Source organism: Acinetobacter sp. A47, from assembly GCF_000805455.1.
Classification (GTDB): Bacteria; Pseudomonadota; Gammaproteobacteria; order Pseudomonadales; family Moraxellaceae; genus Acinetobacter.
In genome coordinates this window covers 1-115343 of the sequence record NZ_JSUS01000012.1, presented here as the reverse complement: position 1 = coordinate 115343, position 115343 = coordinate 1, and the positions used below count along the sequence as shown (strand labels likewise).

Annotated in this window: 115 protein-coding genes, 5 tRNA genes, 1 rRNA gene and 2 pseudogenes (1 of these 123 running past the window's edge); 31 read left to right on the top strand and 92 right to left on the bottom strand. The window is 42.9% G+C overall.

Annotation, left to right across the window (positions count from 1 at the left end; genetic code table 11):
* The 6 genes from nuoG to OC23_RS04385 all read right to left on the bottom strand — a co-directional run.
* Nucleotides 1-927, bottom strand: the start of a protein-coding gene (gene nuoG, locus OC23_RS04410) for an NADH-quinone oxidoreductase subunit NuoG (RefSeq protein WP_038343082.1). 1758 nt of this gene lie to the left of the window's left edge; only the first 927 of its 2685 coding nucleotides appear in the window; its start codon is at nt 925-927; its stop codon lies beyond the left edge, outside the window.
* 11 nt (nt 928-938) lie between these two features.
* Nucleotides 939-2264 (bottom strand): NADH-quinone oxidoreductase subunit NuoF, encoded by a 1326-nt coding sequence (gene nuoF / locus OC23_RS04405; protein WP_038343081.1) that lies wholly within the window; start codon nt 2262-2264, stop codon nt 939-941.
* Nucleotides 2261-2770 carry an NADH-quinone oxidoreductase subunit NuoE gene (nuoE, locus tag OC23_RS04400; RefSeq protein ID WP_004638051.1) on the bottom strand — a complete coding sequence of 170 codons (510 nt, stop codon included), beginning with the start codon at nt 2768-2770 and terminating at the stop codon, nt 2261-2263. Before nuoE ends, nuoF begins: the two co-directional genes overlap by 4 nt.
* Before the next feature lie 12 nt (nt 2771-2782).
* Nucleotides 2783-4570, bottom strand: a complete 1788-nt coding sequence (gene nuoC / locus OC23_RS04395) for an NADH-quinone oxidoreductase subunit C/D (RefSeq protein ID WP_038343078.1) — start codon at nt 4568-4570, stop codon at nt 2783-2785.
* A gap of 86 nt (nt 4571-4656) precedes the next feature.
* Nucleotides 4657-5334: a NuoB/complex I 20 kDa subunit family protein gene (locus tag OC23_RS04390; protein WP_038343076.1), complete on the bottom strand. Its 678-nt coding sequence runs from the start codon at nt 5332-5334 to the stop codon at nt 4657-4659.
* Between the two features lie 6 nt (nt 5335-5340).
* Nucleotides 5341-5892: an NADH-quinone oxidoreductase subunit A gene (locus OC23_RS04385; protein WP_038343075.1), complete on the bottom strand. Its 552-nt coding sequence runs from the start codon at nt 5890-5892 to the stop codon at nt 5341-5343.
* Nucleotides 5893-6473: 581 nt separating this feature from the next.
* Between OC23_RS04385 and OC23_RS04380 the strand changes: the two genes are divergently transcribed.
* Nucleotides 6474-6830 (top strand): hypothetical protein, encoded by a 357-nt coding sequence (locus OC23_RS04380; protein ID WP_038343074.1) that lies wholly within the window; start codon nt 6474-6476, stop codon nt 6828-6830.
* A gap of 114 nt (nt 6831-6944) precedes the next feature.
* Here OC23_RS04380 and bfmS read toward each other — a convergent pair whose 3' ends face one another.
* Nucleotides 6945-8585: a sensor histidine kinase BfmS gene (gene bfmS, locus OC23_RS04375; RefSeq protein WP_038343073.1), complete on the bottom strand. Its 1641-nt coding sequence runs from the start codon at nt 8583-8585 to the stop codon at nt 6945-6947.
* 110 nt (nt 8586-8695) lie between these two features.
* Nucleotides 8696-9412, bottom strand: coding sequence for a response regulator transcription factor BfmR (bfmR, locus tag OC23_RS04370; RefSeq protein ID WP_038343070.1), 717 nt, complete (start codon nt 9410-9412; stop codon nt 8696-8698).
* A 567-nt stretch (nt 9413-9979) separates the two neighbouring features.
* Between bfmR and OC23_RS04365 the strand changes: the two genes are divergently transcribed.
* The 4 genes and pseudogenes from OC23_RS04365 to OC23_RS19610 all read left to right on the top strand — a co-directional run.
* Nucleotides 9980-12820 (top strand): ribonucleoside-diphosphate reductase subunit alpha, encoded by a 2841-nt coding sequence (locus OC23_RS04365; protein ID WP_038343068.1) that lies wholly within the window; start codon nt 9980-9982, stop codon nt 12818-12820.
* A gap of 93 nt (nt 12821-12913) precedes the next feature.
* Nucleotides 12914-13045, top strand: a complete 132-nt coding sequence (locus OC23_RS18685; protein ID WP_004655460.1) for a hypothetical protein — start codon at nt 12914-12916, stop codon at nt 13043-13045.
* A gap of 143 nt (nt 13046-13188) precedes the next feature.
* Entirely contained in the window at nt 13189-14472 is a 1284-nt protein-coding gene (locus OC23_RS04360) for a ribonucleotide-diphosphate reductase subunit beta (RefSeq protein WP_038343067.1), read from the top strand.
* A 269-nt stretch (nt 14473-14741) separates the two neighbouring features.
* Nucleotides 14742-15979 (top strand): annotated as a pseudogene (locus OC23_RS19610) (ImmA/IrrE family metallo-endopeptidase); the annotation flags it as partial.
* 180 nt (nt 15980-16159) lie between these two features.
* Here OC23_RS19610 and OC23_RS04350 read toward each other — a convergent pair.
* From OC23_RS04350 to OC23_RS04340, 3 genes are all read right to left on the bottom strand, one after another.
* On the bottom strand, nt 16160-16717 hold the full coding sequence (locus OC23_RS04350; RefSeq protein ID WP_038343065.1) for a TetR/AcrR family transcriptional regulator: 558 nt from the start codon (nt 16715-16717) through the stop codon (nt 16160-16162).
* Between the two features lie 637 nt (nt 16718-17354).
* Nucleotides 17355-17846: a flavin reductase gene (locus OC23_RS04345; protein WP_038343063.1), complete on the bottom strand. Its 492-nt coding sequence runs from the start codon at nt 17844-17846 to the stop codon at nt 17355-17357.
* Nucleotides 17847-18204: 358 nt separating this feature from the next.
* Complete coding sequence (locus OC23_RS04340; RefSeq protein WP_038343061.1) at nt 18205-18642, bottom strand: GNAT family N-acetyltransferase; 438 nt, start codon at nt 18640-18642, stop codon at nt 18205-18207.
* A 398-nt stretch (nt 18643-19040) separates the two neighbouring features.
* On the opposite strand from OC23_RS04340, the gene mqo reads away from it, so the two are divergent.
* The 3 genes from mqo to OC23_RS04325 all read left to right on the top strand — a co-directional run bounded on the left by mqo (nt 19041) and on the right by OC23_RS04325 (nt 22491).
* Nucleotides 19041-20681, top strand: a complete 1641-nt coding sequence (gene mqo, locus OC23_RS04335; RefSeq protein WP_038343059.1) for a malate dehydrogenase (quinone) — start codon at nt 19041-19043, stop codon at nt 20679-20681.
* A 70-nt stretch (nt 20682-20751) separates the two neighbouring features.
* Complete coding sequence (locus OC23_RS04330) at nt 20752-21993, top strand: MFS transporter (RefSeq protein WP_038343057.1); 1242 nt, start codon at nt 20752-20754, stop codon at nt 21991-21993.
* A 42-nt stretch (nt 21994-22035) separates the two neighbouring features.
* A complete protein-coding gene (locus OC23_RS04325) occupies nt 22036-22491 on the top strand; it encodes a hypothetical protein (RefSeq protein WP_038343056.1) in 456 nt (151 codons plus the stop codon).
* A 52-nt stretch (nt 22492-22543) separates the two neighbouring features.
* Here OC23_RS04325 and OC23_RS04320 read toward each other — a convergent pair whose 3' ends face one another.
* Both OC23_RS04320 and OC23_RS04315 read right to left on the bottom strand, forming a co-directional pair.
* The gene (locus tag OC23_RS04320; RefSeq protein WP_038343055.1) at nt 22544-24604 is read right to left on the bottom strand and encodes a choline transporter; all 2061 of its coding nucleotides are present in this window, start codon (nt 24602-24604) and stop codon (nt 22544-22546) included.
* A 116-nt stretch (nt 24605-24720) separates the two neighbouring features.
* The gene (locus OC23_RS04315; RefSeq protein ID WP_038343053.1) at nt 24721-26331 is read right to left on the bottom strand and encodes a BCCT family transporter; all 1611 of its coding nucleotides are present in this window, start codon (nt 26329-26331) and stop codon (nt 24721-24723) included.
* Between the two features lie 264 nt (nt 26332-26595).
* Between OC23_RS04315 and betI the strand changes: the two genes are divergently transcribed.
* From betI to OC23_RS04295, 4 genes are all read left to right on the top strand, one after another.
* Nucleotides 26596-27222, top strand: coding sequence for a transcriptional regulator BetI (gene betI / locus OC23_RS04310; protein WP_038343052.1), 627 nt, complete (start codon nt 26596-26598; stop codon nt 27220-27222).
* Nucleotides 27215-28687 (top strand): betaine-aldehyde dehydrogenase, encoded by a 1473-nt coding sequence (gene betB, locus OC23_RS04305; protein ID WP_038343051.1) that lies wholly within the window; start codon nt 27215-27217, stop codon nt 28685-28687. Before betI ends, betB begins: the two co-directional genes overlap by 8 nt.
* 89 nt (nt 28688-28776) lie before the next feature.
* Nucleotides 28777-30471: a choline dehydrogenase gene (gene betA, locus OC23_RS04300; RefSeq protein ID WP_038343050.1), complete on the top strand. Its 1695-nt coding sequence runs from the start codon at nt 28777-28779 to the stop codon at nt 30469-30471.
* 72 nt (nt 30472-30543) lie between these two features.
* Complete coding sequence (locus OC23_RS04295) at nt 30544-31326, top strand: TorF family putative porin (RefSeq protein WP_038343049.1); 783 nt, start codon at nt 30544-30546, stop codon at nt 31324-31326.
* Nucleotides 31327-31397: 71 nt separating this feature from the next.
* Here the strand turns inward: OC23_RS04295 and OC23_RS04290 are convergent, their stop codons facing one another.
* The gene (locus OC23_RS04290; RefSeq protein WP_038343048.1) at nt 31398-32573 is read right to left on the bottom strand and encodes a zinc-binding dehydrogenase; all 1176 of its coding nucleotides are present in this window, start codon (nt 32571-32573) and stop codon (nt 31398-31400) included.
* A gap of 346 nt (nt 32574-32919) precedes the next feature.
* On the opposite strand from OC23_RS04290, the gene OC23_RS04285 reads away from it, so the two are divergent.
* The 3 genes from OC23_RS04285 (at nt 32920) to OC23_RS04275 (ending at nt 36434) form a co-directional block, all read left to right on the top strand.
* A complete protein-coding gene (locus OC23_RS04285; RefSeq protein WP_038343046.1) occupies nt 32920-33798 on the top strand; it encodes a phosphoribosyltransferase family protein in 879 nt (292 codons plus the stop codon).
* 25 nt (nt 33799-33823) lie between these two features.
* Nucleotides 33824-35311: a nicotinate phosphoribosyltransferase gene (locus tag OC23_RS04280; RefSeq protein ID WP_038343045.1), complete on the top strand. Its 1488-nt coding sequence runs from the start codon at nt 33824-33826 to the stop codon at nt 35309-35311.
* Between the two features lie 355 nt (nt 35312-35666).
* Entirely contained in the window at nt 35667-36434 is a 768-nt protein-coding gene (locus OC23_RS04275) for an NUDIX hydrolase (protein ID WP_038343044.1), read from the top strand.
* A gap of 23 nt (nt 36435-36457) precedes the next feature.
* Here OC23_RS04275 and OC23_RS04270 read toward each other — a convergent pair whose 3' ends face one another.
* The 3 genes and pseudogenes from OC23_RS04270 to OC23_RS04260 form a co-directional block, all read right to left on the bottom strand.
* Entirely contained in the window at nt 36458-38062 is a 1605-nt protein-coding gene (locus OC23_RS04270; RefSeq protein WP_038343241.1) for a GMC family oxidoreductase, read from the bottom strand.
* 177 nt (nt 38063-38239) lie between these two features.
* Nucleotides 38240-38575 (bottom strand): annotated as a pseudogene (locus OC23_RS04265) (nuclease-related domain-containing protein); the annotation flags it as partial.
* 129 nt (nt 38576-38704) lie between these two features.
* The gene (locus OC23_RS04260) at nt 38705-39172 is read right to left on the bottom strand and encodes a DMT family transporter (protein ID WP_038343240.1); all 468 of its coding nucleotides are present in this window, start codon (nt 39170-39172) and stop codon (nt 38705-38707) included.
* Nucleotides 39173-39378: 206 nt separating this feature from the next.
* On the opposite strand from OC23_RS04260, the gene OC23_RS04255 reads away from it, so the two are divergent.
* Both OC23_RS04255 and OC23_RS04250 read left to right on the top strand, forming a co-directional pair.
* A complete protein-coding gene (locus OC23_RS04255; protein ID WP_038343042.1) occupies nt 39379-39903 on the top strand; it encodes a PAAR domain-containing protein in 525 nt (174 codons plus the stop codon).
* Entirely contained in the window at nt 39903-40532 is a 630-nt protein-coding gene (locus OC23_RS04250) for a type VI secretion system amidase effector protein Tae4 (protein WP_038343041.1), read from the top strand. Before OC23_RS04255 ends, OC23_RS04250 begins: the two co-directional genes overlap by 1 nt.
* Before the next feature lie 649 nt (nt 40533-41181).
* Here OC23_RS04250 and OC23_RS04240 read toward each other — a convergent pair.
* From OC23_RS04240 to OC23_RS04185, 12 genes are all read right to left on the bottom strand, one after another.
* Nucleotides 41182-41258, bottom strand: a tRNA-Pro gene (locus tag OC23_RS04240).
* Nucleotides 41259-41520: 262 nt separating this feature from the next.
* Nucleotides 41521-42687: a site-specific integrase gene (locus OC23_RS04235; RefSeq protein WP_038343037.1), complete on the bottom strand. Its 1167-nt coding sequence runs from the start codon at nt 42685-42687 to the stop codon at nt 41521-41523.
* Between the two features lie 78 nt (nt 42688-42765).
* On the bottom strand, nt 42766-43521 hold the full coding sequence (locus OC23_RS04230) for a 3'-5' exonuclease (RefSeq protein ID WP_038343035.1): 756 nt from the start codon (nt 43519-43521) through the stop codon (nt 42766-42768).
* Nucleotides 43522-43524: 3 nt separating this feature from the next.
* Nucleotides 43525-43737, bottom strand: a complete 213-nt coding sequence (locus OC23_RS04225; protein WP_052209139.1) for a hypothetical protein — start codon at nt 43735-43737, stop codon at nt 43525-43527.
* Nucleotides 43734-43979, bottom strand: a complete 246-nt coding sequence (locus tag OC23_RS04220; RefSeq protein ID WP_038343034.1) for a hypothetical protein — start codon at nt 43977-43979, stop codon at nt 43734-43736. The genes OC23_RS04225 and OC23_RS04220 overlap by 4 nt, the downstream gene beginning before the upstream one ends.
* A 2-nt stretch (nt 43980-43981) precedes the next feature.
* Nucleotides 43982-44413 (bottom strand): DUF2528 family protein, encoded by a 432-nt coding sequence (locus OC23_RS04215; protein ID WP_038343032.1) that lies wholly within the window; start codon nt 44411-44413, stop codon nt 43982-43984.
* Nucleotides 44414-44479: 66 nt separating this feature from the next.
* Entirely contained in the window at nt 44480-44695 is a 216-nt protein-coding gene (locus OC23_RS04210) for a hypothetical protein (RefSeq protein WP_052209138.1), read from the bottom strand.
* A gap of 61 nt (nt 44696-44756) precedes the next feature.
* Nucleotides 44757-45155, bottom strand: a complete 399-nt coding sequence (locus OC23_RS04205; protein ID WP_038343031.1) for a hypothetical protein — start codon at nt 45153-45155, stop codon at nt 44757-44759.
* A gap of 9 nt (nt 45156-45164) precedes the next feature.
* Entirely contained in the window at nt 45165-47885 is a 2721-nt protein-coding gene (locus tag OC23_RS04200; protein ID WP_038343029.1) for a toprim domain-containing protein, read from the bottom strand.
* Nucleotides 47886-47889: 4 nt separating this feature from the next.
* Nucleotides 47890-48084 carry a hypothetical protein gene (locus OC23_RS04195; protein ID WP_081407292.1) on the bottom strand — a complete coding sequence of 65 codons (195 nt, stop codon included), beginning with the start codon at nt 48082-48084 and terminating at the stop codon, nt 47890-47892.
* Between the two features lie 2 nt (nt 48085-48086).
* Nucleotides 48087-48314, bottom strand: a complete 228-nt coding sequence (locus OC23_RS04190) for a hypothetical protein (RefSeq protein WP_038343027.1) — start codon at nt 48312-48314, stop codon at nt 48087-48089.
* Nucleotides 48315-48318: 4 nt separating this feature from the next.
* Nucleotides 48319-48513 carry a hypothetical protein gene (locus OC23_RS04185; protein ID WP_038343026.1) on the bottom strand — a complete coding sequence of 65 codons (195 nt, stop codon included), beginning with the start codon at nt 48511-48513 and terminating at the stop codon, nt 48319-48321.
* A gap of 83 nt (nt 48514-48596) precedes the next feature.
* On the opposite strand from OC23_RS04185, the gene OC23_RS04180 reads away from it, so the two are divergent.
* Complete coding sequence (locus OC23_RS04180) at nt 48597-48944, top strand: hypothetical protein (protein WP_038343025.1); 348 nt, start codon at nt 48597-48599, stop codon at nt 48942-48944.
* Nucleotides 48945-49235: 291 nt separating this feature from the next.
* Here OC23_RS04180 and OC23_RS04170 read toward each other — a convergent pair whose 3' ends face one another.
* Together OC23_RS04170 and OC23_RS19260 are read right to left on the bottom strand one after the other, a co-directional pair.
* Nucleotides 49236-49787, bottom strand: a complete 552-nt coding sequence (locus OC23_RS04170) for a hypothetical protein (RefSeq protein ID WP_038343023.1) — start codon at nt 49785-49787, stop codon at nt 49236-49238.
* A 100-nt stretch (nt 49788-49887) separates the two neighbouring features.
* The gene (locus OC23_RS19260) at nt 49888-50058 is read right to left on the bottom strand and encodes a hypothetical protein (protein WP_171194748.1); all 171 of its coding nucleotides are present in this window, start codon (nt 50056-50058) and stop codon (nt 49888-49890) included.
* 328 nt (nt 50059-50386) lie between these two features.
* Here OC23_RS19260 and OC23_RS04165 point away from each other — a divergent pair, with 328 nt between their 5' ends.
* Both OC23_RS04165 and OC23_RS04160 read left to right on the top strand, forming a co-directional pair.
* Nucleotides 50387-51850: a hypothetical protein gene (locus OC23_RS04165; RefSeq protein WP_038343022.1), complete on the top strand. Its 1464-nt coding sequence runs from the start codon at nt 50387-50389 to the stop codon at nt 51848-51850.
* 83 nt (nt 51851-51933) lie between these two features.
* On the top strand, nt 51934-52644 hold the full coding sequence (locus OC23_RS04160; RefSeq protein ID WP_038343021.1) for a hypothetical protein: 711 nt from the start codon (nt 51934-51936) through the stop codon (nt 52642-52644).
* A gap of 12 nt (nt 52645-52656) precedes the next feature.
* Here OC23_RS04160 and OC23_RS04155 read toward each other — a convergent pair whose 3' ends face one another.
* Together OC23_RS04155 and OC23_RS04150 are read right to left on the bottom strand one after the other, a co-directional pair.
* A complete protein-coding gene (locus OC23_RS04155; protein WP_038343020.1) occupies nt 52657-52881 on the bottom strand; it encodes a hypothetical protein in 225 nt (74 codons plus the stop codon).
* Nucleotides 52874-53179, bottom strand: a complete 306-nt coding sequence (locus OC23_RS04150; RefSeq protein ID WP_038343019.1) for an ogr/Delta-like zinc finger family protein — start codon at nt 53177-53179, stop codon at nt 52874-52876. The genes OC23_RS04155 and OC23_RS04150 overlap by 8 nt, the downstream gene beginning before the upstream one ends.
* A gap of 117 nt (nt 53180-53296) precedes the next feature.
* Between OC23_RS04150 and OC23_RS19630 the strand changes: the two genes are divergently transcribed.
* Nucleotides 53297-53503 carry a Com family DNA-binding transcriptional regulator gene (locus tag OC23_RS19630; RefSeq protein WP_081407291.1) on the top strand — a complete coding sequence of 69 codons (207 nt, stop codon included), beginning with the start codon at nt 53297-53299 and terminating at the stop codon, nt 53501-53503.
* Nucleotides 53463-54275, top strand: coding sequence for a DNA adenine methylase (locus OC23_RS04145; RefSeq protein WP_038343018.1), 813 nt, complete (start codon nt 53463-53465; stop codon nt 54273-54275). The genes OC23_RS19630 and OC23_RS04145 overlap by 41 nt, the downstream gene beginning before the upstream one ends.
* 222 nt (nt 54276-54497) lie before the next feature.
* Here OC23_RS04145 and OC23_RS04135 read toward each other — a convergent pair whose 3' ends face one another.
* From OC23_RS04135 to OC23_RS04030, 23 genes are all read right to left on the bottom strand, one after another.
* Nucleotides 54498-55757 (bottom strand): contractile injection system protein, VgrG/Pvc8 family, encoded by a 1260-nt coding sequence (locus tag OC23_RS04135; RefSeq protein WP_038343016.1) that lies wholly within the window; start codon nt 55755-55757, stop codon nt 54498-54500.
* Nucleotides 55754-56179 carry a phage tail protein gene (locus tag OC23_RS04130; RefSeq protein WP_038343014.1) on the bottom strand — a complete coding sequence of 142 codons (426 nt, stop codon included), beginning with the start codon at nt 56177-56179 and terminating at the stop codon, nt 55754-55756. Before OC23_RS04130 ends, OC23_RS04135 begins: the two co-directional genes overlap by 4 nt.
* A gap of 5 nt (nt 56180-56184) precedes the next feature.
* Nucleotides 56185-59553: a phage tail tape measure protein gene (locus OC23_RS04125; RefSeq protein ID WP_038343013.1), complete on the bottom strand. Its 3369-nt coding sequence runs from the start codon at nt 59551-59553 to the stop codon at nt 56185-56187.
* A complete protein-coding gene (locus tag OC23_RS18675) occupies nt 59550-59660 on the bottom strand; it encodes a GpE family phage tail protein (RefSeq protein ID WP_264673648.1) in 111 nt (36 codons plus the stop codon). Before OC23_RS18675 ends, OC23_RS04125 begins: the two co-directional genes overlap by 4 nt.
* A gap of 17 nt (nt 59661-59677) precedes the next feature.
* Complete coding sequence (locus OC23_RS04120) at nt 59678-60019, bottom strand: phage tail assembly protein (RefSeq protein WP_038343012.1); 342 nt, start codon at nt 60017-60019, stop codon at nt 59678-59680.
* Nucleotides 60020-60083: 64 nt separating this feature from the next.
* On the bottom strand, nt 60084-60599 hold the full coding sequence (locus tag OC23_RS04115; RefSeq protein WP_038343011.1) for a phage major tail tube protein: 516 nt from the start codon (nt 60597-60599) through the stop codon (nt 60084-60086).
* A gap of 13 nt (nt 60600-60612) precedes the next feature.
* Nucleotides 60613-61785, bottom strand: coding sequence for a phage tail sheath protein (locus tag OC23_RS04110; protein ID WP_038343010.1), 1173 nt, complete (start codon nt 61783-61785; stop codon nt 60613-60615).
* A 103-nt stretch (nt 61786-61888) separates the two neighbouring features.
* Nucleotides 61889-62311, bottom strand: coding sequence for a hypothetical protein (locus OC23_RS04105; RefSeq protein ID WP_227505531.1), 423 nt, complete (start codon nt 62309-62311; stop codon nt 61889-61891).
* A complete protein-coding gene (locus tag OC23_RS19390; protein ID WP_052209137.1) occupies nt 62308-66282 on the bottom strand; it encodes a phage tail protein in 3975 nt (1324 codons plus the stop codon). The genes OC23_RS04105 and OC23_RS19390 overlap by 4 nt, the downstream gene beginning before the upstream one ends.
* Nucleotides 66283-66285: 3 nt before the next feature.
* Nucleotides 66286-66816, bottom strand: a complete 531-nt coding sequence (locus OC23_RS04095; RefSeq protein WP_038343008.1) for a phage tail protein I — start codon at nt 66814-66816, stop codon at nt 66286-66288.
* Nucleotides 66813-67718 carry a baseplate J/gp47 family protein gene (locus tag OC23_RS04090; protein WP_038343007.1) on the bottom strand — a complete coding sequence of 302 codons (906 nt, stop codon included), beginning with the start codon at nt 67716-67718 and terminating at the stop codon, nt 66813-66815. The genes OC23_RS04095 and OC23_RS04090 overlap by 4 nt, the downstream gene beginning before the upstream one ends.
* Nucleotides 67715-68062, bottom strand: a complete 348-nt coding sequence (locus tag OC23_RS04085) for a GPW/gp25 family protein (RefSeq protein WP_038343005.1) — start codon at nt 68060-68062, stop codon at nt 67715-67717. Before OC23_RS04085 ends, OC23_RS04090 begins: the two co-directional genes overlap by 4 nt.
* On the bottom strand, nt 68059-68583 hold the full coding sequence (locus OC23_RS04080; protein WP_038343004.1) for a phage baseplate assembly protein V: 525 nt from the start codon (nt 68581-68583) through the stop codon (nt 68059-68061). Before OC23_RS04080 ends, OC23_RS04085 begins: the two co-directional genes overlap by 4 nt.
* Nucleotides 68584-68657: 74 nt before the next feature.
* Nucleotides 68658-69107: a phage virion morphogenesis protein gene (locus OC23_RS04075; RefSeq protein ID WP_038343002.1), complete on the bottom strand. Its 450-nt coding sequence runs from the start codon at nt 69105-69107 to the stop codon at nt 68658-68660.
* A gap of 2 nt (nt 69108-69109) precedes the next feature.
* Nucleotides 69110-69619 (bottom strand): phage tail protein, encoded by a 510-nt coding sequence (locus tag OC23_RS04070; protein WP_038343001.1) that lies wholly within the window; start codon nt 69617-69619, stop codon nt 69110-69112.
* Nucleotides 69616-70446, bottom strand: coding sequence for an N-acetylmuramidase domain-containing protein (locus OC23_RS04065; protein WP_038343000.1), 831 nt, complete (start codon nt 70444-70446; stop codon nt 69616-69618). Before OC23_RS04065 ends, OC23_RS04070 begins: the two co-directional genes overlap by 4 nt.
* Nucleotides 70443-70685 (bottom strand): phage holin family protein, encoded by a 243-nt coding sequence (locus OC23_RS04060; protein ID WP_227505538.1) that lies wholly within the window; start codon nt 70683-70685, stop codon nt 70443-70445. The genes OC23_RS04065 and OC23_RS04060 overlap by 4 nt, the downstream gene beginning before the upstream one ends.
* Before the next feature lie 52 nt (nt 70686-70737).
* Complete coding sequence (locus tag OC23_RS04055; RefSeq protein WP_052209136.1) at nt 70738-71130, bottom strand: putative holin; 393 nt, start codon at nt 71128-71130, stop codon at nt 70738-70740.
* Between the two features lie 4 nt (nt 71131-71134).
* Entirely contained in the window at nt 71135-71344 is a 210-nt protein-coding gene (locus tag OC23_RS04050) for a tail protein X (RefSeq protein ID WP_038342998.1), read from the bottom strand.
* Nucleotides 71341-71790 carry a head completion/stabilization protein gene (locus OC23_RS04045; protein WP_038342996.1) on the bottom strand — a complete coding sequence of 150 codons (450 nt, stop codon included), beginning with the start codon at nt 71788-71790 and terminating at the stop codon, nt 71341-71343. The genes OC23_RS04050 and OC23_RS04045 overlap by 4 nt, the downstream gene beginning before the upstream one ends.
* Nucleotides 71791-71910: 120 nt before the next feature.
* Nucleotides 71911-72675 carry a phage terminase small subunit gene (gene gpM / locus OC23_RS04040; protein ID WP_038342994.1) on the bottom strand — a complete coding sequence of 255 codons (765 nt, stop codon included), beginning with the start codon at nt 72673-72675 and terminating at the stop codon, nt 71911-71913.
* A 3-nt stretch (nt 72676-72678) separates the two neighbouring features.
* On the bottom strand, nt 72679-73686 hold the full coding sequence (locus OC23_RS04035) for a phage major capsid protein, P2 family (protein ID WP_038342992.1): 1008 nt from the start codon (nt 73684-73686) through the stop codon (nt 72679-72681).
* 28 nt (nt 73687-73714) lie between these two features.
* Nucleotides 73715-74545, bottom strand: a complete 831-nt coding sequence (locus tag OC23_RS04030; protein WP_038342991.1) for a GPO family capsid scaffolding protein — start codon at nt 74543-74545, stop codon at nt 73715-73717.
* 186 nt (nt 74546-74731) lie between these two features.
* Here OC23_RS04030 and OC23_RS04025 point away from each other — a divergent pair, with 186 nt between their 5' ends.
* Nucleotides 74732-76501: a terminase large subunit domain-containing protein gene (locus OC23_RS04025; protein ID WP_038343229.1), complete on the top strand. Its 1770-nt coding sequence runs from the start codon at nt 74732-74734 to the stop codon at nt 76499-76501.
* Complete coding sequence (locus tag OC23_RS04020) at nt 76498-77559, top strand: phage portal protein (protein WP_038342990.1); 1062 nt, start codon at nt 76498-76500, stop codon at nt 77557-77559. The genes OC23_RS04025 and OC23_RS04020 overlap by 4 nt, the downstream gene beginning before the upstream one ends.
* A gap of 32 nt (nt 77560-77591) precedes the next feature.
* Here OC23_RS04020 and OC23_RS19255 read toward each other — a convergent pair whose 3' ends face one another.
* Nucleotides 77592-77759 (bottom strand): hypothetical protein, encoded by a 168-nt coding sequence (locus OC23_RS19255; protein WP_171194746.1) that lies wholly within the window; start codon nt 77757-77759, stop codon nt 77592-77594.
* Between the two features lie 167 nt (nt 77760-77926).
* Here OC23_RS19255 and OC23_RS04015 point away from each other — a divergent pair, with 167 nt between their 5' ends.
* Together OC23_RS04015 and OC23_RS04010 are read left to right on the top strand one after the other, a co-directional pair.
* The gene (locus tag OC23_RS04015; protein WP_032881509.1) at nt 77927-78106 is read left to right on the top strand and encodes a type II toxin-antitoxin system HicA family toxin; all 180 of its coding nucleotides are present in this window, start codon (nt 77927-77929) and stop codon (nt 78104-78106) included.
* Between the two features lie 61 nt (nt 78107-78167).
* Entirely contained in the window at nt 78168-78584 is a 417-nt protein-coding gene (locus OC23_RS04010; protein WP_038342987.1) for a hypothetical protein, read from the top strand.
* Between the two features lie 827 nt (nt 78585-79411).
* On the opposite strand, the gene OC23_RS04005 is transcribed toward OC23_RS04010, so the two are convergent.
* The 13 genes from OC23_RS04005 to rpe all read right to left on the bottom strand — a co-directional run bounded on the left by OC23_RS04005 (nt 79412) and on the right by rpe (nt 88693).
* A tRNA-Pro gene (locus tag OC23_RS04005) sits at nt 79412-79488 on the bottom strand.
* Nucleotides 79489-79492: 4 nt separating this feature from the next.
* A tRNA-His gene (locus OC23_RS04000) sits at nt 79493-79568 on the bottom strand.
* Between the two features lie 33 nt (nt 79569-79601).
* A tRNA-Arg gene (locus OC23_RS03995) sits at nt 79602-79678 on the bottom strand.
* A 70-nt stretch (nt 79679-79748) separates the two neighbouring features.
* Nucleotides 79749-79825, bottom strand: a tRNA-Pro gene (locus OC23_RS03990).
* 140 nt (nt 79826-79965) lie between these two features.
* Complete coding sequence (nadA, locus tag OC23_RS03985) at nt 79966-81030, bottom strand: quinolinate synthase NadA (protein ID WP_038342985.1); 1065 nt, start codon at nt 81028-81030, stop codon at nt 79966-79968.
* A gap of 143 nt (nt 81031-81173) precedes the next feature.
* The gene (argJ, locus tag OC23_RS03980) at nt 81174-82394 is read right to left on the bottom strand and encodes a bifunctional glutamate N-acetyltransferase/amino-acid acetyltransferase ArgJ (protein ID WP_038342984.1); all 1221 of its coding nucleotides are present in this window, start codon (nt 82392-82394) and stop codon (nt 81174-81176) included.
* A 349-nt stretch (nt 82395-82743) separates the two neighbouring features.
* On the bottom strand, nt 82744-83232 hold the full coding sequence (locus tag OC23_RS03975; RefSeq protein WP_038342982.1) for a methylated-DNA--[protein]-cysteine S-methyltransferase: 489 nt from the start codon (nt 83230-83232) through the stop codon (nt 82744-82746).
* An 18-nt stretch (nt 83233-83250) separates the two neighbouring features.
* A complete protein-coding gene (locus OC23_RS03970) occupies nt 83251-83568 on the bottom strand; it encodes a DMT family transporter (RefSeq protein WP_038342980.1) in 318 nt (105 codons plus the stop codon).
* A 147-nt stretch (nt 83569-83715) separates the two neighbouring features.
* Complete coding sequence (locus OC23_RS03965; RefSeq protein ID WP_038342979.1) at nt 83716-84216, bottom strand: hypothetical protein; 501 nt, start codon at nt 84214-84216, stop codon at nt 83716-83718.
* Between the two features lie 82 nt (nt 84217-84298).
* Nucleotides 84299-85204 carry a copper resistance protein B gene (locus OC23_RS03960; protein ID WP_038342976.1) on the bottom strand — a complete coding sequence of 302 codons (906 nt, stop codon included), beginning with the start codon at nt 85202-85204 and terminating at the stop codon, nt 84299-84301.
* Nucleotides 85191-87146, bottom strand: coding sequence for a multicopper oxidase domain-containing protein (locus OC23_RS03955; RefSeq protein ID WP_038342975.1), 1956 nt, complete (start codon nt 87144-87146; stop codon nt 85191-85193). The genes OC23_RS03960 and OC23_RS03955 overlap by 14 nt, the downstream gene beginning before the upstream one ends.
* Nucleotides 87147-87221: 75 nt before the next feature.
* Nucleotides 87222-87638, bottom strand: a complete 417-nt coding sequence (locus OC23_RS03950; protein ID WP_038342974.1) for a hypothetical protein — start codon at nt 87636-87638, stop codon at nt 87222-87224.
* 368 nt (nt 87639-88006) lie between these two features.
* The gene (rpe, locus tag OC23_RS03945; RefSeq protein WP_038342973.1) at nt 88007-88693 is read right to left on the bottom strand and encodes a ribulose-phosphate 3-epimerase; all 687 of its coding nucleotides are present in this window, start codon (nt 88691-88693) and stop codon (nt 88007-88009) included.
* On the opposite strand from rpe, the gene OC23_RS03940 reads away from it, so the two are divergent.
* The 3 genes from OC23_RS03940 to OC23_RS03930 all read left to right on the top strand — a co-directional run bounded on the left by OC23_RS03940 (nt 88692) and on the right by OC23_RS03930 (nt 90291).
* Nucleotides 88692-88880 (top strand): hypothetical protein, encoded by a 189-nt coding sequence (locus OC23_RS03940; RefSeq protein WP_038342971.1) that lies wholly within the window; start codon nt 88692-88694, stop codon nt 88878-88880. The genes rpe and OC23_RS03940 overlap by 2 nt on opposite strands.
* Nucleotides 88877-89155 (top strand): DUF2218 domain-containing protein, encoded by a 279-nt coding sequence (locus OC23_RS03935; protein ID WP_038342970.1) that lies wholly within the window; start codon nt 88877-88879, stop codon nt 89153-89155. The genes OC23_RS03940 and OC23_RS03935 overlap by 4 nt, the downstream gene beginning before the upstream one ends.
* Nucleotides 89156-89283: 128 nt before the next feature.
* Complete coding sequence (locus OC23_RS03930) at nt 89284-90291, top strand: OmpA family protein (RefSeq protein ID WP_038342969.1); 1008 nt, start codon at nt 89284-89286, stop codon at nt 90289-90291.
* A 55-nt stretch (nt 90292-90346) separates the two neighbouring features.
* On the opposite strand, the gene fghA is transcribed toward OC23_RS03930, so the two are convergent.
* From fghA to OC23_RS03895, 7 genes are all read right to left on the bottom strand, one after another.
* The gene (fghA, locus tag OC23_RS03925) at nt 90347-91189 is read right to left on the bottom strand and encodes an S-formylglutathione hydrolase (protein ID WP_038342968.1); all 843 of its coding nucleotides are present in this window, start codon (nt 91187-91189) and stop codon (nt 90347-90349) included.
* Nucleotides 91158-92603 carry a C13 family peptidase gene (locus OC23_RS03920; RefSeq protein ID WP_038342966.1) on the bottom strand — a complete coding sequence of 482 codons (1446 nt, stop codon included), beginning with the start codon at nt 92601-92603 and terminating at the stop codon, nt 91158-91160. The genes fghA and OC23_RS03920 overlap by 32 nt, the downstream gene beginning before the upstream one ends.
* A 209-nt stretch (nt 92604-92812) precedes the next feature.
* Nucleotides 92813-93616: a class I SAM-dependent methyltransferase gene (locus OC23_RS03915; RefSeq protein ID WP_038342965.1), complete on the bottom strand. Its 804-nt coding sequence runs from the start codon at nt 93614-93616 to the stop codon at nt 92813-92815.
* Nucleotides 93616-94437 carry an undecaprenyl-diphosphate phosphatase gene (locus tag OC23_RS03910; RefSeq protein ID WP_038342964.1) on the bottom strand — a complete coding sequence of 274 codons (822 nt, stop codon included), beginning with the start codon at nt 94435-94437 and terminating at the stop codon, nt 93616-93618. The genes OC23_RS03915 and OC23_RS03910 overlap by 1 nt, the downstream gene beginning before the upstream one ends.
* Before the next feature lie 8 nt (nt 94438-94445).
* On the bottom strand, nt 94446-95144 hold the full coding sequence (gene tsaB, locus OC23_RS03905; RefSeq protein ID WP_038342963.1) for a tRNA (adenosine(37)-N6)-threonylcarbamoyltransferase complex dimerization subunit type 1 TsaB: 699 nt from the start codon (nt 95142-95144) through the stop codon (nt 94446-94448).
* Nucleotides 95145-95286: 142 nt separating this feature from the next.
* On the bottom strand, nt 95287-95814 hold the full coding sequence (locus OC23_RS03900; protein WP_161792257.1) for a gamma carbonic anhydrase family protein: 528 nt from the start codon (nt 95812-95814) through the stop codon (nt 95287-95289).
* A gap of 24 nt (nt 95815-95838) precedes the next feature.
* Nucleotides 95839-96444, bottom strand: a complete 606-nt coding sequence (locus OC23_RS03895; RefSeq protein ID WP_038342960.1) for a CoA pyrophosphatase — start codon at nt 96442-96444, stop codon at nt 95839-95841.
* A 129-nt stretch (nt 96445-96573) separates the two neighbouring features.
* Between OC23_RS03895 and OC23_RS03890 the strand changes: the two genes are divergently transcribed.
* Nucleotides 96574-97122: an NUDIX hydrolase gene (locus tag OC23_RS03890; RefSeq protein WP_038342959.1), complete on the top strand. Its 549-nt coding sequence runs from the start codon at nt 96574-96576 to the stop codon at nt 97120-97122.
* Between the two features lie 46 nt (nt 97123-97168).
* Here OC23_RS03890 and OC23_RS03885 read toward each other — a convergent pair whose 3' ends face one another.
* The 6 genes from OC23_RS03885 to OC23_RS03860 form a co-directional block, all read right to left on the bottom strand.
* Nucleotides 97169-99145, bottom strand: coding sequence for a hypothetical protein (locus OC23_RS03885; RefSeq protein ID WP_038342957.1), 1977 nt, complete (start codon nt 99143-99145; stop codon nt 97169-97171).
* A 21-nt stretch (nt 99146-99166) separates the two neighbouring features.
* Nucleotides 99167-100414: a putative pilus assembly protein FilE gene (gene filE / locus OC23_RS03880; protein ID WP_227505530.1), complete on the bottom strand. Its 1248-nt coding sequence runs from the start codon at nt 100412-100414 to the stop codon at nt 99167-99169.
* An 11-nt stretch (nt 100415-100425) separates the two neighbouring features.
* Nucleotides 100426-102090: an OmpP1/FadL family transporter gene (locus tag OC23_RS03875; RefSeq protein WP_171194751.1), complete on the bottom strand. Its 1665-nt coding sequence runs from the start codon at nt 102088-102090 to the stop codon at nt 100426-100428.
* Between the two features lie 12 nt (nt 102091-102102).
* Nucleotides 102103-103245 carry a transporter gene (locus OC23_RS03870; RefSeq protein WP_038342950.1) on the bottom strand — a complete coding sequence of 381 codons (1143 nt, stop codon included), beginning with the start codon at nt 103243-103245 and terminating at the stop codon, nt 102103-102105.
* A gap of 44 nt (nt 103246-103289) precedes the next feature.
* Nucleotides 103290-104123 (bottom strand): C39 family peptidase, encoded by an 834-nt coding sequence (locus tag OC23_RS03865; protein WP_038342949.1) that lies wholly within the window; start codon nt 104121-104123, stop codon nt 103290-103292.
* Nucleotides 104124-104394: 271 nt separating this feature from the next.
* Nucleotides 104395-105387, bottom strand: a complete 993-nt coding sequence (locus OC23_RS03860; RefSeq protein WP_038342947.1) for a DUF6160 family protein — start codon at nt 105385-105387, stop codon at nt 104395-104397.
* A 522-nt stretch (nt 105388-105909) separates the two neighbouring features.
* Here OC23_RS03860 and OC23_RS03855 point away from each other — a divergent pair.
* Nucleotides 105910-107259: an anthranilate synthase component I family protein gene (locus OC23_RS03855; protein WP_038342945.1), complete on the top strand. Its 1350-nt coding sequence runs from the start codon at nt 105910-105912 to the stop codon at nt 107257-107259.
* 14 nt (nt 107260-107273) lie between these two features.
* Here the strand turns inward: OC23_RS03855 and hisC are convergent, their stop codons facing one another.
* From hisC to rrf, 9 genes are all read right to left on the bottom strand, one after another.
* Nucleotides 107274-108359 carry a histidinol-phosphate transaminase gene (gene hisC, locus OC23_RS03850; RefSeq protein ID WP_038342944.1) on the bottom strand — a complete coding sequence of 362 codons (1086 nt, stop codon included), beginning with the start codon at nt 108357-108359 and terminating at the stop codon, nt 107274-107276.
* 158 nt (nt 108360-108517) lie between these two features.
* A complete protein-coding gene (hisD, locus tag OC23_RS03845) occupies nt 108518-109810 on the bottom strand; it encodes a histidinol dehydrogenase (RefSeq protein WP_038342943.1) in 1293 nt (430 codons plus the stop codon).
* A gap of 129 nt (nt 109811-109939) precedes the next feature.
* Complete coding sequence (locus OC23_RS03840) at nt 109940-110602, bottom strand: DUF4272 domain-containing protein (protein WP_038343228.1); 663 nt, start codon at nt 110600-110602, stop codon at nt 109940-109942.
* Between the two features lie 136 nt (nt 110603-110738).
* Nucleotides 110739-111422, bottom strand: a complete 684-nt coding sequence (gene hisG, locus OC23_RS03835; RefSeq protein ID WP_038342941.1) for an ATP phosphoribosyltransferase — start codon at nt 111420-111422, stop codon at nt 110739-110741.
* Entirely contained in the window at nt 111419-112678 is a 1260-nt protein-coding gene (murA, locus tag OC23_RS03830; RefSeq protein WP_038342940.1) for a UDP-N-acetylglucosamine 1-carboxyvinyltransferase, read from the bottom strand. Before murA ends, hisG begins: the two co-directional genes overlap by 4 nt.
* A gap of 6 nt (nt 112679-112684) precedes the next feature.
* A complete protein-coding gene (ibaG, locus tag OC23_RS03825) occupies nt 112685-112936 on the bottom strand; it encodes a BolA family iron metabolism protein IbaG (protein WP_004655594.1) in 252 nt (83 codons plus the stop codon).
* Nucleotides 112937-113073: 137 nt separating this feature from the next.
* On the bottom strand, nt 113074-113415 hold the full coding sequence (gene hpf, locus OC23_RS03820) for a ribosome hibernation-promoting factor, HPF/YfiA family (protein ID WP_038342937.1): 342 nt from the start codon (nt 113413-113415) through the stop codon (nt 113074-113076).
* A 167-nt stretch (nt 113416-113582) separates the two neighbouring features.
* The gene (locus OC23_RS03815; RefSeq protein ID WP_038342935.1) at nt 113583-115031 is read right to left on the bottom strand and encodes an RNA polymerase factor sigma-54; all 1449 of its coding nucleotides are present in this window, start codon (nt 115029-115031) and stop codon (nt 113583-113585) included.
* Nucleotides 115032-115252: 221 nt separating this feature from the next.
* Nucleotides 115253-115343 (bottom strand): 5S ribosomal RNA (gene rrf / locus OC23_RS18555); the annotation flags it as partial.

Sequence of the window (115343 nt, the reverse complement as noted above, 5' to 3'; positions counted from 1 at the left end):
CTTGCCTTGCAACTGGGCAATCACCTGATCAAGTGCCTGATCCACACTCACCGTCGCAACAGTTTCACCATTACGGAACTGCGGTTGACGTGGACGGTCTTCACGGTTGACATAGCCCACACCGAAACGGCCTTTATCGCAAAGGAAGTACTGGTTTACCGAGCCATTGAAACGGTTTTCAACACGACGGATTTCGCCATAACGCTCACCCGGAGAAATGTTACAACCTGAAGAACAGCCATGACATACGCTCGGCGCATATTGCATGTCCCATTTACGGTTATAACGTGCTGAATGCGTCTTGTCGGTGAATACACCAGTCGGGCAGACCTCAGTCAGGTTACCCGAGAATTCAGATTCTAAAGTTCCTGATTCCGGACGACCGAAATAGACACGTGATGCATTGGCATAGACCCCAAAGTCCGTACCGCCAGCGTAGTCTTTGTAGTAACGCACACAACGGTAGCACGCGATACAACGGTTCATCTCATGCGCAATAAACGACCCTAACTCCTGGTTATAGTGGGTACGTTTGGTAAAGCGGTAGCGACGACGATCGTGCTGGGTCATGACTGTCATATCTTGTAAATGACAGTGACCACCCTCTTCACAGACCGGACAGTCATGCGGGTGGTTGGTCATCAAGAACTCAACGATCGACGCACGGAAGTCCGTTGCTTCTTTGTCTTCAATCGAGATATAGGTATTGTCGGCAGCAGGTGTCATACATGACATCACCAAGCGTCCACGTGTGTCCTCAGGATTCGCATACTGGGTCACCGCACATTGACGACAAGAACCAACAGAACCTAAGGATGGGTGCCAACAAAAATACGGGATGTCGATACCAAGGCTAAGACATGCTTGCAGCAAGTTTTCTGAGCCGTTGACTTCATACGATTTTCCATCGACATGAATTGTAGCCATAGTCGAATTCCTTAAGCTTGTTCTACGTCAAGAGCCGGAGCATGGGTTTTAACCTTTGCTTCAAACTCATGACGCCAATATTTTAATGCGCCCATCAGTGGCTCCATCGCACCCGGTGCGTGGGCACAGAAGGTCTTACCAATCCACAATTTTTTGGTGAGTTCCTGAAGATGCTGAATGTCTTCCATCTTCCCTTCACCATTTTCAAGTGCTTTCAGGGCTTTTACCGCCCAAGGTAGACCATCACGGCATGGTGTACACCAGCCACAAGATTCACGCGCAAAGAATTCTTCTAAATTACGTGTAGCAGAAACCATACACTGGGTTTCATCAACCACCATAAGCAGGCACGTACCTAAACGTGAACCGGCTTTCATGATGCTTTCCGAATCCATTGGCAGGTCGATATGTTCTGCAGCCAGGAAGTCGGTTGATGCACCGCCCGGTAACCATGCTTTCAGGGTTAGGCCGTCACGCATGCCCCCCGCGTGCTCTTCAATCACTTCACGCGCAGTCGTACCAAATGGAAGTTCCCAGAGGCCCGGGAATTTCACTTTACCGGATGCACCGTAAATCTTGGTACCCGGGTCTTTGGACTTGCCTGCTGAAAGGTTGATATACCATTCCGGACCACGCAACATGATTGCTGGCAAGTTATTGTAGGTCTCAACGTTGTTGACAATCGTTGGACGGCCCCATGCCCCTGCTACTTGCGGGAATGGCGGCTTGGTACGCGGATTGGCACGGCGACCTTCAAGCGAGTTGATCAGTGCGGTTTCTTCACCACAGATATAGCGGCCTGCACCGGTGTGGACATGCAAGTCGAAGTTCCAGCCTGTACCCAGGATGTTTTCACCCAGGTAACCTTTGGCGCGGATTTGCTCCAAGGCGTCATTTAAGTATTGAGCTGCCTCAATATATTCTCCACGAATGAAGATATAGCCTTGGGTCGCCTCCAGGGTATAACCTGCAATCAGCATGCCTTCGATCAGTTGATGAGGAAGTTTTTCCATCAACAGGCGGTCTTTGAAAGTACCCGGTTCCATTTCATCGGCATTACAGATCAAATAACGTGGACCGCCATCATTAGGCGCCATCAACGACCATTTGATCCCTGCCGGGAAGCCGGCACCGCCACGGCCTTTTACCGTTGCAGCCTTAATGACTTCAAGTACGTCTTTTGGTGGCATGCCAAGGGCTTTCTTAAAGCCTGCATAGCCTTCTAATGCTTCGTACTCGTCTGCATTACGTACTGCATCCTGTTTGCTCAAACGCCAGGTGAGCGGATGAGTTTCCGGATTACCGTCGCCATAAATTGGTTTTGGTTCAGTATTCATACATACTTCTCCAATAACTGTTTAACTGATGACACATCCACTAAACCGTGTGTATCTTCATCAATCATTAAGGTAGGACCTTTATCGCAGTTGCCTAGACAGCAAATCGGGAGCAAGGTAAAACGGCCATCGGCTGTGGTTTGTCCATACTGGATTCCCAGCTCGCGCTGGAACGCTTCTGCCAAGGTTTCAGCGCCCATCAGGAAGCATGCAATCGAGTCGCATAGCAAAATCACGTGACGGCCAACCGGTTGACGATAGATACGGTTATAGAACGTAGCCACCCCTTCCAGGTCTGCCACACTGATGGTCAGCAGCTGGGCAATCGCATTCATTTGCGCGTCATCTACCCAGCCATTACGGCGTTGTACGCACTTCAAGGCATCAAGCGATGCTGCACGCGGGTACGGATAGTGACCAATGTGATGTTCAATTTCATGGATTTCATCCGCAGTCAAAATCCCTTCAACATTCACACGTGGTTTTTTATCAGTCAAAATCATCATAATCGTTTACCCCTAGCGATCCACGTCAGCCATAACCACGTCAATGGTCGCCAAATAAATGATCAGGTCAGATACCAGGCTGCCGTTAATCACGGAAGGAATTTGCTGTAAGTGCGTGAACGTTGGTGTACGAATACGGGTACGGTAGCTCATGGTCGACTTGTCAGACGTGAGATAATAAGTACTCGCACCCTTCACCACTTCAGTCATGAATGATGCTTCACCCGCAGGCATGACAGGACCCCATGACACGCTCAGGAAGTGCGTAATCAAGGTTTCAATATCTTGTAGGGTCTTGTCTTTTGGTGGTGGAACTGCCAGTGGATGATCCGCTTTATATGGACCAGAAGGCATGTTGTCCAGACACTGCTGAATGATTTTTAATGATTCTGTGATTTCACGGAAGTGAACCAGTACACGTGCATAGGCATCGCCTTCATATTCAACTGGCACATCAAAATCAAAGTTTTCATAGCCGCTATATGGACGATATTTACGCACATCAAAATCAATACCCGTCGCACGTAAACCGGTACCGGTCACACCCCATGCCAATGCCGATTTAGCATCGTATTGCGCAACATTACGGGTACGGCCAATAAATACCGAATTTTTCAGTGCCGCCGTGTAGTACTCGTTCAGACGTTTCGGCATCCATTCCAATAACTCTTTAACCAGCTTTTGCCAGTTATTTGGAAGGTCATGTGCCGTACCGCCGATACGGAACCATGCCGGATGCATACGGTAACCGGTAATCGCCTCAACGATGTCATAGACCTTCTGACGGTCTGCGAACATATAGAATACAGGCGTCATACCACCGGCATCCTGAATCGCGGTACCACAGAACAGCAAGTGGTTATTGATACGGAATAACTCGTTTAACATGACACGAATGACTTGTGCACGCTCAGGTACCTTAATCCCTGCAAGCTGCTCCACCGCCATCACGTATGGCATGTTTTGCGCACAGCCACCCAGATAGTCAACGCGGTCTGTGTAAGGAATGAATGAATGCCAGGTCTGACGTTCAGCCATCTTTTCCACACCACGGTGGTGATAACCGATATCCGGCACACAGTCTTTGACTTCTTCACCGTCCAGCTGTAATACCACACGGAAGGCACCGTGCGCAGATGGATGGTTAGGCCCCAGGTTCAGGAACATGAAGTCTTCATCATCATTACCGCGTTTTAGCCCCCAGTCTTCAGGGACAAAACGTAAGTGTTCCTGTTCAAAATCCTGTTTCGCCTGGTCTTGCATATACGGGGTATATTCTGTCGCACGCGCAGAATATTCCTTACGTAACGGATGACCTTCCCAATAGGTTGGTAACAGGATACGGCGGAGCATTGGATGCCCGGCGAAATCGATACCAAACATATCGTAGGCTTCACGTTCGTACCAGTTGGCATTTGGCCAGATATTGGTTGCAGTCGGAATGCTCAGATCATTTTCATTCAATGCAACTTTGATACGAATGTCACTGTTACGCTCAAGTGATAACAGGTGATAGAACACGGTGAAGTCAGATGCTGGCAAACCGTCACGGTGAACACGTAAACGCTCATCTACCGCTGACAGGTCAAACAGCATGACATAAGGACGTTCCACTTTACGGAGGAACATGAGGACTTCTTGCACGCGTGCGCGCTCAACCCAGACTGTTGGAAACTCTTCACAAGTCGCCTGCACGTAAAAGTTCTCACCAAATTTGGTTTTGAGCTCTTCTACAATTGCAAATGCTGGGCGTGAATCAACTGGCGTTGATTCTGGCATAGCAATGTCAGTTTCAGCCATTGGCTTGGCTTCCTATTTAATACAAATTCTGGCAATTTTTCGATGACCATATCCATCACGGACATGTCAAAAACGCATCGTTAAAATTATTTAATTTCATCCATAGAGCGTAAGTTTTTCACCGCAATACGTTCAGCATTCTTACGGTCACGTTCTGGCATCATCTTTGGCTTATACACGGGCTGAAGATCATCACCAATAACCGCTGAAAGTGGACGGCGCTCTAGTTGAATTTGGTCTTGAAGTAACATCAATGCCTGGATCAGTGCCTCTGGACGAGGTGGACAACCCGGGACATACACATCTACAGGAATAATTTTATCTACACCCTGAACCACAGAATAGATGTCGTACATACCACCTGAGTTAGCACAAGCACCCATTGAAATGACCCATTTAGGCTCAAGCATCTGTTCATACAGACGCTGGATTACAGGCGCCATTTTGACAAAACAGGTTCCTGCAACAATCATCAAGTCAGCCTGACGCGGTGAAGCACGAATTACCTCGGCACCAAAACGCGACATGTCATGCACACCGGTCAGGGTGGTTGCATATTCGACGTAACAGCAAGATGTACCGAAGTTAAATGGCCACAAAGAGTTTTTACGGCCCCAGTTCACTGCGGTATGCAACACATCTTCAAGACGTGTCATCATCACACTTTTATTAACTTCTTCCTCAAGTGGATCAGTTACGATTTGACGATCTTGCAATGGATATTGATCGGCATCCGGATTCGCACGGGTTAAAGTATATTTCATCCCGACTTACTCCTGTTCAGATGTTGAGGTAGTCGGTGTTTTAGATTTAACACGACCAGAAGACTGTGCTGGAATATGACCAGTAGGATCGACAACCAACTCTTCAATGTTATTGAATCGGGTAATGTCGGCAATGTTCATATTTGGCGAACCAATATTGGTTTTAATGCCAGCAGCTTTACGGCGATCAGAAGGCGCCCAGTTCAGTGCACCTGTTGAAAGCTCATAAATCAAGCCAATCAGTAAAACCAGAATAAAGACTGCAGCCGTTGCAAAACCGACCCAGCCGACTTCACGGACAGAAGTGGACCAGGCGTAGAGATAGAGGGCTTCCAGATCGAAAACCACAAAGAAGATTGCAACTAAATAGAACTTGGCAGACAAGCGGATACGAGCACCGCCCGCACTAACTACACCTGACTCAAACTGCTCTTGCTTTGCACGTCCCCATGCTTTACCCCCTAGGAGTAAGGGAACAGTGAGCATAAAAACGCAAAGAAATGTAACGCCGATCACGAAGGCAATTATTGCCCAATCGTATGGAGTAATGGCACTCATGCGGGGATAACTCCTGGCAGGCCTATTTTTAACAAAGAATGTATGTATTGGCCTTCAAATACACCAAACACAAAATTAATCCCGCCAATTGTACCTGATTTCTAATTTCTCATGCTAGTTGAAGCGCTTTAGTCTTTCGGATGATTTTGTCCATAAAATTACAGATATATCGTAGATCACTGTTAATTCACCCCTAAAAATCGAAATATCTAATCAAATAACACATATTGATCATTTTTTTCTTTATTTTATATTTGAAACTTCATTATTTATAAGTCCGGTTCAGAAATATAACCGGAAAAACTAACCTATTGCATTTATACTATTTATTGCCGAAATTTTATACAAAACCTTCTCTGGCAAACCCTGTTTTTTTATATTCATCCATCAGAGCTCCCCTCTGCGATTGGGCAATGATTCCAGCCGCTGGTTAACAAGAGCGTGCAAGGTCAAAGTCCGGAGTAAAACCGGCCAGCCCTTTCGACATAATATGTTGCAATTCAGCTAAATACTTTAATTATCTTTATACACAGCTCAAGCAATAGATCGTTATTCTAAGAAAAGCAAAGAAGGAGAAAAACATGCATCTAGAATACACACACGACTCGGATTATTTCTTTTTTTCACAACTACTGATGCGTCATATAGAAAGTTATGTTCGAAAACATCCGGATGCTGATAATGCAATTTTTGATTTAAGAGATATTTACGAAGTATTTAGAGAGGATTTTGCTGCAACAACCACTAATCTGGAAAGTATTCTCAATATTGCCGACAGTTATAAAGTCGAAACCTTAAATGGAGATCAGGCACTGATTCAAGGCTATAAAATCGATATCAAAAACAATTCCCTGCTCATTGATTTCAATGCAGATGCCTTAAACAACCTGCGTTCGGGAAAACCCCTGATCGAACCCGACCCTTCTGTTCATGAATAAGGACAAATACCCCAAATAACAATTTTTCCAGTAAAAAAAGCCAAAGCATTTATTGCCTTGGCTTTTTTAATACTTTTGACTTTATACAGGCAGCAAGCGACTCCCTTATGCCGTTTATTTTTTCGAGACTTGTTTATAGCGTTTTGCCGGCCAGGTCATGATAAAGCGTGCACCACCCAGATTCGGGCTTTGATCGACCTGAATCTTGCCACCAAACCAGTAAGCAATACGGCTAACAATCGACAGCCCCAGACCGTATCCTCCTGAAGCGCGGGTGCGGCTGTCATCCAGACGCGCAAAGGCTTCAAAGATACGGGCACGTTCCTGTTCAGGAATGCCGGGACCATCATCTTCAACACAGACATAGGCATTGCCATCGGCACGGATGCCACCACTAATACGCACCTTATGATCACAGTAACGTACCGCATTGCCAACCAGATTCTGCACCACACGGTGAAGATAACGGCGCTCGGCATCGACCTGCAGGGCCAGTGGCGGCGCAATCAGCTCGATTTCCTTCTGGGTCTTCAGCGCTTCGGTTTCCATCGCCACCTGATCCAGCACTTCAACCAGCACTACTTCTTCAAAATCTAGCGATGGCGTGCCCTGTTCCAGCTTGGCATAGGTCATGATTTCATCAATCAGGGTATTGAGTGCTTCAATATCCTTGTCGATCATATCGACCTGCTGGATACGGTAATTGTAGTCATCTTCCTCTGCCAGCATTTCCATACCAAAACGGATACGCGCCACAGGGGTTCTGAGTTCATGCGAAACAGCGCGCATCAGTTCACGCTGGGCTTCAATCAGTCGCTGAATATGATCTGACATATTGTTATAACTGGAAGCCAGATTGGCCATTTCATCGGTTCCCTCAATCGGAACACGAAGCGACAAATCGCCTGATTTCATCTTGTTCAAGGCATAACGGACCTGACGGATTTTACGCTCAAGCGGCAAGATCAGACCGTATACGCCCAGACTTAACAGGAACAGGCTGAACAGGGTAATCCCGGCAGAAAGCTGGAACGGCATCCAGTTAAACATCGGCACCGGGCCCAGAATGAGCACCTGTGCAGGATGATTTGGCATAGGTGAGACAATCGAAATGGTGGTTCCACGCACAGTCGCACTGTCTTTGTACAGCAAGATACTTTGATCCTGACGTAAACGGCCAATTTGCTCCGAATCCAGATTGACATCTTTAATATCTGCAATTTCAATCGGATAATAGAAGTGCTTCTTGATTTTATCGAGGTATTCGCGCTCTTGTCCCGGATAGAAAATCAGATAATCCAGCACAAAAATAGGCAACGCTTTCATCTGGCGTTCGCCAATCTTGTCAACCTTGATATAAAGGAAATGCTTGGGATCGTCTTTGAGACCGATAATGATATAGCCAATCCCGTTATTGGCATCGTAACGAACCACCGACTTTTGCTCGGCAATGCGTTTTTTTTCGGTACGAGATAATTCTACCCGCTCCGCGTCAACATAATAGATCGGCAATTCCAGCAAATCGGATGCATCGGAAATCCAGTCTAGTTTCTGTTGCTTTTCTGGCTGGCGAGACACCCCCTCGCTAATGACATAGGAAATGCCATCGGTAAGAGATTCACGATATTCCTGCGCCCGCTGGTAGTTAATGATCTGCACCAGTAGATAACAGAATGCAGCAACCACAACAACCAAAACCACCAACCCAGCATAAATCCGCAAGAATATGCTGTTTTTTAGTACTCGACTCACCATATGGTAAATAATTCCAAGCGAATTTAGTCTCACTTCCAGCTCCCTCCCTCAAGCAAGGGAGGAAGCTTTTCGCTCAAGGCGTGGAGTGGTTAAAACCCTGTAAAACGATATTAAACGCCGTTGGTTTCTTTAACGAACAAATATCCTTTACTACGTACAGTCTTAATACGTTTCGGGTTTTCAGGGTCATCACCGATTTTTGGACGGATACGAGAAATACGGACGTCGATTGAACGGTCCTGACCATCGTATTCGATTCCGCGCAAACGCTCGAAGATATCTTCACGCGACAAGATACGGCCTGCATTTGAAGCCAGTAACCATAACAGGTCATATTCAGCGCTGGTGAAATCAACCAGGTCACCATTCAAGGTCACTGAACGGCCACCGTTATCAATCACCAGATCATCAAACTCGATACGCTGAGCGACTTCATCTTCTACGGTCTTGTCGGTACGGCGCAATAAGGCACGGATACGTGCCAGTAGCACACGCGGCTGAACAGGCTTGGCAACATAGTCGTCTGCACCCATTTCCAGACCCAGCACCTGATCCATATCTTCAGTACGGGCAGTCAGCATCAAAATCGGCTGATGGTAATGAGGACGGACTTCACGACAAACAGTTAAGCCATCTGCACCCGGTAACATCACATCGAGTACCACCAGATCGGGCTGTTCGCTGATAATGCGACGAATGGCACGGTTACCATCCGTTTCAACACCAACTTCCAGACCGTTACGAATCAAATACTCTTGTGTCAAACGTGCTAAGCGTTCGTCATCTTCTACAATTAGAATCTTTGGTAACTTTTCTTCTTGGCTCATTTGTTGCCCCTAAAATCTGAGAGAATCCGTCTATATAAACGAGTCACTCTATCTATATAAATCTGACAGATACATTGGTTTATGAATTGCAATATACACACGTTTACATTGTAAACAAGTAGCCGTTCACCAAACTGATACACGCCTACCCTGTTTTGTTATCTTTTTATTAAAATTATGAATTTTAATATATTTTTCAGTTTCATAAGCGTTTTTTCGACAAGATGGATATTTAGTATAAAATTTGTGCCAATGTTAAACAATTTGTTTCTTTCTTCGCCTATAACAATTTAAGTGTCTGTTTTTTGAGTTATCCACAGAGTTATCTATAAGCCTTTTTCAAGGGCTTTGTTATGCTATGTCCCTGTGAATTCAGCAGTTAGGACATGAAAAAAAAATTAGTAAAATGTCAAGGATTGATCTACTGCCAAAAATCCCGTATCTTGTGTTGAAAATAAACTTTACCCACTAAGTATTGTGTTTATCCCTCAAACATCGTGGCATACTTTTTGCTCGATTCAAACGGTCCATGAACATAAAAATAGATGATAATGGAGCTATGCTGACATGAGCATCATCACTTCTACTCCTGGCCAACTTCAGGTTATTAAGCGCACCGGTGAGATTGCGCCATTTAATGCCGAGAAAATTTCTGTTGCGATTGGGAAAGCATTTCTGGCTGTCGAAGGTCAACAAGGTAGCGATTCCAGTCGCATCCATGACCGTATTACCCAGCTCACGGAAATGGTCCTCAACACCTTTAACCGTCGCTTACCATCAGGTGGCACGATTCATATCGAAGAAATTCAGGATCAGGTTGAATTGGCACTGATGCGTACTGGCGAGCAGAAAGTTGCTCGTGCGTATGTGATTTATCGTGACCAACGCGCAAGTGCCCGTCAGCAAACTGGCGCGAACCATCACCCGACCCTGCAGATTACAGATAGCAATGGCCAGCTCCAGCCATTGGATCTGGACGCCCTCACTGCAACCATTCAAACAGCAAGTGAAGGTCTGGAAGGAATTGATGTTCAGGCGATCGTTGATGAGACCGTTAAAAACCTATACAACGGCGTAAAAGAAAGTGACATTGCCACCACCATGATGATGGCAACCCGTACACGTATCGAACAAGAACCAAACTATACTTATGTGACTGCCCGTTTATTGCGTAACGAACTGGTCAGCACCGGTCTTGAATTTTTGGGCTTACCGGCAGACACGCTGGAAAATGATGCCCTGGAAACCTTCTTGAAGAAAGGTATCGAGCTTGACCTGCTTTCTGCTGACCTGCTTGACTTTGACCTTGCAAAACTGGCCGCTGCGATCAAGCCTGAGCGTTCAAACCAGTTTACCTATCTGGGTCTGCAAACCCTGTTTGACCGTTACTTCATCCATTCAAACGGCGTACGTTTTGAATTGCCACAGTTATTCTTTATGCGTGTTTCAATGGGTCTTGCACTCAATGAACAGGATAAAGAACAACGTGCAATCGAATTCTATGACTTGCTGTCTAGCTTCGATTACATGGCGTCTACACCGACCCTGTTTAACTCTGGTACATTGCGTCCGCAATTATCAAGCTGTTACTTAACCACCATCGGTGATGACCTGTATGACATTTATGGCGCAATGCGTGATAACGCGATGCTGTCAAAATGGGCGGGCGGTCTGGGCAATGACTGGACACCGGTACGTGCCTTGAACTCTTATATCAAGGGCACCAATGGTAAATCTCAAGGGGTTGTACCATTCCTTAAAGTTGCGAATGATACAGCGGTTGCGGTTAACCAGGGTGGCAAGCGTAAAGGTGCGGTCTGTGCATACCTGGAAACCTGGCATTTAGATGTTGAAGAATTCCTTGAGCTGCGTAAGAACACCGGTGATGACCGTCGTCGTACCCACGACATGAACACGGCAAACTGGGTGCCTGACCTGTTCATGCAACGTGTATTTGAAGATGCAGAATGGACCCTGTTCACGCCTTCAGAAACGCCTGACCTGCACGACTTGACCGGTGCTGAATTTGCCGAGCGTTATACCCACTACGAAGCTGTAGCAAAAGAAAAGAATATGCTACACAAGAAAGTACGTGCCAAAGACTTGTGGCGCAAAATGCTTTCGATGCTGTTTGAAACAGGTCATCCGTGGATCACATTCAAGGATGTATGTAACTTACGTTCGCCGCAACAGCACGTAGGCGTGGTGCACTCATCGAACTTATGTACCGAAATCACCCTAAATACCAACCAGGATGAAATTGCGGTATGTAACCTTGGCTCAATCAACCTTGTACAACACGTTCAAGGCGGCGTATTGGACCGTGAGAAGCTGGCCCGTACCATCAAGACTGCAGTTCGCATGCTCGACAACGTGATCGACATCAACTACTACGCGGTACCACAAGCGAAGAACTCAAACCTGAAACACCGTCCGGTGGGTATGGGGATCATGGGCTTCCAAGATGCCCTGTATGAAATGGGCATTGCTTACGGTTCCGATGCAGCAGTTGATTTTGCTGACGAATCAATGGAAGTGATCAGCTACTACGCAATTCAGACTTCAAGCGATCTGGCAATTGAACGCGGCGCCTACTCTACCTTCAAAGGTTCATTGTGGGATCAAGGTATCTTGCCTATCGACTCTTTAGAGCTGGTTGCAAAATCTCGCCCGGAGCGCATGTTTGAAGTGGATCGCACCCAACGTCTGGACTGGGACACATTACGTGCCAAAGTACAAAAAGACGGTATGCGTAACTCAAACGTGATGGCAATTGCACCAACTGCAACCATCTCGAACATCTGTGGCGTGTCTCAATCAATTGAACCGACTTTCCAGAACCTGTATGTGAAATCGAACCTTTCTGGCGAATTCACCGTGATCAACCCTTACCTCGTTCGTGCATTAAAACAACGTGGTCTGTGGGACAGCGTCATGGTCAACGACCTGAAACATTTTGAAGGTTCAGTTCAAAAGATTGCGCGTATTCCAGATGAATTAAAAGCGATCTTCGCTACCGCGTTTGAAGTTGACACCCGCTGGATCGTGGATGCTGCTTCCCGTCGTCAAAAATGGATCGACCAGGCACAGTCATTGAACCTGTATATTGCTGGTGCAAACGGTAAGAAGCTTGACATCACCTACAAGATGGCATGGTTACGCGGTCTTAAGACCACCTATTACCTCCGAGCTTTAGGTGCAACATCGGCTGAGAAATCAACCATCAATACGGGCGCACTTAATGCAGTTAAGCCAGCATCGGTTGAAGCTCCTGTGGTTGCGGCAACAGCAGCAGTTGTGGCTGAGAAGAAAGCTGAAACTCCGGTTGAAGAAGATGGTTTCACCACTGCAGCACCAGTACCAATGGCTTGTTCGATCGACAATCCGGACTGTGAAGCTTGTCAGTAATTTTACTCCTCTCTCCATAAACACCCTCTCCTGTCAGGAGAGGTGAAGAGCGACTAAAGCTCCGCAAGAGAGGTTTCTATAGAGGCATAAATCATGTTCCATCTCAGTCATAATTATCAATTTGGTGTGATTGTTCTGATTTGTGCCTTTCTAGTGTTTTATATCCCCCTCGTTTACGCATTTTTCAAAATACGTAGACAACAGCGTAATCAAAATAAGTCTTAGGGATTGCGGATGATCACGGATCATTTTTAAAAACCCGGTCAATAAAACTTAATTTTGCTTACACAAATTGAGCGTATAGTAAGGACATCTTCTTGATTGAGATGTCTTAATAAAAGATATAAAGCAACGAAGAGAGAATTGATATGTCTATCCTTAGTTGGGACGATTTTGAAGATGATTCGCAAAAACCGACTACACCTGAACACAAGCCTGCGTCCATCGACACGCAAAAAACGGTTAACACGCAAGTGGTATCTGATTCAGAGCAATCATCGCCGCGCGTGGCTGCTACACAACCCGCTGGAACCAGTGCCGTGCGATCAACAAATCCAACCGATTCGCTGGCTCGAGCATCTTCAGCCCTAGAGCACCTAGATGTTGCACCTGGCCTGGAAGAGCTTGAAATGGGTGCCCAGCGCGTACAGGTTGATGATAAAGCCATGATCAACTGCCGTGCAGACTTGAACCAGCTGGTACCATTCAAATACGAATGGGCTTGGCAGAAGTACCTTGACGGGTGTGCAAACCACTGGATGCCACAAGAAGTCAACATGAACCATGACATCGCGCTCTGGAAGTCTGAAAATGGCCTAACCGAAGACGAGCGTACCATTATCATGCGTTCTTTAGGTTTCTTCTCGACTGCAGACTCACTGGTTGCCAACAATCTGGTCTTGGCAATTTACCGTCATATCACCAACCCTGAATGCCGCCAGTACATCCTGCGTCAGGCATTTGAAGAAGCGATTCATACTCATGCTTACCAGTACTGTATCGAATCGTTAGGTATGGATGAAGGTGAAGTCTTCAACATGTACCGTGAGATTCCATCTGTTGCACGTAAGGCAGCCTGGGGCTTGAAGTATACCCAATCTTTAAGTGACCCGACTTTCCATACCGGTACACCTGAAAATGACCAGCGTTTGCTTCGCAACCTGATTGCATTCTACTGTGTACTTGAAGGGATCTTCTTCTACTGTGGCTTTACTCAAATCTTGAGTATGGGTCGTCGTAACAAGATGAACGGTGTTGCCGAGCAGTTCCAGTACATCTTGCGTGATGAATCTATGCACCTGAACTTCGGTATCGACATGATCAACCAGATCAAGATCGAGAACCCGCACTTGTGGACGGCCGAGTTCCAGGAAGAAGTGATTCAAATGATTCTTGAAGGCACCATGCTTGAGATCGAATATGCGCGTGACACCATGCCACGTGGTGTATTGGGCATGAATGCAAGCATGATGGAAGAATACTTGAAGTTCATCTGTAACCGTCGTCTAGCACAGCTTGGTTTACCAGAGCAATTTGCCGGTGTAACCAACCCGTTTGGCTGGATGTCTGAGATGATGGACTTGCGTAAAGAGAAGAACTTCTTTGAAACGCGTGTAACAGACTACCAAACTGGTGGTGCGTTAAGCTGGTAAGTTGAATATCTTCTAAAGAACCATCTTATAAAAAATGCAGCTATTATTTATAGCTGCATTTTTACTAACACTAATAAAAGTCACTAACAATTAAAATAAAAATTATTACTTACTGCTGATAACAATTAATTTATTTCTTTTAATAATACAAATTAAAAATGAGGAAGATAATCTTTTAAATTACCCTTAACTTTTACTACCCCAAAGGACTAACCAACATTCTTATTTTTCATATATAATAAAAGAACCATAACAATCTTTCTTAACACATGAACACCAAAGAAAAAGGTGATGCTTTTGAAAACTTTGTTTTTAACTACTTCTCATCCTTAATTCAAAGTGGTTATTTAGGATTTCATCCCAACCAAACCAGAATCTACAAACAACATAAATACTATTCAAAAGATAGAGAAAGTGATATTACTTTTGATATAGCAATTGAAGTATTTTTATGTGGTCAAGATGAACCTTATATTATTTTGCTAATTGAGTGCAAAAACTATTCAAAAAATATTCCCGTTGATGATATTGAAGAATTTTCAACCAAAGTTTCCCAAGTCGGAAAACACAACACAAAAGCTATTTGTGTTACAACAAATGGTTTTCAACAAGGTGCACTAAAAATAGGAAAATTGGTTTATGGAGAATTTTAGCTACTGAAAATAAACATGAAGTTATTCTAAATCGAACCATTAATCGAATAAAAGAGAAAAAAGAAATTATAAGCCACTTTCTTACTTCCAATATTTTGGAGAATATTTCCGCTAGCAATATTTATATTCAAACACCTCTTCGTTTTACAACAATACCAAAAGATCTCATCTATGACTTTCTTTTATCCCAAGAAGAATTGTCACCAAAAGAATTCTTTGACTATCACCGTATAAATTTTTATTCTAAAGCTATTCCTTATAAATCAAAAAAAGAACTAAATACTCTTGCGGAAAAGTTGTTTAATGAATTTCAAGAAAACAACACTATAGATTTAGATAAAATAATAAATAAAATCGACTATAAAATTATTAAAATTAATGACATAGATAATTCAAATATTATTGGAAAGTTAGACACTAAATTAAAAACTATCACTATTCTTGGGGTTGAACATTATTCTCAACATCAAATTAATTTTGCTAAAGCTCATGAAATTGCACATATTTTTCTTAAGCACGATAAATATATAATTTCAGAGAATATCTTAAACACTGGAGAATCACACTCTACAAGTATAGAAGTTAACCAAAATATTGATAGACTTGAATTCCAAGCAAATTATTTTGCAGCCTGTTTATTACCTCCTGAAAATCTGTTAAAGGCGGCTTTAAATTATTATTTAATAAAATATGACATCAAAAATAGAGGCTTTTCCCCACTCTACATTGACTTACAACCATGCAACTTTGAAAACTATAAAAAAATTATTTTGCCATTGACTAAAATGTTTAATGTATCTCAAGAAACTATGAGAATTAGACTAACTGAGTTAGGTTTGGCTAAATTCTCTTTTTCCTCATCCGATGACTCCACTAATCGCCCATCCACCACAAACAACACCATTTTCACATCAATTGCAGAGAGACTCTCATCAGCCACCAAAAGCCATCAGTCCCAAGGCTCAAGCACGACTATGTAAACACCTGACTCAAGTATTTTTAATAGTTCAATCCACCTTAAATAATGAGACTCCTCACCTCCCCAACCCCACCAAAAATCCCTCAATCATACGCGCTGGGTCCTCTACTGTATTTCCTCCTTTCAACAAAAGAAGTGCTCCATCTACCACAAACAGGAACATCTCTGCATCGACCTGAGTAGCATGCGCATGAGTCCCCAAAAGCAGATCACAAATTTCTTTAACCAACCATTTCCGGTATTCCACCACGATCTGATAAGCCTTTGGATAACGTGTTTTAATTTCAAAAATCGCCTTCAACGGTAAATGATAATACCCCTCCAGACTGACATGTAAAAAATAAATACGCCTGAGTTTGTCATGCAGGCTAAAGGCCGGCTGGTGGTGGATTAAAACAAAAACCTCTTGCTTGAGTGCATCTGTTTGAAAACGTAGCCCCATTTCAATCAGTTGCTCTTTCGATTGGAAATACTTGTAAAAAGTACCCTTGGCAATCTGGGCAGTTTCAATAATGCGATCGACCCCGACATTATGAAAACCATAACGATTGAACAGGTAGCGGGCGCTATCGAGTACTTTTAAAGCCCGAAATGAAATTTCTAAATCCGACATGTATTTCCCTATAAAATATTTTTCCATTTCAAAAGGCTAGAGGCATGCTAAATCTCAATAACTATCAAAAATGGCATGCAAAACTCCCTCAAGGATGACGTGTCTGCATCTCGAGTTTGAGGAATATAAGTTTTTAGTCATAATGAACTACAGCCTGAAAGACGAAAGCCATTCAAGCCAGGTGATGGACTAGTTTAGAAATTTAAGAAGAGAGTGCATGGCCAACTCCTGAGAAATCCAGAACTCTGCCAATACACGCATAATGATGGTGGCAGGACGAAAGAGGGTTGACAGACTGAACCTAAGCATCAGCACGCCCAAAGGCGTCCCCCTCTCGTCCTACCGCAACAAAAAAGGGGGACGAACAAGTCTACATCAAAAAAATAAGTTTTTTCAATGCACTTAGGAATCGGTCTGTCAAAACCGGCTGGCATGTAGGCCAGCATTTAAACAATAATGGCAGAGTTGGGACGTGTCAATATTGGATTTTATATACAATCCTTATTTATTATTAATTTTCAATCAGTTATATTGTTTAATATTTTTAATATATTATGTAAGGATATTTTATCAATCAAGTTCAACCGTTAAGCATACTTAATTCACTGATTACCACAGGACAGCACCGTACCCGGTTTTAAACCATTTCTGCCTGCCCGACCTGATGATAAGCACGATTAAAATACACTAACCCCTGATCTTGCTGGCTCTGTTGAATTGCCACGATGCGACAGATCAAAATGGAATGTGTACCTACTTCCTGCATCTGCTCGATTTCACAATCAAAATTAACCAAAGCATCTTTAAGTACCGGTGCACCCGTTTCCAGCTCGGTCCAGACACCATGCTGAAAACGCTCTTCCGGAGTTAATTTAGAGGAAAAAACTTTAGATATATGCTGGTGATGCGCTGCCAATACATTCACGCTTAAAATTTTATTTTCTAAAAAATGCGGATGCGAGCTGGCAGCTTTGTTCATGCACACCAATAAAGTAGGTGGCGTATCAGAAACACTACATACCGCAGACGCCGTAAAGCCATAACGCCCAGACAAGCCCGCAGTTGTTATAACACTGACTGCACTTGTAAGTAACGACATTGCATTTCTAAACTCGATTGCTTCAACCATCACCTTATTCCTAAATTGAGCCATGTTCTCTTCTCTTTCACTTGCCTGATTGCGCCTGACAGCTATTTACCCCCTAACAGCTGAGCAAGAAGTTCAGGTTATAGTGTGATTTATACCGCAATCGCAACATGAATAAAACTGATTTAGTTTCACCACAATATGAATGAAATTCACCACATCAGCATTATATATCTTTTATCCCTTACGAAGGTAACCCAAGCTTAGGGGGCGCCCCATAGACAAAACCTGCTGTGAGCATCTACCTCTTGCGGCTTAACTTTATGAATCATCCTATAAAAGCGGTTAAGAACCGCTGGATAAAATAGCTTGAGGTCTAAACTGGCGTTATCAAACATGATTACAGATTTTTGCGATACTGAATAAATCCGGCATTCACTGCAATCTTGTCATAAAGTAGTCGTGCTTGCGCATTACTTTCATGGGTAAGCCAATAGACACGTGAGCATTGTCTTTCAGCAGCTTGTTGGTAGACCGCCTCGATTAATTTTCGCCCCAGCCCCTTTGCTCGTACCCCTTGCTCGACAAATAAATCCTGTAAATAACAATAGTCACCGGTCGGCCATGTACTGCGGTGAAAAATAAAATGCACAAAGCCAAGCAGCTTCTCTTGTTCTTCAACAACCACACCGTACATCGCTTCATCCGTATCAAGTAAGCGAGAAAATGTTTTTTCCGTAACTTGAGGGTCAATCTCAATTTTATAAAAAGCCTGATACGCTTGCCATAATGACATCCACTGCAACTGATCTTGTTGTTGTAACGCTCTTAATCTCATGCATTTTGTTCCTTTTCATTGTGACAGGACACAACAACAATCAGCACTGAGCTGAACAGGCAGGCTTGTCCTTATTTTCAGCAAAAGTATTTTTATTGTTGTTAAGTTTGTTCAAAATATGACTTAACACCTTAAAGCATAAGGAAAATTCCCTCTATTCAACCAAACAATATACACACATAAAATAATCAAATGCGACTTGATAGGTACATTCTGATACATTCATTAACAAAACTACTGTCTATTTTAAAGTAAAATTCACGAACCAACTCCTCAAACATCAGCTTCAAGGTCACGCCTCGACTGATGTGCCTTTATTGCGTCTGTATCATCATTTAAATTCTTTCTCTCTATATCACTTTTATATAGAGCGTCATTTAATTTTTAAGGTAAATTGAATGAAAAAATTTTGGAAATATTTATTCGTACTGCTCGCGGTACTTATTATTATTGCAATTGCCTTTCTTTTTAGACCAGTTGCGTCTAAGGCAATTAAAACTGCAAATGACGAACCGACTGTCGATGTTGTACTTATCGGCGGCGGTATCATGAGTGCCACATTAGGGACTTATCTCAACGAATTACAACCTGACTGGAACATCCGCATGTATGAACGTCTTGATGCTGTTGCACAAGAAAGTTCAAACGGTTTTAACAATGCGGGTACTGGCCACTCTGGCTTTATGGAAATGAACTATACCGAAGAGAAAAACGGTAAAATGGACATTTCCAAAGCCATCAACGTGGCAAGCCAGTTCGAGATTGCAAAGCAGTTCTGGGCTCATCAGGTGAAGCAAGGTGTACTTGAAACACCAAATACCTTTATTAATCCGGTTCCGCATATTGCGTTTGTCTGGGGCGATAATGTGAACTTTATGGAAAAGCGTTATGCGGCCATGATTCAAAACCCGTTATTCGCTGGCATGAAAATGAGTGAAGACCCGGCTGAAATCCAGAAATGGGCTCCTCTTGTCATGGATGGGCGAGATCCACAGCAAAAAGTTGCTGCAACACGTATGGATGTTGGTTCCGACGTCAACTATGGTGCAATTACCAGACAGCTGATTAACCATCTCGAGAAAAGCCCGAACTTCAAACTGAGCACATCAACTGAAGTGACTGGCATTAGCAAAAATGACGACAATACCTGGTCGGTTGCCTTTAAAGATGTGAAATCTGGCAAGACCAGCCATGTGAAAACACGTTTTGTGTTTATTGGTGCAGGTGGTGCTGCCATTAAGTTATTGCAAATGACAGGCTTACCAGAAGCCCAGCAATATGCAGGCTTCCCTGTGGGTGGTGAATTCCTGGTTACTGACAACCCTGCCGTGACGGCAAAGCATACTGCCAAGGTGTATGGCCGTGCTGATCTGGGTGCGCCGCCAATGTCTGTGCCACATATTGATACCCGTTATATCGACGGCAAAAAATATGTATTGTTTGGCCCATTCGCAACCTATTCAAACAAGTTCCTGAAAAATGGTTCACAGCTTGATTTGCTTGCATCCACCAACAAAAACAACGTCATGCCTATGGCTGCCATCGGCTTGCAAAATGCCGACCTGGTACAGTATCTGATCAGCCAGGTAATGATGTCTGACGCAGACCGCTTCAACGAGTTGAAAAAATACTACCCGGAAGCAGATCCAAAAGACTGGCATCTACAGCAAGGTGGTCAACGCGTTCAGATCATCAAGAAAGAACCGGGTAAACCAGCCAAGCTGCAATTCGGTACAGAAATCTTTGCCTCTAAGGATAAATCTGTAACGGCATTGCTAGGGGCTTCTCCGGGCGCTTCAACGTCACCTTACATCATGCTCAACCTGCTTGAAAAAGCCTTCCCTGAGCAAACCCAAGGTGTATGGAATGACAAGTTGCATCAGATCGTTCGTTCTTATGGTAAAGACCTGTCAGCCGATCCGGTGCTGTTAGATCAAATCCGTCAGTACTCAAGCTCGGCTCTGGGCTTGCACTATACCACGCCTGCAAACGTGGTTCCGGCCAAGAAAGTAGAGAAAGCTGAAGCTGTTGCTCAGTAATCTCTGTCAGGATTAGGTCAAAAAGGGAGGAGTTTCGGCTCTTCCCTTTTTTGTTCAAGTTGTTAGCTGCATGTCTCCCGTACTTCCCTCCTCTGCTTTTGCTGCATTTGCCTGTCGTGACTTCCGGTTACTGACAGTAAACCAGTGCTGCCTCACCTTTGCAGTCCTGATTCAGGAAGTGCTGATCGCCTTTTATCTGTATCAGATTACCAAAAATCCGCTCATGCTCGGGCTGGTCGGACTGATGGATTTTCTGCCTTTTTTAGTACTGTCGCTCTGGGGTGGCTATATTGCCGACCGCTTTAACCGCCAGCGTATTTTACAAATCAGTTTTAGCTGTGCTATTCCGCTGTCCTTAATCTTATGGTTGTGTTTCGACCTGTTCCTGGCCGGAAAAACCGGCACACCGGCCCTGCTGATTTCATGCTTTGGCATCTTATTTTTATTTGGCTGTATTCGCGGTATTTATAGCCCGTGCTTTAACTCGTTACGCCCTTTTGTCGTGCCTGAATATCTTTATACCAATGCCGCAACATGGACCAGCATGTGCTGGCAGGCCAGTGGTATCCTCGCACCGGTCACAGGCGGCTTTTTACTGGCCCATCTCGATCTGGATATTACCTTTAGCATCATCGCCGGATTATTTGCTGCTGGCAGTATTGCACTGTGGCGCCTACAAAAACGACAATTTCCACAACTGCAGAGCGAATCCGTTTCCCAAAGCCTGCGACAGGCACTGCAATTTATTTTTAAAACCAAAATTATTTTCTGGGCCATGTTTCTGGATCTGGGTTCGGTCTTTTTTGGCGGTATCATTGCCCTGCTGCCTGTGTTTGCGCAGGATATATTACATACCGGAGCCGATGGTTTTGGAATGTTGCGTGCCGCACCGGCTTTTGGCGGACTGGTCATGATGTTGTTGCTGGTACGTTACCCTCCCAGGTCGAGACCCTGGCAGATGATGCTGGTTGCTGTAACCGGCTTTGCGTTGTGCACCCTGTTATTTGCTGTTACCAGACACCTCTATTTTTCTGTTGCAGTTCTCATTATTATGGGAGCCTGTGACAGCATCAACATTGTCATTCGCCAAACCATACTGCAACTCATACCACCCAAGACCATGCTTGGACGTATTGCCGCCATTAACGGCATTTTTGTTACGTCCGGTAATGAACTAGGCGCCTTACAGTCCAGTGTGATAACACGTTTTTTGAGCGTCGTTCCGGCGATGTTGATCGGCGGCAGCCTTTCCTTACTCTGTGTGGCCTTAACCAGAATCAGAACCAGGGATTTATTGAATTTCCGTTTTTAATTGCTTCTCTACCACTGTTTTAGAAAAACTCATGTAAGTCATATGAAACACACATTGCCCGCGTCCTCTGGCGCTTCCAGGTTTATTATTGTTTCCATTTTTATATGGCTGGCATTGTTGTGCCTGCAATCGGCCTATATCGTGATTATTGGCGGTGATGGCTATCTTTTCTGGACATCCTTTGGCCTGCTCATATTAAACATCCTGAGCCTTCGTCCAACCCTGCTCAAAAACAGGCTTGCCACCGCAATGACTGCGGTATTATTGATTTATCTGGTGCTCAACTCACTGTTCTGCACGTATTTAATCATTGCCTTTTATTGTATTTTCTACTTATATTCCGACGATTATAAATATAAGCGCCTGATTAAACTGGCAGGCCTGTTCCTGATCATGGTGATGTTTGCCCTGTATCAAAGCCAGTCCCTGCAAGAGCTAAAACAGAAATATGCCGCCTACGAAACTGGTGAAACCTGGCAACAGCACGGCGCTTTATAAATGTCATCTCAAAAAAAACCTCACATGACGTGAGGTTTTTTCAGGATTGCGATCAATCTTGCGAATCTGGATACAAAGGCCGGTTACCCGGGCTAATGCGGTTGATATGCAAGAAAGTCATATGACGTTCATACTTATCCAGAATGTCATTAATCACCTGTTCTTTGGTGTAGCCCACCAGATCGTTGTCCTGAGAACCTTCATATAAAAAGGTCTCTAAACGATAATAATGTTGCTTGCCACGTTTACCACGTTCACTAAAGGTTGGCGCGATATAACGCACAGGCCAGATCTGGTAGACAAAGTTATGCTCGTCTTCGATATAGATGGTAAGGTCCAGATGGTACAGGGTATCGCTGTCTTCCACCTCTCCTTGGGTTACCTCGACATTCATGCCACGTTTGACCAGCTCGTCGGCAACCGTCTGTACCGCAGGTTTGCACACGCTATCGAGCATCCGTTGTGTTTCACTGCTGCCAGGGTGGTGCATGACACGGGACAAACGCTGCTTCCAGTTGAGAATATCGACATTCCCCACCACAGGCGCAGCATTCAGGCTACGGCTGGCTTTACGATAATCCTCTAAACGCAAGGACTTATACAGGCCGGCCATGACCAGCAACATGACAAAACTAAACGGCAAGCCCATGATCACGGTAGCACTTTGCAAGGCGGTGATGCCGTTTGCCATCAGCATTGCCACCGTGAGCAAACCGATTGCCGTGGCCCAGAAAATACGTAACCAGCGCGGCGCATCGTTATCGACATTGGAAAACTTGGTGGTGAAGTTACCCAGTACCAATGCACCGGAGTCTGCTGATGTCACATAGAACAGCAAACCGGTAATAGTGGCCACACCCGCAATGAAGGCAAAGCCCGGATATTGGGCCAGCAGGTCATAAAAACCATGGGCAGGATTGGTCAGGACTGTTTGTGCCAGTGCGGTATTGCCGTCAAAAATAACATTGTACAGCGCACTGTTGCCAAAAATGGATAACCAGGTAATGGTAAACAATAACGGAATGATCAGGGTACCACAGACAAATTCACGGATGGTACGACCACGTGAAATACGTGCCAGAAACAGACCGACAAATGGCGACCACGCGACCCACCACGCCCAGAAGAACAGGGTCCAGCTATTCATCCAGTCCTTAGGCCGGTCAAAGGCAAAGCTTTCCAGAGCCAGACTCGGGAAACGGCTAATATAGTCACCAAAGTTTTGTACCAGCGCATTGAGCAGGAATTCGGTATTGCCCAAAAACAGCACAAACAGCATTAGGCCAATGGCTGCATAAATGTTGATTTCAGATAAGACCTTGATGCCTTTATTGACACCGGCTGTTACCGAAATAATCGTGACAATGACGGCCACCAGAATCAGTGCCACCTGAATCCACAGGTTTTCAGGCAGGCCAAACAATACATGCAAGCCATAGTTAATCTGCACCACCGCAATACCACAGGTGGTTGCAATACCAAAGATGGTACCGATCACCGCAGCCGTATCGACCGTATGTCCGATCGGGCCATCAATTTTTTTACCAAAAATCGGGTATAAGGCCGAACGGATGGTCAAAGGCAGGTTATAGCGATAACTGAAATAGCCCAGTGCCATCCCGACCAGCGCATACATGCCCCAACCGGTCAAACCATAGTGGAACAATGTCCAGACCATGCCCTGACGTGCCGCTTCAAAGGTCTGGCCCTCCCCGACAGGAGGGTTCATATAATGCGATAGCGGCTCTGCCACCGAGAAGAACATCAGGTCTGTACCAATGCCTGCAGCAAACAGCATGGCTGACCAGCTCAATAAGCTGAACTCAGGTTTGGAGTGTTTCGGGCCCAGCTTGATATCGCCATAGCGTGAACAGGCAATAAAGATTACAAAGATCAGATACAGTGTTGCTGCCAGTAAGTAGTACCAGCTAAATTTATCACTGACCCAGGCCAGCACCACATTTAAGAGGTGGTTGGAAAAGTCGTTAAATAAAATCGTAACAAGTGCAAATGTTAAAATAAGTAGAGCTGAAACATAAAAGACCACACGATTCAAATGATCTTTATTCGCTAATGTAGAATCATCAACCGCTCTTGGATTATCTGTTGCCATACAATCCTCAGGGAGTTAGAGAACAAAAAGAAAATATTCATCCATGTCTTTCCATTGCATATTCAATGAAAAGACATCTCCGAATAAAAAATGAAAAATAAAAGTCATTACCCAAATTACAATGTTTCTGATTTTTCAGTTGCAAAATGTGTTGGTGGAGTTACGGCTGCAACCACTTGTGCTGGCTGAGGATCCTGTTGATCCTGCTTGAGTGCCTTGGCCAGGCCAAACATATACAGCAAAATGATCGCAGAAAAAGGTAAACCACAGAGTACCACCGCGCTTTGCATGGAGTGAAAACTCCCTGCCAAAAGCAGACCGATACTGACAATGGTAATCACCACAGACCAGAAAACTCTCAACCAGACTGGTGAATCACTTTCATTGCTACCCCCTTTCGAGGACAGATTTGCGATCATCAGTGTACCAGAACCAACCGGGGTCAAAAACAATACGAAACAAATCACCACAACAATCCCAGCAATATACGGGTTGAACGGTAAATATTCGAGAAGCTTGAACAGCGACAAGGCAGCATCTGTCAGTACCATATCGCCCAAGGCCTGCTGGTTTTTATTAAGGATCAGGTCAATGGCGGTATTACCGAAAATAGAAATCCAGGCCAGGGTAAAGCCCAGCGGAATCAGGCATACCCCCAGCACCACTTCACGGATGGTCCGGCCTTTGGAAATACGCGCAATGAACATCCCGACAAATGGCGCCCACGCAATCCACCATGCCCAGTAGAACACGGTCCATGAGCCCAGCCACTCGCCTGCTTTCTGGTTGTACAGATACATATCAAAACTTTTCGCCAGAAAGTGATCAAGATAATCACCCGTGTTCTGTACCAGCCCATTGAGCAACTGGTTGGTTGGACCGGTCAAAAATACAAATAACAATAAGGCATACAGCAAACGCAAGTTGATGCGGGATAGCCAGGCCAGTCCCTTTTCGATTCCCACCACGGTGGTGACGGTGGCAACGGCCATCATTAACAAGACCACTGCAATCAGCGTCGTCTGGTTGTTGGGAATGTCCGGAACCAGATAATGTAGTCCCGATACCAGTACCAATGCCCCGATTCCCAGATTGGTCACCAGCGAGATCACTGTTGCCAGAATTCCGAAACCATCCACAAAATCACCGACCAGCCCATGGATACGCTCACCAAAGATCGGATAGAGGGCTGAACGTAATGCCAGCGGCAGATTCATGCGAAAGGCAAAATAGCCCAGGGTTACACCGAGCAAGGCATACAAGACCCAGCCATGAATTCCCCAATGCAGGAAGCTGTACATCATGGCATCGCGTGCCGCCTGTACCGTGCCGCCCTGGCCTTCCGGCGGTCTCAGGAAATGGTCGACCGGTTCAGCCACACCGTAATACAGCAAGGCAATCCCGATTCCGGCAGAAAACAGCATGGAAACCCAGGCCAGATAACCAAACTCGGGCTTGTCATCATCCCGGCCTAAACGAATCTGTCCGACCCGCGAAAATGCCAGCCACGCCACAAAACCCAGACATAGAATAATGACCAGCATGTAATACCAGCCAAACAGCTGGTTGGCCTGTCCCTGGATATAGGTCAGCCAGAGCTGGCTTTGCGTTGGAAATAACACAAACAATAGACCAAAAATGCCAATGCTGACCGCCGAGCTCCAAAAAACAAACAAATTTAAACGAATTGGTTCGGATGGGGATTCTTCATTACTTTTTGACACCATCTTCTTGCTCCTTGCAATTGGTGTATTTTCTTAAAAAATAATGTGATAAGTCCTGTTCTGTCCTTATCTTCTTATCCATAAGAATCTTTGATTTCTTACTTTACATCTATTTTTGCCAGGCAAAAATTCATTGATTTTTACAGATTATACTTTTTATTGATTGAACGTTCAATCAATAAAAAGTATGATAAAAAAATGTTATGATGCTCTACATTGAGAAATGTTGAATAAAAAGCACCGTGGCTGGGCTTTAAATGGATAAGCATGACAAAGCGTAGAGTAAAACCGGAACATGTACGGCGTGAAGAAATCATTAACGCCGCATTTTATGTAATTTCTGAAGTGGGGTTATCCAATACCACCCTGGCACAGATTGCAAAAAAAGCCGAGCTATCGACCGGTATTGTGAGTCATTATTTTGGTGACAAACAAGGTTTGATCAATACCTGTATGCAGGAAATGCTTAACGTTTTACGTCAGAAAACTGAACAGTATAAAGCGCAAGCAGATACGCATCCGGAAAGCCAGATCAGGGCGATTATTGATTCGAACTTCGATATTAGCCAGGTGAACAAACAAGCCATGCGGGTCTGGTTAGACTTCTGGTCTGCCAGTATGCACTTACCCGAACTTGGACGTTTACAACGGATTAATGATCAACGCCTGTATTCCAACCTGAAACATTATTTCCTCATGTTGGTCGATGATAAACAACAGGCAAGCATTGCCGCCCGCGGACTGGCGGCTTTGATTGACGGATTATGGTTACGTGGCAGTTTAAGCAGTCATGACGAGTTTGACAGCCAGCTGGCACGTTCCATTGCTTACGATTATGTAAAAACGCAATTGCAATTTGCGAACAAGCCTTTGCAGGAGAAACAGAATGAGTGATGCACAAGTTCATCAATTGTATATCCACGGACGTTATGTCGCAGCGACCAGTGGTAAAACATTTACCAGTATTAACCCTGCCAACGGTGAAGTGATCGCAACACTTCAACAAGCCTCACAACAAGACATTGAAGCGGCTGTTCAAAGCGCACAACAAGGCCAGAAAATCTGGGCGGCCATGACCGCAATGGAGCGTTCACGTATCCTGCGTCGTGCCGTTGACATCTTGCGTGAACGTAATGATGAACTAGCCCGGCTCGAAACCCTCGATACCGGTAAAGCCTATAGCGAAACATCGACTGTCGATATCGTGACCGGTGCCGATGTACTCGAATACTACGCAGGTCTTGCAACCGCCATTCAGGGCGAACAGGTACCCCTACGTGAATCAAGCTTCTTCTATACCCGTCGTGAACCACTCGGTGTAGTGGCCGGTATCGGTGCCTGGAACTATCCGATTCAAATCGCACTATGGAAATCTGCCCCTGCCCTGGCTGCGGGTAATGCCATGATTTTCAAACCAAGTGAAACCACACCACTGACTGCATTCAAACTTGCTGAAATCTATACTGAAGCGGGTGTTCCGGACGGCGTATTTAACGTGGTACAAGGGGCAGGTCGTGACATTGGTCAATGGCTGACAGAACATCCGGTGATTGAGAAAATCTCGTTCACAGGTGGTGTCGAAACCGGCAAGAAAGTCATGGCCAGCGCCGCAGGTTCAACCTTGAAAGAAGTGACCATGGAGCTTGGTGGTAAATCGCCACTGATCATCTGTGAAGATGCCAACCTTGACCGTGCTGCCGACATTGCCATCATGGCCAACTTCTTTAGTTCGGGTCAGGTGTGTACCAACGGTACCCGCGTATTTGTACCTAAAGCCATGCTTGCCGATTTTGAAGCTGCAATTGTGGAACGGGTAAAACGTATCCGTATCGGCGATCCAATGGCTGAGCAAACCAATTTTGGCCCGCTGACCAGCTTCCCGCATATGGAAAAAGTATTGTCATTTATTGAGTCTGGCAAGCAGCAAGGTGCAAAACTGCTGATCGGCGGTGGCCGTGCCACTGAAGGTGAGCTGGCTAAAGGTGCTTATGTATTACCGACCGTTTTCAGTGACTGTCAGGATGATATGGCGATTGTACAGGAAGAAATCTTTGGCCCGGTGATGAGCATTCTCAGCTATGAAACCGAGGAAGAAGTGATTCGTCGTGCCAATGCAACCGACTTTGGTCTGGCTGCGGGTGTGGTGACTCAGGACATCACCAAAGCACATCGCATCATTCACCAGCTTGAAGCCGGTATCTGCTGGATCAATACCTGGGGTGAATCGCCTGCAGAAATGCCAGTGGGTGGCTATAAGCAATCCGGTGTGGGCCGCGAAAATGGCTTGACCACACTGGGTCATTACACCCGCATCAAATCGATTCAAGTTGAGTTAGGCGAGTATCAAAGCATTTTCTAATGCACTCCCCTTTCACCCTCAAGATTAACCCTAGGTGCCATGCCTTCAGCTGATTGCATGGCAACCTCCAGAATACCAAAGGGATAACGATGAATACTCAAGCATACGATTACATTATCATTGGCGCAGGATCTGCCGGAAATGTGCTCGCCACACGTCTGACCGAAGACAAAGACGTGACTGTTCTATTACTGGAAGCTGGCGGCCCTGACTACCGTCTGGATTTCCGTACCCAGATGCCAGCCGCTCTGGCCTTCCCGTTACAAGGCCGCCGTTATAACTGGGCCTATGAAACCGACCCTGAACCGCACATGAACAATCGCCGTATGGAATGTGGACGCGGTAAAGGCCTGGGCGGTTCGTCCCTGATTAACGGGATGTGCTATATCCGTGGTAATGCCATGGATCTGGACCAGTGGGCAACCATGAAAGGTCTGGAAGACTGGACCTATGCCGACTGCTTGCCATATTACAAGAAAGCCGAAACCCGTGATATCGGGGGGAATGACTACCACGGCGGTGATGGCCCTGTGTCAGTAGCAACGCCTAAAAACGGCAATAACGAGCTGTTCCATGCCATGGTTGAAGCTGGTGTGCAGGCAGGCTATCCACGTACCGATGACTTAAATGGCTATCAACAGGAAGGTTTCGGCCCAATGGACCGTACCGTTACTCCAAATGGCCGTCGTTCAAGTACCGCACGTGGTTATCTGGACATGGCCAAGGGTCGTCCAAACCTGACCATCATCACGCACGCCACCACCAACCGTATCCTGTTCAATCAGAAACAGGCGGTGGGTGTGGAATACATTATTGGTGCAGACAAAGCCAATATGAAACAGGCACAAGCCAAACGTGAAGTGCTGCTCTGTGCAGGGGCAATTGCCTCGCCACAAATCCTGCAACGTTCAGGCGTAGGTGAAAGCACCTTCCTGAAATCGATGGACATCGACGTTGTACATGATTTGCCAGGTGTCGGTGAAAACCTGCAAGACCATCTGGAAATGTATTTGCAATACCAGTGTAAAAAGCCGGTTTCACTCTACCCAGCCCTGCAATGGTATAACCAACCTATGATTGGTGCCGAATGGTTATTCAATGGTACCGGCGTTGGTGCAAGCAACCAGTTCGAGGCAGGCGGCTTTATCCGTAGCTCGGAAGAATTTGACTGGCCAAATATCCAGTATCACTTCTTGCCTGTGGCGATTAACTATAACGGCAGTAATGCAGTGAAAGAACATGGCTTCCAGGCCCACGTCGGTTCAATGCGTTCCCCGTCACGTGGCCGGGTCAAGCTGAAATCAAAAGACCCGTTTGAGCATCCAAGCATCCTGTTCAACTACATGTCGACCGAACAGGACTGGCGCGAGTTCCGTGATGCGATCCGTATCACCCGCGAAATCATGGCACAGCCGGCACTTGACCCGTATCGCGGTGAAGAAATCAGTCCGGGTAAACATATCCAGACCGATGCCGAACTGGACGAGTTTGTACGTAATCATGCCGAAACCGCATTCCACCCTTCATGTAGCTGCAAGATGGGTGAAGATGAAATGGCGGTGGTCGATGGTCAAGGCCGCGTTCACGGCGTACAAGGTTTACGTGTGGTCGATGCCTCTATCATGCCATTAATTATTACCGGTAACCTGAATGCCACCACCATCATGATGGCTGAAAAAATTGCCGATCAAATCCGTGGCAAGAAACTGCCTCGTTCGACTGTAGGTTATTACAAAGCGGGTACAACTCCGGCACGCAAAGCCCCGTTACGTCCAATACAATAATTTACAAGGAAGCGATTCCTTTGGCGGAACCCGGAGTTGCACTTCGGGTTTCTCTTTATTCAGGGAGAAATGATGAAAAAAAACGTATTCGTAATTGTACCCTTGGCTTTTTATATTCATGGCACCCACGCAACTGAAGCCAGCTCACCTTACTCGGCCAATATCACGGCGGCCAGCCAATACGTTTCACGGGGTTTCCAGCAAACCTGGGGCAAGCCAGCATTACAAGGTGGACTGGACTACAACCATACCAGTGGTTTTTATGCCGGCACCTGGGCATCGACCGTAAGTGATCATTTTATACGGGATGCCACAGTCGAATGGGACGTGTACACGGGTTATAGCCGTACCATCGGGGATTTTACTGTCGGTACTAAAGTGGCCTATTACTATTATCCGGGTGCAAAAACCACCGCCGATACAGGTCACAGCCGCTTTGACTACGGGGAAATCATTCCTGAAATCAGTTATGGCCCACTCAGCGTAAAATATGCCATTACCTATACCCAGGATTATTTTGGCAATAATTCAGATACGCTGGGCATAGGAAACAATAAACATTCTCGTGGCTCAGGTTATCTGGATGTGAACTGGTATCAGCCCATTACTCAAGGCTGGTCAGTCAATGCCCATTACGGCAATCAGCGCATCAAAAACTTCTCGGCAGCCAACTTTCAGGATGCCAGTTTTGCAGTGAACAAAGAATTGCCATATAACCTGTCCGGCAGCCTGACCTATAGCAAAGCCTGGGATAAAGACGGTTTTTATCAGCAATATAGCAATGGTAATCCCAATGCCAAGGTCTCAAATCCGATTGATTCTACCGTGACATTCTCACTGACCAAGACCTTTTAATCAGGTCAATATCAATCAAAGCTCAATAAAAAAAGCCGCTACACTGACAGCGGCTTTTTTTATTTGCACTGTTAAGACTTGATCAGTTCAATACCTGAACCGGTACGTTTTGGATCAATCAGAATTTTGGCATGTTGCTCCGGATCACGTAAGGCTTCAAAGGCATGACTCACCCCTTCCAGCCCCACCACACCGGTGATCAGCGGCGAACAATCAACCTTACCTTCTGCAATCATATGCAGGGTGTCACGAAACTCCAGCGGGGTATAACCCAGCACATACTGGATTTCCAGTTCCTTATTGATCGCCAATGCAGGTTCAATCTTGTCGCTTTGCATACAGACACCCACGCCAATAATCCGTGAGAACAGCGGTGCGCCCTCCAGAATCTGCTGCATGATGCCAGCCACCCCCACGCACTCAAAAATCACCGGACGTTTCGGTAGTACCCCGAGTTTATCGCCGACACGCATGGCATTGACCCAAGGGAGTGAGTAAGTCTGAACCTTGTCAAAAATCCCCATACCCATATTAATCGCTTCGGAGACATTGCCCAGTAAGCCCAGCTCTTTCCAGTTACTAAATGGCGACTGCTGTTGTGGATCAATCAGGAGATCTGCGCCACATTGCTCGGCCAGACGACGACGGTTCGGCGAGAAGTCACTGGCAACCACGGTTTTGACACCTGCCGCCTTGAGCATAAGGATTACCCCCAGACCAACAGGGCCACAACCGATCACAATAGCGGGTTCATTTTTCTTGATCCGGCTACGACGTACCGCATGCAGGGCAACAGCCATCGGCTCAGTCAAGGCAGCTCGATCTGCATCCAGACCATTTGGTACGGCAAACATCAGGCTGGATTGCACCAGTACCTGCTCGGCATAGCCACCAGAAGCACTCGGTGACAGCCCGGTCGGCATATAACCTTGCGGATCGACATTTAATAAAGGCATGGCACAAACCAGCGTATCTGCTTTCAGTTTACGTCGTGTTTTTGGGCCGTAATCCAAGACCTTGCCACAGAACTCATGCCCGAACACCAGCTTGTCCGAGGACTTTGCTACCCCGTTAAAACCGACACGTGCTGCCAGATCATGCATGTGATCACAGTGATGCTGCATGTGTAAATCCGAACCACAAATCCCGCAGCGGACTACTTCTAATAACACCTGCCCCTTTGCGGGTACCAGTTGTGCACTGTCTTGCAGTTGCAACTCAGCATTGTGACAAACCAGAGATTTCATAGGTTACTTTCCTTTTTTGTTTTATTCCCATTGTTCAGCTTGAGCATCTCGGTCTGTTGCAATGCCAGACGAACAACATACGCCTCAATCCTGACAAGGATAATTGTCAAAAACCATGACCTAAACATCAATATCTCGCAGCAACAAAGTCAGACCCTTGATAATCGCCAACGCATTAAAAAAATTTTAAAAATTATTCTCTTTGAAGTTCAAATAGATGAATCGAAATTCTCAAAAAACAGCTCTGATTTGATGAAAACGATCAAATTTAAGCCTTGCATTTAATAGTGTCCTTATGACAATATATATTTACTGGCTTTAAGCCACTATATAAGAGAAATTCAACATGACGATTCAACTTATGACCGCTCAAGCCAATGTTGCCATCGAGTTTTTGCAGTTTTCAGGTGGTGAACGTCATATTCAACTGCAAGCTGAGCTATTAAACCAGTTACAGGCCGACACCCAGATCAAGGCCTCACTGCATAACAGTAGCGATGTGATGGATTATCTGTTGCTGGAAAATGTGTTGCTGGAGCAAGGCACTCGCCTTTCGGTGGAAATCCCTTATTTTCCTTATGCACGTCAAGACCGGATCTGTGCACAAGGTCAGGCTTTTTCACTGGACTTAATGACCAGATTATTGAATAGCAACAGCGAAAAATTTGCTGGGCAACGTCAGAAAATTGTGGTGTGGGATTGTCATAGCCCCGTGACCCTTGCACTATTACGCAAAAATACCCGCTTTCAAGAAGTGATCAATATCGAACCGATCGAGATCATCCAGCACAGCCCTGCCCTGATGCAGATTTTAAGTGCCGACAACAGCGTACTGGTCTGCCCAGATGCCGGTGCAATACAACGCACGCAAGCGATTGCCAACGGTATCAATCCGCAACGCCAACAGGACATCGAAGTGATTCGCTGTGAAAAGCAACGCGACCCAAGCACAGGAAAAATTACAACAACGGCGGTAGATAGCCCTGATTTGACAGGAAAAACAGCCGTGATCACCGATGATATTTGTGATGGTGGTGCAACCTTTATGGGTATTGCCAGACAACTTCGCAGCCTAAACTGCCAGAACATTATTTTGTATGTCACGCATGGCATTTTTAGCAAAGGTCTGGCGGTCTTTGATGGCTTGGTTGATCAGGTCTTTACCAGCAATAGCCTGCCACAAGCAGAAACAAGCAAACTCAACATCATCAATTTTCAAAATTAAGCTTTAAAGCACGAGGCCAATAACAATGAGTATTAAAATTAACCCGCTCAATGCAATTGATTTCTACAAAGCAGATCACCGTCGTCAGTATCCAGTGGGAACCGAGTACGTCTATGCCAACTTTACTCCGCGTTCATCACGTCTGGCCAAAATGCTGCCTGATTTTGATGACAAGATTGTGTTCTTTGGTTTGCAAGGCTTTATCAAGCACTTCCTGATCGAAACCTGGAATGAGGGCTTCTTCAATCAGCCTAAAGCCAAAGTGGTGGCAGCCTATCAACGCCGTATGGACAATGCCTTAGGTGAAGGTGCAGTGCCGGTCGAGCACATCGAAGCCTTGCACGACCTCGGCTATTTACCATTAAAAATTAAAGCTTTGCCAGAAGGTAGCCGGGTCAATATCAAGGTGCCGGTATTGACCATTATCAATACGGACCCGAATTTCTTCTGGTTAACCAATTATATTGAAACCGTGCTCAGTGCCGAGCTATGGAAAAGCTGTACCACCGCCAGCATTGCCTATGAATACAAACGCTTGTTAACCCAATATGCAGAAAAAACCGGTGCACCCTTAGACTTTGTTCCGGTTCAGGGCCATGACTTTAGTAGCCGTGGCATGAGTGGCATTTATGATGCAGCCCAGTCAGGCGTGGGTCACTTGACCAGTTTTATCGGGACAGATTCTGTCGCTTCAATTGACTATGCCGAAGAGTACTACAATGCCACAGGTATCGTAGGCGTTTCAGTGCCTGCCACAGAACACAGTGTGATGTGCATGGGCAGTGAAGAACGTGAAATCGAAACCTTTAGACGCCTGATCTGTGAGCTGTATCCTGCCGGTGTGGTCAGTATTGTTTCAGATACCTGGGATTTCTGGCGTGTGATTACTGAATTTAGTGTGGAACTAAAGACAAAGATTTTGCAACGTAAACCGAATGCGCTCGGACTCGCCAAAGTGGTGTTCCGTCCTGACTCAGGTGATCCTGTGAAAATTATCTGCGGTGATCCTGAGGCAGAGCAAGACAGTCCTGCTTATAAAGGTGCAGTGCAATGTTTATGGGAAATTTTTGGCGGAACCGAAACAGCGCAAGGCTATAAAGTCCTTAACGAGCGTGTCGGTTTGATCTACGGCGACTCGATTACCCTGGAGCGTGCACAAAATATCCTAAAAGGACTGCAAGCTAAAGGTTTTGCTTCCAATAATCTGGTGTTTGGCATCGGGAGCTACACCTATAACTATCTGACCCGCGATAGCTTTGGTTTTGCCGTCAAAGCCACTTGGGGGCAAGTCAACGGTGTTGGGCGTGAACTGTTCAAAGACCCGGTAACCGACTCAGGGGTTAAAAAATCAGCCAAGGGTTTATTACGGGTTGAACAGACCGAGAATGGTTTTGAGTTATTTGATCAGCAAAGTGTTGAACAGGAGAAGATGGGTGCACTGCAACCGGTATTTGAAAATGGCCAATTGTTAAGAGAATGCTCGCTTGATCAAATTCGAGAAAGATTGGTCTAAGCAAAACTCTCTATGATTAAAATATATCCAGTGATTAGATACTCGGAAAAGTCATCCGCAACCTGAACAAGCCAAAGCGACTAAAGCTTTGGCGCAGTGCAAGATAAATGAAATGAATAGTTAAGCGCTTAAGCAAAGCTTTCGCCTTGCGGTACGGCAAAGATTATCAATCTTTGCTATCTCGTACCTCAGGTTTTGCCTACTTTTGCCAAAACAAAAGTAGGTCGAGCCTGAACAAACTAAAGCGATTAAAGCTTTAGTGAAGTGCAAGACGTAGTGGCTTATCCTAAAATATGATGAGAACCCAATAAGACTCCGCTATGATATTACTTTATTCCGATTTCTTAATATTTCTATGAGTAAGGAAACTATCCATACCTCCGAACAGGAATACCTTGCCCACTATCAAAAAACAGACTATGACACCCCGCTATTTACGGTCGATATGGCAATTTTTTCTGTGGCAAACGGTCAACTGCAGGTGCTAATGATCCAGCGCTCCAACTTTCCAGAAAAAGGCAAATGGGCCCTTCCCGGCGGCTTTGTCGATTTAAAAACCGATCCGGATTTAATGGCAACAGCGCAGCGTAAACTGCTGGAAAAAACCGGGATTCAAACCCCTTATCTGGAACAGGTTGAAACCATTGGCAATCAGTATCGTGATCCACGCGGCTGGTCCATTACTGCTTTATATTTTGCCCTGATTGATTTTGAAAAATTTGCAATTCAACCCAGCAGCAACACAGAACATAGTCAATGGCTGACAGTCGATCAGGCATTACAGCTAGATTTGGCCTTTGATCACAAGCAGTTACTGCAGCTGGCATTTGAGCGCCTGTGCAACAAAACCCGGTACACCACTTTGCCAGTCAGCTTGATGCCAGAAGTCTTTACCCTAACCGAATTACAGAATATTTATGAAATTATTTTAGGGCATAGCTTAGAAAAAAAATCATTTAGACGTCGTATGCAGGAAGCTGGCGCGGTTGAGGAAACAGGCCAGCACAAAATTGTCGGCAAGCGCCCGGCCCAGCTATTCCGCTATGCACTCGAGCATTATCATTTTACTTTTCCACGAATGCTGGAAACACCACGCAACCTGGCAGAACCTGAAAAGAGCTAAGGCAGAACCTTAGCTCTAAACGCTTATTTCCAGGTCTGGCGAATCATGTCTACTGCTTTTTCAGCAATCATGATGGTCGGTGCATTGGTATTGCCATTGACCACGGTTGGCATGATCGAGGCATCGATTACACGTAACCCATCAACGCCATACACTTTAAGCTCAGGGTCAACCACCGCCATCTCATCGATGCCCATCTTACAGCTACCAACCGGATGATAAACCGTATCCACACGCTGGCGTAAAACCTCGCGAATTTCATCGTCGGTTTTTACGTTGGCGGTGAACATATCTTCCTTGATTTTGTCTTGTAAAGCAGGTGCCTGCATCAACTTTTGCGTGACTTTATAACCATCGACCAAATCTTGAAGATCCTGTTCATCTTCCAGGAATTTAAGATCAATCAGAAGCGGATCATCTACATGTTTACCGCTGAGCTTGACCGAACCGCGCGCCCGTGGATTCAATAAACAGACATGGCATGAAATTCCATGCCCCATATGAATAGTCCGCGCATGGTTATCTACCACAGCGATCACGAAGTGCAATTGCAGGTTCGGTTTGTCTAACTCAGGGCGGCTTTTTAAGAAACCGCCACATTCTCCATAATTGGTCGTGAGCAAACCACGGCGCTCTTTACGGTAACGCCCTACCTGTTTATACAGGTCCAGACTACCGCCCATTGACACCCCAAAGGTGCCATCCATCAGTTTGGTTTTATAGGCAAAGATAAAGTCCGGATGGTCATGCAGGTTTTCCCCCACTCCTGCAAGCTCTTTAAGCACTGGAATGCCGTGCTTTTCCAGTTCCTGACGTGGCCCGATACCAGATAACATCAGAATATGCGGTGACTGGAAAGCTCCCGCCGATAACAACACTTCCTTGTTGGCTTTAACGATAGTGGTCTGGCCTTTATGCTTATACTCAACCCCCAGTGCACGGCCATTTTCGATCACAATGCGTGAAACTTTGGCTTGCGTAATCACATGCAGATTTGGCCGTTTTCCAATATAAGGAAATAAATAACCACGTGCCGCACTCCAGCGCTCACCTTTTTTCTGGGTGACCTGATAAACGCCCAGCCCTTCTTGTTCAGCACCATTAAAATCATCATTCAGTGGATAACCCACCTGTTTTGCCGCTTCGATAAAAGTTTGCTGATAGGGATTATCTGAAAGTAAGTCACTGACATTTAATGGACCATGCTGACCATGATATTCATTATGGATACGTTCGTTATGTTCTGATTTCTTGAAATACGGCAGTACATCTTCATATGACCAGCCTGTATTACCCAAAGCAGCCCAATGATCATAGTCACTACGATGTCCACGAATATATACCATGGCATTGACTGCAGAACTTCCACCAAGACATTTACCACGTGGCTGATAACCTCGACGACCATTCAGGCCTTTTTGAGGAATGGTTTCAAAAGCCCAGTTATTAATTTTAGTGGGAATACTGATAACTGCGGCGGCTGGTGTATTCACAAGCCAGCTATTACCCTCTCCACCGGCTTCTAATAAACATACCGAAATATTCGGGTTCTCTGTTAATCGTCCAGCCAGCACCGAACCTGCCGAACCACCACCTATAATTACAAAATCAAAAGCTGTTTGTGTCATCTCAATACTCTGTTTTTTCTTTTTAAAAAGCGGCAATAGTATGCCAAAACTGGCATTTCAATACTGTTATCGTTGTATAAACAAGTTAGTATATAAAACACAAATTAACGTGATCTCAACCAAACCACAAGTGTCAAATGACGCTGATCACATGCAATAAATCGCAAGTCTGCAGAATCAGGAAACAGAGTCTTTCTCCAGTTTTTTCTGTTTTAAATATTCAGCATGCTGTCGGTCTGTTTTCCAAGACAGCTCCAGTACTTCTTTTTCTATACGATAACGAATTATTTTTTTCATCGGACTCATCACTTCTTGGTTAAAACCTTTTATATAATTTAACCAGGATTTACCACGGCATACATTTTCAGGCATTACTATTTTAAATTCACTCCGTGCGGTAAATACAACAACTGAATGGAGATGTTCAGGCGCCAAAACATCATTTAAAACCATTTCCAGCACCTTGCTATGTTTATAGTTCTGATGCAAAGCATTTTGAAATTTATAATTTCTTTACTCACTATTTTTGTCTTGCATTGCATTGCATTGCATTATTTTGAGCTCAACACTCAAAAACAAATAAAAATATATCTTTAATATTATCCCTAAATTTATTTTTATAAAAATATTTTTTATACCGACTCAAGCATTTATCTTTCTATATTCATTATAAATTAAGATTAAGCCTCCTATAAATATAAAGAATAACCCACATAACTTTAATCCATCTATTTTTCTAATCTCCACTCCTAAAAATCCAGTACCATCAACCACCGTTGCAAAAATCATTTGCCCCAAGAATACCCATAATAATGTATTTGTTACTCCTATTTTAGGTGCAGCAACAAACATACATAAGATATAAAGAGATCCAAGAAATCCTGGGAGCCACATCCACCAAGAAGCTTGCTGATATAATGGTGGCTTGATACCTCCATCAAGAATGAATGCAATAATCAGTGATACGATTGCTCCCCCCATATAAAGTACGAAAGTTGATTGGATTTGAGAAGCACCACTTGAATTTCGAAAAGCACTTATCATTGCGAGCTGTAAGGGAACAATTATCCCGCCCAATAAACTGATAAAGACATAACTAATGTTGTGCATAGTAATTTTCTCTTTTTTTATTTCTAGTTTAATCATAGTTTAAATTTGATACCTAACCCATCATTTTAGCTCTCTATTTTTTAATAGAACAGGCCAAAATATACATTTTGCTTAACTTTAAATTGACAAATATATCAAATAAAAAATTAAATAATTTTATTAAAACAAACTTTTTAAATAGCTCAATATAATTTACTGGATGAAAAATGAAGACTCTCATTACCAAAGGTTGTCATACAGACCAAGGTGGCATAGTACAAGAATCAGAAAATTCATTTTTAGTTGAAGGTATACCCGTACATATTGAAGGTATGAAACATTTTTGTCCTAAATGCCAAGCAATGGTTTCTGCACAATCATCAGGACGAGGCTTCTTACAGGCTGCTGGTAGAACAATTATCATGGCTGGTGATAAAGCTACCTGTGGAGCCACATATAAGCCAAACCAAAACCTTGTTTTAAGGGAAGTAGGTTCTAGCTCTGGATCATCTGTAAGTGAAACTGCCGTGAGTAATTTCATCAATTCAGGAACAACCAAAATTTTTGATGAACAAGTTGCAGCACATTTCAGTTTCGCAGAAGGTATGCCCTACTTTATAGAAACAAATGACGGGAGAACGTATCAAGGTACCATCGGAGCTGATGGACGATTACCACGTATTGAAGATGTAGAACAAGGCTCATATTCACTATATCTGGGCGAGCAAGCACTTGAACGGAGTTCGACCTAATGCCAGTAAATCAGACAGCAACAGTCAAAACGAATCCTAAACGTGGCTCAGTCGCTTCTTGTAGTATGGTTGGAATTGCCCCAGTGACCTTTAAAGAATTATGGGCAAATTATGTAGAAGGTACACCTTATAAGGTTAGAGGCAGCATTCCTAAAGGTTTTGAAAATCAGTGCGCCATTCGCATGAGTGCGACTCTACATAAGGTCGGCGTTAAGATGAGCACTTTCTCACAGAATTATATTAAACCCGAAGGTAATGCACCTACCCTCGGACGTATCCTACTGGATGGTAAGGCAACAGCCACACGCGCTAATGAAATGTCCAAATGGTTAGAGACTCGTCCAGTTTGTGGAATTGGGCCGGCGCAGAACATCACGGGATCAAATTGGAAAGATAAAGTTAAAGGCAAAACAGGAATCATCTTTTTTGGCGACTATTGGCCAAGAGATGGTGAAAGTTCAGATGCTGCAAGTGGTGGTCATATTGACCTGTGGAATGGTAGTTCAATGACACCTAATATTGCATCAACACTTAGATTTACACTTGGGATTAATAGCCTTAATCTATATTTCTACAGATTATCAGATTTAAATCAGGCTAAAAAAATTATGTTTTTCGAGGTGAGATGATGAGATTTATATCTGCCATTTTAGGGATGATACTCGCATTTATGCTGTCGGTCTTTGCTCAAATGTTAATGTACAAAATGACAGGCCGTTATTACGCTACTGAAACTGCGTCAGGCACATACAGTTACGTGCATTTTGGCATAATTTTCCTTACACCTTTTTGGGGACTGTTCTTCGGTTGGAAATATTGGAGTACCAGACATATTTCATATCTTTGGTTCTTCCCTATTTATTTATTTCTAATATATTTATTTCATTGGTACTCTGCAACTTATGCAGGTTATCCCTTTTTTTGATTATATTGATATTAAGCAACTTTCTAAACTAGAGTGAATAATAAAAAGAACCTTAATGGCTTATTTAAAAAAATTTTGTTTTATAGATAAAACAATCAAGAAAATAATATATCTACTTTAAGTATCATTCTTATAATAATTATTTTTCGGTCTATCATTAATCTATAAACTCATGATTCCTAATGCATTTTTCAAACCAAAGGGGATAGGTACAATCCAACTTTTGGGAAAGTTATATTTTCGTTTGGATTAGTAGGTTTAATTATAGCTACGGGCTCAACTTAAGCTATTGAAAAACTCCAGACGTAAAAAAACCGCTAAATTAGCGGTATTTTATCTCATCTTTAAGATGATGGTCGGAGCAGTAGGATTCGAACCTACGACCCCCTGGTCCCAAACCAGGTGCACTACCAGGCTGTGCTATGCTCCGAGTGTGGGGTGAATGATGGGGCTCGAACCCCACAGAATTAAAAATAAAAGATATAAGAATTAATAACTTAAAAAATTAGAGAATTAAAAATAGGGTTTTTTGGGATGGTTCTGTATTTTTCAGCTCTTTATGGCCATACTTTTTTAAAGATTAGAAGAACCTCGATCCCCCCATGGAAGTGGAGTAATAAGGTAATAAAAAAAAAGTACCTAAAAAAATTCAGGTACTTATAAAAAATGTAGGAAGTAATTTTTTTGTGATTTTATTTCTCGAGATTACCCTTGATATATCTGTTAATTTTTGACAAATAGTCCGGCATATCCTCAGCAATTAATTTTCCATAATGCTTATAGATCATTGAGGTATCGGTATGGCCAAGTTGCTCGGCAATCCATTCCGGAGGAACTTGGCCACTTGATAAAAGCTGGCTGGCAAACGTATGTCGTCCTTGGTTGATCCCGCGCTTCCTTACTTTGGCCTTGGTGAGATGCTTTCCCCATCTATAACGTAATTCATGATATTCAAAATGCTGGTTTCTTTCCTTGTTGAGCCATACAAACCGTAATCGCTCAACTTTATAACTGTGATTATCTCGCTGTAGAACTTCAATCAAAGTGGATCTAGCATTGCCGGTCTTTTGATACTGTAATCTCAATGCATCAAGTGCCGGTTGCAATAATTTAATCTCCCGCTTTCTCCTTCTATTTTTCGTTACCCGATATACACCTCTTACATAAGATCGATTTATTTTGATTGTTCCTTTATCGAGATCTATGTCCTCCCAAGCAATAGGAATTTGCTCTGACATTGATAAGCCAGTCCAAAACAAACACGGTAATAAGTTTTCGATATCCAGATCTGTTTCAGTACCTAAAACCTTACTAATCTCTGCTTTCGTAAATGGATCTGGTTCTGGAGTATCTGCTTGATGAATAGTTATATTCTGAAATGGATCAAAGGCAATCTTATTATCATCTCTCCAGACAGCGTGAATTTGTGAGAACCTGGTGACGATCTCCCGGATAGTTTTACTGCTATAAGTCTCTTTTAAGAGTTTGATCCACTTTTTAACCTGTTTAGTCTCAATTTCTTCCGGATGCAATTTTCCCCATTTCGGATTAATGTGATTTTTTACATGGCTTTCATAAGCAGCATAGGTGCTTGGGGCGACGTCCTTTTTGATTTCCTCTAAATAAATCTGGGAATAAAAAGATATCTGGTTTTCCTTTAAATTTTTTGAATTAGGGAAATGCCTTGCAAGATCAAACTTCCCCATTTTTATTTCAAGTGTAATTAATTCAGCCCAACGTAATGCCTGTTCTTTATTCTCGACACTCATTGGCCAATCAATTGGCTCTTTAATTTGCTTACTCTGATAGTTGATCCACATTCGCATGCTATTGCCACGAAACTCGATACCTGCAGACATAAATTTTCCTGATTTAAACTTAAAAATATTCTAAAAAAAATGCGCCCCATTTAGAGGCGCATCGAAGGTGTCAGAAAATTAGAATGGAAGGGGCTCTTGATCTGAACTGAACATTTCCTCGTGCTGTCTGTGCTCCAGTTCAGCCTCCAGTGACCTTTTTAGAAACTTATCTTTTGTCTTAGCAAACAGAAATATTAGATCATCAGTTTCAAGATCTGTAATGGCATGACCTTTGAACTCTCCATAGAATATATGTGTCGGATATCGACATGACTCCGCGAAAACAGCCAATTCCTCCATAGTTTGAATACTCTGGTGCTCTACAATTGTTTTAAGCAAATCAAATGTCGTATAGCAATCAGTTACTGCACTATGAGCCTCTTTTAAGTGCTCACGCATCTCCCCCTTATCAGGGCTTATATGGTAAGCCAGAGCAGATAAAGTATGCGTTTCTAAGGTTGGCCACAATCTTCTGGCCATTGCCAGAGTACAAATCGAGTGAAACTTATCAGGTAGGATGTAGTCCGTCTTTTTTACTGCGTCGACATCATAATCGATGTTATGACCTATTAAGTGAGTAGTATCTAGACCTGCAGGAAATCTGAAACTGGTAGATCGAGGACAGTCCTCTAAATCTTCATCAAGAATATGATGTGTCGCCATGGCACCCAAACTGATAGGTTCACTTGGTTTAAACCGGCCAAAATCATGGCCAGAGTTTAATAATCTTAATTCACCTTCAAAAATAACAACTTCTAAAGCTGCAGCTTCAATAATTTCACCATAGAGCTTATTCGTTTCAGTATCAAAAATTAAACCTCTTTGCATATCCATGATTTAAGCTGCCTTCATATTCATTTTAAGATTTAAAATTCTGATCTTCGTATGAACAGAAAATATGCCACGATCCAAGACTTCAGCAATATATGGGATTGGCATATTCTCCTCCATCATTGAGCAAAGCACATTAATTTCGCAGTCCCACCATCCACCGGTTGTACGACGAAATGGTTGACGTGGACGGCCAATTTTTTTCTTATAATCGTTCATTGATTTACTCCATTTATTTGGAGAAACTCCAATGTTTCTAAACTGTATGTATAATTATTAATAGTCATACCTACCTCCGATAATGAAAAAATTTCGGACAGTTCAGGATCTTCATCTAATCCTTTCTGAACTCTTTTTTTTGTAGCATGTAGTTCTTCCATTAATGCTTCTACTTGTTCCATATTCAGATTTAAGGGATTTTGCCCTACTTTAACGATAATCGGTTCGAGTTCGTAAGTCATGATTATCCCTCCACCTGTACAGGGATGTACTCAAAGTCATCTCCACTCACATAACTTTCAAACCATAATTTAGTAATTTCAAAACAATCGCTCCCCCATCCTTCTTCTTGGAATATAGTATTAATTCCCCATTTATAGGGTGGGTAGCCAACACTACGTTTTCCTTCAAAACATGCATAAAAAACATCACGGGCAATCATTTTCAGCATTACTGCAACAATATCGCCATTATTTTCATTAAGACGATCTTTATGACCAGACCAAAAATTATTGTGCTCATGGAGTTCATCATCTGTACATTTAATTACAATGGTGAACTCTAAATCGCATACATCACTAAATTTGTCATATTTGACTTGGAATGTACGGGGTTCACACTGTAAATAAGCAGGAATTTCCGCTTGTGTTGTTTCTACGTTAGAATCGCTGCGCATAATTGCTTCTCCTAGTGGTTGTGTGACACATACATGAGTGGCAGCTCATGTATGTGTGCTCGAAAGTCAGCCGGCCTTATAAAGCAGGCTTTGCAATAAATTTACTTTTTGTCTTAGCTCCGAATCTTCATCAAGATTCAGGTTTTTTCGGATCAGATATAAGGCATCCTTTGCTTCTTTAATCGCGGCCTTAGTCCGACGATCCGTCACCCTTCTAATGCAATTTTTGACTTGCTCTATAGCTTCAATAACTTGATGTTCATCATTTAAAAATTGGCTCATTAATCTCTCCAATCGTTAAGTTATGCATACAGAAGTGGCAGCTCCTGCATGCATATAAAAATCAGACTTTCTGGTGTGCAGAACTACCGGTAATGATTGTTGCAATTATTTCAAATAGCTCTTTATGTACTTTCGATCCAGTTTTAGCGTCTCGAAGAAGGTCTGCAATATGACCTCTAATGGCCATATCAACTTCTTTTTTTAGACTATGAAGAGCTTCTTTCTCGATCTGCTCTAATTCTTCATCAGTAGGTTTTTGGATATTCAAAGCGGATTGAATGGTCGCTACATCAGCCCATCCTTTAATTGCAGAATTGCGAATATTCCCATCAATACTTTTGAACTTATCTCCATCCAACTTGTATTGAACCGGTGCAACAATATCGCCAGTAACTAGTTGTAAAACGATGTGCTGACCATTGGCCGGACGAGTATTCATTGCATTAAATAATTGGCTCATTGCCTTCTCCTAGTGATTGGGTGATGCCGGCTTTTCAAAGATCCAGCATCGTTTGGTTGAATTTGTAAGCTTGCTTTGAATGGCCTTGTTGGCTTCAACAAAGCGATATGTAAGGCTATGGCGAAGGGCTGCTTGTATCTCATTCATATCAGGCAATGAATATCGATAGTCCCCTGCCACTTTATAAAGGTGGGCAAAGTTGATTGCGAAAATGTCAGATTTAGAGGAGTGATTGACAACACTTTCATGATTTTCAATTTTGCGGATACTGTCTTCCATTTCTTCAATCGTGTTCCAGAAGTTTTGGACGATCACCGGATCTGATTTCAAAACTTTGTCCCGGCTTTGCGCCATTCTCAAAAATTCGGCTTTGACTTCTGCTTGTAAGTCTTCTGGTACATCGATTACATGCGTACACATCGCATCAAATAAAGCCATCAACTGGGCATGGTTATGTACTATTCGAGAGACTTGGATATTGAATTGTTCTTGATGTAGGAAGGCATCGTACTTTTCCAAGTTTGTGCAATAAGACTCAAAGATCACCTTTTCCTTGCCTAAACATTCAAGCATGAACTGGCTGACATCTTCAGTCTCGTATTTAGATAGTCTGCGAGATGCATAAAGGCCGGTTTTTGTTAATTGACTCTTATAAAACTTGGTTTGAACAATACGGCCCATTACTGCTTCGGTCGAAAGGACTTCCGCATTCTGGCTGATAATCAAAGTACCGGCGAAAGGTGGTTCGTATGTTTCATTACCTCCACTTTTGACACCCTGGGCACCTAATGAACCTCCATCAAAAAGTGTTTTTAGAGAATCCCAATCAAACTGCTTTGTCCCCTTATCCCCTTCCCGATCCGACTCGATCAAAACAACAGGTAGATTAGAAACTTGTCGGAATGTACGGGTTAGACCTGATTTTGTAGATTTTGCAGGATCCATACCCTCGTATTTATTACGACCGAACAATTTCCACAAAAACTGTAGAAGCGTGGATTTACCTGTTCCAGGTTCTCCAACTAATTCAAAAAATGGATAGGATTTATGCTCTTGTCTAATCTGCTGGGCAAATAAACTGCCAAAGAATGCCGTCAGTGTTATCAGTCCTTTCACACCGTAGGCATCAATAAAATCATTAATCCATTGCTTCTGATATTCAGCTTGCTTCGGGTTCAGATCCAGAGAGAATGGTGCATTACATTTAACGTTGGTATGGTTAGATAACTCAAAATAATCCTCCTTATTGATCTTGTATTGCTTACCGTTCTGATAAGCCAAGTCACCTAAAACATAGGCTTTATGATCAGCGTTATAGCCAACATAATTGATGAGTTGAACACGTTTAATATCGCGCAGCTCACGTTTAAGAAAGACCATGAGCTGCTTACTACTACCTTCATAAAAAATACCAGGTGCAACGTGTAAAAGACGTTTACCGAACTCGGCTGCAGACGAGAGATGGCTTGCCGTAAACGTATTTTTTAAGGTTTTGGCGCGCGGAAAGTCGATTTGAAAGTAATAACCGGCTTCGTCAATTTCTTCCTGATACTGGTAATACAATGGTGTAGGACGACATTCCATCAAGATTTCAGTTTCTGCAGCTTGTAAAAGGGCTGCTTCTCGTCTTTTATCCGTTTCCTGATCCTTCTCCTCTTGTGCCCAGTCTTCCGTTTCCTTGTCCTTATCATCGAACTGGATATCTTTTAAATAATTGTCATATTTATCCATGTCCAATTTGAACCAGTAAACTTGATTCCTAAAATCGAACGGGAAAGACTTAGTACCATAACGTTTGTAGATAAGTAACGCTTTATCCACAGGTTTTTCAGCGACAAGCAATGATCCATAATATTTATATGTATCAATATCACTGAATTTTAGTTTGTCCTGCTTATATAGATCGTTCCAATCTGTTTTTTTCCGACCATTCGGCGGTAAAGCGACTTCACATTCAAAACCTGCCTCTTCCGCTAACTCAATATTTTTGAAAATTCCATCATGGCCAGCTTTATCGTTATCAAAAGCCCAGACTAATTTTGGTAATGGTTTTGCTGCCTCTGCACATAAACGAGCAAGCGTATTTAAGAAGATAAAGGGATAATTATTGCAGCTTAGTGCCGAGAAACTGGTGATTCCTGATAACCATAAAGCAATCGTGTCGAATATGCCCTCTGTTATCCAGATTTCTTTAGAATCGACGTAGTTGGTATTGGGGGTCGTCCATGCATGCCCTTGTGACGACCATCCCCATTGGAATGTTGTCTTTTGTAGGACACCATGATCATCAAGAATGCGCTGCCACCAGCCATGATTACCTTCCTCATCTGTAATGGGAAAGCGTAGCGTTACAGAGGTGACGTTATGTTCACTGCTTTTGTAATATTCTTGAGAATAAGAAAGTTTTGCTAATTCGTTAAGCGGAAAGCCTCGACCTTCTACCAGATATGCATCTACTGTTTTAGTTGGATTTTCTGGGGTGGGCTCGAAACGCTTTTCCCATTTTTCAAATACATCAGGATAGAGATCCCGAATCGAGATCTCCTTACCACACTCGTTCTTACGTGGACAGAAAATTACCCACGGAGCTTCTGCATGTGCCCATGCAGATCGCTCTTTGTGTTTACACTCTGGGCAACGTCCGCCACGTAATTTACCGTTCTTAATTTTAAAACCGTAATCGTTATATAAACGATCAACAATTAAAGACTGTGTTTCTGGGTACATCATTTTTCTACAAGTAGCGTTGAGTTTTAACGATTTCTCGTCCAGCAAGCTTCATCATTAATTCCCGAACTCTCATCCGAATTAGGGTTTCTAAGGCTTCCTCAGTAGTTTCTAAACCGAGTGCAACTCTGGCTTCTTCAATAATTCTTAATTCTTGGTCAGATAGAATAATTGGGTTCTGTTTTGGAATTTTTGTCAGCATTATTAGCTCCCTTCGAGGTGCTCTGCTGCGCCTTTTTCCAATATTTTTTGTAGATTAAAATCAGCCCCATCGTCTGCAATTAAAATTGCAAGTGCTTGCTTTAACGCTAGATTTCTGAGCATCGGGCCAATATTTTCACCGGTTAAACGGTAAATAATATTAAATAACTGAGTTTCGTCATCTGTTAGATTCACATTGAAACGGTTATCTCTTTTTTGCTTGATTTTCATATATCTACTCCTGCTCTTGCACTTGTAACCCTAAGTAGTAACGTTCACCGATAATGCTCGAACGGCTGCGGTTGGTTTTTTTTACCTCTGCGTCGATTTTTGATACTTCGCTTTTAGGTAGGTAAAAGGCAACCTGCTTGCGAGGTTCATCGAGCTTTGGTGCTCTAGAGAGAATTGGAGGTGTTTTTTCTGTGCTCATAATGTATCCTTTGGAACATAGTGATGTGCTATGTGACACTATAGCACACTATTATGTTCTTACAATACTAAAAGGTGAAATATATGTCCGAAATTGAGGCGGAGCTATCAGTTGAAATGGCAGGAAGATTCAAGGAAGAATTGGAACGGAATCATTTCAAGGCAAAATCCCTCTCCAGAGAAATTGGGGCACATGAAAATACGTTAGGAAATTATGTCCGGACGAAGGTTCCTGATCAGTGGGTTTACCTAAAAAAACTACATGATCAAGGTATCGATATCCGATATGTATTGCTCGGTATTGATCCAGAATTTAGCGGATTAACAAGCGAGGAAAGCTTGTTATTGAAAGCTTATAGACAGCTGTCTCCAGAAGGACAGCTTAGTTTATTAGGACTCTCTAAAGCTTATGCGAAGGACATCGAAAAATAGTTAAACTGCAATGCAAAAACCAAATCAATTTAAAATAAAGATTCATAGTGATTATGAATCCATTAAGGGACAGGAAATACTGTTTAAATTAGAGTGTTATTGGAAGGACAATATTCGCCCTAGTTTTACAGACAAACAAATAAAATACTTATTAGTTTCAGGGCACGCTATTTCATTCTGTGGAGAGAATGAATTAATGCTGCACCAGGATATCCCATTAATTGATCTTGATGACTTATATAAGCTTTTATAAGAAATAAAAAAGCCTCCGAAATCGGAGGCTTTTTTCATCTATTCAGTTTCCTCTACATAGTCCTGGACTTTTTCCAGCTTTAGCTCCAGATCCTGTAAGAAATGAACCAAGTCATTTACTTTAAAAGTTACGTCTGGATTATCTAATCCTGTTTGTAATGAATTTCTCCAAATACGAAGCGCGCCAAGAGTGCTATCAAGATATTGTGACGCGTCTGTATAAGTAGTTTTCATGCATAAAGTCCTATCAATATGATTTAATTGAAATTCCCAGACTGTAATCTCCTGATTATTCCAAATAGGACTAATAATGTTTTTCTCACCTTTGAATACTGGATAGATAAGACTTTCGAGTGCTTGCCTTAGCTTATCAATATCAAGACGCTTTTGTTGTACTTGGTCAGCCAAATCATTTATCTGATCGGGACAAATTGCGAGTTCTCCCCTCGCTTGTAAGTGATTGATTTTAACAGATAAACATACCGATCTGTCTACTATTTCAAAAAATTGGATGCAGATGCCAACCAGCTCACGGTTTTTCGATTGAACTCGTGGGGAAAGGGGGACGTATGGAATTAATTCCGTATTCATGCCAAGCATCCTTTTAATAAATAAATCGAAATGACTAAAAAGAGTCCAGAAAATATTAATGCCGTTGAATGAAAATAAAACGATTGAATTAATGGCATCTCTAAACCCCCCAGAACAATAGGGAAAAGGTAAACATTACCGTACATAACGCTGCTGCGCCATCTATACAGTTTTTACGGAATTTTGCGGATTTGATTTGCTTCTGGCGTTGTTGATATTCGTGCCAGTTATAGATTGGGGTGTGCTCGATCGCATGAATTGATTTTTTCATGGTATTTACTCGTAGGTTAAGTTTTTTGCAAACCTACCACCACTCTTTCCACGGAATGGAGGTAGACCGAACAGGGGTGGAAATACCGTCCTACGAGTACGGCCAGCACAAAGCTGCCCTGCCCGATCTACCATAACAAGTATAGCCGATCAGACTTTTTAGGCAAAAAAAAGGACGCTAAAGCGACCATTTAATATGCGCTCGTAGAATAAAAACAGGTTTCCACGCCTGTGCACAGATTTTGCTGTGCCGTTACATATTGCCGATAGTGTGACACTATGTCAAGATTAGAAGATATTTTTTTAATTTTTGATATAGGGGGATTATTATGTATAAACTTGCTAACTTTAACTTAAAAGAAAAAAATCACTTTACTGTTCTAATAGATAAATTCAATAGTTTTGACCTATACCATTCAAGGCTTATAGATCTAATTGAAAAAATTTCGAAAATTGAAATCAGCAAAACCCAAAACGTTTTAAAAAATAAATTTACAGATTTTCGTTACAATTTAGAAAAAACCATCAACAATATAAAATCTGTAGATTTGCAAGCAAGTATATTTTTCTCTAACTACACTGATTACACCTTAAAAATATCTAACCATAAAGTAATACAACTTTGTGAACAAACAATTGACACTCAAGAAAGTTTCAACATTCTACTACTAGAAATAGAAGAGATTTTCAATTATATTTACTTAAATCAACCCAACATTATTAAAAAAGATGAAGTTATAAAATTAGAAACTTATGAAAAACTAGAACTTCATATTTCGACTCTCTTAACTTCATCAAATAAAGCTTCATCAACATCCAAAAAAATTAAAGATTTATTCAATGAAATCGTATTTGAAACAAACAATTCTATTTTCGGATTTTCAAGCTTAATAAATGAAAAGTACGAAAAAAAATTCTTGGAAGAAACTGAAGTTCTATTAAAAAAAATACAAAATGGATCTAATGAATTACTAGCCAAGCATGCGCATGAGGTTAAGAAAATCCAAAATGATTATAGCAGCACTTTAAATGATTATAAGATATTAAAGGACTCTTTTACTCAACTTGAAAAGCATCATAAAGATGTACAAAACAAACTATTAAGCTATGAGAAAGAATTAAATAAAATTCAGGAAAATAACAACACAGAAATAAAAACAAGAATTGAGAATGGACTTATAGATGCAAGTAAGATATATATGGATAAAATTAAAACTATAGATAACACCTACAATAATGCTTTAAAAAACTATGAAAGCTTTACGAAGCTAGTTCAAAATGCAGGCATTTATAAATTAACAGAAAACTATAATAAAAAGGCAATTGATGAACAAGATGAATATAAAAAATTTAGAAAATATACGAGCAATGCCTTATACGCAGCAATTATTTTTACTGCTATAATTTTACTTATCCCTGTTATACAGCATTGGGGGGATGAAACTCCAATTAATGCATACTTTACAATTCTCGCTAGATTAACAATTTCATTGATGTTTTTTGTTTTAGCTCTTTATTTCTCAAAACAGGCAGCAAAACATTACGAATGTTATCAAGAAAATCATCGAACCTTTCTTCAACTAGCTGCATTAGAGCCTTTCATGGCGAATATGGAGCCAAATGATCAATTAAATGTTCGTAAAGAATTAATTCCTGTTTATTTTAACCAAAATTCAGATGGGAAATTTGCAGCTAAAAGTGAAGAAATCGCTTTACCAGAAGCCTTTAAAAACCTTCCAGATAAGATTGTAGAAGCGATTAACTCAAGAATGAAGCCACCGTCTAACTCATAATCAATTATATTGCCGATTGTGTGTTGCTATGTCAAAATAGCATCATATTATTTTTTAATATATGTTTATGTAGATTAATTAAAATGGCAATTTTTGAAAAACTCACTGATTTAGCAGCAACCCTATTTTTAAATCCTGTATATCAACCCTTCAGTTTCGCTCTTTTGTTTTTAATTATTTTTTTATTCACTTATGAAAAAGTAAAATCTATGGGATTATTTTCTGATATTACATCCCTCTTCCGTACTAAAAAAAATCAGTTAAAAATACTTAATGAGCGAGTTGACTCTGATCTCTATACTGAACAGGAAAAACAGGTTTTTAGACATGAGATAAAAGTTATTGAATATCAAATTTTATTAAAAACAAAAGTTAATCATCTACAAACATTAATTCATTTTAACACCTTTCTCTCTCCCATTTCTGCTTTAAAAAAATTCAGTAACTGTTCACACCTTGTTAAATTTAACGATAACGAAAACATTCTTTATAGTGAAAAACCTATTAGCTCTAAAAAGGCTGGGTTATTCTTATTTTTAGGTATGGTATTTTGGATCGGTTTTATATTTTTTGGAATGTGGTTTATCAAGTCTTTTTTAGGAAAACATCAACCTCCTGCCGATTATATAGTTATATACGCTCTCCTCCTAATTACTATTTTTGTAGGTTTTACATTTATTGGTTATGTATACTTCAAAATGTTCGCAGCTTTTAATGATGCTTATCTACTTTTAAAAATGGCAAGAAAAAAGATAGAGCCAGTTTCTGAACCAGAAAATAAAAATGAGGCTTAAAGCCTCATTTTTTTAGTCCTGATTTTCTTTTGCATGGTTATAGCCAGCAAGCCACATTTGAGGAATTTCTCCCCAACTCATATATGACAGAGGTTCAGTCCTTCCATAAAATGCATTCAAAAAACGTTCACGCCAAAATGCTTTTAAACCATCACAATGATGTTTCGGCATTAATGGTGGATTCATTGAAGGTTTCACATCCATATAAAATAATTCAAATAATTGATTTTCATTCATACTTTTTAAGTCTCCACATTTCATCATTTGCTGCCTGTAACTGCTTTAATACTTTAAAGGTTGGTAAATTTATTGAAGGATTCGGTATGCCACTTGGAGAAACCGTATACATAAGCTCGATGTTGGCCACACATGAAAAGCTGCATTCAAAGTTTGGGCATTGCAATCGTATCTCTTTAAGTAATGGGTGCTTTTGCTGACTGGATCTGATTTTTAAATGATGATTTTGGCAATGAGGACAGTTAATTTGTGGTCGACCATTATTTTTATTAATTCTGTTGTAAGTTTCGGTCTGCATATAAAAACTCCAGTTTCGATTATATATACTGACCATTCTACATAAAATGAACAAATATTTGTTCTTTTTCACTTTTTTTTATACTATTCGGTTTGTTTTTCTAATGCAGAAAAATTGATGCAAAATTTGAAATGCCACTGTTGCCTAAAGCTATTGGCCAAAATTGGGCAATTTGATCAAATAGAGATTAAATGTCCACGTTGTAAAACGTTAAACAACTTCCAGAGCACCTTGAGTGCCTTACCTGAACGCCCAGAGCGTCTAGATTCAACAGGTAAGCTCAATGAATCAAACTACTACCGTAATACCGCAATACAATCCTAAAGGCTGCAGCTTTAGTGGCTGGCTGGGAGGGAAATCTGTACTTGCCCGTACAATTATTGAAGCAATGCCGGCACATACAACTTATGTTGAAGTCTTCGGTGGCGCAGGCTGGGTTCTTTTTAAAAAAACCCCTTCTCCGGTCGAAGTCATTAACGATATTAATGACGACCTGATTAATTTATATCGTGTTCTTAAATTCCATTTTGAAGCTTTTCTGGATGAATTTGAGTATCTGCTCATGTCCAGGACTACCTTCAATGATTTTAAAAAAATGGACACCAATGGCCTGACGGATCTACAACGTGCAGCGCGCTTCTATTTTATTTTAAGAGCAGCATTTGCCTGTCAGATAGATGGAAGTTTTGCTTATTCCAAGGACAGAAGCTCACGTTTAAAACTTGGTGAAGAATTAAGAACACATCTTAAATCCATCCATGAACGTTTGCATAAGGTGACAATTGAAAATGCAAATTATGATTATGTCATTCGACGTCTAGATTCACCTGAAACCCTGTTCTACATAGATCCACCCTATTGGGGCTGTGAAAATGATTATGGTAAGCAGATCTGGTCTAAACAAGATTTCTATGCATTGAAGGAACAGTTAGACAATATCAAAGGAAAATTTATCGTCAGCTTAAATGATACTCCGGAAGTTCGTGATCTTTTCAAAGATTACAAGTTTCAGTACAAGAAGATACGCTGGTCAGTGAATAACAAGGCTGCTGGTGAAGAACACAACGGCAATGAATTAATCATTACCAACTTCTAAGTCTTGAAGTAAAATAATCCCTCCTAAGGAGGGATTTTTTATGCCGTCAGAAAAATTAAAAGAAGGCTGGATTAGAGTAAAGTTAAGCGACAGCAGACAAGCTGATTTGCCGTGTAGACTTGATAAGGATAATCGAATCGTGCATGTATACGACTATCAAGGTAATGAGCTCAAATTCAATACTGGTGCCAGATTTGTAATATGGAAAGGTAAACGCTGGAGCTACTGATCCTTACGCATTTGTAGCTCCTTATATTCTCTTTCTGCAGCTTTGGTTGCTGTATTAATATTTTTATAAAGATAAGTCAGTCGTTTAGGATTGGACAGGTCTCCTTTGGTCACTTTTGCCGTATTTTTGCCATTTCGATAATACGCAATAATTCCTGTGTATCCACCACGTTCACTATCCACCAGTTGAGACAAATCATCGGCATCAGGTAGGTAAATTTCTGCATCACAATCTGTCGTATAGCCTCCTTTTCCATCAAGATCATGTACTACCCGTGTCCCCAGCCAAACAATTTCATCTATGAGCGATTTAAACCCGACAAAAGCCAAGGGTTGCTCCGGAATTAATTCAGGTAATCCATACGCCAATTTAAAACTGAATGTAGATGACCGGCTTTTAATCCGGTTGTATTCTGCTTGTGCAATATGCTCTGCAGTCTGCTTATCACGCTGAATATTACGCAATACCCTTGTGTTATCATCAGACATGCCTACTGTGACTTTCTGACGAGTAGCCTTGAGATTATCGTAGTAATAAACCGTTACGCCTGAAACGTCATCTGCCCCATCTGTATCCAAGAATCTATGTGAATCCCCTTCTGCCCTTGTGATCATTACATCTGGCAAATCCTCGCCACTGAATGTCTTACCTTCCCCTTTCGGCATGAATAATAAGAACCCATTTTTAACTGTGGCCATCGCGTTATGCTCATCTGCAATCCGAGTAACGAGATTTGCATCTGATTCATTCTGATCAAGATGGGGCAATCGAATAGAGCCCAATTTTGGATTTATCTTCGGTACTAAGCCATGATCATTGGCAATAGTGGTAACAATATCCGAGATCGTTTTGTTATGAAAACTTCGCTCCTTTTTTTTCTTGAACGCGGTTTTAAGGTCTGCAGATTCACCTCTTAAAGTCAGCACATCAGGCGATCCAGAGTGTCCTCGCTCTTTAATCGTATATTTGCCTTTGTAAACTAAACCCTTATTACTCCAGCCGATCCATGCCTCCATGACCGCCCCTTTGGGCGGTATGTCGAGTAAGCCATCATGATCTGACAGCTCTACTTCAATTGAATCGCTTTCAATCCCACGATTATCAATAATCCGGAGGCGCATAAGTCGTGCTTGTACCATCGAGCCAATATCAACCCCATTCACAATCAGTTTATAAATTGCTCGTGGATAATCGCTGTTAAACGTGTGATTGATACTCTGGCCAACATTCATTGCTGCAGTCAAAAAGCTCATAAGACTCTCCCAATAATGTTGCCAATGACATCACCTACGGTTACACCTGCAGACTGTGTTTTTAGAAGCTTGAGCGAAAACTCAACCTTTTTTGGTAACCCATCTTTATAGAAAATCGTTTGTGTTTCTTCTACCGCTTCAATGACGCATAAACCATAAATTTTACCCGTGCCAGCGATTAGGGGATAAGCTTTGCCGGTGTCGCCCATCACCCTTAAAGCGGTAAGTGACATTTGAGAGCCGAACTCGGGGACAATAGAACCATCCAAGGTAAATACATCATCCCCCTTGCCAGTAAACTGGTAAGCGGGCATTGTTCCGAAACGGCTGTTACTCGCGTGGTTCCAAGTAGTAGAGCGTTGTAAGCTCTGATAAGTGGCAGTCGGTATAGAGAATACGAACATGCCTAAAATCATCATCATTGGTATTAATCCTGATCTCTAAATTGACTGCGTGCGCGTGCAAATTTCTGTTGTTCTCTACGATTCAGAATGTTTTCAAGCATCGCTTCCAGTTGCTGGATACTTTGTCCTGGTACTTGCGGAATCTGTATCGTGATTGTGTCCCCTGCAATCGAATAGTGATTCGATTTAGACGGTGGAGAAATTGAAGGAGTCGCTTTAACTTTATTTAATGCCGGAGTTACATCAATCTTTGAAATTGCTGCAGCTAAATCAGGGTTAAATAACTTTAAAACGTGCTCAAATTTGGTCTTTAACTCTGGAAAGTTTTTATCAATATTTAAGGCCGGTATGACGTCGACCGTCGCCGAAATCGCATTAGTGATTGGCTGAAAAACTTTTAAGAAAGGTTCAAATCTCTCCTTTAAACCGGGAAGATTCTGATCAATATTGAGCTTAGGAATAACATCAATCACCGCTGCTGCAGGATTCAGGTTTGGATTAAATAACGTGATTACACGTGCAAACTGATCTCTTAAGTGAGGAAAGTTTTTATCTAGACCAACACCCAGACCACTTATGATGTGCCCACCTAAAGCAGCCATCACCCGTGAGGGGCTATGGATATCCATTCTTTTCTGCATAAAGTCAGGCATGAAGTTGTTAATGTCCGTCCACGTGCTCTTCAACTTCTGAAAACCGGATTTAATGCCATCAGTTAAGCCTTGAATAATATTCAGACCTAAAGACATCATGCGACCATACAAACCGGCCAGAAAATCAAATACCGTCTGAAAAGCTGCCTTGATATACGGCAAAGGCGAAATCATTGAAAAGAGAGTACAAATCCCCTTCCATGCACTTGATACAGTCAGAGTCACAGTATTCCAAATTCCGGAAAGGAAGTTTCGGACATTATTAAAGGCTGTTGAAATAACAGTGAAAATAAAACTCACACTTGTACTGATTGTTGAACTTATTCCCTGCCAAACCACAGCAATAAAGTTACTGGCCATAGTCCACACGGCAGTAAAAATGCTGGTTATTGCGGTAAACCCTGTTGAAATGAAATTACCAATCGCAGTCACATTAGCAGAAATAATATTTGTGACGGCATTCCAGATCTGGGAGAAGAATCCAGAAATTGAACTCCAGTTCGCAATAATTACTCGCGGGATTCCAATAAAAGGAATTAAGAATGTCAGTAATGGATTATCTGCAAAAGTCTGGTCGATGCTTTGAATGATCCCTTTAACGAAATCTATTCCGGACTTGAACGCTGCTTTTACTTTATTCCAAATGCCACCAACGAATGTGGCCAAACCGCCCCACATTGTTTGAAAGATGTTTGAAATTGCAGAACCGGCTGTTTTGAAAATTGCCTTAACAGACGTCCATAAACCAACAAAAAACGGTTTTAGCGCGTCCCAGTGTTTATAGATTAAATAGGCTGCAGTAGCGATTGCAGTAATGGCCAAGATGATTGGATTTGCCAGCAGCAAACGCCCTAACCATAGAAATGCACGTCCCACACCTAAAAAGGCAGCTTTGAGCAGTCCAAATACAGAAGGGATCTTACTGAACACCTTTCCCATTGCCGATCCGCCGGCTGCAGTAGAAGCCATAATCAAACGCAGGCTTAACATACTTAAAATTAGTGGCGAGAACACCACTAAAGCACCGCCAATCGCTACAAGACTGGCAGCGATAGCGATTAGCCCTACACCAAAGGCTTTCGCGTAGGTCGGGTTTTGTTCCATCCATCCTGTGAACTTTTGGAATGCACTTGCGGCATATTCAAGTGCGCGAGAATAGACTGGTAAAATTGTTTCACCAAAGCGTAGATAAGCATCATGTAATTTTGCTTTGGCCTCCAGCTCTTTACCCGCAGCAGTATTTGTCGCTTTGGCATATAGCTTGTCGATATTATCCGCGCCAGCATTCATCTTTGCGCTTTTATTGATAATATCTCTCTGAAGAAACATATCACCAAATAGGTTTGAGGCCGTCCGGTTTGTAAAAATACTTCCGATAGCATCGAGTACCTGGTCTTTTGTTTTAATCCCCTTCTTGGCCAGTTGAGGTAAAAGAACCTCTTCCATCCATGCAAACTGGTCTTTACGGAAAAGATCAGCACCTTTAATCGCACCAACATCAAGAAAGGCAATTTGCCCGGCTTTGTCATGTTTTAATTTGCTTGGATCTTCAATTAGTCCTAAACTCGCCATATTGTTCGCAGCACGCTTTGTGGTTCGGCCTTGATAGATATTTTGGTACGCTGACATTGCTGCAGTACCATATCGGAAACCACCCCACTCTTGAACGATACTCTCCATTTTATAGTAAAGAGCTTCATCAGACTGTCCCTTCACTGCAATACCACCGGTTTTGATCGCATTCAACCATTCATTGGCTTGAACACGTCCACCAGTCGCGTTAATTACCTGTTGAATTTTATTCGCCTGATCTAGAAAGGCCTTCTCGCTTTTAAGTCCGCCACGTAACTCAATGACTTTGAGCATATCCATAAACGCCCTTTCATTCTCCTCCCCTTTCTCATGGCCGAACATGGCCTTATTGGAGAATTTCATCTTGGCCAACGTTGGTAAAACCATCTCGGCATGATGAAGATCAGAGAACACCGTAATACCATCACGCATCAACTCCATATTGTCGTGAATGGATGTCCCGAATGTTTCGAGCGCCTGAGCAAACCGGATAGCCTCATTACTGACTTTGTCCCCCAAGCCAAGTGCATGAATGCGGTTCCCTTCAATATCTACTCGTTTAGATTCGTTAATTGGCTTACGCATCATAAACAGTGCACCAGCTCCGGAAACTGCAGCTCCGGCACCATACATGGCCATAGCTCTGGTATTACTAAATGACTTTTGGTGGGAGTCCTGCAGCATCTTCATCCGCTTTAAACGCAGCTCCTGATCGACCATGGCCTGATTTGCTTGAGCAATCTGATTGCGTAACCGGACTTGATGATCCGCAAGACGATTTGTAGATAACCCTGTACTATGCAGCTCCGTTCGTGTGCGCTGTAATTCAACACGGCTCCGTTCAAACTGCTGTTTCAGAGATTGGGCTTTTTTGACTGACTGATTAAATTCTTTGGTTAAAGCATCAGAGGGGTTTGTCTGCATTTGTTGACGAAGTGACTTGATTTTAACTTGCAAGTCATTCAATGCTTTGGATTGATCTTGAACCGCCTTTTTCTGCTTGTTATAGCCATCAATTTTTTTCTGTTGATTATTTAGGGATTTAATTTCATCTTTTGTCTTTTTCAAAGCAGCAGAGGCAGCATTACTGCTGCCTAAGATTGCTTTAAGTGCTGGACTTAACTGATTTTTACCCCCAAATAGAACTTCTAATTTCAACTGCTTCATTCGGCATCTGATCCGTTTCGTTCTATTGCCTTTTGATGCCATTCCATCAATTCAGAAAGAGACATCTCGTCATAAGTCTGTGGCGTCCAGTTGAACACCACAGCAATGTTGGCGATTGCGTCTTCTACTGTTGGAGTGCAATTTCCGCACGCACTGACTTCGGCTGCAAAAAAGTGATGATCGCACCACCCATTTGAACAATATCCACTGGATCAACAACCGTATTTAATTGATGGGCTGATAAAGTTGGAGAGGTGCATAACGGCAGTAATGTACAAATTGAGTTCACATCACCATTGAGAATGTCAGCGATACGTACCTTACGAAGCGCTGGCACAGAAGGTTTACGGACTAAAACCTTTGTGATTTCCTGTTCACCAATTTTGAACGGTGAATCTAATTCAACAGTTTCTACATCAGGATTTTGTAGGGCTTCTAGGTTTTCGATTTGCTCTTGAGTTTGCATGTTTAATTCCAAAATTTAAGTAATAAAAAAGCCTCCTGCAGGTCGACTGCAGAAGGTAAAGACGTTAATGGCCAATGTTTTTACGATGCTGGGCGTTACGATCCACACCATTAACCATTTCAATGCCAAGCGGGATATCAATTTCGACCAGGACTTTCCCATCGATGGTGAGTTTGTAATACGACCAGATGAACTTCATGGTCTGTTCCGTGTCGTCACCGGCTTTGGAGTTACCAAAATCAATTTCTTCAAAACGGCCACGGACGACCATTTCGAGAGCTGAAGTTTCTCCGGTATCGTCTCGCTGATAAGAACCGGCAAAACGAAGACCAATTGCCGAAACCGTTGCAGCACCGTACTGACTGATAACGAGAGGATCTAGTCCACCAAGTTTAAAAGTGAATTCGGTCATGTCATCGGCAAGACCGGCATCCCATTTGACGTTGCCGTTCATACCACCGCCACGCCATTCTTCTAACTTGCGTCCAAGTTTCGGCAGCGTTACTTCACCGGTTTGACCAAGGTAAGAATTACCTTCGTTAAACAGATCCATCATTTTTAATTTTTTAGGTAAAGCCATATTTTTTTCCTCCCTATGCGGTCATTCGTGATGCGAAGTCGATTAAGTGACGATCTGTAATGCGCTGCCGCAAAGTGAGATCTTCAAGTGGAGGAACTGGTGTATAGTCATAATCCAGAAGTAAACGGCCAGATTTAAGAGACTCTTTTGAGTTGACTGCCGGATCAAACCAGCACTCGGCATCAATGATTAGACCTTGTAGCTTCAAATCACGGAACTTAGCGTTAATGCCTTCTTTGATGTCTTTGGCAAGGGATGGATGTAGAGGTTTATCAACTGCCCACATATGCCCTTCAGCCATGGTGTCCGCAATGACTTGAGCAGTACGTGTATAGTTTTCAAAAGCGAAGAGTGGATCGGCTGAACAAGTGCGGGAACCCCAGAATCGAAAACCATCACGCTGTATCAGTGTTGTTACTTCGTGACTATTCAAATAACCAGCATCAGTATCGGCTGATTGCAACTGCCAAAACACGTCTTTTGAAATACCGGTGACGCCATTAACTGGAATGTTGGAAATTGTTTTATGCCAGCCAACGTCATTATCGATCTTTGCTCGAAGACCTAATGCACGGGCAGTGGCATCAAAAGTTGTAGTTTTAGAAGTGACAGTATCAAAGCCCAAAAAGTCTGGCCATAGAACCATAACTTCCCGTGCACCAAGGGCAGCACGATAGGCTACCGCTTCTTCTTTCGTGTTGCAGCCGTATGCACTGACATAAGCAAATCCACGAAGCTTCTGTGCGATGCTGACAAGCCCTGTTGCAACATCTGGAGAATCAAGACCAGGTGCTCCCAAAATCCGCGGCTTAACCTTTAAATTTTGCTCTGCAGTCAGCAATGCTTTCATGCCGGTGTATTTGCCATTTACTTGGCCACCAATAACTGCCGTTTTCTGTTCTGCCGGAGTTTTTTTCTGCTCAACACGAACAACAACAACGAGAGCATTCGTTTGATCTGCAATCGCTTGTAATGAACGAGCTAAGGTACCCTTTTTGCCCGCCTTTTCTACTGAGCCTTGTACATCTGTTACCAGAACGGCCGTATCTAAAGGAAACGTTAAAGGATCAGCATCTTCCGCAGTAGCGACCATGCCGATCACTGCCGTTGATAGAGTCCGGATGGGGCGAGTTCCTCCATCGAGTTCAATAACTCGCACCCCTCGGAAAAATGAATCTGTAGCCATAAAAAAAGCCTGTAATCAGTTGTAATGTTTACGGATCACAGGCTTACAAAATGTTGTAGCGATGTCAGTTCGCTAGATTTGTATGTGAGTTATATACAAAAATTTATAGCGTTAATGCATATCCCCATAACTCATCAATCTGTTTAGTCGTCAATGAAAGTAATTCATGCAACATATAAATCACGGCTTCATCAGAACGATAAAACTTTTCAGACTCTGCATATTCAATTTGAATACGCATTTTCAGCTTTGGATCATCAATTGCTTGAATTGCAGTTTCCAGCATAGTAAGCAAATCATTTTCTAACAAAGCCAGTTTTAATTGCCGGCGATCTAGTGCTCCAAACTGATCGAGTCGAATTCGCTCACGCTCTTCTGCACTCAAATATTTTTCAGCATTAATATGCCGGTCAATTTCATCATCCGACATTTTTTTAAACTTACTTGTGATAAGAAAGTCTTGAGAGCCGTCTGCTTCAAAAGCATGGACTTTTTGCGTTTCAAGATTTCGATAATATTTCATCATGCTAAATACTCTACCCACTTGATAATGGCGCCTTTTGGCACGCTATAAGTGCCCCAAGGGCGAACCATTGCTGATAACGTTGTTAAAACAGAACCACCTTTACCAACGTCACACCACAGCTCTGCTACAGTTTCATCATCAACAACAATATGTATGCCGCCATCACGATCTGGAGCCTTAATCACAACATTTAACCACAATGGTTGATCTCGGCTATTTGTATACAAAGTATTGGCAAACCGGCTACCCGTCACATTACGTGGACGTTGATTTTCACCTAAAGAATTGGTTGCGGTACCATGAAAACGTCCATAAAAATCTGGTGCTGAAACGCCTCCTGTAAAGGCTGCTCCAGTCTCTGTAATAATACGTTCCCAAGGCTTTTCAAAGCCCACTGCATCTCTTGCTGATCGATAAAATAAACCGCCATTCCCGTAGCTTGCTTGAAGTTGCAGGGCTCCAGTCGATCCGTAACCTAAAAACTGTGTAATTAAACGAGTAGCCCCACCTTCCAGTTTTGTATAAACGCCCGATTTTGCATTCCAGGCTACGTCTTCATTTTGTTTTAATGATGCAAGCGATCCTTCAGCAAAAAACTTGGTGTCATCATTTGAACCAACTACTGTCCATTCACCCCAAGTTGCAATATCCCCGTTTGTATTCCAGCTTTGGCGGACAGCAATAACATTGTTATTTCCTCCGCTTCTGACATGTGGATAATATGTTTGATGGCAGCATCCCCCGGATCTATATACATGCAAAATTCCATAGCCATATAGTCCAGCAATTTTCACTTCAATAACGGTATGTTTACCATCGTAAACAGCTTTATCAACCTGAGCCAAAGATGTAATGGTCTGTTGATTTAACAGAGGTGCCTCTAAGCTAATATCGCGTGTACCATCAAAGTCCACTCCATTAAGCTTACGAGGTGAGGCAAGTTTAGTTGCAGTGCCTGCGTTACCGGTAATGCTGCTATCAGTGAATGCGAACTCGCGCCATGCTCTAAATGCACCATCCGCAGTTACACGAGAGCGCAACATCATACGGTTTTCATAGGCAGCCAAACCGATCTGAGAGTTCCAGGCCTTGTTACCAATATTTATTAATTTTGTAGCGCCTGGGAAAGGGCTATCCGGTGGCGCAGAATTATTTCTCATATAGAATGAGTTATCATCAGTAATCTCACTGAAATTCTTTCCAGTCGGCCAAACTACCGTTTTGCCCAGCCCATAATCACCATGGTTAATCTTATTTTCATCTAATAACTTGCCTTGTTTTGCAGTTAAAGCATGAGCTACAGATGTGCTATTAAGGCCATCATGTAATTGGGTAATACCCGTCTGTCCCGTAGTTGCCCGACGAATAGGCACTGTTGTAGCAACAGTCGCAAGGCCTTTAGCATCAAAGGTCAGAACTGGAATATTAAGCGTATCACCATATGTTCCTGATACAATTCCAGAGTTCGCAAGAGTTAAAATACACGATGAATTTGCAGAGCCATTAAAAGAAAATGCACCTGAAGCGGCTCCACCAAAACTGACAGTACGAGCAGTTTGTAATTTCGTTGCAGTTGCAGCATTTCCAGAAATATTACTATCGGTATAAGCAATTTCTTTAACTGTATGCCAGCTATCCCCTTCAAAAGAACCACGATAATGAAGTAAACCTTGACTAAAATTCTTGGGGAAAAATAACCCGTTTACGTCTCCCCCTGTTTTATCTCTATATGAATTTAGTACCAGGAAGTCTCCATAACGAGAGTTGACCTTATCTGTGTTTAGTCCTCCTTCGCTTGTGAAATAGATTTGTGCACGGCCATTATCGATTTCATTCGGTTTAAATATTCGCTTATCAGTAACCACACACTGTACTGCTTCATCTGCACGGCCCTTGAAATTTCCATAAAAATCACGACCAGTAAAATCACCGAAACCATTAATTGAGGCAACGTTTCCGGACGTTACATGCTTAAAGATCCACCCTCGATTTTGATCATTTGCTGTCGTTAGATATGTGGCCCAATCCCCGACGACTTTACCATGCTTACCAAATGTACCGGTTCCAGCAAAAGCCATACCATAGGAGGGCATACCAGTCGCTGCGCCATTATAAAGTGAGATACCTAGACCTGTGGTTGAATCCTTATTATTGACACCTAAAGCCGGTGCAGTGGTAACGACCACATCACTTGTACCATCGCATTCAACTCCATTGATTTTAAAGGGCTTTGCAAGCTTCTTAGCAGAGTCAACCAAGCCTGTCCCTAAAATTTCAGGAGTAGAGATCACGGTATAATCAGAAAGATTTGCTGAAGTCTCAATTGACCATCCTTCAGCCCAACTGCCTGGGTAATTAAATGAAGCAAGAAGCTCCCTGATCCAGATTGTTGGATATAGCCAACGCGTTTTTTCATCGCCTAAAACAATATGTAACTCATCTTCGGCATTACGAACAAAACGTACAGTTTCAAAAGGTGCTCGCCCATTGACTGTGGCAGAAGTATTTAACCAGCTTTTGGTAGGAGGATAATGATAACCTGCAATTTCTGCTGTCCACGATGTATTATTCGCATAGTTAAAGCCTTCTATGCTCATACGTAACATTGTTGAAGCTGTTTTGGCCAGTTTGGCTGGAGGCTTAATGATGATCGCACCTGTAGCTGAACCGGCATAAAAACTTGCAAGATCACGATATTTAACAATTGATCCGAGCTTAGTGACCTTATCAACTTTCTGTTCATTAAGTGTATTCAAAGCATTCGCTGTAGCTGCCTGATTTTTACTTGTACTTGTAGTTGTATCATTAAGCTGCACAACACCTGAAGTCGTTGTCGAGGCATTGCGAATAGGTACTTTTGTTGCAACGGTCGCAAGACCTTTAGCATTAATTGTCAAAACAGGAATATTGATGGTATCGCCATAAGTACCTGGCACTACTCCTGAATTCGCAAGAGTTAAAATACACGATGAATTAGCAGAACCATCATAAGAAAATGCTCCAGTAGCCGCACCACTAAAGCTTACTGTTCTAGCAGTTAAAAGTTTTGACGCTGAAGCAACATTAGAATCAGTAAGCGCTACTTGTTTCCATTCTGTCCATTTAGATTGATACATTGATCGAACATAAATGAGTGATGAATAATAAGCTTTCAAAGTTTGTGTAACGCCTGCACTTTTTTCTACATGCAAACAGAAAGCAACCTTCACAGGACAGTTTTTTAATGTGGCTGCGTGAGCAGTCATAGGACAATGAAAGAAGCCTTCTTGATCATAGTCGTTTAAATCATTATCACTAGAAATACGTTCAGAGACCGGTTGAACCAAGATGTCGGAAGTTCCATCAAATAGTATATTATTGATACTTCGCGCTAACTCCAGCTTCGTCGCACTGACTGCATTTGCAGTTTTAGCCAGCTTTTCATCTTGTAGCTTTTTACCCTGTTTTGCAGATAGTGGCTTTGTACCATCATTTGTCGTTAAATTATCAATAATTTCACTACGTGGCACATAATTGGTCTTTACCCACTCTCTGGTCGCATAGATTAGGGAGTCATCTAAATATAGAGCCAAAACTTCCGCATTTTGCACATTAATCACAATCTTAATTGCGACTTCCCGGGCACCACCTTCATCGGGTAACGGCTTTAATGTTGGAGGATAACTTGCGTTAACAACCATAGTTTTATCAGCATATAGGCCAAGCTCACGAATATAAAATCCGCCAACTTTACTTGGGATAATTGCTTCACAAATTACTTGATTTGTGTTGTTTGGATTAATCTCAACAACATTTAAAGCAATACGTGCTTTCTCATTGACTAAAGCAGTACGAGTTTCAGAGGGTACCGGAACAGATCCTTTACCATCCCCCACTGCAATATGGGTGTAATTGATTTTATTTTTAACGGTTGCACTGGCAATCAGAGCTTTACCGTTGTTTGTTAAAATACCTTTATAAGTTGCAGCCATGATTTACTCTACAAAAATTGAAACGGTTTCTGCCCCATGACAGCCGACTGCGATATGGGGCATACAAATCGGTTGGACATTGATTACTAGATTCGTTAAATGGCGACTGACCGGCTTTGCATCCTTGATGAGCCTGTTTACTTCTGCATAGGTTGCTTCTGTTAATTCAAGGCCATTCAGATCCAGCGACATTGTGAATGTTCCTGGTGCAGCTTCTGGCTTTTGATCAAACCATTCCTGAAAGTCACAGGTATAACCAAATTGTGCGAGAACCTCTCGAATAGCTGTCCTTGTTCCCTTAATCTGGTGCTGACGGAAAGACTTTTTAATCAGTTCACGTTGAAGTGATGGCTGCCAGTCCGTGTCCCATGAATCCACGGAATACTGCCAAGCCAAAAACGAAAGGAATTCATCAGGCGCTTGATCAATTGATGAAATCGTTTTTATGTCGACCGGCAGTTCCATATTTTTTGAAGAAACTTCCGAGACATTACGATCAAAGGCCGTACTATTTGGAGGAAGTAAATTCTTCATTCAACACCACCAATATCCAGCTTAATATTGGTACAAAATGAGGCTTGTTCCGGTGTCAAAACAACATCAGCTTTTGGACTGATTAACTCAACACGGTTGACACCTTCAATATGCAAGGCTGCATAAATCGCAGAGAGCCGAATTGAACGCCCTAATCGTTTTTGTTTAGTTGCATAAGCTGTGACATTTCGATAGGCCTGTTGAAGTAACGTTGCAGCCTCTGGATCTTTACCAATAAATAGCTTGGCATTAATTGAATAATTAACAATCTTTGCCGATTGAACTGTAGGCCGGTCTCCCACCGGCCTTACATCCTCTTTATTCAAAGCCCTATTTACAATTGCGACTAACTCTGGGGATGCTGCCCCATTTTCTGAATCAGCTTGTAAAATGGTTACAGTGACATAGCAAGGTGCCGGAGAAATTACAGAGACATCCCCAACACGTCCATCCGCATCACGGGCAAATTTTTTATATGCTGATTCAGGGCCGGCAACGGACAAAGCATCAAACGCCAATTGAATACGCTCACGGAATACTTCATCACTTTCCATAACCGCTGGAATTGGTGGCACCTTTGAATTATCAGCGGGCTTTATCACTAATCGTTTAACGTTATAGTTAGCCCCGACCTGATCCAAGTCGTTTCCTTTCGCAAAGGCAAGTAATACCGCACGTGCAGCCGTATTGATTCGATTACGCAATACAACTTCACGATAGGCATTTTCCTCAAGATATTTTGTTAAAGGCTCACTTTCACGTTGTAAGACTGCAGTTATCTCTGCCCTCTCATCTTCGGAATGTTTAAGAATCAGATCCGTTTTCCTCTGCTCTAAAATTTCCTCATACTCAATTGATTCGATAATATCTGGCGGAGCAAGTTGGCTAAAATCGACACTCATTTAGATGCCCCCATATTTAATGGAATTCTTAAATTCATTTCCTGTCCCGTTTGCTGGTAAATACATTCAATGTCAAAAACCAATCCACTACCCTGTACAGAAACAAGTCGAATGTGATTAATGCTGATTCTGTTCTCCCATGTGGAAGCAGCTGTAAAAAGTGCGCTATAGCATTTCAAAACAAGGCTATCGTTAATTGGCTGATCCAATAGTTCAGCGACAAGTGAGCCATACTCTCGACGCATGATTCGAGAGCCGATAGGTGTGGTTGCGATGTCAGCAAGTGATTGCTCTATTGAGGCTTGTATCGAATTGAGTCGCTGGCCATTATTTTTATTAATCATGGAACCGGCCCCTGCGAATTTTCATTACCAGCCTTCACACCAGATGTTTTGTGCTTCTTGAGAGAAATATTCCCAGCGATCACATCAGCATCAGAGGTAATGTTTTTGGTGGAATGAATACCTCCATCAACATATAAGTCGCCTTTCAATCGAGCCTTACCGCCTTCCGGTAAAATGGCCTCAAGTAGATGGTTTTTGCTGTCATAGGAAAGGATGCAACCATCAGAAAATATCTGAATGTATTTATTCAAATCCTCTGAAACTGCTGGATTAATTTCATTATTCAGTCCACCAAATGCAACGGCCATTTCAAGAACACCGCACGGGCTAAAAACAATGACTTCCTCCCCTTTTTTAGGAGGATGCCAAGTTGAACTGGTTAAATTTAAATAACGGATTTCTGCAGTCGTAATCTCGCCAATTTCGACGGTGACTGTCATATAAGGTTTTGCGGGGTGAATCGTCTTGATCTTGCCCATACGGATCAAATTCTCAAGACGACGATTGATGTCTGCATTCATGCTGCAATCGTTATGCAGCTGAATGTTTATTTCATTCCTTTACGTTTGTATGTGAGTTATATACAAATTTTCTTTTATTTCACTGAAATATGTGCCAAGACATCTTGTTCAATCATTTCGATTTCCTCCGGAGTGAAACCCAAAATTTCTCGTCTACTATATTTTACAGTTGGCCCATCCTTGTCGACCTTATCGCGTAAACCAAACTGGTGGACTCCGGCAATAAAAGCCACACGGCCTGTAAAACCAATAGCAACTCCTTCAGCAGTCTTTTGAATACGCATCCATTTAGTATTTTTGATCTTATTGAACATCTTATTTTTTATTTTATTACGCTTATCCATTATGCGATTTTTACGGGGAGCAAATCGCTCACCCATTGGGTTCAATTGTTTTGTGATTCGTTTCTTCTGCGAAGTCCGAACCTTACGGCCAATTTCGGTCTCTAACTTTCTTCGTTCGGCATCACTGAGCTGCAATAACATTGAGCCCAGATGATCCGTAAGTGCTTGTAACTCAGCCATAGTTAATGCCCGAAATATTGATTTTCAGGTTCTGAAGACAACCATTCGGCAAGTAGCTCACCTGTTTTTTGGTCGTGCATTTTGAACAAAGTAGGCTCGGCTGCGGTTTCATATTTCGGCTCATCAGGATAACTAATATCCAATGTTCCATCTGGTAAACGCTGTACGATTACACGTTCAGTTACTGGAAAAGACATGGAAAGATGAACGGTATTATTATTTAAAATCACCGTTTCAAACTTAAATGCATCCTTATTCTTTCCCAAATTAACCATGAGTTCATGCTGATTAACACGAACCCATTGAAGTAAAGGTATCATCACTGCAGCCAGATCTCCTGCGTACTCAGTAAGAATAAAACTTAATTCATATTCATACTCGAAAGACAAGCCGTTCGCTAATGTACTTCGGATATTGCCTTCTTCGGTAAAAATTAACATCCGTTCAGGATCACGTCTTAACTCACTGACAGCATTTAGCATGTGTTGACGCAGGCTCTCCGGTTTTTTCATGCGACTCGTTTATCTCCATAAATTGGCTCTAATAAATCCCATGCAGCTTGAAACTTGGCTTGATAACCTAATTTTTTATAATTGGAACCGTTATATAACGTAAAGACAGTATGCCAATCCTGTTTTTTCAATGCAGCTAACAGTCCAGGCTTCCATTCGATAAATCGTAAAAAGGCTTCCATCTGGTGTGATTCACTAATGGCCTGTTGAGCAACAAATTCTTGAACCGAGGAGTAACCAAGGTCTTTCCAGTTTTCCCCCATAATCTGAAACATCCCCCAGCTACATGACATTAATGCCGAGTTCTCATGGATATTTTTTGCTAAAGTTAAGCGGGTATGTTCAGCCTCATTACCCTTATATCCCCCTGCAGCCGAGTTGACTAGATTAGGGACTTTCTTCATTTGTTCATTCGCAAATGTTTTACTGATTGCCTGTCCAAGATAAAAATACATTCGATGACGTTCATATAAAATTTTGACCTTGCCATTACTTAAAAAACCAGCTCCTTTACTTTCAACCATTCCTAATACACGGATAACCAGCTCCGGAACGCCCAAGCGTTTCGCGGCACTTTTATAATCCTCATCCTTCAAAAGTTTAGAAACTGTATTACCAGCCAAAGCCATACGAGTTTTGTCCCCAACTTTGCCATCAGCAACAAGGCCATGTGCTCGTTGTAGCTGAAGCACAGCAAATTCTGTACTTGCCCCAAATATTCCATCAACTGCAATAGGCTTACCCCTAACACCTTTATAGCCCAGATTAACAAGCTGCTTTTGTAATGTTGAAACAGCCTCACCACGTGAACCGAATTTTAAAATCAAGTTGTACTCCAAATTAGTTTTGCGATATTGCCTTTAGACCGGCAAATTAAGATGACAAGGAATAGGGCGAAAAATGCATCCCAAAAAGTGACTGGATCTTTTAAGTAGAGGATATTTATTCCCATACAAAGGAACCCGACGATCAAAGCGAACGAAAGGCTCTTATGCATAAATTTGTGAGAGTAAATAGAACCATCAAAACAGATAATTCTGATTGCTGAGATTGCATAGCAAGCCACAGCAATGAATGAATAAATTTGTTCTAAATGAGAAATGGATAAATTAAACACTTTAGTCTCCACCTTTTTTAGGCTTTTTAAATGTGCTCAAAAAATCAATTGCTTTGGATGCAATATCACTTAGAGATGCATTTCTAAGCCAAATAAAAACCTTGTCGAGAATAAGAATTGCGAAAGCTGAAACTGCAAACGCTGCAGCAGCTAGACTTTCAATAAAAAATAGGTTGTATTTCAGGAATTGTGGTGCGAGTAGATAGCCTAAAGCACATGACAACAGAAAGGCCGAAATACGTCTGGCATAGCTGCTTTCATTTGAATAATACGCTACGCATGCAGCCCCTACGATTGCCCCAAAAATTGCGTCTCCATCTACAAAAGGCATCAGTGACGCAATGAATGCTGATCCCGAAATTGTTGCCACCGTAGACGTTGTTGGTTCTGCCATTTGATTAATCCCAAAGTTGTATGGTCTGTTTTGTTTGTTGAGGTGTATCCAGATCAGGCAAGTTAATTTCGGTACCAATAGGAAGAATCACGCCAAAGTCTGCAAGTTGAGGATTGGCCTCCAGAACCTTTTCAACTACGCCTGAGCTTCGGCCATATATGCGCCAACAAATACTATCGATTGTGTCGTGCTGAATGGTTTGGGTAACTCTCATATCAGTTCTACTACCGTATGGTTTTGCCCAAGTAATTGTTGAATCGCCCAATGTTTATTGCGTCGATACTCATCAATTGTAGGAACTAATTCATCGGCATTTTTATGCCCGGCATTTGTACTGTCATAGCCCCGATATTTTTCGTTGACCTTCGCTGCCACTCCGTTAAACACAGCAGAAAAATATAAATAATCAGTCTCTGGCGTCCCATCGATCTCCCCTTTTGAAAGATCAGAAAGCTTTTCTACTTGCCCCATTAACTGACTTAGCAGACGATTTACATCGATCACTTCTTCAATAACACTTTGCCTTAAACGCTCATTTGTCACAGATCCATCCAGACGAAATTGCTTGCGTAGGTCATCAAGAGAAACTGACGGAAAAAATGGATTGCTTTTTAAAACTATGTCGCTAGGTGTGAAATTTCCATTTGCAACGAAACTCATAACTCCCCCATTAGTGCACTGGTGGGAACACGGCTTAATGACTATCACTCTGTAATGACATCACCGTGTTCGCCAGTGCGGTGCGTGGGCACTTGTTTAAGCCGATTAAGATTCTGTCTTTTAATCTGCTTCGGCTTGTTTATTTGATTGAATGGCTTTTTTCAGAAGCGTTGTAACGACTTTTAGATCCTGCTTACCGTTGCAACGATCATCTAATTGAACTGCCCGGTCTAAATAGTCATGCACTTTTTGCGCTTTTGCCTGAATGCTTGCCGGCAACAAATCATCCAGAATATTTGCTGCCTTCATTTCTGCTTGGATCAGTTTCAATTCCGCTTTACCCAAAGCAACCAGAAGTTTTGCTTTTACTTGGTCGGGCATGTCCAAGACATCAGGTGGCAAATCAGCGTTATTTACAATCTCATGTAGTTCCTGAAGAACTTCAACATCAACTTCAGCACTCGTTTTGAGTTGACGAAGGAAGGCGTTTGAAATTTCTTCAGTAACAACGACAGCCGTTTTACGATCAAACCGGTCTGGCATGATCATCTTATGACGTAATGCGAAAGCAGCCATCTCGAGTGCTTTTTTATAGTCTTCGGTATCAATGCACCAAACCATAATTTCCATAAAGACCGCATCTTGAACACTCTTATCAGCCTCTAAAATACCGTTTACATAAGGCATATATGTTGGCAATAACTCACGTTTAAGCTGCGCTTTAGTTTCAGTCGATTGGTATTGCTTTAATCGACTCCGGTCACTATTCAATTGACTAAGCTGCAATTCATACGCAGATAAATCTTTCATCGTGCCAAATTCTGCAGCCATTTCGGCTGCAGCTTTCGCACGGAATTTTTGGAAATGTTTACGTGCTAAGGACATGGTTTACGCTACCAATTTGATATTTTCAGCCATAGCTGAAAGACCAAGATCTTCAATGAAATAATCTTCATTTGATGATTCGTAGTTTTCAATTTGATCGCGCTTCGGGTTGTCAATTACGGTACGACGACGAGCACCTTCCTGCACATAGATTGAGATATTGTCAAAGGTCGTTACCCAAATCACACCCTCTGGGAAAAATGGTGCGGCATATACAGGTAAACTACCGATTTGCTTTTGGCTCATAATCAAATCAGCCGCCAGTTTTTCCGAGTTCTCCTGGTCTTTATTTACCAGTGGGAAATACTTATCCGATACAGTTTTACGGTTACAAATCACGACAAGATCAGGATTATCTTGATGGACTTCATCAATCATCTCATTTGCCAGATCCATGACCAGAGCATCAATGTTTTTATAATCCCCCGTTGAACCCACGGTGATTACATCTTGTTCTGCGCCGGATGACATCACACGCTCAGGGTTTTCTTCACGCTGTTTCTGTAACCAGCCTTTATTTACATCCTGTAACTTTGGATTTTTTTCGATGTCAGTGGTTTTCGCAATCGAGGTACCATTAAAACCAATCATGATGCGATCAAGCGCCTGACGTTTTTGAATCTGGCCACTGAATCGCGCATAAAAGTCTTTAAACTTCGCCCATTGATCTAATTTCTGATATTTGATGGCAGTATCGAAATCTGTTTTGACACAGAAATAACTACGTTCATCAAGACCAGTCGGATCTGTTGCTTGACGGTCAGTCGTACTGGTATTGGTACGTGAAGCAATCGGACGTGAGATACCTAAACCAACGGCAGCAGCCGATTGTTCCTGTACTAAATGGATATTAATTCGTTTTAGAAATCCTGATGATAATTGGATCTTGTCTTCTAAACGTTGTTGGACAGTTGGTTCAACAGCGAATTTATGACTGACACTTTCAACTTCGTTAATTTCTGCTAATTTTGCCATTGAGGCATTAAATTTTTTACGTGTTTCTGAACGCATTTAATTTTGCTCTATTCTATATTCTGGATTAACAATCAACTTCTTCTGTCATGCTGTAATTTGCAGAAGTCGGACGGGATGCTGTATTCGGCTCGCTATCAAGCTTTGCTTTCAGATCATTGAAGTCTTGCTGGAGCTGCTCATGCTGATTGCTCAATGTTGAGTAATCGTTTTCAAGTTTTGAAACGGCCACGCCTTGAGTCGCGGTTTCATTCGCAATTTCCATAATTGCTTCTTCATGTTCAGAGAATGATTGCTCTGTTTTTTCTTGCTTTTTGAACATGCTTTTTACTTTGTTTAAAAAGCCAGCCGAATAAGATTGAGGCTCGTTCACCTCTTCAAATTCCATGCTTGTTTCAATTGCTGCACTGAATAAGTTTTCTGGACGGAGCTTCTTGGCACTAAGCGGATTTTCTGCTTGTTGCGCTGCAAACTTGAGCATATCTGTACCAAGTGAAGCAGGACTATCTGTTACCGCCAAACCAATCAAATATGCCTCGCCTGTATTGGCAAAACTCTCATCAACTTCCATTGACGTAAAAACTTTTTGGCGTTTGCGGTTGAGTTCGATCAAAGCTTCTGTAGGTTCAATCTGTGCGAATAAGGCATCTTTTTGAACGCCATTGATATCTACTTTTTCAGTTTTTAATGCAGTGACATCACCATAAGCACCGAAAACACCGTCAGGCATGATTCCACGAATATGCTCAATATTCAGTCGTGCACCGTAGACGCTTTGACTATAATTTTTAGCCATTTGAATAATCCATTCGGGCTGAATCTCACGCCCGTCCGTGGTATCCCCTGCTACGGCAATACGAAACCACTTGGATTTGTATTTCTTTTCCTCTTTGCTCATTTGCAAACCTATTCGTTGAATTGATGAATGAAAAATCACGTTTTTTCGAATAGGTGCAGAATGGAGAATGAAGGCTATTCACGGCAATTTGATAGTTTTGTATATAACTGACATACAAAACCTAGAGACTGCGAAATCAATTTCGGACTGCCAATGTTTGCGTTTTACAGCAAATACCGTTTGGCAATGAATGACTTATCCCCTATAGCAAGTCTTCACCTGATAATGGACAACAAACTTAAAGCCAAGTTTTTGTACTGGCTTGGGTGGAAAATTGTCGATATCGCTGAAGTACTCAATGAAAACGAAAGGACAGTCCAGGCTTGGAAAAAACGCGAGGATTGGGAAAAAGAGAAACCAGAGAATAGGGTTGAAAATGCACTCTCAGTGCGCCTAATGACCCTGATTTTAAAAAATAAAAAAACATCTGGTGATATCAAAGAAATCGACGTTTTGATGCGGGCATATAAAGAATTTGCTCGTATCGAAAAGTATCGTCTGGATGGTAATGAAGCCGATCTAAACCCCAACATTCGTCGTCGGAATGAAGCACCGAAGAAGAGTATTCCAAACCATTTTACCGAAGAACAAATCGAGCAACTCATTCTTGCTTTTGAAGAGAACCTTTTCGATTACCAATGGACTTGGTATCGGGCGATGGATGAACGTTCACGCATGATTCTAAAAAGTCGACAAATCGGTGCAACTTATTACTTTGCGCGCGAAGCGTTGGTCGATGCTTTACGAACTGGCCGGAATCAAATCTTTTTATCGGCATCCAAAGCCCAAGCCCATATTTTCAAATTTTACATTAAGGCTTTTGCTGCAGACGTATGTGGTGTCGAGCTAACTGGCGATCCAATTGTCTTATCAAATGGCGCAGAGTTGCTGTTTTTAGGGACAAATTATCGTACAGCCCAAGGACATCACGGCAATCTATATTTTGATGAAATCTTTTGGACGTATGGTTTCCAAGAGTTAGAAAAAGTTGCCTCCGGTATGGCGATGCATGAGAAATGGCGCAAAACCTATTTTTCAACTCCCTCTACCATCACCCATGAAGCTTACCCATTCTGGACAGGAACACGTTTCAATAAAGGCAAGCCAAAAGCGCAACATTTAAAAATTGATGTATCACATAAAGCACTGGCCAAAGGGAAACTATGTGAAGACTTCATCTGGCGTCAGATCGTAACCGTTGAAGATGCCGAAGCAGGTGGATGTAACCTTTTCAATATTGAACGGTTGCGATTTGAATACTCACCAAATGACTTTGCCAATCTTTTGATGTGTGAATTTGTGGATGATGGTCAATCCATGTTCCCACTTGGGATGCTCCAATCATGCATGGTCGATACTTTAGAAATCTGGGATGATTTCAAGGCTTGGCATAACCGACCATTTGCCAACAAGCCAGTATGGGTGGGCTACGATCCTGCATTAAGTGGCGATAATGCGGGCTTGGTTGTCGTAGCCCCTCCTCTTGTTGCCGGCGGAAAATTCCGTGTTTTGGAGCGGCATCAATTTAAAGGTGATAACTTTGCGGAACAGGCCGAGCACATCAGAAACATAACGCTCCGTTATAACGTTGAATACATCGGTATCGATACGACTGGCATGGGCTATGGCGTTGCAGAATTGGTCGCCGAGTTCTTCCCAGCTTTAACCACATTCAACTATTCACCAGAAGTCAAAACACAACTTGTCTATAAGACACTTGATGTCATTCGCAATGGACGACTCGAATTTGATGCTGGAGACAAAGACTTAGCTCAATCATTAATGAGCATCAAGAAAACTTTAACCGCAAGTCAGAAACAAATCACGTTTACATCAGGCCGTTCCGAAGAAATCGGACACGCTGACTTAGCGTGGGCTCTCATGCATGCAATTTATAACGAACCGCTTGCAGGCATTACCGAACGAAACTCATCTATGTTGGAAATCTATTCATGAACCTTTTTTCTAAAGCACAAGGCTTATTAACAAATGCTATGAGTTACTTGCCTCAGAGCATTCAACAAACCCTACCCACCCAAAATACAGAAGCTTTTACTTTTGGAGATGCAGTTCCGATTCTTGATGGCCATGACTTATCCAATTATATGGAATGCTGGTTCAATGGTCGCTTCTATGAACCGAAAGTTAGCATGGAAGGATTGTCGAAAAGCTGGAAATCCACTCCTTATTTAAGCAGCGGAATTATCTTTAAACGTAATTTTTTATCTAATCTATTTATCCCCCATCCTCATTTAGACCGGATGGGCTTTGAGCAAATGGCTTTAGATTATATCTGGTGTGGAAATACTTACGTCGAAGATGTCCGCTCGCGTCTAAACAACACCATCAAATATAAACCGGCCTTGGCAAAATATACTCGCGCTGGAGAACATGCTGGGCAATATTTCTATTTAAACAATAATCATAAAGGCTACACGGAACATGAGTTTGGCTATAACCGTATTTGCCAGATCCGTGAAACTGATATCGATCAAGAGATCTATGGGACACCAGAATATATTTCAGCGTTACAAAGTGCATGGTTAAATGAATCGGCAACGCTGTTTAGACGTAAATATTATAATAATGGCTCACATGCTGGGTTCATCTTATATGTGAATGATCCCGCAGCCGATCAAAAGGACATTACTACTTTACGAGAGGCATTGAAACAAAGTAAAGGTGTAGGCAATTTCCGTAACCTTTTTTACTACAGCCCCAATGGTAAAAAAGACGGCATTCAAATTATTCCGACATCTGAAATCGCAGCGAAGGATGATTTCTCTAATATCAAATCGATTACCCGTGACGATACATTAGCTGCGCTGCGCATTCCTCCACAACTCATGGGAATTGTGCCTAGTAATGCGGGTGGATTCGGTGATATTAAATCCGCAACAGAGGTTTTTTATCATAATGAAATTGCCCCACTACAATCTAGATTACTACGATTCAATGAATGGGCTGGCGATGAGGTTATTAAATTTAAACCATATAAAATGACAAAAGCATAAAAAAAAGCCCTCATAAAATGAGGGCTTTTTTTTTAAGGTCTCATACGCTCTAATATTATTTCTAAATCATAATTAACTTTTTCGATATCACCGGCCAAATATGAATGGTCTTTCTCTTTAAGCATGGTTAAAAGATCGTTCAATTGAACCAGCTTATCCTGTGCTTTCAAAATTTCTTCATTCACCCAACTAGAACGCATATTTTAAAACCTTTAAAAACAATTAATTAACTAACTTTATGATAAGGATTTTCGCTCCATTCCGATAAGAACTCAAGCTTTTTTTGAGACATTTTTGTCGCATTAACACTTGATGGTGCGACATTTTTGTCGTATAATTGCGTTATCGTTTAAACAAGGTGGAGTTTATGAGCTACAACGAATTTAAACGGTGGCTTCTAGCTCAAGGTGTAATATTTTTACGTAAGGGTAAGGGTTCTCACATGATTATTGAATACAACGGAAAAAAGACGGTTTTCCCAAGTCATGGAAAAAAAGAGATACCAGAAGGCACTCGTTTGAAGATTAAAAAGGACTTGGGGCTTTAGCCCCTTGATCCATGTAGCGACTAAACACCTTTCTCGAATTGTTAGTCGAGGTACACAGAATATGAAATATTTATTAACGCTTATCCAAGAAGGCAATTATTTTCTGGTTAGCTCTCAAGATATTCCTGAGCTAAATAGTGTCGGTGAATCTGTAGAAGATGCACTTAAAGAAGCCCTAGATGGGATTGAATCAGCTTTTATGATTTATATGGAAGATCGTATTCCAATTCCATTACCATCCGCCCGTCCAAAGGAAGGGGAATACTTTGTTACCCTTCCTCTTTTGGTTGCAGCTAAAGTTTATTTATATAATGAAATGTTAGCTCAAAACGTAACGAAAGCTGAACTTGCCAGACGTCTCGATTGGCAACAGAAACAAGCAGATCGATTATTATCTTTGAAGCATGCGACAAAGATTGAATCGATAGAAAATGCCTTCCATGCAATGGGACGGGAGTTGGACTTACAAGTCGCCTAAACTTACATCCTTAACCAACTAAGCCAGCAAATGCTGGCTTTTTTGTGGCCTGCAGAAAAATGAGAGTGATTCTCATCTGAACACCCCCCAGCCATCACCGCACGCAGTTGCCCCACCCCACCTGCGCTGACTAAATGTGGCTGATTTACTGCAAGACCAGCCAATCACGCAACAGGGCGCAGCACATGCCGTTATTAGGGCGTTTCAATGCTTAGGCTATATTTTCGATACTGCATTTCACTGCAAAAGGTACAAAGCAGCACAGAGCCATATACAGCGAACATTCAAAGAAGCGAGAAGCAAGAAAAAGAAGGTTTATTTGTTCTTTGTCTGGGTCACATGCTCAACAGAGGTAATAAAGTAATAAATTGCCATAAGTCACTGTTTTATAAAAATAATATATATTACAAATAAGAGTAATTTTTTGTAATATTAGAAGTAATATTTTATAAATATATGATTTATAAAGGAATAGAAATATAGAAATATGACAAATATATACAGTAATAAATTACTTATATCTTACTTAATTCTTACTTATCTCTTACTTGCTATGTCATTGAATTAATTAAGCTAAAATAAATTTATTACTTTATTACTTCAAAATTTCGCTACCCCTGCTCTTTTTTTTAAAAGGCAAAAAACGGCCATTTCGTGTGATTTTCAAACGAAATAAAAAAAATCGATGGGATTGGAATGGGATAAAAAACTTAGATGGGATGGTCATTTATACGCTCATGCTTGAGGTAATAAATAAACCTAAACGATCATCTTCAATCAGCATGGGATGCTTACTAGAGAAAGAAATTCTATAGTTTTCAAGAAGATGGTCGGAGCAGTAGGATTCGAACCTACGACCCCCTGGTCCCAAACCAGGTGCACTACCAGGCTGTGCTATGCTCCGAGTGTGGGGTGAATGATGGGGCTCGAACCCACGACAACCGGAATCACAATCCGGGGCTCTACCAACTGAGCTACATCCACCACAATATTGGTCCTATGTACCAAGCGACCAAATGGCGCGCCTGACAGGATTCGAACCTGTGACCATCCGCTTAGAAGGCGGATGCTCTATCCAACTGAGCTACAGGCGCATAACGATGATAAAAATATCAAGCGATACTTCGCCGATCTTAAACTAATGTTTTACAACATTATTTTAATTGGTCGGAGCAGTAGGATTCGAACCTACGACCCCCTGGTCCCAAACCAGGTGCACTACCAGGCTGTGCTATGCTCCGATTTCTCAGCTTTTATTGTATCGCACATCGTGCGGTACGGTGTGCATTCTAGGCGTGACGCCCTGCAACGTCAACACCTATTTTTCAAAAATATTAAAAATCCTTATCAAATGTATATTTAACAAGCATTTTGCTGCTTTTTAACGCTTTAATGAGGCACTAAAGTTCAACATTCGATCTAAAGGCAATTTTGCGCGTTCCGCCAAAGCCGGATCAACGTATATTTCTTGATCAGCATGCTGCAAGACATGCAAAATTCCATCCAGTTCGTTCATTGCCATCCACGGGCAATGTGCACATGAACGGCAAGTAGCCCCCTCACCTGCGGTTGGTGCTTCAAATAATTCTTTATCTGGCACCGCTTGCTGCATTTTGTAGAAAATCCCCCGGTCGGTTGCCACGATCATCTGCTTGTGCGGTAAGGTCTGGGCCGCCTTAATCAATTGTGAAGTACTTCCGACCGCATCAGCGATGTCCACCACCGATTCAGGGGACTCAGGATGCACCAGAACTGCAGCATCTGGATAAAGCGCTTTCATCTGCGCAATGCCGCGGGAACGGAACTCTTCATGCACAATACAGGCGCCATCCCATAACAGCATGTCAGCACCGGTTTTCTTCTGGATATAGCGTCCTAGATGCTGATCTGGCGCCCAGATAATTTTTTCGCCCAGGCTATCCAGATGTTCAATGATCTCAACCGCACAACTTGAGGTTACCACCCAGTCAGCACGTGCTTTCACTGCTGCTGAAGTATTGGCATACACCACCACGGTATGGTCGGGATGCTGATCACAGAATGCAGTGAACTCATCCACCGGACAACCCAGGTCAAGTGAACAGGTTGCTTCCAGTGTCGGCATCAATACCGTTTTTTCAGGGGACAAGATTTTGGAGGTTTCCCCCATAAACTTAACCCCAGCCACCACCAGCGTGGTTGCAGGATGATCACGACCAAAACGCGCCATTTCCAGTGAGTCAGAAACACAGCCACCCGTCAGCTCAGCAAGCTCTTGCACTTCCGGATCACAGTAATAGTGTGCCACCAGTACGGCATTGCGTTTTTTGAGCTCTGCTGCGATTTGAGCGAACTTCTCTTGTTTCACTTCCGGGCTAAGGCTATTGTCCTTTGGCTCACCCAAACGATCTAAATGCGCCTGCACAATATTTTTGGCTTCGTTCGCAATTAAATTCGCATCATTCATAAAACGTCTTCTCTATCCTGCGTGCTTGCATCGCTGCAAAGCTATAACGTGGGTGTCGGGGTGATCATTTGCTTAGAATCACACTGTCCACAAACCAGCTTATAAAAAAAGCCCCACTGTGGAGGCTTCATTATAACGCAAATTTATGAGCGATAATCGGCATTAATTTTCACATAGTCGTAAGAAAAGTCACAGGTATAGACCGTGTCTTTTGCCGTACCACGACCAAGATCAATCCGGATAGTAATCTCTTTTTCGGCCATTACCGCAGCACCTGCGGCTTCGGTATAGTTCGGGTTTGCCCCACCATCCAGACAGATTTGCACATCCCCCAGCCAGACTTGAACCTTGCTACTGTCCAGATGTGGCACGCCCGCCTTGCCAATGGCCATCACGATACGGCCCCAGTTTGGATCGGAAGCAAATAATGCGGTTTTAATGAGGGGTGACTCGGCAACGCTATAGGCCACATCACAACATTCCTGGGTATTGGCGCCGCCCTCAACCTGAACCGTGATGAATTTGGTTGCACCTTCCCCATCACGCACAATCAATTGTGCCAGACGGTTCATGATACGGGCCAGTACCTCTAACACTTGATGATAACGTGCATCGTCCTGACGCTGGATTTCAGCACCACCGGCCAAACCGGTTGCCACAAAAATACAGGAATCATTGGTCGAGGTATCGCCATCAATGGTGATGCGGTTAAATGAATGCTCAACCGTGGTTTGCAATAAGCGCTGTACCAGTTCCTGGCTGATCGGTGCATCAGTTGCAACGAAACTCAGCATGGTCGCCATATTCGGACGGATCATGCCGGCGCCTTTACTGATGCCAGTCATGGTATACATCACACCATCCAGCTCAAACTGTTCAGAGGCGCCTTTCGGTGTGGTGTCAGTGGTCATGATGCCAGATGCTGCTTCTACCCAGCAATCGGCATTTAACGTATTTAATGCCGGCTGAATGCCTTGCAGCAAACGTTCAATTGGAAGCTGCTCTCCAATCACACCGGTTGAAAACGGTAAAATCTGGTTCGTCTGTACACCGGTTAACTCGGCCAGTTTGGCACAAGTCGCTTCTGCATTTTGATAGCCGACTGTTCCTGTAGCAGCATTGGCATTGCCGGTGTTGATGATCAGGTAACGTGGCGTGTTCTCCGCCAAGTGTTTTTTACTGAGTAAAACAGGTGCAGCCGCAAAAGCGCTCTGGGTAAATACCCCGGCAACCTTTGAGCCTTCAGCAAATTCAAAAATGACTAAATCTCGTCGGTTTGGATAACGTACATACGCCTCAGTTGAGCCAATTTTTACACCCTGCACCACATGCATAAGTGGCATAGTTACGTCACCAACAGCCATTTTTAAACTTCCATTCAATTTGTTATGAAAAAGAAAATGAATACATACCCTATATATGAGACTCGGAAAGGTCATCTACAACCTGCGTGGTATGTGTAATATCCCGTTTCTGCGATAGATAAAACAAATGCAACAAGTGGACAGGTTTTGTAGATAACAATGCCTTTGGTTACTTTGGGCGAAACCAAAGTAACTCGAACCGAAGGTTATTCCTAATATTGGATTACACTAAGCAAGACGCCGCCTCGCGAATAACCAAGTTACGGTTCAAGTCATAAAATATGTCGATTCATATCTGTTAAGTAGCTTATTCCAAAAAGAAATGAAAATCGAGTATTAACAATACAGATTATGGAGTTTGGCTTTGCTCTAAACCGAGTAAAATCTGCTTCTTATCCAGACCACCCGCAAAACCCACCAGTGCCCCACTCGAACCAATCACCCGATGACACGGCGCAATAATCGAAATCGGATTCTTGCCATTGGCTGCGCCCACCGCACGTACCGCTTTTTCATTCCCCAATTGCACGGCAATCTCTTTATAACTACGTGTTTCACCATAAGGAATTGTCAATAATGCTTGCCAGACCTGCTGCTGAAAAGCCGTTCCCTGAAAATCCAGAGGCAGGTCAAATTGCTGACGTTGCCCTGCAAAATATTGTTCTAGTTGTTGCTTCACTTGATGCAAGATCGGATGCTGGCGAACTTCAACCAGCTCGGCTAAACGAACCCGTTTATGGTCTTCGTTATCCCACATGACCGCAACCAGTGCCTGATCATGTGCAACCAGCTTTAATGCACCAACAGGAGAATCCATATACATATAAACCAGTTGCATCATATTCTCCTTAAGGGGTTAATTTGATGAAAGTTTCATTAACATCAAACCCGATACGATCAAAACCGCTGCAATCATGCGCATCGCGGTCACAGGCTCGTTTAACACCATGATCCCGACAATAAAGGACCCGATCGCACCAATGCCGGTCCAGATGGTATATGCCGTGCCTAGCGGAAGGGTTCGCATTGACATTGACAGCAACACTACACTTAAAATCATGAAAACAATGGTCACAATACTTGGCGTTAACTTGGTGAAGCCTTCAGACAACTTCATCGAGTATGCCCAAACCACTTCAAAAATGCCTGCCAGAACTAAAATTGCCCATGCCATGTTATTACACTCAACTTTATCAAGGGTTGGGTCGTCCCAACGTGATTCTTTCGAGGGAGGTCGTCCTCCTAAGTCCAGCAGTGTACTGTAAAATAAAAAATGATGTGATGTGTTATGTACACAAAGCCGGAAATTAAGCTTAAGTAACTATCGCCCCTGTTGCTTCTGTAAGTCTTTGAGCCATTGCCTCACACGTGCAACAAGCTGAGATAAAAACCTCCAGATAGGGTGTACAGCCTTTTTTTCTGCACTGCCCTGTTCCCTTGTCTGCGATGGCTTCTGGGCTGTGGCCAACTCGACAGGCTCATAATGCGGCATGGTCTGCTGTAACGAGGCTCCCAGATTGAGGCGCTGTAAGGCCACGGTTACGCTGTCGATCGGCGCTTGATGATAAAGCGCCAAATGTCGTGCATCCAGATCAATGCAATGTTCAATCAACAGTTCTGAAAAAGGAATGAGGGCCTGTCTTACCCGCTGTTCTTGTACCGCACCATGCATATCGGGAATATGATAGTAACTGACCCACATACTGCCATCTACCGCAGTCTGGTCGGGGCGGGAAGCCGATGCACAGCGCGGGTTTGCTCCTGGCCGGGTCACCTGGGCAGTTTTATCTCTTATTGGATTGTGTTGTTGTTCTAAAGCCATTTATGCACCATGAATGACTCAAAAAAGATACTGTTAGTATAAACCAACAGTATCCCGAAAAAGTGACATTTTAAACAAAATATCAAAACTTTAGCGTGAGTCCCGCACCATAGACCCAGCCTGTTTTAGAATCAGTTGCTTGCTGCCAGTCAGTGGCCTTGCGTCCTTTGTTATAGCCATACGCCACATCAATAAATGGCATCACACGGTTCTTCACAACTTCATAACGGGTTTTAATCCCGACTTCTGCAGCGGCCAGGCCGGTTTTGGCTGCATATCTGGATTGATCTCGCAGTACCCATTCCATTTCCAGATAAGGCTGCATAATCAGCTGTTGGGTAAGCAGGAAATCGCGCTCTGTTTCTAGCACAAAGCGCCATTGCTGATCCTCGCCTGCATACAGATGGGCATCGGTTTCAAAGAAATATTGCGCCATGCCGTGCACACCCACCACACCCTCAAACTGTTCCTTATCTGACTGATGCTCAGCGTTATAACGGTAATTTACCCCGGCCTGAACATCCCAGAAATCGGAAATATTACGGCTATACAGGGCCGCAATACGTTGCTCCGATTTTTCCGACTCGGTCTTGGCATAATCAGCGTTGATAAACAGTTTATTTTCATCACTGCCCACCCAGGTTTTTAATTTGGATTTCACCGAGCCCTTGCCGTTTTCATCTAGCAACCATGCGCTATCTAACTGAGTAGATTGATAAATCTGGCCACCATGTTCACGACTATGGTCGTGCTGCCCAAGCGATGTTTGCGACGGTTGCTGAACTGTTGTCTGACGTTGATGCTGTGAATGATCCATTGAAGATGCACTAGCCACCGGCATATGCTGCTGTGCGGGCATCTCCATTTGCATCATCTGATCATGTCCTTCATGCGCATAGGCAAATGCACTCAACGAAGAAACCATGCCCCCCATCGCCAGTAATTGCGTATAACGCTTCATTTTCAAAGATAGCTTAGTGATGTGCATGGCTCACTCCTTGAGATGATTGAACAGGGGCTTGAACTGGCGTTTTTGCATCGTCCACATTGGCAACAATCAGCTTGCTCATCATGCCTGCACTCATGTGATAGAGCAGATGACAATGGATTGCCCACTCTCCTAATTCATCCGCCGTCAACAAAGCCGTTACCGTCTTGCCAGGTGGCACAATCACGGTATGTTTATTTGGCATATCTTGCGGTGCCTGCCCATTTTCCAGTTGCATAAACATGCCATGTAAGTGCATCGGATGCGCCATCATGCTGTCATTGACAAATTTCAGGCGGATACGTTCACCATAACGCACCGTTAAAGGTTTAAAATCAGGATCACTAAACTTCTTGCCATCAATGGTCCAGATATAACGCTCCATGGTTCCGCCCAAACGAATCACCACTTCACGTTCTGCTGGACGGCGATACTTTTCTGGCTGGGGTTGCAAAGATTGCAAATCGGCGTAGCTTAAGGCTTTCTGACCTGCCGGGGTTGCCGCATTGGCCCAGCCCTGTACAGTACGAGCGCTTTCTTGTGCAGAAGAGTCTGCCATTTGATGCTGACCATGCTCCATCTCTTTGATGTTCATCTGTGCATGGGCACTATGATCCATTTGCGACATGTTCATCTTGTCATGTGAATCATGATTCATAGCGGCATGTTGTATAGAGGCATCAGCCTGTTTGTCCTGAGCACTCTGGTGCTGACCATGATCTATCTTGCTCATCTTCATTTCAGCATGCGCGCTATGATCCATAGTGGGCTGCGAAGATGTTGTAACATTCGCTTTATCTTGCGACATCTGATGCTGAGGATGCTCCATATTGCCCATTTTCATTTGTCCATGCGAACCATGATCCATGCCCATGTCTGCCATGGTTAATAAGGCACGCGGACGTGCTTTTGGAATCTGGACAGTAGCTGGAGTGCTCACTCCTTGATTCTGCAATGAGCCGATGGCAAAGCCCGAACGATCGATCGACTCTGCTTCAATCTGATAATGTGCCTGTTTTGGCTCGACCAGCACATCATAAGTTTCTGCGGTACCAATACGGAATTCATCGATAGCTACAGGTTTTACCGGCTGTCCATCGGCACTGATCACGGTCATTTTCAGGTTGGGAATACGTACATCAAAAAATGACATGGCCGATGCATTGATAAAGCGTAAACGGACCTTTTCTCCCGTCTTAAAAGCACCGGTCCAGTTCTGTTGCGGGGTCTGGCCATTGACCAGAAAGGTATAACCCGTGACATCGGACAAGTCTGTTTTCAGCATGCGCATCTGGTTCCACATCGAACGGTCTTGCCAGGTGGCTTTCAGGCCTTGTTGCTTCAACTGTTTCCAGACATCACCGACTGTTTCACGCCGGTTCTGGTAATACTCGGCAGATTTCTTCAGATTGGCCATGATCTTGTCGCTTTCGGTTTCATGAAAATCCGACAACATCACCACATAATCACGCTCCGCTTGTTCATGGGCCGCAACAGGCTGTTTTCCTTTAGGATAAATTACCAAAGGGCCATATAAACCATCCTGTTCCTGCCCCTTGCTATGGGCGTGATACCAGTAGGTTCCGTTTTGGCGGACCTTAAAACGATACTCAAAACTGCCATTCGGCTTAATGCCTTTAAAACCGTTAAAGCCGGGTACACCATCCATGAGCCCCGGTAATAACAGGCCATGCCAATGTAAAGAGGTATCCTGATCTTTGAGCTGGTTATGGACATGAATAACGGCTTCATCGCCCTCTTCAAATTCAAGCAACGGCGCAATAAATTTGCCGTTCACAGTAATACGTTGCACCGGTTTACCCGTCACATTGACAGTACCCTGATTAATATTGAGATGATATTCCTTGATTGCAGCCACGCTATAAGGCGCGAACAAAACGCTTAGGCTAGCGACAACACCAGCATATATTTTTGAGGACATGATGATTTCCTGATCTGTTAATGTTAAGAATGCTCAGTTCCCTTTTCACAAGGAGAAAGAGCCTGCAAAGACAGATCAGGTTCTAGGCGGGCGTAAAATCTCTTGCCAATAGCCCGCCAGATGACGCGCCTGATAATCCGTATGGAGATGCGTATCCAGCTCTAGCAATGGCGAATAAGACAAGCTTGGCGTATTTTGGTCTAAAGCAAAATTGGTACTTTGACAATGCGAGGTACTATTACAATCCTGACAATGCAGATGGTCCTGCATCTGCCCATCATGACATTGACCGGGACTCATGCGATCTGCATGTGAGCTTTGTGCAGCATGATGTTGCATCATTTGCTGGTCATGACAGGATAAGGTTGCATCAGTCGTTGAATGATGAGAATGAACCTCTTGTACCGCTGCAATGGCCGCACTGCTGCCCCCAATGAAAAAGATCATCAGGAATACAAACCACAGATGTCTGTATTGCTTGCGAAATTGCACTTCAGGTTCCTTGTTACCATCAATTCAGATCATTGAATGTGCCTAGCATAATTTCTTTTGACTTTATGCACAATCATTTGCCTGTTTAAATTCTTATCGACAAATCGGGCAGCGCCTTCAACCTGATCATTTAATCATCTCTTTAAGGATTTCAAACAGCCGAATAAAAACAGAGCAAAATAAAATATTTAGCGCATAAAAAAAGGACAAAAACTTGTCCTTTTTTTAACATTTTGCTGTGAATATAAACAACTGAAATCATTTTGTTTATTTTAACAACACTTTATCCACCGGGTTATCAACACGGTTATCCACCCAGTTATAAACAAAGTTATCCACAAGATTATGTGAAAAATAGGGTGAAAACACTAAACTTCTGTTGCACCCACTTGAGCCAGCTCTGCACGCATCTGGTCGATCACGGCTTTATAATCTGGCTTGCCAAAAATTGCCGAACCGGCAACAAACATATCCGCACCCGCTTCTGCAATCTCACGGATATTGGCCGGGCCAACACCACCATCGACTTCCAGACGGATATCACGTCCACTGGCATCAATGATCTGACGGGCCTGACGCAGTTTATCCAGAGTCATCGGGATAAATTTCTGTCCGCCAAAGCCCGGGTTCACGCTCATCAATAAAATCTGGTCAACTTTATCCAGCACATAATCAAGATAATGTAAGGGTGTCGCCGGGTTAAAGACCAAGCCCGCTTTTGCACCACCCGCCTTGATCAGTTGCAAGGAACGGTCAATATGATCGGTTGCTTCCGGATGGAAAGTAATGATTTCTGCACCCGCTTCAATAAAGTCACCAATCATGCGATCGACCGGCGAAACCATCAGATGCACATCAATAGGTGCTTTAATTCCATAATTTTTCAGTGCCTTACACACACCTGCACCAAAAGTCAGGTTGGGTACATAGTGGTTATCCATCACATCAAAATGTACAACGTCTGCACCTGCAGCTAGAACTTTTTCTACCTCTTCACCTAAACGTGCAAAATCGGCAGATAAAATCGAAGGAGCAATCAAATAAGGCTTGGACATGGATGACCTGGCAAACTCTGAGAAAAATGATGAAGTGATTATAACAAATTCAGCCCACTTAGGGCTGTTACAAAGTCATTATTCAAGCATTGCATACTTGCAACAACACGTTGCAACTACACCATTTTTATCTGGCCAGTGCTTTGTTATGTTAGTGAATGAAAATAGAGGAAGAAAAGTAACATGAATAGCAGTACCCATATCACCACAACTGAAGGAAAACGTATCAGCAAACGTTTGCTTAACCACTGGAAACACAAGTTTGAAGTTGCTGAAACAGAAACAGAGACAAAAATTTTTATGCCAACGGCCACCATTACCCTGACGCCGCATGAACAGCATCTTGCGGTACTGATCGAGAACCGGCAGGATGATAATGTCGCTCATCTTGAACAGGTCGTGATCAATCACTTAAACCGCATGGCCCAGCAGGAATTTGTGGTGGAATGGCAGCATCATTAGGAAACTGGAAAAAGTGTTAAATTGACGGGCAGATCAGTATTTCACTTCGATCTGTCAGTCTGAGTGAGATGAAATAAAAATAGTATTTTATTCTGGATATCATCTATGTCTTAAAACAGGGAAAGCACATGAACAATAAATTTTCATCCGGTATTTTAATCACCACAATCATCAGTCTGGCAACCATTGGCTGTAGTCAAAAATCAGAAAAGCCTGAGACGCCCGAAAAAAGTTCTGCGCCTACAGAATATCCATCAGCAGAAGCACAAACAAAAGCAGACACCTTCCATATTAATCAAGTTCCAGTCTCAACTATTGAACTTGGAGATTTTCCATTTATTCAACTCCCGAAAGGTTATCATTTTGCTCATCAATCCACTGAAAAATTTGCTCAAATGGCGTTTTGGACCGGAGATAAACTAGAGAAAGTTGAAGGCAAACTTTTTAATGGACGAATAGATGCTGAAGAAAATAACAAACAGGCTTCTTTTTTAGAGTTGCAACGTAATTTAGAAAGCGTTATTAGCAACTTAGGTGGGAAAAAAATTACAGACAGTAAAATACCGACAGACCTCACCACTCAACTTTCAGAGAAATATGGCGTATCGTATGTCGAAGGATTAGGTGATATTTATAACCACCCGACACAGACCTATGTGATTCATCAGCATCATCGGGATATTTGGTTTCAAATCACTCAAAGCGGACCTTCAGCGGGTTTATTGGTCTTAGAAACCCAACCCGTAGAAATAACCGCACAGCCCCTCTCGGCAAGCCAGTTAAAAGCAGCTCTGGATCAAAATAATAAAGTTGATATACATATTAACTTTGAAACAGATAAAGCCACACTGTTGGCTGACTCCCAGGAACAAATCACACAAATACTGGACTTATTAAAAAATGATGATGCTCTAAAACTTGAAGTTAATGGGTATACCGATCACTCGGGAGAGGCAGCACATAATTTAAAACTCTCTCAGGCAAGAGCACAAACTGTAGTTAAAGCATTGACGGATGCTGGCATTGATCCCGCTCGTTTAAAGGCACAAGGCTTTGGCGATACCAAACCGGTTTCCGGTAACGATACAGAAGAAGGAAAAGCCAAAAACAGAAGAGTTGAATTAGTAAAATTTTAATAGCCTAAACATTCGGGGCTGTCGCAATGCCAACAGCCCCTTAAGAAACTGCTGATTATTCTTTTTTTTCTAATTGAATGGCATGGAACTGGAGATGATCATCCACAAAGCTTTGAATAAAGTAATAACCGTGATCATAGCCTTTATGCAGGCGTAAGGTGAGATGCTGGCCTGCATCCAGACATGCCTGCTTGAACTTTTCATGATTTAACTGGGCAAGAAACTGGTCATCCAGCCCCTGATCAATCAGGATTTCTTCAAATAGCCCACCTTTCTGCTGTACCAGCGCGGTTGCATCATGTGCAGCCCATTGCTGCCGGTCAGCTCCCAGATATTGGCTAAACGCCTTTTCACCCCACGGGCAAATACTTGGTGCACAGATTGGTGCAAAAGCCGAAACCGATTTGAATTTGTCCGGATATTTAAAGGCCAAGGTCAAGGCGCCATGTCCACCCATCGAATGCCCAAAAATTCCGATCTGGTTTTCAGCCACAGGGAATGCTTGTAAAACCTGCGCATACAGCTCATCAACCAGATAAGACTCCATGTGATAATGCTCAGCCCAAGGTTGCCGGGTGGCATTGATATAAAAACCAGCCCCTTGCCCAATATCCCAGTGATCACCTTGTGCAACATCATCCCCACGTGGAGAAGTATCCGGGGTAATTAAAATCAGGCTCAAGCGTGCTGCCATGCGTTGTGCATGCGCCTTAATCGCAAAGGTGTCTTCAGTACAGGTCAGACCGGCCAGATAAAACAGGGCTGAACATGCTTTGCCTTCCAGTGCCGCAGGTGGCAAATAGATACCGACTTTGGTGCTGCCTTGCAGATATTGAGACTCAAGTTGATAAATCCGTTGCTCACCCTCAAAACAACGGTTTTTTTGCAGTAGCTGCATGCTCATCATCCTGTGTTTTTATCGTTTCTGTTGGTGCAATATTTTGTGCCGGAAACAGATATTGCTCAAGCTGTGGCAACATCAGTTCCATGTTACGCCCGATGGCCCATTGTGGTTCTGACGGTTCAACGCCTTGTGCCGTTTCCCACTTGGTTACCGTTTGCCTGGCTTGCTCAAAGGCTTTTTTCATTGAATATTGTTCACGCATCGCCAGATCAAAAAAAGCGCGGCCAAAATAAGTATAGTCTGCTTCATTGTTACAGCCAAAAGAAGTTTTATCGGCAGCAGAAGCGGTAATAATCAAGGTATCTGGCGATTGTAAAGCCGGAATAAAACTGCCCGAATAACAGGCCGAGATCACAATCACACGCCAGCGAATCCCTGATTTGTCCAGTGTTTCTCTTAACCATTTCGGATCGACCTGATCCAGATCGAGCGGCGCATTTTCAATTTCAAAATGATTCCGCTCGCCATGTGAGGTCATATACAGAAACAGTACATCACTATCACGATTCATCTGCTGGCCAATACGGCGTAACGCCAGTTCCATGCTGGTTTTGGAGGCAATCGGAACTTCCAGACGGGTTGCCGGATTATTGATGAGCATGATGGAACGGCCAAAGGTGCCAAAACGGGTGTCGAACTGTTCCCTGATGCGTTCAATTTCTGACTTGAATACATCCACATAACTGTCGCCAGCAACGCCCATAAAATACCAGTGGCTTTGAGCAATATCTCCATACTGGATCTGGTCCAGTGCCTTATCCAGCAAATGGCTTTGCGCATAGAAGGCATCTTCGGCAAAACTGGGCGGGGTTTGCTCCACTTTCCAGATCGGCTGGTCTTTCACAGAAAGCTGCCACACCACCATGGTGGCAATGGTTGCCACAAAGACCAGTGCCCGCTCCCACCACGGCCAGTTGAGAGCGCGTGAAAACACCCAGATCACCGCCAGACTTTGCCAGACAAATAATCCGACAAACAGCGGCGGCAAGAAGCCGTTATAGATACTGTCTGGAATAAAATTCAGATAACCGTTGGAACCCAGATACTGGATGATGCATTGTAACAGCAGAATATTGGTATCCAGCACCAGCCACAATAAGGCAGGCACCAGCATCAAACGTGGCTGGTTCATCCGTTGTGAAAGAAAAATCCCCACAATCAGGGCAATAAAAGGCCAGAGTGCATAGCCGATCAGCCCCTGGGAATTAAACTCTCCCATCTGTCCGGCCACCAGCCAGCTATATAGCGAGTTGGTGCAGCCGCCGAGGACACCCCAGATAATCAGCTGGGTAATGGATGGATGGACCACCTGCAAGGAACGGCGAGACCCCAGGAACAACCACATTCCAGCAATTTGGTTACTTTTGAAATCATGCCAGAGATTAATGGAGGGTTTGAGGTCTATCATAAAAATTCTTCGGGAGTTTCTCTTTTCAAGCCTAAACTGAAAATATGCCATCCTAATATTTGAATGTGCAGTACTTTTCCTAAAAGACGCAATGCGTGACTGTAGTGTAAGCTCGACAAGAATTTTTTAGCAATCATGCTTTTGCACTATATCACAAATCTTTACCGACAATGACGCAAGCCAAACAATCATTTGGGGCCGGCTTAGATTTAACCTTTTGGAAAATATGCATCAAAACGGCAGGCATCTCCTAACCATTGATGATCAGGTGACTGATCTGCCAGATAGACTGCATGCCGCGGGCGTTTCACGATGACCCGTTTGGCGATCTGGCTGGCTAGATGCAGGAGCTGGTCTCCTAGGTCCATTTGTCCATCTTCAGGCAGTAGCAGATGTAATAACTGCATTTGCTTTTTGACCTGCGCCTGTTTCTTTGCTGCTTGCTGGTTCTGATCGCGTTGCGGAAACATCGGGTCCAGATACACCACATCGACCTGCTCGCCTTGCTGAGCAAGCTGCTGCAAGTAACAGTTGGAATCTGCATGGATCAGCTGGATACGTGACATGAACGACTGTAAAAATGGGTCTTGTTCAGCCTGTGCCTTAGTATATTCCAGCAATACAAACAGGATCGGATGACGCTCCACCAGCCGCACTTCAGCGCCTAAACAGGCCATCAGCAAACTGTCATGGCCCAATCCTGCGGTTGCATCGATCAAGCTTGGCTTTTCCCCCAGTTGGCAGGCTCTGGCAATCATCTCCGATTTTAAACTGGCTCTTTTTAAACGGGGAATCTCGGCACGCCAGTCCGGTTGCATTTTCATGCCGTTGGCCGCAAGACTAAGTCCATCACTATCGATGACCAAGGCCATGTCGGGATTCAGGCGTAAAAAACGGGCATTGATCTTTTCTGTCACATGTCCATTTAGCTCAACCTGTAACTCGGCCAGACGGCATTTCAATTGCTGAAATACCGGTTCATATTCGGCCTGATACCAACATCCGATCTGCATTACCAATGCACCCAACCTGTCCACCATGTTGCCAAGATAAATAAACCAAAAACTATACGGTAATATGCAAATGCCGTGAAATCATGTTTGGATACATAACGAATCAGGGCACGAATCACGATTAATGCAGAAATGAATGCAACGATAATACCGACAGCCAATACCATCATGTCATTGCCATGCAGTTCATGACGCATCTTGTACATGTCCAGCAAGCCCGCGCCCATCAGTACAGGAATACCGAGGAAAAAGGAAAATTCGGCTGCGGCCTTACGGGATACACCCAAGAATAAAGAGCCGATAATGGTTGAACCAGAGCGTGACGTGCCGGGAAATAATGCCAGACATTGAATCAGACCAATTAAAGTCGCCTGTTTAAAACTAAGGTCATCGACTTCCTGCGTCACAATCTGGTGCTGACGGCGTTCTGCCCATAAAATAATAAAACCACCGACAATCAAGGCAATTGCAACGGTAATGGCATTAAATAAATAGGCTTTGACCACATCGCCAAAGGTCAGGCCAATAATCACAATCGGAATAGATGCAATAATCAGGTTCAGACTCAAACGGCGGCCCTGTTCCTGACCCGTAAGTGCACCGATCAGTGCCCCCCACAACTTGCCCCAATATTCATAAATTACGGCAGCAATTGCACCGATCTGCACGGCAACTGCAAACATATCGCGCTTTTCAACCGTCCAGAAATCAAGAAGCTGACCTGATAAAATGAGATGCCCTGTACTGGAAATGGGCAGGAACTCGGTAATTCCCTCGACCAAGCCCATAATTGCTGCTTTAAATAGCAATAAAAGATCCATAATTAACCTTAATTCGCCTTACCTTGTTCTGGAATTTTTTTCCACGCATCATCACGTAAATACACAGGCAGTGCATGCTCGGCATCAACCCATTTTTGCTGTGCCGCATATACACGGGCAATGGTCGCAATGTCATGTGCGGTAGCCTTGATCTGTCCCCCTGCCATGTGCTGTGTGGAAACCTCCACGCAGTCTACAGCAGTTGGCTTAATTAATTCTGAACCCGAGCCAACCGGCGTGAATTTGCAATATGCAGATGCTTGTTCGTAATTCAATAACTTTTCTTCATCCATTGCCTGCATCATGCCCTGCTCATCCAGACTGAAGTTGGCGATATATACCTCTTGCATACGTGCATCGAGTACGGCGGTCACCTGGGTCAGGCCAGTCTCACGGTAAGCAGCCTGTGCAAGGGCTTGCAAGCTGGAAACTGCGATAACCGGCAAATCCTGAGACCATGCCAGGGCCTGTGCAACAGCGGCATTAATCCGGACACCACTAAAAGACCCGGGACCACGACTAAATGCAATAGCAGTCAAATCGCCCAGTTGGGTTTGCGTCTGCAACAGGGCTTGCTCGGTCAAAGGCAAAATGGTTTGCGTTTGCGCTTTTGGCCGGTCATCCAACTGAAAATAGAGCTCTTGAGTATCATCAATTAATGAAACAGAACACTGCTCATTTGCAGTTTCCAATGCCAGCAACTTCATGCAAAAACCTTAGCCGAAAATAGATAAAAACGTCGAGTATCATACTCCACTCAAACAGGATAGGCGAGTTATTGGCTTTTTTATCTCAATAAAAAGCCAGGACTACACCTGGCTACATTGAAACTTTGACTTTACCATGCGGTTAAAAATTAAAAGGTTGCAGATTTAAAAAATTTTTGTAATGTTCAGCATAATGCAAGGCGCTTAAGCGCAATCGTGCCGCCCCCTGCTCATCCAGTATTTTCACCACTTTTCCCGGAGAACCCATCACCACAGCGTTATCCGGAATTACCTTGCCTTCAGGAATCAGCGCGTTGGCGCCAATAATGCAGTTTTTGCCAATGACAGCATGATTCAAAATCACTGCATTCATCCCGATCAGTGAATTATCACCGATACAGCAACCATGCAACATGGCTTTATGTCCGACCGTGACATAGTCACCAATAGTGAGCTCAATACCGGTATCGGTATGTAGCACGGCATTTTCCTGAATATTTGAAAAATCACCAATCCGTATCACACAATTGTCAGCACGGACCACCGCGCCAAACCAGATACTGACCTGCCGACCAAATTCAACCTGACCTATAACAGTCGCTGTCGGTGCAACCCAGCCATCCCAAGGCTCATGCAAGGCTTTTGGACTCAATCCCTGATAGCAATACATCATGCTAAAAATCCTTTAAAAAAATTAGAACTTTGCGACACCAAAATGCGGTGGATTGACCAGAAATGGCCAATGCTTTTGATATCCCAGTCCATATTGGAATAATGAAATCAACATCCGCGCCGTAAGTCCCCAGACAACCTCGCTGTCGACCTGCATGCTCGGAAAATATAACGACTGACGCGCAAGGCGAACTTCGTATGGTAAAGGTGGAGCATCGATAAGCTCCTGTAAGGGAACAAAGAAAATCCGGTCAATCTCGGTTGGCTGGGCAATCAGCTCAACCTGAGCTGGAATCAGCCCGACAATGGGTTTAACAGACAAACCACTGCGTGCCCGCTGAATCGGTAAATCACCTAACAATTTCACATCAAAAGGATTCAGTGCGGTTTCCTCTTGCGCCTCACGTAATGCCACCACAATGTTGCTGGTATCACTCGGATCACGCTTCCCCCCCGGAAAAGAAACTTCCCCCGCGTGTTGAGACAGTTGCATGGAGCGTCGGGTCAGCAATACTTTAGGCTGGCTTTCCTGGGTAATCGCGATCAGCACCGCAGCGTCAGCCTGCTGGATTCGTTTGGAAAAACGTAACCGTTGTTGTAAAAGCGCGATTAACGATGGTTCTTCCATCTCAATTATCTCTTGTTCTCATTTTCCTTAATCTGCATCATAGCCGAATTTTTAGCAGCAATCATAGATCATGATGCGAAGTCATTAAAATTCGGTTATGCTGAGTTATCTCTACGGCTGATGATAATTATGAGCTTTTGCGTTGCGTGCGGACATCAAACTGAAGCAAAAATTCCACTAGGTGATCATAAAACACGATTGGTTTGTACACATTGTGGCAACATCCATTATGAAAATCCCAAAGTCATTTGCGGTGCATTAGCCCTGTGGGAAGATAAAGTTTTACTGTGCCGCCGGGCCATTGAACCACGTTACGGGCTCTGGACCTTACCTGCCGGTTATATGGAATTATTTGAAACCATGGAACAAGGTGCCGCACGCGAAACCCGTGAAGAGGCAGAAGCTGAAGTAGAGATTGAACAGCTGTATTGTATGTACAATATTCCGCGTATCGGACAGATTTACGTACTATTTAAAGCCCAGTTAAAACAGGGCCTGTTCGGCGCCGGTGAAGAAAGCATCGAATGTCGCCTATTTGAAGAACATGAAATCCCATGGCAAGAGCTGGCGTTTCCGAGCGTTGAACAAACGCTCAGACATTATTTTGCCGACCGTAAAAGTGGACAGTTTCCAACACATTTAGAAACGCTCGGCACACGCCTGGACCATACCGGTTAAATAAAAAAGACCGCATTTTCGCGGTCTTTTTTTTATCTTGTCAGGATCAGGATTTAACCTTAATGGCATTACATGCCGGGATGCCCTGATCAGCAATCTTGATCGACACTGTTCCCGAAAAACGTTTTGCTAAAGCCCGTTCTTCATCTGTCGGTTTAACATACTTATTCCGCTCTGTATCATTTTTCAAATCATCATACAGTTGATTGTATGACAGCTGATAAGCCGCATAAGTATTGGACCAGGTTACAGTATTGTTAGAAAAATCGGTGAGGTTAATCCCGGAAGCCTGTCCGGCAAGCAAGTTATGAATGTTAATCTTGGCTCCTGTACCGGCAGTGAGGTTGAGACCAAACATTGCGCCATCCACATTACCGAATTTCGGGTTGGACAAGATCATTTTTACAGAAACAGATTTGTCATATGTCGAAAACAAGGTCGCCCCTGTGGTGCCGATTCTATACTGGATCTGATCATTACTGTCGGTAATGGTGCCATCCGCGTTAACAGATTTGACCGTTCCACAAATACCGGACATATCTGTTGCTGTTGCATTCGGCTTAATATCTGTGCGTATATCGCCATGTTCATCAATGACGATGCCCATATCTACAGCAGGGAACGCATTATCCTGAAATCTAAATGTTAAAGTGGCATATAAAGGAAAGATATAGGACTGCTTTGGCTCGACATTGGCAGCGGTCTTAAAGATATCTTTTGCCAGATAGCTAGAAGGATTGACCCGGACAATATCAATTACACCTTTATAGCTTTCCCCTGCAATTGTCTGTTGCCAGGTACCTAAGACTTTAGGATCAATACTATCTGTATCTTTTAGCTTGTTTAACTGCTTGTAGATACTTTCTGTTCCTGCAATCGTGGTTCCATTAATCATCTTGCCTTGCTTTAATAACAAGTCTTCTGCGGCATTATTATTGAGATTAAAGCGTAACGGCTGGCTAGAATTTATCATCTTGCCAATCTGATCAAACCATGTATTTTGTGCATTGACCTGCATTTTTTGCGGTTTGACTTTCGTCGTCAATACATAAGGAGCCAACACCAGATCATTGGTTATGGTCGCAGGTCCACGCCATTGCTGACCATACCCTAAAATATAGCCCTGACGATCAGAGATTAACAGGAAATTCCCCATTGAATGCAATAAATTGCTGCTATTCTTGGTGCAATTTGCATAGATCTCTTTGTTGCACCCAAAAAATCCGTCCGGTCTTGGTGTGGCAGAAGAGGAAGTATTGGTCGTCTCACCACCGGCCTTGGTAATTGGCAAATCGGCTTGCCACACTCCGGTATTGGATAAATTTAACAGGTCTGTCAGCAAGGCAAGGGCCTGCTCATCCGAGACCTGATCAACATTCAACCATGGTTTTAAAATACTGCTATATTCACCGCTGATAAATTCTTGTGTTCCGATATCTTTGCTGATATTTGCCAAAAGATCTTTTTTGTCTTTGCTCAATTCTGTCGGCTGAATATCGCCAGCAGTATTATCCTTTCTCTCAATTCCCAATCCCTGAAATATTTTCACCAAAGCGACTGCTACACGTGTCGTATTATCACTCATGGTGAGCGATGCCGGTGTTTTACCGGTCATGGCGATGGCCAGGTCAATCAGACGTATTCTCGGTGGCGTAGCCATTTTTAGTTTGGCAATCTCATCAAGCTTGATTGTACCCAAACTGATTTTACGCGCTTCCGTACCTTGTATATAGAAGTTGACACTGTCACCTAACTTACAAGCACCTGTCACAATATTGCCTTCCAGTTTGGTGGCAAAATGATTGACCTTATCCGTACTACAATCGAAATTAAGCCCTGCAATTGGATAATCCATTACAAATTGCAAGCAGTCATTTGCTGTTATCGAACAACTGGTATTCGAGGTAATACCATCAACGCCTTTGCCAGGATCTCCATTAATTTTTGCACTTTCACCACCACAGCCATGCAACATCAATGCAAGCGTAGATATGGCAAAGGGAAACATTATTTTCTTATTCATACACTTCTATCCTTTTATTGCTTATTTTAAAGCAGAGATCCTGATCTGGCCTTGATTGGACAATTCGCTTTCAGGCACATCAATGGCCGAAGCAAGCGGGGTCATCATTAGATATTCAGCCTGCGGCGGAATTTTTATCACGCCCTGAATTGCTGCATGTTGCAGTAATGTTGTATTGACTGAGTTATTCTTGAAACCACTTACAGCCTCCTGCGCACATCCTTTTTTATCGAGAAATACCACCAGCGGCCAATAATAAACCGGCTTTTCATTACTGGCGGCATAAGAGGCAATCTGTATATATTCAATGCCCGGTTCCAGCTTGACCACGTCATATTCAAATTTTTCCTTCAATGGCTTCCTTGGCCAGACACCCACTTCTTTTTTAGGCGTTAAGGTCTTGATTGACTTGGTATAATCTTTTAAAAAACAGCGATCATTTTCAAAAGTGGTTGCCAGATCCTCAGCAGATAAACGGATATAGGTACTGGACAATACAATCGGTACTTCAGCTTTAATATTCCGGTTCAATAACCGGTTGAGCATCGACTGGCTGACCCCTTTTTTACGCTCAATGGTTTCCATACGCCCGGTACCATCCGGCATGCTATAAAAGCGTTTTTTGCCATCAAGATTAAATTCCTGCGCTTCCAAATACTCATTATTGACATATTCCACACCATCCACCTGAGTTAACGGGGTTGAGCCCGTTGTCTCGTGCTGCACTTGTTCAACAGCTGGTTTAGGCTTTGGCTGTTCTCTTTTGTCGGGTTTCTCGGCCGTGCTAGCCGGCATCACCGCAGGCAGAGGTGTCTGAACGGGAGCGGATGCCGGGGCTGAGGTGACTTTCGGTAAACCTGTTTTTACAGCGGGTGATTGCGCGGATTGTTTTTGAGTTTCTTCTGGCTTCGCTTGCTCTGCTGGAGCGGAGACAGCCGGAACCGTATGAGAGGAAACAGGAATACGGGGATGATACTTTTGCGAAGATGTCTCTGTAGCTATTTGTGTTTCCGGCACTTTCTGAACAGAGCTAATGATTTTATCTGGCTGTTTTTGCTTTTCTTCAACTTTTTTTACTTCCTCATTGTGAAGGTTCTGCTCTGGCTTTTGCTGGGCCGGGAGAGTTTTAGGCTGAGATTGTTTCTTTTGAGGAATAATCATTGGCCGCCCATCGGGACCAATGATTGTATAGAAGCCATCTTCAGCAGATACAGCTCCTCCACTGCCCAGTATCATCAGCAAAGTCACAAGTAGCGGCTGTTTCATCATTATTTTATACATTACCATCTTGTTCTATAGTTAATGCCAAGCAAGGTTACCTTGGTATTTGTTTTGACATTCAAGCCTGCATAAGGGTTTAATAAAATATTATCTACCCCGGTCTTGTTTGAAAGGCTACTTGTGTTGGCCGGTATATCATCACGACTACGTAAAAAACCCAATGACAGATCCAGATCGGTATCCTGATCAAACCGATAACCAATCCCTAAACCAAATAACTGTGCATTATTAATGGGTACCATGGTATTCCGCTTGTCGTCCGGAATTGAACTGGTACGGGGTTCATATCCCATCCTTAACTTCAACCGGTCTGTGGCAGAATATTCAAAGCCAATTCCCCAACGCCAGGAAGACTGGAATTTCAATGGCAAAGCCAGAGAACGGTCGGTGACATCATTAGATAAAAGCTTGGCAACTTTCAATAATGAAATTTGACGGTCAAATTCGAACCTGAACTTGTCCCAGGCCGAGAAGTCCGTCCAGCCCACATCAAAGTTCATTTGTAAATCAGGAAATATTTTGTATTTGATGCCTGCCTTAAAGTGCTGTGGATATTTGAAATCCATGGCGACCAGCCCAGATTCAACATTCGGGACATACCCCGGTAACCCCAAAATAGCCGCAAGGATTTGTCCGGTAGCAGAAGAGTTTAAGCCGGCAACCAGTTGCTGTGGTGCTACGGCATTATTAATTAGATACTTGCCCTTCAAACGCATCTTTGCTTCACTTTGATAGACCATACCAAAGCTAAAGTCGTCAGTCGGCTCCCAAAGTAAGCCCAGGTTATAACTTGGACTAAGCGATTGTTCGAGGGAAACATCCATCGCCCCCATTTTGTTAAATGGGTTCATGCCTTCTTTGGCATTACAGATACCAAACAATAAGAGATCGGTAATGATATCGCCATTGTCTTTAAAAGGCCGGCATACAACTTCATCGACCATACGTAACACCCCAACCATTTCATTCGGGAAACGTAAGTCGGTTTTCATTGCAATGGCTTGATAAGACATGCCAAATGATGCGCCTAAGGACAAGTGATCGTTGACCTGATAGCCAAAAGACGGCGACAGATAGGTAATACGCTCTAAAGCAACCTGCTGTCCCATATAGTTACTCGGATTACCATCTTCCGCTCCAAAACCAGCAACTAAAGGCGCATATACTGCCGTTGCATAGGTTACTTTCGAGCCAGGCGGCTTATAGGAAATCCCTGCGGTAGGCGCAACTAAAGGTGAGTTGGGGCCTAAATCAACAATCTTCTTTAATATCGGTACATAGATACTGGCATATTCCACATCGCCATGAACCGTTCCTTTAAAATCGGTACAGATATTGGAATCAATTTCAGGGCCATCATTACATACCAGGGGGTCATCGGAATAGCCAAAAACGTTATAGCCTGCTGGTGCTGAATAATCTCGTTTAATCGCGAAATTGGCCAGAATCCCTTGTACATCGGTTTGCAAACCATCTAATTTTGCCAGTGCAGCAGGGTTAAAATGAACGGCACTGATCCCTGGAGGATCGGCTGTAACCGCGTTTCCCAAAGAAAGAGATCTCAGATCTACAGATAAGTCTTGTCCTAACTGTGCATTGGCAACAGTAGATAAACCAGCAAAGAAAATGGCTATCGATAAAGGACATAATTTAAGGTGTTTCACCATTACATCTCCTTAACGAATTTTTTTGCCAAAACCTATAATATCAAGTGGGAAAGACAGACCAAGTGTTACATCTGGCGCATCTTCGGTTAAACCGATTCCAACGGTACCATTTACAATGGTTTCAGGAGATACCCGCACGCCCAGGGCAAAGGACAGCATGGCACTACTTTGGTCAGCTGACTCGTAGCTTTCACCCTGTTTGAAGTAGAATTTTGCCCCCGTATTAAAGCTTTGCTGGTAGGACATGGTCAGCGATACATCATAGTTAAATGAATAGGCAAAACCAAAAGCGAAACCACCACTAATACCCGGATCAAAGCTCTCTAAAACACGTTCTCCACGAAGTTGATTTAAGCCAGATTCCTTAAATCCATAGTTGGCAGAAACCGAAGTAAACAATACAACAGGATCAATATATTTACGGGTACTTGCCCCGACACCAACGGAGTAATATCCTTTACCTGTGGAGAGTTCATCGATACCAATCTCATAAGGACTATCCCCGGTTTTAGTCGAAAGGCTACCAAACAGGACTAAAGGCAAACGGCCTTGTTTTAGAGGGAACGGTTCCCAACGGGCGCCAAAATTAATATCCCCTAACCCGGCTGCGGTCTTATCTTTTAAGAGTTCTTTTTTCGCAACAAAAGGCAAGGATGCAGATAAAGTGACGTTATCCAGAACACCGTACTGTACGGTGAAGGTATTGGTTAATGTATGGTTTGCATCTTCTTCTATCCGGAGGCGCTGCAGCGCACTGGTGCTATCCCCTGTCGCAATATCCACTCGGCTATCACGATAATAAGTATAATCAATATCATAGTAAGATGAGAAAACACCTTTCTTGATCAAGGAGTATTGACGCTCATTTGAGGTAAAGACTTCCTGCAAGTTGGTTTCTTGCGTTGCATCGGTTTCTTTTTTCTGTAATGCACTCGCAGCCTGATCCGCCTGACTCGTTTCCACAGCTGGAGCAACAGGATTTACGGGCGTCTCATTAGCAACACTAGCCTCCCCGGCGGTCACAGCTGCTGCTTCATCTGTTTGTGGTACCGCAGTTTCAGCCGCTGGTTGCTCATCTGCTGCGTAAAGTGTTGATGTGATTGCGCTTAAACTTAACGCCAATACACTCATCTTCATCCATGTACGATTCATTTTACTTTGCATCCTATTACATTAATTTTACTGATTTTTCTTAACTATTTCCGCTTGTAATATAAGCGCATATACGTGGTAATCGGTTTGTTATAGTTTTCAGATTTGGGGTCTGCATCCAAGACCCTACGCATGGTAGAAGCTTTATCTGCAAGTTTTTCAAACCTTTGCGTTGGGAACTGAATATCCGCGAGGGCATACCGGTTGACCGTTGCATCTTCTACATGACGCATATCAGAATCTTGAAGCGCCAACAAATTCTTTTGATATTGTTCAGGAATATCAACTATATACAAAGTATTATTATCCCAGATCTCCTTAAACCTGATCTCATCAAAACTGATATTCCCCAAGGCCGGATCAGCGACATACACCCTTCCATCTTTATAAGCTTTATATACTACAAAATGTTTAAAACCTGCGTAGGTAATCGGCACAATGGCAGGTTGTTTTAAAGCAGTTAAATCAGCAAATTCTCCCCGATAGCCTCCGCTTGACAAGCCCAGCGCAGAGACAAAGCGCTTCATATCCAACAAGGAAAAACTACGGCGCTCAATAATGCGTTGATATTCACCATATTGCAGCAGTCCGGTCATGGTTTGCTGCTCTGTTAGACGTAATCCCCCATAACCATTTAATAATGTCGTCAGGGCCGCAGAACCACAACTATAGTCGTAGGCCTGACGAACAATTCCCCTGAATTGATCTTCAACAGCGGGTTTAATCACGACAGCTTCGCGATGATTACGGGTAAAAGAAGTATTACGGGAATCCAGGGTTTCTGTGTAATGAACAGTCCCCTCTGGCTTTTTCTCAAGTTCAAAGGCTTGCGTTGTAAAGTAATACATCAATGCTGAGCCTAAAGCGATCTCTAACATAATTCTCTTTTTCTAACTATGGCACAACTTGCCTTATTCGTTTTATTTTAGTGTTTAAAAACACTACATCCCTGTCTGTTGAAGATACCTTTTTTTATAGAAAAAAACAGCTTTTTTTTAGTTTTTTTTGACGAAATGTAATGAAAAATAGAATTAAGTAAAGTTTTAACAAAGTATTGTGACTGGCCTGACATTCTAAAATTATTAGCTTAAATTACTCTATTTAAAATAAAAAAAAGCGCACATTGTGCGCTTTCTTTAGAAGAAGGTATTAGTGACCAGAAATTGTGATCATAGAACCTTTCACATTTGCAGAACCGTTGTTGTAGTAAGTTTGTAGACCTTGTACTTCAACATCACCAATTGACTTGGCATCTTGACTGCCTAAATGTACGCCCTTGATATATACATCAGTTGCTGGAGTTGAAGCGCCAGAACCTGTAATGATACGTAAATAACCATTATTTGTGGCTTCTTTACCTACAACACTTACTGCAGCATTTACAGTCAGGTCAGTGCCAGTAGCATCAGCTACCTTGATGCTATCAAGATAGATTTGACCAGCAGCACGGTTACCTACGCTACCATCACCTGAACCTTGTTTGGTTGAGCTATCTACGATACCAAGATCTTTAAGCTCCAAACCACCTTTCATTGTTGTATTTAAAGCAATCATTGCACCTTGTGGAGCAGCACCCAACTGGATGTTCGCACTTGTTAAACCGGTTTTAACCGTCAAGCCAGATAAAATTGCATTGTAGTTGGTATCATCATTACCACGACGAACATCTGTTGTACTCGCAGCATTTGACCCCGATACGCCAATTTCACCTACATAAATGTCTAGACCAGACACTGCTGCAGCAACGTTCAGGAATGCACCATTGGTACCTGTACCTTTGTCTGTATCAATCACTAAATCAGCAAGGTTATGAGATGCCAGGGCACGAGTAGTATCAAGCGCATCACCAGCTGCATTCATTGGTGCAGTGATCACAACACCATTTGCCGTTGTAGCGCCAGTACCGTTTGATTTAATGACGATAGCACCAGCTTCACCCGTACCACCAGCAGACGCAGCCAAACCATCATTATCATGAATTAAAACTTTTTCGATTTCGATTTTAGAAATACCGATACCGATATTAAGACCATCTTGACCTGTTGCAGCGCTTAGTGCAGCATCATCCATTGACTGCATAGCCATTGCATTTGCGCTAATCGCCATTGAAGAAACTAAAACAAGTTTAGTAAACATTTTCATTGAGCACTCTCCCAAGAGCATTTATTTTTTGACTTTCACTACTCTAAACTGTCCACGGTCGTTTTTTTATTAATGACAACTAGAACTTCCAATCCTTGAGTAGTTCGCTTAGCAATTACTAAATTACCTGTTTGTTATTTTATGTTCAACTCCTGTTAACTGCTTTTTAAGTACAACCCGATAAACGGCATATAAATCACTCACTTCCCTGTATTTGAAAAACGATTCTAAATCTATGTAAATTTTATTTATTTCTTATTTTCCTTAACAAAAGACCATCCGCTTGTACGAATATTTCTCCATTTATCCGCTCACCGCCACATGGTTACAAGTGTATACAAAAATGCGTTTTTTAGTATTAAGGTGACAGTTCTATCACTTGTATAAGCAAACCAGAAACAAGCTCTGATCTGCACCTGAAAATGTCAGTTTTTCGCCACACCGATCATAAATTTCCGTCCCGCGCAGGTGAATGTAGTACAATTCACCTCTCCAAATGTATCTGCAAGTATTTTCGTTTTTATGTCTTATTTCCAGCAAAAGCTTAACACGCAACTCACTTCTGCATTTGATCTTCTAACAAAACTCTATGACTTAACGGGTTTAGTCTACTTATATGACCACAATGCTCCCGTTATTGCCTTTTTACCGCAAGAATTTTTAATTTTTCAGCATTCAGCCTTACAACGTTTCCAGCAGGTCCAGTTTAACCAATATCAGAAACGATCAGACTCCTGTTCTCCTATCGCCTTTTCAAGCTTTAAGACCACGGCCCAGCCCGCAATAACTGCAACCTCTTTTAATGGCGGTTATATTGGTTTCTTCGGTTACGATTACAGTGCCGGTCAATTCGTTAACGCAAGCTCACGTCAACAGCCCGGTTTTTTCCTGGGCCGGTATACAACTTTTTTAAAGTTTGAGAATAATGCTTGGTGTTTTTATAGTGATGAAAAACAGGCTGCAGCAATCTTTGAACAAATTTGCAGACGTATTCATCAACCTGTCCATGTTCCGGTAACACTTTCACTGCTGGAACAATGTCATCCGCGCTGGAGCAAACAACAATATCTGGCAGCATTTCATCAGGTTCAGGAATACATTAAAGCCGGTGACTGCTATCAAATCAATTTGACCCAGGAGTTTACCGCTCGCGCAGAAGGCTCTGTTTTGAGTCGTGCCCAAACGCTCTGGGAACTGACTCATGCCCCTTATGCAGGCTATCTTAAAATCCAGCAGTTTGAGCTGTTAAGCTGTTCACCAGAATTATTTATTGAGTTTCAGGCCAACCGGAAAATTAAAACCCGCCCAATCAAGGGCACCATGCCACGTTTTGATGATCCACAACAAGACCAAATTTCCAAAGACAAACTCAGCCATTCTAAAAAAGATCAGGCCGAAAATGTCATGATTGTAGATCTTCTACGCAATGACCTGAGTGTTTATGCTGAAACCGGCTCTGTTGAAACCACCAAACTGTTCGAAATTGAAAGCTTTAATCAGGTCCACCATATGGTGAGCGAAATCACGGCATCTTTAAAGCCGGAAATCAATCCGATGCAAATGTTATTGTCAGCCTTGCCCGGTGGTTCCATCACTGGCGCCCCAAAAATCCGGGCCATGCAGATTATTGAAGAACTGGAAGGCGCGCCACGTGGTGCCTATTGTGGCAGTCTGGGCTATTTTAATTTTGATGGTACCGGCTGCTGGAATATCCTGATTCGGAGTATCCAAAAATATCAGGATCAGTTATCGATGTGGGCTGGCGGTGGGATTACCATCGCTTCTGAAGCTGAAGCAGAGTATCAGGAATGTTTTGATAAAATTTCTGCCATGCTGGATTTACTCAATACATGGCAGACTTCGGAACATTAACTGTCACTTCAAAATTATAAAATGTGTGTTTTAAGGGTCTCGACCAGACGCTGATTCTGTTCATCTGTACCAATGGTGATACGCAAGAACTGATCAATACGTGGTTTATTGAAATAACGTACAATGATGCCCTGCTCACGCAATTGTTGCGCCAACTGCGCAGCTTCGTGTTGCGGATGGGTTGCAAAGATAAAATTGGCTTTTGACGGCAAAACATGAAAGCCCAAAGCAGTCAGCTCACTGACCAGTTTTTCGCGACTTGCCATCACTTTGGCACATTGCGCTTCAAAGTAAGCCTGGTCTTCAAAGGAAGCGACAGCGGCCGCAATTGCAAAACGATCCATTGGATAAGAGTTAAAGCTGTTTTTTACCGCTTCCAGTGCTGCAATCAAATGCGCTTGTGCAATCGCAAAACCTACCCGTAGCCCGGCCAGTGAACGTGACTTGGATGTGGTTTGACACACCACCAGATTGTCATAACGACTGACCAGCTGTACCGCCGATTCGGCTCCAAAATCGACATAGGCTTCATCAATTACCACCACACGATCCGGATTGGACTTCAGCACCTGTTCAATCTCATCTAGACCCAATGCAATACTGGTCGGCGCATTGGGATTGGTGATAATAATCCCGCCATTTTGCTGTTCATAGTCCGACACATTGATTTCAAATTTTTCATTCAATGGAATCTGCTTGGTGTGCACGCCAAAAAACTGGCTATAGACAGGATAAAAACTATAGGTAATATCCGGGTAAAGAATCGGCTCTTTCTGGATAAAAAAAGCTTTAAAAATATGTGCCAAAACCTCATCCGAGCCATTACCAACAAATACCTGAGCCACATCAACCTGCTGCTGCTTGGCAATCGCCTGTTTTAAAGCCATCGCATCCGGATCTGGATATAAACGCAAGGCATCGGCTTGTTCAGTTAAAACATCCTGTACAGCCTGCACTACCTTGGGTGATGGCGGATATGGATTTTCATTGGTATTCAGCTTGAGTAAATTCTGGATTTTAGGTTGCTCACCGGGTACATAAGGTTCCAATTCACGAACCTCTGGACTCCAAAAACGCATTTGTTGTGCTGTAAACGTCATTTTATCTTCTCTTATTTCCGCTCCCAACTTCTCCTCAAGGGAGAGAGGAGCTTGAAACTTATTTCACCTGTAGCGTGACAAGCCCCTCTCAATTTTAAAGAGGGTTAGGGAGAGGTTGCTATGTATTATCGTGCTCGACCACGATACTCACTTCTTGTTCAATCTTTATAACGATAACGGGCCGAACGCGCATGGGCATCAAGATTTTCCTGTACTGCCAAAACATCTGCTGCTTTTGCCAAGCTCTTCACGCCTTCTTCAGAGCACATGATCAGGCTAGAACGCTTCTGGAAATCGTAAACACCGAGCGGTGAAGAAAAACGTGCGGTGCCCGAAGTTGGCAGGACATGGTTTGGCCCCGCACAATAATCGCCAATCGCTTCAGGAGTGTAACGTCCCATAAAGATTGCACCTGCATGACGAACCTGCTGGCTCATCAGCTCGGCATCATCAAGACATAACTCCAAATGCTCAGGCGCCACCTGATTAATCAGTTCAACTGCTTCGGCCCGGTCTTTTACCAGCACCAATGCACCGCGATTTTGAATTGAAGTTCTGGCAATTTCAGCCTTTGGCAATTCCGTTAAATGCTTTTCAATTGCAGCGTCAACTGCATTTAATAATGCTTCATCCGGGGTAATAAAGATGGCTTGTGCAACGGTATCGTGTTCTGCCTGAGATAATACGTCCATAGCCAGCCATTCAGCGTTATTTTCACCTTCGGCATAAACCAGAATTTCCGAAGGGCCTGCAATCATATCGATACCAACCTGTCCAAACACTGCACGCTTGGCAGCAGCCACAAAGCGGTTCCCGGGGCCGGTAATTTTATCTACGGCTGGAATGGTTTCAGTACCGTAGGCCAATGCGGCAACGGCTTGCGCACCACCAATGGTAAATACCCGGCTTACCCCTGCCAGATGGGCAGCAGCCAGTACTAATGGATTCAATTCACCATTCGGCGCCGGCACCACCATGATAATTTCTGGGACACCCGCCACATGTGCCGGTAACGCATTCATCAGTACTGATGACGGATAAGAGGCTAATCCGCCTGGTACATAAATCCCAACACGATCCAGCGGTGTGACTTTCTGACCCAAGGTATTCCCCAGGTCATCGACATAAGTCCAACCGTCCTGCTTTTGTGCCTGATGGAAAGAACGGATCCGTTTGGCAGCCAGCTCCAGTGCCTCACGAATCTCGCCACTTAAACCTTCAAATGCCGATTTGAGCTGTGCCTGAGTCAGTTCCAGATCTGAGAATTGATGCGCGGGATGTCGATCGAACTGCTGCGTTAATTTAAGTACATGAGCGTCACCATGCTGACGAACATCAGCAATAATCTGGTCTACAGTTTGTACTAGTTGAGGATCATTAACAGTTTCAAATGCCAAAAGCTCAGCAAATGCCTGTTTAAAGTTCTGATCTTGAGTCGATAAACGTCGCATCAATTTACCCACAAGGTGAAAAAGAGAGCGATAAGTTTACTCTTTTTCCATACGCTTGTGGGCAAGATAACCGCAGTATTTCCTCAGCTTTTATGGGAAAAAGCTTTTAATGGAATTAATTTTTTAATCTTAGGTATTTACATCCGGATTGTCCCAATCTGCATCTTTTTGTATCAACCAGTTTAAAGCGCCATGCCGTTCCAGAACTACTGAAGCATTTAAATGAGCAGGCGCATTTTGCTGTTTTAGCCGGGCATCAACACATGCCCAGTCGTAGCGGTAAATCAGGTCAGCTTCATCCAGAATTTCCTCAATACTTCTTAATTTTACCTGCTGCATGAACGCTTGCAATGACTGGCAGCCAGATACGGCCTGAATCGCAAAATCACAATCTGCGATTTCATCTGGATATTTCAGCTCTTCGACAATCCCTAATGCCCACAGCAACACCCAATAGGCTTCATACTTCCAGATCATATTGATGATATCTTGCGGTGCAGCGCTTCGATTCAATATATTTTTTTCTTTGACAGTTAATTCAGCAGCAACTTCAAATTTATCTAACAGATCGAGAATAAAGTCTTCGGTTTCCTGATCAAACTGATCATGCTCCAGATCACATGCAACTCGTATGACAAGCAAACAGGCTATCACCCGTTTGGCAATACTTTCGGCAGAACGTACCACGGCCTCTTCACTAGATTCGATATGCGGCAACCAGTCGATATACGGAATGGCCTGTGCCTGTAATTTCAGGATAGATTCCTGTTTACGTTGCTGTGGATTTTTCATCATTTCTTTATAGTTTGGATCGATCACCAAGTTTAAACATAGAACAAAACAGCAAAGGAAGCATCTTTTTTAATATAAAAACCTATAAAAAAACCGTTCAGAAGAACGGTTTTTTTATACAGGCCTAGAAAATGACTTAACGGGCTTTAACCGCTTGCTCAAGCTGGCTTAAAATCGGATTAAGGACCGCTTGTTTACGCTTAAAACTGGCCTTGTTTACAATCAGGCGGGAAGAAACCTTGCAGATTTCTTCTAATGGCTCCAGACCATTGGCACGTAGGGTATTTCCGGTATCTACCACATCGACAATGTAATCACCTAGCCCCACCAAAGGTGCAAGCTCCATGGAGCCGTAAAGCTTGATAACATCCACCTGCTCACCGAGGCTTGCATAGTATTGACGGGTTAAGTTGACATATTTGGTTGCGATCTTTAAACGGCCTTTCGGACGTTCCATTCCGACTTTACCTGCCGTCATCAACTTACAATTGGCAATTTTCAGGTCAAGCAACTCATACACATGTTGCGCGCCATGCTCCATCAGTACATCTTTGCCTGCTACGCCAAAGTCCGCTGCACCATTTTCAACATAGGTCGGTACATCAGAAGCACGTAAGATCAGGATACGTACTTTTTTATGTGTCGTTGGAAAAATCAACTTGCGTGATTTGTCCGGATCTTCAAGTAAGTTGATGCCTGCCTGTTCAAGCAATGGCAACGTTTCCTTCAAGATACGTCCTTTACTGAGTGCTAAAGTTAAACCATGATCAAAATTGCCCATTACATCAAAATTTGGATCATCGTTTCTTAAGTCATTCATCCTTTTACTCGCTTAATCTGAGCACCTAAACTTTGTAATTTTTCTTCCACATGTTCATAACCACGATCAATGTGGTAAATACGGTCTACCAAGGTCTCGCCTTCTGCAACCAAGGCAGCCAGAACCAGTGAAAATGAAGCACGTAAATCTGTTGCCATCACAGGTGCAGCCTGAAGTTTTTCAACTCCGGTTACAACCGCATCATGACCTTCAACCTGAATATTGGCACCCATACGTGAAAGTTCAGGGACATGCATAAAACGGTTTTCGAAGATGGTTTCCGAAATTGTGGCAAAACCACGACCAATCGCATTCACCGCCATAATTTGCGCTTGCATATCGGTTGGGAAATCCGGATGTGGCAAAGTCCTGAAACTGACGGCCTTAGGGCGTTTACCTTGCATGTCGAGCTCAATCCAGTCATCCCCACGCGTAACTTCAGCACCCATTTCTTCAAACTTATCCAGTACTGCTTCTAGCAATGCCGGATCGGTATGGGTGGTTTTGACGCGACCACCGGTAATGGCAGCAGCAGCCAGATATGAACCTGTTTCAATCCGGTCAGCAACCACAGCATATTCACAGCCATGCAAACTTTCGACACCCGTTACCACCAGCGTATCGGTATCCAGACCTTCAATCTTGGCTCCCATTTTAATGAGCATCTGCGCAAGATCGGTAATTTCAGGTTCACGTGCTGCATTACGAATGGTGGTCACACCCTCGGCCAAGGCAGCAGCCATCAAGATGTTTTCGGTACCACCCACAGTAACCATATCAAAAACGACTTCACCACCTTTTAAGCGTCCGTCAACTGAAGCATGGACATAGCCATTTTCGACTTCAATATGGGCACCCAGGGCTTCTAAAGCTTTTAGATGCTGATCAACCGGGCGCGAACCAATTGCACACCCGCCAGGTAAAGATACCTTGGCATTACCATAACGCGCCAGCAATGGTCCCAAGACCAAGATAGAAGCACGCATGGTTTTGACCAACTCATAAGGTGCAAACTGGTTATCCAGAGTCGAAGCATCTGCACGAACGGTTTCGCCTTCGTAACTAATCGTCACCCCAAGACCAGCAATCAACTTTACCAGTGTATTTACATCTTTTAAATTTGGTACATTGGTTAACGTAATCGGAGAGTCGGCCAGGATCATTGCCGCAAGTAAAGGTAATGCTGCATTTTTGGCACCAGAAATGCGTACTTCACCCTCGAGCTTAACACCGCCCGTAATTAAAAATTTATCCATTAATATTTAAGCTCCGAAAAGGCTTGCTTTGCGCCATTCGTCTTTTGTCATTGCGCGAATCGTGACTGCGTGAACTTCACCACTCGCAATATAAGAATTTAGAGGTGCATAAACCGATTGTTGACGAGCAACGGTACGTTTACCTTCAAACTGATCATCAACAATACGCAGGTCAAATTTCCCAGCTTGTCCGCTCACTGCTACTTCTGCTTCAGGGAAAGCTTCTTTTAAAATTTGCGTGAGCTGCTCACTATTCATTTCAAGACCTCTTATACAACCATTGGTGTAAAACGAGCTATTTTACTATAACTTTTTCACATAATTCAGTAAGCAGTTTCTTTTTTTATCAATAAAAAAAGAGGCCCTATAAAAAAGCCTCTTTTATAAAATAAAAATTAACTTAAAAGTGCCAGCTCATGCTGGTACGAACACTGGATTTTTCTATGTTTTGCAAGCTGTCGTTTTAATTTATCAGTCAGTTTTCTAATGGATGTATACATATCATCAGCAGTTGCCTGTGCAAACAGTTCTACCCCCGGCAAACGTATAATTGCTTCAGCAATATGGTTTGCACTCCCTTTATGCGAACGTTTGTCTATTTGATGATCTTTAGCCAATTTGATTTGCATACTGTTCACATGGTCGAGATGCTTGGTCATTTGACTAAATTTTTCTTTTATATTTTCTTCAATTGCCGGTGTAATGGTTAAATGGTGTCCACGAATTGTTATTTGCATAATTCTATCCCTCACCTTTTTCTCAGGATACAAGAAATCGCTCAAGCAGATTTAATGCACATCAGTGGTACTACAGCCATTAAATCATTTCAGCGACTCCTCTAGTGATGATTAAAAAATTCATTATTCCGTAATAATGAACCAATAGAATAGTCACACCTTAAAATTCAGATCAAGACTTTTCTTTCAGAAGATGCAGGAATATGTAACGATTCACGATATTTTGCGACCGTACGACGCGCCACCTCAATCCCTTCTTGTTTCAGCATCTCGGCAATTGCATTATCTGACAAAGGCTTACGTAGATTTTCAGTCGAAATCAGTTTTTTAATCATGGCCCGGATGGCAGTTGATGAAGCCTCCCCGCCAGCCGTGGTTCCGACATGACTTGAAAAGAAGTATTTCAGCTCGAACAAGCCACGTGGCGTCAACATATATTTGTTGGTCGTAACCCTGGATACGGTTGATTCATGCAATTCTACCTCTTCTGCCACATCACGGAGCACTAATGGCTTCATCGCTTCCGGCCCTTGCTCCAAAAAAGCGCGCTGATGTTGAACAATACAGGTTGCCACTTTCAGCAAGGTTTTATGCCGCTCATCAATACTCTTAATAAAGTTTTTTGCCTCCAGCATTTGATTACGCAAATAGACATTATCATCACTTTGATCGGCGCGACGGATCATGCCCGAATAAAATGAATTAATCCGCAACTTGGGTAAAATATCCGGATTGAGCTGTACCTGCCAATGCAGCTCTTTTTTGCAAACCACTACATCTGGTACCTGATACTCAGATTCTTGCTGATCAAACTCTAATCCCGGATAAGGCTTCAAGGTTTTCAGTAAATCGACTGCACTCTTTAATTGTTCTTTTGATAAACCTGTTTGTTTGAGTAACTTATTTAAATCATTGGAAATTAGCAATTCATAATATTTCAGTAGATTTTTTGCTTCGGCAATAAAGGGAGTCTTGCCATCTAAGGTTTCCAGCTGAATTTTTAGGCACTCAGCCAGATTTCTTGAACCCACCCCAATCGGATCTAGACGTTGAATATGCTTTAAAACAACAATAATTTCATCTTCTTCAACATCTTCATCGCTCTCCATTTCTTCTAATAAGCGTCGAACAGCAAGCAGGATATCTTCTAACTCCGCATCCAGAAAGCCTTTGTCATCCAGAGAATCAACAATGCAATAAGCGATTAACTTGTCTACAGTAGAAAAATGCAAAAGATTCACCTGGTCCAGCATATGCTCTTTGAGACTGCGTTGTGCCTGCCGGTTATCCTCACGCTCTTCATATTCTGGGGTAGCCAAAGCTGTAGATTGATGGGTATAGATATCATCCCATTCAGTGTCTACAGGTAAATCATTAGGAAGATGATCGGCATTCAGCTCAGTCGTTAAGTCCTCTGTCTCTTTGGCTTCCAGCGTAGAAAGACTTTCTGTTGAGCTCATATCTTCAATTTTTTCAAGGAGGGGGTTGCTGTCCAGTTGAAGCTGGATCTCTTGCTCAAGCTCCAAACTTGAGAGCTGTAAAAGACGTATGGCCTGCTGTAATTGAGGAGTCAACGATAAACTGTTCGCTACTTTCAATCCAACAGATAATTTCATAGTTTTTCCTTGTATAAAAATAAGCAAAAAACATGCCTATAAAAATATTTATAACATAAAGCAATGTTTGCGCCTACAAGGAAAACTATATTCTATTGACTCATCTGTTCAAAAAATTAGCAAAATTATCAATATTTTTCAAAATATGCTATTCAATTTAATTTTTCCAAGGCATAAAAAAACACCCCTAACCATTTGGTCAGGGGTGTTTCGTATTTAAAAGCTGGCGATGACTTACTCTCACATGGCAAGTGCCACACTACCATCAGCGCTAAGAGGTTTCACTTCTGAGTTCGGGAAGGGATCAGGTGG

What these genes read in the sequence shown, in the direction of transcription:
- nuoF (WP_038343081.1), bottom strand. Translation starts at nt 2,264, where the DNA reads ATGAATACTGAACCAAAACCAATTTATGGCGACGGTAATCCGGAAACT.
- OC23_RS04275 (WP_038343044.1), top strand. Translation starts at nt 35,667, where the DNA reads ATGAGTAAGGAAACTATCCATACCTCCGAACAGGAATACCTTGCCCAC.
- OC23_RS04055 (WP_052209136.1), bottom strand. Translation starts at nt 71,130, where the DNA reads ATGGCAGAACCAACAACGTCTACGGTGGCAACAATTTCGGGATCAGCA.
- OC23_RS04290 (WP_038343048.1), bottom strand. Translation starts at nt 32,573, where the DNA reads ATGAAATCTCTGGTTTGTCACAATGCTGAGTTGCAACTGCAAGACAGT.
- OC23_RS04350 (WP_038343065.1), bottom strand. Translation starts at nt 16,717, where the DNA reads ATGTCGGATTTAGAAATTTCATTTCGGGCTTTAAAAGTACTCGATAGC.
- OC23_RS04225 (WP_052209139.1), bottom strand. Translation starts at nt 43,737, where the DNA reads ATGAACGATTATAAGAAAAAAATTGGCCGTCCACGTCAACCATTTCGT.
- OC23_RS04190 (WP_038343027.1), bottom strand. Translation starts at nt 48,314, where the DNA reads ATGAAAATCAAGCAAAAAAGAGATAACCGTTTCAATGTGAATCTAACA.
- OC23_RS04080 (WP_038343004.1), bottom strand. Translation starts at nt 68,583, where the DNA reads ATGAATGCAGACATCAATCGTCGTCTTGAGAATTTGATCCGTATGGGC.
- OC23_RS04195 (WP_081407292.1), bottom strand. Translation starts at nt 48,084, where the DNA reads ATGCTGACAAAAATTCCAAAACAGAACCCAATTATTCTATCTGACCAA.
- OC23_RS03895 (WP_038342960.1), bottom strand. Translation starts at nt 96,444, where the DNA reads ATGGAAGAACCATCGTTAATCGCGCTTTTACAACAACGGTTACGTTTT.
- OC23_RS04025 (WP_038343229.1), top strand. Translation starts at nt 74,732, where the DNA reads ATGAATGACTTATCCCCTATAGCAAGTCTTCACCTGATAATGGACAAC.
- OC23_RS04050 (WP_038342998.1), bottom strand. Translation starts at nt 71,344, where the DNA reads ATGAGAGTTACCCAAACCATTCAGCACGACACAATCGATAGTATTTGT.
- OC23_RS03860 (WP_038342947.1), bottom strand. Translation starts at nt 105,387, where the DNA reads ATGAAAATGTTTACTAAACTTGTTTTAGTTTCTTCAATGGCGATTAGC.
- OC23_RS04380 (WP_038343074.1), top strand. Translation starts at nt 6,474, where the DNA reads ATGCATCTAGAATACACACACGACTCGGATTATTTCTTTTTTTCACAA.
- OC23_RS04170 (WP_038343023.1), bottom strand. Translation starts at nt 49,787, where the DNA reads ATGAATACGGAATTAATTCCATACGTCCCCCTTTCCCCACGAGTTCAA.
- OC23_RS04110 (WP_038343010.1), bottom strand. Translation starts at nt 61,785, where the DNA reads ATGGCTACAGATTCATTTTTCCGAGGGGTGCGAGTTATTGAACTCGAT.
- OC23_RS04390 (WP_038343076.1), bottom strand. Translation starts at nt 5,334, where the DNA reads ATGAAATATACTTTAACCCGTGCGAATCCGGATGCCGATCAATATCCA.
- OC23_RS03965 (WP_038342979.1), bottom strand. Translation starts at nt 84,216, where the DNA reads ATGGCTTTAGAACAACAACACAATCCAATAAGAGATAAAACTGCCCAG.
- OC23_RS03815 (WP_038342935.1), bottom strand. Translation starts at nt 115,031, where the DNA reads ATGAAATTATCTGTTGGATTGAAAGTAGCGAACAGTTTATCGTTGACT.
- OC23_RS04250 (WP_038343041.1), top strand. Translation starts at nt 39,903, where the DNA reads ATGCCAGTAAATCAGACAGCAACAGTCAAAACGAATCCTAAACGTGGC.
- argJ (WP_038342984.1), bottom strand. Translation starts at nt 82,394, where the DNA reads ATGGCTGTTGGTGACGTAACTATGCCACTTATGCATGTGGTGCAGGGT.
- OC23_RS04045 (WP_038342996.1), bottom strand. Translation starts at nt 71,790, where the DNA reads ATGAGTTTCGTTGCAAATGGAAATTTCACACCTAGCGACATAGTTTTA.
- OC23_RS04345 (WP_038343063.1), bottom strand. Translation starts at nt 17,846, where the DNA reads ATGGTTGAAGCAATCGAGTTTAGAAATGCAATGTCGTTACTTACAAGT.
- OC23_RS03885 (WP_038342957.1), bottom strand. Translation starts at nt 99,145, where the DNA reads ATGAATAAGAAAATAATGTTTCCCTTTGCCATATCTACGCTTGCATTG.
- OC23_RS04365 (WP_038343068.1), top strand. Translation starts at nt 9,980, where the DNA reads ATGAGCATCATCACTTCTACTCCTGGCCAACTTCAGGTTATTAAGCGC.
- OC23_RS04280 (WP_038343045.1), top strand. Translation starts at nt 33,824, where the DNA reads ATGAGTATTAAAATTAACCCGCTCAATGCAATTGATTTCTACAAAGCA.
- bfmR (WP_038343070.1), bottom strand. Translation starts at nt 9,412, where the DNA reads ATGAGCCAAGAAGAAAAGTTACCAAAGATTCTAATTGTAGAAGATGAC.
- hisG (WP_038342941.1), bottom strand. Translation starts at nt 111,422, where the DNA reads ATGAATGACTTAAGAAACGATGATCCAAATTTTGATGTAATGGGCAAT.
- OC23_RS03940 (WP_038342971.1), top strand. Translation starts at nt 88,692, where the DNA reads ATGGATGACCTGGCAAACTCTGAGAAAAATGATGAAGTGATTATAACA.
- murA (WP_038342940.1), bottom strand. Translation starts at nt 112,678, where the DNA reads ATGGATAAATTTTTAATTACGGGCGGTGTTAAGCTCGAGGGTGAAGTA.
- betA (WP_038343050.1), top strand. Translation starts at nt 28,777, where the DNA reads ATGAATACTCAAGCATACGATTACATTATCATTGGCGCAGGATCTGCC.
- OC23_RS04330 (WP_038343057.1), top strand. Translation starts at nt 20,752, where the DNA reads ATGTCTCCCGTACTTCCCTCCTCTGCTTTTGCTGCATTTGCCTGTCGT.
- OC23_RS04325 (WP_038343056.1), top strand. Translation starts at nt 22,036, where the DNA reads ATGAAACACACATTGCCCGCGTCCTCTGGCGCTTCCAGGTTTATTATT.
- OC23_RS04315 (WP_038343053.1), bottom strand. Translation starts at nt 26,331, where the DNA reads ATGGTGTCAAAAAGTAATGAAGAATCCCCATCCGAACCAATTCGTTTA.
- OC23_RS19390 (WP_052209137.1), bottom strand. Translation starts at nt 66,282, where the DNA reads ATGGCTGCAACTTATAAAGGTATTTTAACAAACAACGGTAAAGCTCTG.
- OC23_RS03955 (WP_038342975.1), bottom strand. Translation starts at nt 87,146, where the DNA reads ATGTCCTCAAAAATATATGCTGGTGTTGTCGCTAGCCTAAGCGTTTTG.
- OC23_RS04015 (WP_032881509.1), top strand. Translation starts at nt 77,927, where the DNA reads ATGAGCTACAACGAATTTAAACGGTGGCTTCTAGCTCAAGGTGTAATA.
- OC23_RS03855 (WP_038342945.1), top strand. Translation starts at nt 105,910, where the DNA reads ATGTCTTATTTCCAGCAAAAGCTTAACACGCAACTCACTTCTGCATTT.
- OC23_RS03915 (WP_038342965.1), bottom strand. Translation starts at nt 93,616, where the DNA reads ATGCAGATCGGATGTTGGTATCAGGCCGAATATGAACCGGTATTTCAG.
- OC23_RS04125 (WP_038343013.1), bottom strand. Translation starts at nt 59,553, where the DNA reads ATGAAGCAGTTGAAATTAGAAGTTCTATTTGGGGGTAAAAATCAGTTA.
- OC23_RS03900 (WP_161792257.1), bottom strand. Translation starts at nt 95,814, where the DNA reads ATGTATTGCTATCAGGGATTGAGTCCAAAAGCCTTGCATGAGCCTTGG.
- OC23_RS04095 (WP_038343008.1), bottom strand. Translation starts at nt 66,816, where the DNA reads ATGAAGAATTTACTTCCTCCAAATAGTACGGCCTTTGATCGTAATGTC.
- hisC (WP_038342944.1), bottom strand. Translation starts at nt 108,359, where the DNA reads ATGACGTTTACAGCACAACAAATGCGTTTTTGGAGTCCAGAGGTTCGT.
- nadA (WP_038342985.1), bottom strand. Translation starts at nt 81,030, where the DNA reads ATGAATGATGCGAATTTAATTGCGAACGAAGCCAAAAATATTGTGCAG.
- OC23_RS04145 (WP_038343018.1), top strand. Translation starts at nt 53,463, where the DNA reads ATGAATCAAACTACTACCGTAATACCGCAATACAATCCTAAAGGCTGC.
- mqo (WP_038343059.1), top strand. Translation starts at nt 19,041, where the DNA reads ATGAAAAAATTTTGGAAATATTTATTCGTACTGCTCGCGGTACTTATT.
- OC23_RS03865 (WP_038342949.1), bottom strand. Translation starts at nt 104,123, where the DNA reads ATGTTAGAGATCGCTTTAGGCTCAGCATTGATGTATTACTTTACAACG.
- rpe (WP_038342973.1), bottom strand. Translation starts at nt 88,693, where the DNA reads ATGTCCAAGCCTTATTTGATTGCTCCTTCGATTTTATCTGCCGATTTT.
- OC23_RS19255 (WP_171194746.1), bottom strand. Translation starts at nt 77,759, where the DNA reads ATGCGTTCTAGTTGGGTGAATGAAGAAATTTTGAAAGCACAGGATAAG.
- hpf (WP_038342937.1), bottom strand. Translation starts at nt 113,415, where the DNA reads ATGCAAATAACAATTCGTGGACACCATTTAACCATTACACCGGCAATT.
- OC23_RS04035 (WP_038342992.1), bottom strand. Translation starts at nt 73,686, where the DNA reads ATGCGTTCAGAAACACGTAAAAAATTTAATGCCTCAATGGCAAAATTA.
- OC23_RS04320 (WP_038343055.1), bottom strand. Translation starts at nt 24,604, where the DNA reads ATGGCAACAGATAATCCAAGAGCGGTTGATGATTCTACATTAGCGAAT.
- OC23_RS03870 (WP_038342950.1), bottom strand. Translation starts at nt 103,245, where the DNA reads ATGAATCGTACATGGATGAAGATGAGTGTATTGGCGTTAAGTTTAAGC.
- betI (WP_038343052.1), top strand. Translation starts at nt 26,596, where the DNA reads ATGACAAAGCGTAGAGTAAAACCGGAACATGTACGGCGTGAAGAAATC.
- OC23_RS19260 (WP_171194748.1), bottom strand. Translation starts at nt 50,058, where the DNA reads ATGAAAAAATCAATTCATGCGATCGAGCACACCCCAATCTATAACTGG.
- OC23_RS04185 (WP_038343026.1), bottom strand. Translation starts at nt 48,513, where the DNA reads ATGAGCACAGAAAAAACACCTCCAATTCTCTCTAGAGCACCAAAGCTC.
- OC23_RS04160 (WP_038343021.1), top strand. Translation starts at nt 51,934, where the DNA reads ATGGCAATTTTTGAAAAACTCACTGATTTAGCAGCAACCCTATTTTTA.
- OC23_RS03960 (WP_038342976.1), bottom strand. Translation starts at nt 85,204, where the DNA reads ATGCACATCACTAAGCTATCTTTGAAAATGAAGCGTTATACGCAATTA.
- OC23_RS04105 (WP_227505531.1), bottom strand. Translation starts at nt 62,311, where the DNA reads ATGATGAAATATTATCGAAATCTTGAAACGCAAAAAGTCCATGCTTTT.
- betB (WP_038343051.1), top strand. Translation starts at nt 27,215, where the DNA reads ATGAGTGATGCACAAGTTCATCAATTGTATATCCACGGACGTTATGTC.
- OC23_RS04360 (WP_038343067.1), top strand. Translation starts at nt 13,189, where the DNA reads ATGTCTATCCTTAGTTGGGACGATTTTGAAGATGATTCGCAAAAACCG.
- OC23_RS03930 (WP_038342969.1), top strand. Translation starts at nt 89,284, where the DNA reads ATGAACAATAAATTTTCATCCGGTATTTTAATCACCACAATCATCAGT.
- OC23_RS03910 (WP_038342964.1), bottom strand. Translation starts at nt 94,437, where the DNA reads ATGGATCTTTTATTGCTATTTAAAGCAGCAATTATGGGCTTGGTCGAG.
- OC23_RS04385 (WP_038343075.1), bottom strand. Translation starts at nt 5,892, where the DNA reads ATGAGTGCCATTACTCCATACGATTGGGCAATAATTGCCTTCGTGATC.
- OC23_RS04130 (WP_038343014.1), bottom strand. Translation starts at nt 56,179, where the DNA reads ATGATGATGATTTTAGGCATGTTCGTATTCTCTATACCGACTGCCACT.
- filE (WP_227505530.1), bottom strand. Translation starts at nt 100,414, where the DNA reads ATGATGAAACAGCCGCTACTTGTGACTTTGCTGATGATACTGGGCAGT.
- OC23_RS04210 (WP_052209138.1), bottom strand. Translation starts at nt 44,695, where the DNA reads ATGAGCCAATTTTTAAATGATGAACATCAAGTTATTGAAGCTATAGAG.
- OC23_RS04150 (WP_038343019.1), bottom strand. Translation starts at nt 53,179, where the DNA reads ATGCAGACCGAAACTTACAACAGAATTAATAAAAATAATGGTCGACCA.
- nuoC (WP_038343078.1), bottom strand. Translation starts at nt 4,570, where the DNA reads ATGGCTGAAACTGACATTGCTATGCCAGAATCAACGCCAGTTGATTCA.
- fghA (WP_038342968.1), bottom strand. Translation starts at nt 91,189, where the DNA reads ATGCAGCTACTGCAAAAAAACCGTTGTTTTGAGGGTGAGCAACGGATT.
- nuoE (WP_004638051.1), bottom strand. Translation starts at nt 2,770, where the DNA reads ATGATGATTTTGACTGATAAAAAACCACGTGTGAATGTTGAAGGGATT.
- hisD (WP_038342943.1), bottom strand. Translation starts at nt 109,810, where the DNA reads ATGCGACGTTTATCGACTCAAGATCAGAACTTTAAACAGGCATTTGCT.
- OC23_RS19630 (WP_081407291.1), top strand. Translation starts at nt 53,297, where the DNA reads ATGCAAAATTTGAAATGCCACTGTTGCCTAAAGCTATTGGCCAAAATT.
- OC23_RS04180 (WP_038343025.1), top strand. Translation starts at nt 48,597, where the DNA reads ATGTCCGAAATTGAGGCGGAGCTATCAGTTGAAATGGCAGGAAGATTC.
- OC23_RS04285 (WP_038343046.1), top strand. Translation starts at nt 32,920, where the DNA reads ATGACGATTCAACTTATGACCGCTCAAGCCAATGTTGCCATCGAGTTT.
- OC23_RS04010 (WP_038342987.1), top strand. Translation starts at nt 78,168, where the DNA reads ATGAAATATTTATTAACGCTTATCCAAGAAGGCAATTATTTTCTGGTT.
- OC23_RS04235 (WP_038343037.1), bottom strand. Translation starts at nt 42,687, where the DNA reads ATGTCTGCAGGTATCGAGTTTCGTGGCAATAGCATGCGAATGTGGATC.
- OC23_RS03890 (WP_038342959.1), top strand. Translation starts at nt 96,574, where the DNA reads ATGAGCTTTTGCGTTGCGTGCGGACATCAAACTGAAGCAAAAATTCCA.
- OC23_RS04115 (WP_038343011.1), bottom strand. Translation starts at nt 60,599, where the DNA reads ATGGCTTTACCTAAAAAATTAAAAATGATGGATCTGTTTAACGAAGGT.
- OC23_RS04070 (WP_038343001.1), bottom strand. Translation starts at nt 69,619, where the DNA reads ATGAAAAAACCGGAGAGCCTGCGTCAACACATGCTAAATGCTGTCAGT.
- OC23_RS04135 (WP_038343016.1), bottom strand. Translation starts at nt 55,757, where the DNA reads ATGAGCTTTTTGACTGCAGCAATGAATGTTGGCCAGAGTATCAATCAC.
- OC23_RS04340 (WP_038343061.1), bottom strand. Translation starts at nt 18,642, where the DNA reads ATGAGATTAAGAGCGTTACAACAACAAGATCAGTTGCAGTGGATGTCA.
- OC23_RS04260 (WP_038343240.1), bottom strand. Translation starts at nt 39,172, where the DNA reads ATGCACAACATTAGTTATGTCTTTATCAGTTTATTGGGCGGGATAATT.
- OC23_RS04075 (WP_038343002.1), bottom strand. Translation starts at nt 69,107, where the DNA reads ATGGCTGAGTTACAAGCACTTACGGATCATCTGGGCTCAATGTTATTG.
- OC23_RS04020 (WP_038342990.1), top strand. Translation starts at nt 76,498, where the DNA reads ATGAACCTTTTTTCTAAAGCACAAGGCTTATTAACAAATGCTATGAGT.
- OC23_RS04090 (WP_038343007.1), bottom strand. Translation starts at nt 67,718, where the DNA reads ATGAGTGTCGATTTTAGCCAACTTGCTCCGCCAGATATTATCGAATCA.
- OC23_RS04230 (WP_038343035.1), bottom strand. Translation starts at nt 43,521, where the DNA reads ATGGATATGCAAAGAGGTTTAATTTTTGATACTGAAACGAATAAGCTC.
- OC23_RS04165 (WP_038343022.1), top strand. Translation starts at nt 50,387, where the DNA reads ATGTATAAACTTGCTAACTTTAACTTAAAAGAAAAAAATCACTTTACT.
- OC23_RS04215 (WP_038343032.1), bottom strand. Translation starts at nt 44,413, where the DNA reads ATGCGCAGCGATTCTAACGTAGAAACAACACAAGCGGAAATTCCTGCT.
- OC23_RS18685 (WP_004655460.1), top strand. Translation starts at nt 12,914, where the DNA reads ATGTTCCATCTCAGTCATAATTATCAATTTGGTGTGATTGTTCTGATT.
- OC23_RS04200 (WP_038343029.1), bottom strand. Translation starts at nt 47,885, where the DNA reads ATGATGTACCCAGAAACACAGTCTTTAATTGTTGATCGTTTATATAAC.
- gpM (WP_038342994.1), bottom strand. Translation starts at nt 72,675, where the DNA reads ATGTCCTTAGCACGTAAACATTTCCAAAAATTCCGTGCGAAAGCTGCA.
- OC23_RS04030 (WP_038342991.1), bottom strand. Translation starts at nt 74,545, where the DNA reads ATGAGCAAAGAGGAAAAGAAATACAAATCCAAGTGGTTTCGTATTGCC.
- OC23_RS04270 (WP_038343241.1), bottom strand. Translation starts at nt 38,062, where the DNA reads ATGACACAAACAGCTTTTGATTTTGTAATTATAGGTGGTGGTTCGGCA.
- OC23_RS04155 (WP_038343020.1), bottom strand. Translation starts at nt 52,881, where the DNA reads ATGAATGAAAATCAATTATTTGAATTATTTTATATGGATGTGAAACCT.
- bfmS (WP_038343073.1), bottom strand. Translation starts at nt 8,585, where the DNA reads ATGGTGAGTCGAGTACTAAAAAACAGCATATTCTTGCGGATTTATGCT.
- OC23_RS03975 (WP_038342982.1), bottom strand. Translation starts at nt 83,232, where the DNA reads ATGCAACTGGTTTATATGTATATGGATTCTCCTGTTGGTGCATTAAAG.
- OC23_RS04205 (WP_038343031.1), bottom strand. Translation starts at nt 45,155, where the DNA reads ATGAGCCAATTATTTAATGCAATGAATACTCGTCCGGCCAATGGTCAG.
- OC23_RS03840 (WP_038343228.1), bottom strand. Translation starts at nt 110,602, where the DNA reads ATGAAAAATCCACAGCAACGTAAACAGGAATCTATCCTGAAATTACAG.
- OC23_RS03970 (WP_038342980.1), bottom strand. Translation starts at nt 83,568, where the DNA reads ATGGCATGGGCAATTTTAGTTCTGGCAGGCATTTTTGAAGTGGTTTGG.
- OC23_RS04295 (WP_038343049.1), top strand. Translation starts at nt 30,544, where the DNA reads ATGAAAAAAAACGTATTCGTAATTGTACCCTTGGCTTTTTATATTCAT.
- OC23_RS04220 (WP_038343034.1), bottom strand. Translation starts at nt 43,979, where the DNA reads ATGACTTACGAACTCGAACCGATTATCGTTAAAGTAGGGCAAAATCCC.
- OC23_RS04120 (WP_038343012.1), bottom strand. Translation starts at nt 60,019, where the DNA reads ATGCAAACTCAAGAGCAAATCGAAAACCTAGAAGCCCTACAAAATCCT.
- OC23_RS04255 (WP_038343042.1), top strand. Translation starts at nt 39,379, where the DNA reads ATGAAGACTCTCATTACCAAAGGTTGTCATACAGACCAAGGTGGCATA.
- OC23_RS03920 (WP_038342966.1), bottom strand. Translation starts at nt 92,603, where the DNA reads ATGATAGACCTCAAACCCTCCATTAATCTCTGGCATGATTTCAAAAGT.
- OC23_RS03935 (WP_038342970.1), top strand. Translation starts at nt 88,877, where the DNA reads ATGAATAGCAGTACCCATATCACCACAACTGAAGGAAAACGTATCAGC.
- OC23_RS04085 (WP_038343005.1), bottom strand. Translation starts at nt 68,062, where the DNA reads ATGATTAATAAAAATAATGGCCAGCGACTCAATTCGATACAAGCCTCA.
- tsaB (WP_038342963.1), bottom strand. Translation starts at nt 95,144, where the DNA reads ATGAAGTTGCTGGCATTGGAAACTGCAAATGAGCAGTGTTCTGTTTCA.
- ibaG (WP_004655594.1), bottom strand. Translation starts at nt 112,936, where the DNA reads ATGAATAGTGAGCAGCTCACGCAAATTTTAAAAGAAGCTTTCCCTGAA.